This is a genomic window from Bacillus sp. FSL M7-0558 (assembly GCF_038003245.1).
GTDB classification, from domain to species: domain Bacteria; phylum Bacillota; class Bacilli; order Bacillales; family Bacillaceae; genus Bacillus; species Bacillus pumilus.
The window spans coordinates 634,386-749,728 of the sequence record NZ_JBBOOU010000001.1 but is presented as its reverse complement, the minus strand read 5'-3'; the positions used below and the strand labels follow the sequence as shown (position 1 = coordinate 749,728).

The 115,343-nt window shown below is 41.8% G+C and carries 80 protein-coding genes, 2 pseudogenes and 2 riboswitches (2 of these 84 cut by a window edge); of the genes and pseudogenes, 23 read left to right on the top strand and 59 right to left on the bottom strand.

The features are described 5' to 3' along the window. The 3 genes from MHB79_RS03560 to MHB79_RS03550 form a co-directional block, all read right to left on the bottom strand. Nucleotides 1–1,138, bottom strand: the 5' portion of a protein-coding gene (locus MHB79_RS03560) for an SIR2 family NAD-dependent protein deacylase (RefSeq protein WP_340989023.1). The gene continues 155 nt to the left of window position 1, outside the view; only the first 1,138 of its 1,293 coding nucleotides appear in the window; it begins with the start codon at nucleotides 1,136–1,138; the stop codon falls past the left edge of the window. Nucleotides 1,139–1,459: 321 nt separating this feature from the next. Next, nucleotides 1,460–2,842, bottom strand: a complete 1,383-nt coding sequence (gene rlmD, locus MHB79_RS03555) for a 23S rRNA (uracil(1939)-C(5))-methyltransferase RlmD (protein ID WP_340989021.1) — start codon at nucleotides 2,840–2,842, stop codon at nucleotides 1,460–1,462. 60 nt (nucleotides 2,843–2,902) lie between these two features. Further along, on the bottom strand, nucleotides 2,903–3,811 hold the full coding sequence (locus MHB79_RS03550) for a diacylglycerol kinase (protein WP_003214384.1): 909 nt from the start codon (nucleotides 3,809–3,811) through the stop codon (nucleotides 2,903–2,905). 181 nt (nucleotides 3,812–3,992) lie between these two features. On the opposite strand from MHB79_RS03550, the gene MHB79_RS03545 reads away from it, so the two are divergent. Next, nucleotides 3,993–4,946, top strand: coding sequence for a nucleoside hydrolase (locus tag MHB79_RS03545; protein ID WP_335356198.1), 954 nt, complete (start codon nucleotides 3,993–3,995; stop codon nucleotides 4,944–4,946). A 31-nt stretch (nucleotides 4,947–4,977) separates the two neighbouring features. On the opposite strand, the gene MHB79_RS03540 is transcribed toward MHB79_RS03545, so the two are convergent. After that, complete coding sequence (locus tag MHB79_RS03540) at nucleotides 4,978–8,187, bottom strand: efflux RND transporter permease subunit (protein ID WP_340989019.1); 3,210 nt, start codon at nucleotides 8,185–8,187, stop codon at nucleotides 4,978–4,980. A gap of 131 nt (nucleotides 8,188–8,318) precedes the next feature. On the opposite strand from MHB79_RS03540, the gene MHB79_RS03535 reads away from it, so the two are divergent. Then, on the top strand, nucleotides 8,319–9,164 hold the full coding sequence (locus MHB79_RS03535) for a TetR/AcrR family transcriptional regulator (RefSeq protein ID WP_340989017.1): 846 nt from the start codon (nucleotides 8,319–8,321) through the stop codon (nucleotides 9,162–9,164). A gap of 183 nt (nucleotides 9,165–9,347) precedes the next feature. Here MHB79_RS03535 and gatB read toward each other — a convergent pair whose 3' ends face one another. From gatB to gatC, 3 genes are read right to left on the bottom strand one after another with little or no spacing between them, the layout of a single operon-like run. Continuing rightward, complete coding sequence (gatB, locus tag MHB79_RS03530; protein ID WP_003214292.1) at nucleotides 9,348–10,778, bottom strand: Asp-tRNA(Asn)/Glu-tRNA(Gln) amidotransferase subunit GatB; 1,431 nt, start codon at nucleotides 10,776–10,778, stop codon at nucleotides 9,348–9,350. Between the two features lie 13 nt (nucleotides 10,779–10,791). Continuing rightward, nucleotides 10,792–12,249, bottom strand: coding sequence for an Asp-tRNA(Asn)/Glu-tRNA(Gln) amidotransferase subunit GatA (gene gatA, locus MHB79_RS03525; RefSeq protein ID WP_003214455.1), 1,458 nt, complete (start codon nucleotides 12,247–12,249; stop codon nucleotides 10,792–10,794). A 14-nt stretch (nucleotides 12,250–12,263) separates the two neighbouring features. After that, nucleotides 12,264–12,554: an Asp-tRNA(Asn)/Glu-tRNA(Gln) amidotransferase subunit GatC gene (gene gatC, locus MHB79_RS03520; RefSeq protein ID WP_003213898.1), complete on the bottom strand. Its 291-nt coding sequence runs from the start codon at nucleotides 12,552–12,554 to the stop codon at nucleotides 12,264–12,266. 423 nt (nucleotides 12,555–12,977) lie between these two features. Here gatC and putP point away from each other — a divergent pair, with 423 nt between their 5' ends. The 3 genes from putP (at nucleotide 12,978) to MHB79_RS03505 (ending at nucleotide 16,838) form a co-directional block, all read left to right on the top strand. Next, on the top strand, nucleotides 12,978–14,459 hold the full coding sequence (gene putP, locus MHB79_RS03515; protein WP_126741168.1) for a sodium/proline symporter PutP: 1,482 nt from the start codon (nucleotides 12,978–12,980) through the stop codon (nucleotides 14,457–14,459). A 167-nt stretch (nucleotides 14,460–14,626) separates the two neighbouring features. After that, nucleotides 14,627–15,319: an MgtC/SapB family protein gene (locus tag MHB79_RS03510; RefSeq protein ID WP_050945740.1), complete on the top strand. Its 693-nt coding sequence runs from the start codon at nucleotides 14,627–14,629 to the stop codon at nucleotides 15,317–15,319. Nucleotides 15,320–15,431: 112 nt separating this feature from the next. Continuing rightward, nucleotides 15,432–16,838: an alkaline phosphatase gene (locus MHB79_RS03505; RefSeq protein ID WP_253622874.1), complete on the top strand. Its 1,407-nt coding sequence runs from the start codon at nucleotides 15,432–15,434 to the stop codon at nucleotides 16,836–16,838. Between the two features lie 42 nt (nucleotides 16,839–16,880). Here the strand turns inward: MHB79_RS03505 and MHB79_RS03500 are convergent, their stop codons facing one another. The 19 genes from MHB79_RS03500 to MHB79_RS03410 all read right to left on the bottom strand — a co-directional run bounded on the left by MHB79_RS03500 (nucleotide 16,881) and on the right by MHB79_RS03410 (nucleotide 66,487). Beyond that, a complete protein-coding gene (locus MHB79_RS03500; protein WP_335356195.1) occupies nucleotides 16,881–17,888 on the bottom strand; it encodes a phosphotransferase enzyme family protein in 1,008 nt (335 codons plus the stop codon). Next, entirely contained in the window at nucleotides 17,881–24,291 is a 6,411-nt protein-coding gene (locus MHB79_RS03495; protein ID WP_340989015.1) for an HAD-IIIC family phosphatase, read from the bottom strand. Before MHB79_RS03495 ends, MHB79_RS03500 begins: the two co-directional genes overlap by 8 nt. Continuing rightward, nucleotides 24,284–31,516, bottom strand: coding sequence for an SDR family NAD(P)-dependent oxidoreductase (locus MHB79_RS03490; RefSeq protein ID WP_340989014.1), 7,233 nt, complete (start codon nucleotides 31,514–31,516; stop codon nucleotides 24,284–24,286). Before MHB79_RS03490 ends, MHB79_RS03495 begins: the two co-directional genes overlap by 8 nt. 18 nt (nucleotides 31,517–31,534) lie before the next feature. Further along, a complete protein-coding gene (locus tag MHB79_RS03485) occupies nucleotides 31,535–36,040 on the bottom strand; it encodes a type I polyketide synthase (protein WP_340989012.1) in 4,506 nt (1,501 codons plus the stop codon). Further along, nucleotides 36,033–38,702: a non-ribosomal peptide synthetase gene (locus MHB79_RS03480; protein ID WP_340989011.1), complete on the bottom strand. Its 2,670-nt coding sequence runs from the start codon at nucleotides 38,700–38,702 to the stop codon at nucleotides 36,033–36,035. Before MHB79_RS03480 ends, MHB79_RS03485 begins: the two co-directional genes overlap by 8 nt. Nucleotides 38,703–38,722: 20 nt before the next feature. Further along, on the bottom strand, nucleotides 38,723–47,812 hold the full coding sequence (locus MHB79_RS03475; protein WP_340989010.1) for a non-ribosomal peptide synthetase/type I polyketide synthase: 9,090 nt from the start codon (nucleotides 47,810–47,812) through the stop codon (nucleotides 38,723–38,725). 19 nt (nucleotides 47,813–47,831) lie between these two features. After that, nucleotides 47,832–48,974, bottom strand: coding sequence for an acyl-CoA dehydrogenase family protein (locus MHB79_RS03470; RefSeq protein ID WP_340989009.1), 1,143 nt, complete (start codon nucleotides 48,972–48,974; stop codon nucleotides 47,832–47,834). Continuing rightward, nucleotides 48,961–49,230 carry an acyl carrier protein gene (locus MHB79_RS03465; protein WP_050945733.1) on the bottom strand — a complete coding sequence of 90 codons (270 nt, stop codon included), beginning with the start codon at nucleotides 49,228–49,230 and terminating at the stop codon, nucleotides 48,961–48,963. The genes MHB79_RS03470 and MHB79_RS03465 overlap by 14 nt, the downstream gene beginning before the upstream one ends. A gap of 27 nt (nucleotides 49,231–49,257) precedes the next feature. After that, nucleotides 49,258–50,313 carry an HAD-IIIC family phosphatase gene (locus tag MHB79_RS03460; protein WP_137055435.1) on the bottom strand — a complete coding sequence of 352 codons (1,056 nt, stop codon included), beginning with the start codon at nucleotides 50,311–50,313 and terminating at the stop codon, nucleotides 49,258–49,260. Nucleotides 50,314–50,327: 14 nt separating this feature from the next. Continuing rightward, complete coding sequence (locus MHB79_RS03455; RefSeq protein WP_340989007.1) at nucleotides 50,328–51,185, bottom strand: 3-hydroxyacyl-CoA dehydrogenase family protein; 858 nt, start codon at nucleotides 51,183–51,185, stop codon at nucleotides 50,328–50,330. After that, nucleotides 51,182–51,892 carry a thioesterase II family protein gene (locus MHB79_RS03450; protein WP_050945731.1) on the bottom strand — a complete coding sequence of 237 codons (711 nt, stop codon included), beginning with the start codon at nucleotides 51,890–51,892 and terminating at the stop codon, nucleotides 51,182–51,184. The genes MHB79_RS03455 and MHB79_RS03450 overlap by 4 nt, the downstream gene beginning before the upstream one ends. Continuing rightward, nucleotides 51,889–52,869: a C39 family peptidase gene (locus MHB79_RS03445; protein ID WP_340989006.1), complete on the bottom strand. Its 981-nt coding sequence runs from the start codon at nucleotides 52,867–52,869 to the stop codon at nucleotides 51,889–51,891. The genes MHB79_RS03450 and MHB79_RS03445 overlap by 4 nt, the downstream gene beginning before the upstream one ends. After that, a complete protein-coding gene (locus MHB79_RS03440; protein ID WP_340989005.1) occupies nucleotides 52,832–54,373 on the bottom strand; it encodes a serine hydrolase domain-containing protein in 1,542 nt (513 codons plus the stop codon). Before MHB79_RS03440 ends, MHB79_RS03445 begins: the two co-directional genes overlap by 38 nt. Beyond that, a complete protein-coding gene (locus tag MHB79_RS03435) occupies nucleotides 54,370–58,836 on the bottom strand; it encodes an amino acid adenylation domain-containing protein (RefSeq protein ID WP_340989003.1) in 4,467 nt (1,488 codons plus the stop codon). The genes MHB79_RS03440 and MHB79_RS03435 overlap by 4 nt, the downstream gene beginning before the upstream one ends. 91 nt (nucleotides 58,837–58,927) lie before the next feature. Then, nucleotides 58,928–60,127, bottom strand: coding sequence for an MFS transporter (locus MHB79_RS03430; RefSeq protein WP_340989001.1), 1,200 nt, complete (start codon nucleotides 60,125–60,127; stop codon nucleotides 58,928–58,930). 133 nt (nucleotides 60,128–60,260) lie between these two features. After that, nucleotides 60,261–61,448 carry a CamS family sex pheromone protein gene (locus tag MHB79_RS03425; RefSeq protein ID WP_003214281.1) on the bottom strand — a complete coding sequence of 396 codons (1,188 nt, stop codon included), beginning with the start codon at nucleotides 61,446–61,448 and terminating at the stop codon, nucleotides 60,261–60,263. A 15-nt stretch (nucleotides 61,449–61,463) separates the two neighbouring features. Next, complete coding sequence (gene ligA / locus MHB79_RS03420; protein ID WP_212046324.1) at nucleotides 61,464–63,470, bottom strand: NAD-dependent DNA ligase LigA; 2,007 nt, start codon at nucleotides 63,468–63,470, stop codon at nucleotides 61,464–61,466. 44 nt (nucleotides 63,471–63,514) lie between these two features. After that, a complete protein-coding gene (gene pcrA / locus MHB79_RS03415) occupies nucleotides 63,515–65,737 on the bottom strand; it encodes a DNA helicase PcrA (RefSeq protein ID WP_003213969.1) in 2,223 nt (740 codons plus the stop codon). A gap of 57 nt (nucleotides 65,738–65,794) precedes the next feature. Beyond that, nucleotides 65,795–66,487, bottom strand: a complete 693-nt coding sequence (locus tag MHB79_RS03410; protein ID WP_041816135.1) for a heptaprenylglyceryl phosphate synthase — start codon at nucleotides 66,485–66,487, stop codon at nucleotides 65,795–65,797. A gap of 272 nt (nucleotides 66,488–66,759) precedes the next feature. Between MHB79_RS03410 and MHB79_RS03405 the strand changes: the two genes are divergently transcribed. Beyond that, a complete protein-coding gene (locus MHB79_RS03405; RefSeq protein ID WP_003214474.1) occupies nucleotides 66,760–67,173 on the top strand; it encodes a DUF2283 domain-containing protein in 414 nt (137 codons plus the stop codon). Here the strand turns inward: MHB79_RS03405 and MHB79_RS03400 are convergent. Continuing rightward, on the bottom strand, nucleotides 67,154–67,384 hold the full coding sequence (locus MHB79_RS03400) for a hypothetical protein (protein ID WP_003214314.1): 231 nt from the start codon (nucleotides 67,382–67,384) through the stop codon (nucleotides 67,154–67,156). The two genes, MHB79_RS03405 and MHB79_RS03400, sit on opposite strands and share 20 nt — an antisense overlap. Nucleotides 67,385–67,523: 139 nt before the next feature. Between MHB79_RS03400 and MHB79_RS03395 the strand changes: the two genes are divergently transcribed. Both MHB79_RS03395 and MHB79_RS03390 read left to right on the top strand, forming a co-directional pair. After that, complete coding sequence (locus tag MHB79_RS03395; protein WP_050945723.1) at nucleotides 67,524–69,107, top strand: FMN-binding glutamate synthase family protein; 1,584 nt, start codon at nucleotides 67,524–67,526, stop codon at nucleotides 69,105–69,107. Between the two features lie 102 nt (nucleotides 69,108–69,209). Beyond that, nucleotides 69,210–69,614, top strand: a pseudogene (locus MHB79_RS03390) (DUF3916 domain-containing protein). 150 nt (nucleotides 69,615–69,764) lie between these two features. On the opposite strand, the gene MHB79_RS03385 reads toward MHB79_RS03390, so the two are convergent. The 3 genes from MHB79_RS03385 to MHB79_RS03375 all read right to left on the bottom strand — a co-directional run bounded on the left by MHB79_RS03385 (nucleotide 69,765) and on the right by MHB79_RS03375 (nucleotide 72,935). After that, nucleotides 69,765–70,235 (bottom strand): bleomycin resistance protein, encoded by a 471-nt coding sequence (locus MHB79_RS03385; RefSeq protein WP_428839761.1) that lies wholly within the window; start codon nucleotides 70,233–70,235, stop codon nucleotides 69,765–69,767. A 93-nt stretch (nucleotides 70,236–70,328) separates the two neighbouring features. After that, the gene (locus MHB79_RS03380) at nucleotides 70,329–70,643 is read right to left on the bottom strand and encodes a YerC/YecD family TrpR-related protein (RefSeq protein WP_003214053.1); all 315 of its coding nucleotides are present in this window, start codon (nucleotides 70,641–70,643) and stop codon (nucleotides 70,329–70,331) included. Between the two features lie 549 nt (nucleotides 70,644–71,192). Continuing rightward, nucleotides 71,193–72,935: an adenine deaminase C-terminal domain-containing protein gene (locus MHB79_RS03375; RefSeq protein ID WP_003214450.1), complete on the bottom strand. Its 1,743-nt coding sequence runs from the start codon at nucleotides 72,933–72,935 to the stop codon at nucleotides 71,193–71,195. Between the two features lie 124 nt (nucleotides 72,936–73,059). On the opposite strand from MHB79_RS03375, the gene MHB79_RS03370 reads away from it, so the two are divergent. Beyond that, complete coding sequence (locus MHB79_RS03370; protein WP_034320223.1) at nucleotides 73,060–73,281, top strand: YgaP family membrane protein; 222 nt, start codon at nucleotides 73,060–73,062, stop codon at nucleotides 73,279–73,281. Nucleotides 73,282–73,313: 32 nt separating this feature from the next. Here MHB79_RS03370 and MHB79_RS03365 read toward each other — a convergent pair whose 3' ends face one another. The 4 genes from MHB79_RS03365 to MHB79_RS03350 are packed head-to-tail and all read right to left on the bottom strand — an operon-like array spanning nucleotide 73,314 to nucleotide 77,304. Continuing rightward, the gene (locus tag MHB79_RS03365; protein ID WP_340988996.1) at nucleotides 73,314–74,579 is read right to left on the bottom strand and encodes a peptidase; all 1,266 of its coding nucleotides are present in this window, start codon (nucleotides 74,577–74,579) and stop codon (nucleotides 73,314–73,316) included. A gap of 14 nt (nucleotides 74,580–74,593) precedes the next feature. Next, entirely contained in the window at nucleotides 74,594–75,259 is a 666-nt protein-coding gene (locus tag MHB79_RS03360) for a 3-oxoacid CoA-transferase subunit B (RefSeq protein ID WP_050945720.1), read from the bottom strand. Further along, nucleotides 75,235–75,927, bottom strand: coding sequence for a CoA transferase subunit A (locus tag MHB79_RS03355; RefSeq protein WP_340988994.1), 693 nt, complete (start codon nucleotides 75,925–75,927; stop codon nucleotides 75,235–75,237). Before MHB79_RS03355 ends, MHB79_RS03360 begins: the two co-directional genes overlap by 25 nt. A gap of 12 nt (nucleotides 75,928–75,939) precedes the next feature. Further along, entirely contained in the window at nucleotides 75,940–77,304 is a 1,365-nt protein-coding gene (locus tag MHB79_RS03350; RefSeq protein ID WP_113386801.1) for an aspartate aminotransferase family protein, read from the bottom strand. A 190-nt stretch (nucleotides 77,305–77,494) separates the two neighbouring features. On the opposite strand from MHB79_RS03350, the gene MHB79_RS03345 reads away from it, so the two are divergent. Further along, the gene (locus MHB79_RS03345) at nucleotides 77,495–79,153 is read left to right on the top strand and encodes a PucR family transcriptional regulator (RefSeq protein ID WP_340988992.1); all 1,659 of its coding nucleotides are present in this window, start codon (nucleotides 77,495–77,497) and stop codon (nucleotides 79,151–79,153) included. On the opposite strand, the gene ablB is transcribed toward MHB79_RS03345, so the two are convergent. The 19 genes from ablB to MHB79_RS03250 form a co-directional block, all read right to left on the bottom strand. Further along, a complete protein-coding gene (gene ablB / locus MHB79_RS03340) occupies nucleotides 79,148–79,993 on the bottom strand; it encodes a putative beta-lysine N-acetyltransferase (RefSeq protein ID WP_340988990.1) in 846 nt (281 codons plus the stop codon). The two genes, MHB79_RS03345 and ablB, sit on opposite strands and share 6 nt — an antisense overlap. Nucleotides 79,994–80,015: 22 nt before the next feature. Beyond that, on the bottom strand, nucleotides 80,016–80,210 hold the full coding sequence (locus MHB79_RS03335; RefSeq protein ID WP_253622892.1) for a hypothetical protein: 195 nt from the start codon (nucleotides 80,208–80,210) through the stop codon (nucleotides 80,016–80,018). 113 nt (nucleotides 80,211–80,323) lie between these two features. Next, entirely contained in the window at nucleotides 80,324–81,598 is a 1,275-nt protein-coding gene (gene purD / locus MHB79_RS03330) for a phosphoribosylamine--glycine ligase (protein WP_340988987.1), read from the bottom strand. A 12-nt stretch (nucleotides 81,599–81,610) separates the two neighbouring features. Next, nucleotides 81,611–83,149 carry a bifunctional phosphoribosylaminoimidazolecarboxamide formyltransferase/IMP cyclohydrolase gene (purH, locus tag MHB79_RS03325; protein WP_137055446.1) on the bottom strand — a complete coding sequence of 513 codons (1,539 nt, stop codon included), beginning with the start codon at nucleotides 83,147–83,149 and terminating at the stop codon, nucleotides 81,611–81,613. A gap of 15 nt (nucleotides 83,150–83,164) precedes the next feature. Continuing rightward, the gene (gene purN / locus MHB79_RS03320) at nucleotides 83,165–83,734 is read right to left on the bottom strand and encodes a phosphoribosylglycinamide formyltransferase (protein ID WP_050945713.1); all 570 of its coding nucleotides are present in this window, start codon (nucleotides 83,732–83,734) and stop codon (nucleotides 83,165–83,167) included. Beyond that, nucleotides 83,731–84,771: a phosphoribosylformylglycinamidine cyclo-ligase gene (gene purM, locus MHB79_RS03315; protein ID WP_050945712.1), complete on the bottom strand. Its 1,041-nt coding sequence runs from the start codon at nucleotides 84,769–84,771 to the stop codon at nucleotides 83,731–83,733. The genes purN and purM overlap by 4 nt, the downstream gene beginning before the upstream one ends. 95 nt (nucleotides 84,772–84,866) lie before the next feature. Then, complete coding sequence (gene purF, locus MHB79_RS03310) at nucleotides 84,867–86,297, bottom strand: amidophosphoribosyltransferase (RefSeq protein WP_003213939.1); 1,431 nt, start codon at nucleotides 86,295–86,297, stop codon at nucleotides 84,867–84,869. After that, nucleotides 86,273–88,504 (bottom strand): phosphoribosylformylglycinamidine synthase subunit PurL, encoded by a 2,232-nt coding sequence (gene purL, locus MHB79_RS03305; protein ID WP_050945711.1) that lies wholly within the window; start codon nucleotides 88,502–88,504, stop codon nucleotides 86,273–86,275. Before purL ends, purF begins: the two co-directional genes overlap by 25 nt. Beyond that, complete coding sequence (gene purQ, locus MHB79_RS03300) at nucleotides 88,488–89,171, bottom strand: phosphoribosylformylglycinamidine synthase subunit PurQ (RefSeq protein ID WP_268492821.1); 684 nt, start codon at nucleotides 89,169–89,171, stop codon at nucleotides 88,488–88,490. Before purQ ends, purL begins: the two co-directional genes overlap by 17 nt. Then, on the bottom strand, nucleotides 89,168–89,422 hold the full coding sequence (gene purS, locus MHB79_RS03295; protein WP_003214349.1) for a phosphoribosylformylglycinamidine synthase subunit PurS: 255 nt from the start codon (nucleotides 89,420–89,422) through the stop codon (nucleotides 89,168–89,170). Before purS ends, purQ begins: the two co-directional genes overlap by 4 nt. After that, nucleotides 89,415–90,137 (bottom strand): phosphoribosylaminoimidazolesuccinocarboxamide synthase, encoded by a 723-nt coding sequence (purC, locus tag MHB79_RS03290; protein ID WP_113386794.1) that lies wholly within the window; start codon nucleotides 90,135–90,137, stop codon nucleotides 89,415–89,417. The genes purS and purC overlap by 8 nt, the downstream gene beginning before the upstream one ends. A gap of 72 nt (nucleotides 90,138–90,209) precedes the next feature. Further along, nucleotides 90,210–91,505, bottom strand: coding sequence for an adenylosuccinate lyase (gene purB, locus MHB79_RS03285; RefSeq protein WP_003213884.1), 1,296 nt, complete (start codon nucleotides 91,503–91,505; stop codon nucleotides 90,210–90,212). Next, entirely contained in the window at nucleotides 91,502–92,644 is a 1,143-nt protein-coding gene (gene purK / locus MHB79_RS03280) for a 5-(carboxyamino)imidazole ribonucleotide synthase (RefSeq protein ID WP_113386793.1), read from the bottom strand. Before purK ends, purB begins: the two co-directional genes overlap by 4 nt. Continuing rightward, on the bottom strand, nucleotides 92,637–93,125 hold the full coding sequence (gene purE, locus MHB79_RS03275) for a 5-(carboxyamino)imidazole ribonucleotide mutase (protein WP_050945777.1): 489 nt from the start codon (nucleotides 93,123–93,125) through the stop codon (nucleotides 92,637–92,639). The genes purK and purE overlap by 8 nt, the downstream gene beginning before the upstream one ends. Nucleotides 93,126–93,294: 169 nt before the next feature. Further along, nucleotides 93,295–93,396: riboswitch (purine riboswitch) on the bottom strand. 79 nt (nucleotides 93,397–93,475) lie between these two features. Beyond that, a complete protein-coding gene (locus tag MHB79_RS03270; RefSeq protein ID WP_340988983.1) occupies nucleotides 93,476–93,676 on the bottom strand; it encodes an NETI motif-containing protein in 201 nt (66 codons plus the stop codon). Further along, nucleotides 93,673–94,227, bottom strand: a complete 555-nt coding sequence (locus MHB79_RS03265; protein WP_024424505.1) for a DUF2179 domain-containing protein — start codon at nucleotides 94,225–94,227, stop codon at nucleotides 93,673–93,675. Before MHB79_RS03265 ends, MHB79_RS03270 begins: the two co-directional genes overlap by 4 nt. Before the next feature lie 206 nt (nucleotides 94,228–94,433). Beyond that, entirely contained in the window at nucleotides 94,434–95,234 is an 801-nt protein-coding gene (locus MHB79_RS03260; RefSeq protein ID WP_251191434.1) for a hypothetical protein, read from the bottom strand. A gap of 219 nt (nucleotides 95,235–95,453) precedes the next feature. Next, nucleotides 95,454–96,779 carry an NCS2 family permease gene (locus MHB79_RS03255; RefSeq protein ID WP_340865668.1) on the bottom strand — a complete coding sequence of 442 codons (1,326 nt, stop codon included), beginning with the start codon at nucleotides 96,777–96,779 and terminating at the stop codon, nucleotides 95,454–95,456. A gap of 144 nt (nucleotides 96,780–96,923) precedes the next feature. Then, nucleotides 96,924–97,025, bottom strand: a riboswitch (purine riboswitch). 134 nt (nucleotides 97,026–97,159) lie between these two features. Further along, nucleotides 97,160–98,038: a LysR family transcriptional regulator gene (locus tag MHB79_RS03250; RefSeq protein ID WP_340988980.1), complete on the bottom strand. Its 879-nt coding sequence runs from the start codon at nucleotides 98,036–98,038 to the stop codon at nucleotides 97,160–97,162. A gap of 101 nt (nucleotides 98,039–98,139) precedes the next feature. Between MHB79_RS03250 and MHB79_RS03245 the strand changes: the two genes are divergently transcribed. Then, complete coding sequence (locus MHB79_RS03245) at nucleotides 98,140–99,327, top strand: MFS transporter (protein ID WP_340988978.1); 1,188 nt, start codon at nucleotides 98,140–98,142, stop codon at nucleotides 99,325–99,327. Nucleotides 99,328–99,345: 18 nt separating this feature from the next. On the opposite strand, the gene MHB79_RS03240 is transcribed toward MHB79_RS03245, so the two are convergent. After that, entirely contained in the window at nucleotides 99,346–100,791 is a 1,446-nt protein-coding gene (locus MHB79_RS03240) for a DUF4179 domain-containing protein (RefSeq protein WP_340988977.1), read from the bottom strand. Continuing rightward, nucleotides 100,760–101,305: a sigma-70 family RNA polymerase sigma factor gene (locus MHB79_RS03235; RefSeq protein WP_340988976.1), complete on the bottom strand. Its 546-nt coding sequence runs from the start codon at nucleotides 101,303–101,305 to the stop codon at nucleotides 100,760–100,762. Before MHB79_RS03235 ends, MHB79_RS03240 begins: the two co-directional genes overlap by 32 nt. 179 nt (nucleotides 101,306–101,484) lie before the next feature. Between MHB79_RS03235 and MHB79_RS03230 the strand changes: the two genes are divergently transcribed. The 5 genes from MHB79_RS03230 to MHB79_RS03210 all read left to right on the top strand — a co-directional run bounded on the left by MHB79_RS03230 (nucleotide 101,485) and on the right by MHB79_RS03210 (nucleotide 103,881). Then, complete coding sequence (locus tag MHB79_RS03230; RefSeq protein WP_310427694.1) at nucleotides 101,485–101,670, top strand: Fe3+ hydroxamate ABC transporter substrate-binding protein; 186 nt, start codon at nucleotides 101,485–101,487, stop codon at nucleotides 101,668–101,670. Between the two features lie 4 nt (nucleotides 101,671–101,674). Further along, nucleotides 101,675–102,235, top strand: coding sequence for a GNAT family N-acetyltransferase (locus MHB79_RS03225; RefSeq protein WP_310427691.1), 561 nt, complete (start codon nucleotides 101,675–101,677; stop codon nucleotides 102,233–102,235). A gap of 5 nt (nucleotides 102,236–102,240) precedes the next feature. Next, the gene (locus MHB79_RS03220) at nucleotides 102,241–102,693 is read left to right on the top strand and encodes a LytTR family DNA-binding domain-containing protein (RefSeq protein ID WP_310427689.1); all 453 of its coding nucleotides are present in this window, start codon (nucleotides 102,241–102,243) and stop codon (nucleotides 102,691–102,693) included. 5 nt (nucleotides 102,694–102,698) lie between these two features. Beyond that, complete coding sequence (locus MHB79_RS03215) at nucleotides 102,699–103,109, top strand: hypothetical protein (RefSeq protein ID WP_310427687.1); 411 nt, start codon at nucleotides 102,699–102,701, stop codon at nucleotides 103,107–103,109. Nucleotides 103,110–103,206: 97 nt separating this feature from the next. Then, complete coding sequence (locus MHB79_RS03210; RefSeq protein WP_310427685.1) at nucleotides 103,207–103,881, top strand: CPBP family intramembrane glutamic endopeptidase; 675 nt, start codon at nucleotides 103,207–103,209, stop codon at nucleotides 103,879–103,881. Between the two features lie 228 nt (nucleotides 103,882–104,109). On the opposite strand, the gene MHB79_RS03205 is transcribed toward MHB79_RS03210, so the two are convergent. Continuing rightward, nucleotides 104,110–104,769, bottom strand: a complete 660-nt coding sequence (locus tag MHB79_RS03205; protein ID WP_310427683.1) for a hypothetical protein — start codon at nucleotides 104,767–104,769, stop codon at nucleotides 104,110–104,112. A 336-nt stretch (nucleotides 104,770–105,105) separates the two neighbouring features. Then, nucleotides 105,106–105,576, bottom strand: a complete 471-nt coding sequence (locus MHB79_RS03200) for a hypothetical protein (protein ID WP_310427681.1) — start codon at nucleotides 105,574–105,576, stop codon at nucleotides 105,106–105,108. Between the two features lie 249 nt (nucleotides 105,577–105,825). On the opposite strand from MHB79_RS03200, the gene MHB79_RS03195 reads away from it, so the two are divergent. The 7 genes from MHB79_RS03195 to MHB79_RS03165 all read left to right on the top strand — a co-directional run bounded on the left by MHB79_RS03195 (nucleotide 105,826) and on the right by MHB79_RS03165 (nucleotide 114,509). Then, a complete protein-coding gene (locus tag MHB79_RS03195; protein ID WP_340988969.1) occupies nucleotides 105,826–105,984 on the top strand; it encodes a helix-turn-helix domain-containing protein in 159 nt (52 codons plus the stop codon). A 743-nt stretch (nucleotides 105,985–106,727) separates the two neighbouring features. After that, a complete protein-coding gene (locus MHB79_RS03190) occupies nucleotides 106,728–108,011 on the top strand; it encodes a GntP family permease (protein ID WP_340988968.1) in 1,284 nt (427 codons plus the stop codon). Between the two features lie 14 nt (nucleotides 108,012–108,025). Further along, the gene (locus MHB79_RS03185; RefSeq protein ID WP_340988966.1) at nucleotides 108,026–109,339 is read left to right on the top strand and encodes a phenylacetate--CoA ligase family protein; all 1,314 of its coding nucleotides are present in this window, start codon (nucleotides 108,026–108,028) and stop codon (nucleotides 109,337–109,339) included. 13 nt (nucleotides 109,340–109,352) lie between these two features. Beyond that, on the top strand, nucleotides 109,353–110,855 hold the full coding sequence (locus tag MHB79_RS03180; RefSeq protein WP_340988964.1) for a hypothetical protein: 1,503 nt from the start codon (nucleotides 109,353–109,355) through the stop codon (nucleotides 110,853–110,855). 31 nt (nucleotides 110,856–110,886) lie between these two features. Further along, entirely contained in the window at nucleotides 110,887–111,816 is a 930-nt protein-coding gene (locus tag MHB79_RS03175; RefSeq protein ID WP_310428208.1) for an ABC transporter ATP-binding protein, read from the top strand. A gap of 5 nt (nucleotides 111,817–111,821) precedes the next feature. Continuing rightward, the gene (locus MHB79_RS03170; protein WP_340988961.1) at nucleotides 111,822–113,102 is read left to right on the top strand and encodes an ABC transporter permease; all 1,281 of its coding nucleotides are present in this window, start codon (nucleotides 111,822–111,824) and stop codon (nucleotides 113,100–113,102) included. Nucleotides 113,103–113,114: 12 nt separating this feature from the next. Further along, a complete protein-coding gene (locus MHB79_RS03165) occupies nucleotides 113,115–114,509 on the top strand; it encodes an AMP-binding protein (protein WP_310428204.1) in 1,395 nt (464 codons plus the stop codon). Between the two features lie 331 nt (nucleotides 114,510–114,840). Here MHB79_RS03165 and MHB79_RS03160 read toward each other — a convergent pair whose 3' ends face one another. Next, nucleotides 114,841–115,038, bottom strand: a complete 198-nt coding sequence (locus tag MHB79_RS03160; protein WP_310428200.1) for a hypothetical protein — start codon at nucleotides 115,036–115,038, stop codon at nucleotides 114,841–114,843. A 194-nt stretch (nucleotides 115,039–115,232) separates the two neighbouring features. Beyond that, nucleotides 115,233–115,343, bottom strand: a pseudogene (locus MHB79_RS03155) (tyrosine-type recombinase/integrase) (its annotated part continues 347 nt past the right edge of the window); the annotation flags it as partial.

Here is a 115,343-nt window from a genome sequence, read left to right as displayed (position 1 = left end):
ACTCTTTACTTGTCCTACCTTCAATATCATAAATTTCAACATATTTCTCTTTATACTTCATAAACACTTCTGCTAATATGCCATCAATAAACTCTTTAGGGAGCCCTAATTTTCTACTTGTTCTTATAAATTTTTCTGCTGCAATGTAAAAGTATTTACTTATCTCGATTAATTTTCCTTCGATATTAGCAATTTCCAACTTACGGTAAAATAAATTCCCCTCATGTGGTTCACTATTGAGTAAATCATCAATACCAATTGCTGTATAGGCTAAGTCTTTTGATTGAGCAATTTTCTTTTCGTCTGAAGCCGCTATTTCTTCAGTAATCTCAGATATTAATCTTCTTATTTCTTGTATATGGGTGGACTGGCTCGTATCATATTCAATGACTCTCAAACCATATTCTCGACTTAATTCCCCTCTTTGTTTGACATCCAACTCTTTGGAATCAACTAACATATAATGAGTACCCTTAAAATGTTCTTTATGATTTTTAACCAAGGATTTAACAAAAACATCGTTAAATGAAAATCCTAAGAAAAGAAAACTATAAGAACTCGAGAACACTTTCATCTTATTATCAAATATTTCATCAGAGTATAACTCATCATATTTCTCTGAAGAAATAATAATTGAATCCGGGTTAGATACGCTTCCATGAATATGAAATAAATACTTTTCTTGATTGTCGAATAACCTCTGCATATTCGAAGTATAATCAGTAAGAGAATTGAAACTATTTATTTTATAAATATGATCTTCAATTAATCTATCATAATTTGTAGTTAAATATAATCTAAAATTCTCTTTTATAAGATCTTTATAGTTATTATCTACAGTATTGTTTGTACCTTCCGTTCTTTTAGAATAGCAATCCGCTATTTTTTCTTGAATTGGTTGATCATCTATGCCTCCATATTTTTTTATATTTTCAATAGCTGATTGATATTCACCTATTTCCAAATCAAAGTCAATCATGGGCCAATGGACTTCATTCAAAAACGACTCTTTTAACTCCTGAATTAAATCGTTCCACGATTTTAATTGAAATGGTATAGATAATCCAGCACCTATGAATGGGATAATTTTTTGATTATTATATTTTGTTTTTAATTCATTTATTATATACTGATTCATTAATCTTTCACCTCTTCAATAATAATACATATATTTCAATTATATCACATTATTTTATGGAGAGATTAAGAAGTAGTCAGCTAAGTATCCTACTGAAAATAAAAAACATTAATACCTTCAGGTTCATAAGAAGACCGAAGGTATTAATGTTTTTATACAAATAGTATTAAAATCATACTCATGCGTTATTAAATATCCTTTTTTGTCCCGCACACCCAATCAATTATCACCGAAACGATAATATGGTTTTTCAGTACCTCAGTTCTAGTTTTTCGCCTTCCCTACAAACACCAAATTCTTGTGAAAGTGTTTAAAGAATTTCTATATAGTTTCTCTTTGTAGCATCGTTACACACTCCACATGACTCGTATGCGGGAACATATCCACAGGCTGCACTTCCTCCGTCACATACCCACCATCTTCAAGAATACGCAAATCACGAGCTAGCGTCCCAGGATTACAGGAAACATAAACAACGCGATTTGGCTTCATCTTTAAAATCGTATCAAGCAGTGCTTCGTCGCAGCCTTTTCTTGGTGGATCGACGACGAGGGTATCTGCTTTGATGCCTTCTTTGTACCAGTTTGGGATGACGGTTTCTGCTTCGCCGACTGCGAATTCGACGTTGTTGATCTCGTTTAAGGCAGCGTTGCGTTTTGCGTCTTCAATTGCTTCTGGCACAATTTCTACGCCATATACTCTGCCTGCTTTTTGTGCGAGAAATAAAGAGATCGTCCCGATTCCGCAATACGCATCAATAACAGTTTCTTCTCCTTGCAGCTCGGCATATTCAAGCGCTTTGTCGTAAAGCACCTTTGTTTGAGCTGGGTTCACTTGATAAAACGAGCGGGCTGAAATAGCAAATTTGATGTCGCCAATCGTGTCATAAATGTATTCTTCTCCCCATAAAACAGTCGTTTCGTCTCCGAAAATAACATTTGTTTTCTTTGAATTCACGTTTTGCACAATTGACCGAACGTGTGGGAAGCGTGCTATAATCTGCTCAATCACCTGCTGCTTTTGCGGAAAGTCAGCCGTTCTAGTAACAAACACAACCATCATTTCACCTGTTGCAATGCCGTAGCGAACCATCACATGACGCAGCCAGCCTTTGTGCCGCTCTTCGTTATATGCTTTGATGCCAAACGCATTACATATGTCTTTTACTGCCTGTACCACTTCGTCATTTTCTGACTGCTGGATCAAACATTTTTCCATATCGATGATTTCATGGGTACGCTGCTGATAAAATCCTGCAACTAGTCCGCCTTCGCGTTCGCCAATTGGAACTTGTGCTTTGTTTCTGTAATTCCAAGGGTCTTCCATGCCGAGTACAGGATGAACTTTTACACGGCTCATATCAAGCTTGCCGATCCGCTCTAAAACGTCCTTTACTTGTTTCTGTTTAAATAGCAGCTGGCCTTCATAGCTCATATGCTGAATTTGACAGCCGCCGCACTGCTTATAGATAGGACATGGCGCATCTTGCCTATGCTGACTTTCCTTTGTCAGCTCCATGAGTCGCCCAAAAGCAAATCCTTTTTTGACACGTGTGACTTTGATTTTCCCTTGTTCGTCAGGCAGTGCATTCGGTACAAAGACAGGGAATCCTTCAATTTTCGCTACACCTGCACCTTCGTGCGTTAAGTCTTCGAAGGTTACATTGTAGTATTCATTCTTTTCAACAGGCGGTTTCATTTTCACCAATTTTATCACCTCATTTGCAAAGAAAAACTTGGTGCCATAAGGAACCAAGTTCAATCTCTACCCTATTTTTTCAGCTGTTGCTTTTGGCACTATAAATTCAATATGACGATACAGGTTTTCAAATTCACCTGGCAGCATGCCGCCGAATTCGCCATCTAAATTTAATTGCATTTTATCTTTTACATCTACCTTCACGCGATTCGCTTTTGTGTAGATGACATTGTTATCATGAATATGCTCGCCTCGCAGTGCAAGGCTGACTACTCGAATGGCTTCTGCTAAATTGACCTTCTTTAAAATAATCAGGTCAAACATTCCATCATCTAAAACAGAATCTGGCGCTAGCTTTTCAAAGCCGCCTACTGAGTTTGTGAGTGAAACAAGAAACAGCATGATTTCTCCATGAAACAATTTGCCGTCATATTCAATTTCGACTTCTGTCGGGCGGATCGAAGGAAGCATCTCCATGCCTTTTAAATAATAAGCAAGCTGTCCAAGCATTGTCTTCAGCTTACTAGGCACTTCATAAGTGAGCTCTGTTAACCGGCCGCCGCCTGCAATATTAATAAAATAATGGCCATTGACTTTACCGATATCAAGCGGCTTCGCTACACCATCTATAATGGCATCTGTTGCTTTTAAAACACCTTCTCGTGGAATTCCAAGTGCTCTTGCGAAGTCATTTGTTGTTCCAACCGGAATAATTCCTAGTTTTGGTCTTTTTTCAAGCGGTGCTAGTCCATTGACGACTTCATTGATCGTGCCGTCTCCACCTGCTGCTACAATTAAATCAAAGTCTCTCTGTGCGGCATTCTCAGCTGCTTGTGTCGCATCTCCTGCACATGTCGTTGCATGACAAGATGTTTCATAGCCGGCTTGTTCAAATTTTTGCAAAACCTGCGGCAAATTCTTCTTGAAGAGTTCACGCCCAGATGTCGGATTGTATATAATTCGAGCACGTTTCATTCATCATCATCCTATATTCATTATGCAATCTATTTTCACCACTAACAACCTTTAATTATACTATGAGATTTGAAAATGGCAACAGAACAACACCCTAATATGACAAATCTCCTGCCACATTTCCCTCAGCAAGAAAGCATTCTGATAAGATAAAAGAAAACGCTGTAAAGGATGGTTTGCGATGAAAAAGCCTGTCTATTTTAATCATGATGGCGGTGTTGATGACCTCGTCTCGTTATTTCTTCTCCTTCAAATGGAACATCTGAAAGTGATTGGGACGTCTGTGATTCCTGCTGATTGTTATTTAGAGCCTGCTCTCAGTGCGTCTCAAAAAATCATTGATCGATTTAGCCCATATGAAATTGAAGTCGCTGCTTCAAATTCTAGAGGCGTCAATCCCTTTCCAAAAGAGTGGCGCATGCATGCTTTTTATGTAGACGCCTTACCTATCTTAAACGAGAAAGGCACTGTTGATACAAAAGTGTCCAAGCTTCCAGCACATCTTCATTTAATCGAAACTGTTAAAAAGTCTGCAGAACCTGTCACGCTGCTCTTTACAGGTCCGCTCACAGACCTTGCACGCGCCTTAGAAGAAGATCCTTCAATCTCTAATAAAATTGAAAAATTGGTATGGATGGGCGGTACATTTCTTGAGAAAGGGAATGTGGAGGAACCCGAGCATGATGGGACAGCAGAATGGAATGCATTTTGGGACCCTTATGCTGTCAGCACCGTCTTCAAGGAACGCTTTCCTATTGAAATGGTCGCACTTGAGAGCACAAATCAAGTTCCGCTTACACCTGATATTCGTCAGCGGTGGGCTTCCCTTCGTTCTCATATCGGGATTGATCTTATTGGGCAGTGTTACGCCTTTTGCCCGCCTCTCATTCATCACGAAACCAACTCGACTTACTACTTATGGGACGTGCTGACAACGATCACTCTTGCTTCCTCATCATTTACTCGTTCAAAGGAAATGAATGCGATCGTTTACACCGAAACGCCAAAGCAAGGACGTACCGAAGAGCATACAGATGGAAAATCAATTCAAGTGATTGATCATGTCGATCGTGACGCATTTTTCCAAGCATTTGAAGAGCTTATGAAAAGAGCTGTTTGTCAGATTTCAACATAAAAAAGCCCCGCCATCAAAGCGGGGCCCCATCTCAATCTTCTTCTACGTATTTCTTTTTGCGTTTAAATTTGCTTAACACTTCGTATACAATTGGTACGATAACCAGTGTTAACAATGTTGAACTTGCGAGACCACCAATGACTGTGACGCCAAGTCCTTTTGAAACAATTTGGCTTCCGCCTTCAAATCCTAATGCTAATGGAAGAAGTGCCCCAATTGTCGCAAGTGCCGTCATTAAGATTGGACGTACTCTTATTGTACCAGCTTCCAGTAATGCCTCTCTTGTTGAGAGTCCTTCTTTCTCTTTATGAATGACTCGGTCAATTAAGACGATCGCGTTTGTCACAACAATTCCGATCAGCATGAGCAATCCAATCATGGCGTTTAAGCTGATGGTTTCTTTTGCTAAAAACAATCCAACGAGCGCGCCAATAATTGTAAATGGAAGCGAGAAGAGAATTGCAAATGGTGCAAGACCTCCGCCAAATGTGATGACGAGAACGAGATACACAATGGCAATCGCTGCGAGCATTGCGAGCCCAAGCTGTGTAAAGGATTCCTCAATATCCGCACTTACGCCGCCTGTGTCAATCGTTACGCCAGATTTCAGATCAAGCTTGTCGACTTTTTTCTGAACATCCTGTGTCACACTTGAGACATCATCTGTTGTCATGTCTCCAGACACTTCTGCGTAGATTTTTCCATCACGTTTTGTCACCGTATTCGCTGTCGTACCATTTCTTACTTTTACGACATCACCAATTCGGACTTCTTGCCCTGTTGGTGTTGTGATCTTTTTATTTTCTAAATCTTTTTTGCTCTTATATTCATCTTTTTCCGTTTGAAGATTCACATCAAGTTCTTTGCCGTCCTCAGTTACTTTCGTCAGTGTTGTTTCACTATTTTGAGGAGCAATCGCTTGAGCGATTTGTGAAGCAGTTAGACCCAGTTTCGCCAGTTTTTCTTGATCTGCATTAAACGTATATTCGTCGTATTTCTCAGATAAGCTTGTGCTGACATTTTTCAGGTTTTTCTCATCTTTTAAGATGTTCTCGACATCTTTTACTGTGCCTTCAATATCGCTTACTTTGTCACCGTAGACATAGTACGTTACTGTATTGCTTGCGCCAGCAGATGAGAAGTCTTGTGATTTCCATTCCCCTTTAGACGTTTTGTCTTGCAGGGCTTTGACCACTTTATCTTTTTCTTTATCAAAGTTTGGTGTGTCTTCATCATATTGTACGAAGAATAACGCACCGTTAGAATTGCCGCCTACACTTGCTGTCAGGGCATTTGAAGAGCCTAGTGAATATTGAACAGTATTGACATGGTCACGTTTGATCAAATATTCTTCTGCTTTTTTCGTTTCATCGATAGCTTGTTCTCTCGTTTGTCCAGGTTCAGGTGTATAAGTCACCATCGCCGTCTTCTCTGCTTCCTGTGGTAAGAAGCTGACACCGACAAGTGGTGCTAAGAATAAGCTTCCGACAAGCATAAGAATGGCAATTCCTGATGTGATCCATTTGTGGTTCAATGTCCAATTGAGTACACGTCTATAACCGCCAGCAAGCTTGCTTGGTTTATGTTCTTTTACCTTTTTCGCTGTGCCGTACAGGTTCTTTTTAAATAGACTGTGTGCCATCATTGGAACAATCGTAATGGCGACAAGGAGTGAAGCCATTAAAGCAAACACAATCGTTAATGCAAATGGGATGAATAGTTCACCAATCATTCCACCCACAAGTGCTAGCGGTAAGAAGACCGCAATTGTGACGATTGTCGAAGACATGATTGGAATAAACATTTCTTTTGTGGCTTCTTTAACGAGTTCTTTTCCTTTTAATGGCTCATCCTTTAATGCCATTCGTCGATATATGTTTTCTATGACAACAATGGAGTCATCAACAACACGCCCAATGGCGACGGTCATGGCACCAAGTGTCATGATATTTAGTGTGATATCCAGCTGATTTAATATTAAAACAGCAATCAACAGAGATAACGGAATGGAGATGACCGAAATTAAGGTTGATTTGATATCTCGAAGGAACAACATAATGATAATGATCGCAAAAATCGCTCCGATGATAGCCTTATTCAGCATTGTGCTAACGGACTCTTTAATCGGTTCTGCTTGATCATATGTGGTACTTACTTTGATTCCTTTGTTATCTTTCTTAAACTTCTCAAGTTCTTTTGTGACTGCTTCTGCTACACTTACTGTGTTGGCATCAGAGCCTTTGACAATTTGCAGACCGATACTGTCTTTTCCATTTGTTCTAGAGATCGATTCTGCATTCTTGACGACTTTAATATCCGCAATCTCAGAAAGCTTAATTGTCGGCAGCTCTACAGATTGACCGCTCGCTACACTTCCACTAGGTTGCTGCTGGGCTGCTGCTTGCTGCTGACTTGCATTTCCAGCCTGCTGCTCCGCACCTTGCGCACCTGGGTTTTCAGCGCCGCTAGATGGTGCTCCAGCTCCACTGCTTGCACTTGGTGTGACAGGAATTCGCATGTTTTTCAAATCTTTGACGCTTAAAATATTGCCATCCACTACAACTGATTTTTGCTTGTTGCCGAATGTGTATAAACCTAATGGTACATTCACATCAGAGCCTTTGATCATGTTTTGGACGGTTTCTTCATCTAAACCGTATTCTTTCAATTTCTTTTGTTTAAACGAAAATTCTACTTCTTTGATTTGCTGTCCAGAAGCTTCGACGGAAGATACACCGTCTAATCCTTCAAGTGAAGGGACAAGGTCACCTTCCACTTTTTTCGTCAGGTTTTCTAATGATTCTTTATCACCAGATACACTGAGTGCTAATATTGGGACCGCATTGATACTAAAGCGTGCGATTTTTGGTTTTTCTGCATTTTCCGGAAAATTGATATTGTTAACCGCATCTTCAATTTCCTTTTTTGCTTCATCCATGTCTTTGTTGTAATCGTACTCGACTTGAATCGATGAAGCATTTTCAAAAGAATTGGATGTGACTACATTGACTCCGTTTAGGTTTTGAATAGACTTCTCAATTGGATCGGTCACCTTATCTGATACTTCGTCCGGCGTTGCGCCAGGATACGTTGTAGAAACCGTAATGACTGGAGTGTTGATATTCGGGATTGATTCTTGTTTCATATTCAATCCAGCATATAGACCAGCAACTGTTACGATAATTGTCATGAGCCATACAGCGAACTTATTCTTTAATACAAAATTGATGATCGAATTCATTATGTCCTCCATTTTCCTTTATGTATTGACTGACTGGTCATTCTATATCATAATAAACGGTGATATACAATGCCGTCAACCATTTCTCTTGCGTTTGACGTAACATTCTAAAGCTGAAGGGGCCTTATTTCATGAACGAAAAAAAAGAAAAAATCATTAAAGCAAGCATCCAGTTGTTTGCGAAAAAGGGTTTTTCTTCTACGACCATTCAGGAAATAGCAGATGAGTGCGGAATATCGAAAGGCGCGTTTTATTTGCATTTCAAATCAAAAGAACAGCTTTTCAACCGAGCGTTCGAATATTATATCGACACTTCTATGCAAAGTATTGAAACGATTCGAAAAGAGAATCAGCATCTCGCACCGAGAGAGATCTTCCAGAAGCAAATCGCTGAACAGTTTCAGCATTTTGCTGAGAACAAGGATTTTATCATTTTGATCCTCAGCGAGAACATTATTCCAGAAAACCAGCAAATTAAAAAGTATTCAAAAACTGTGAAAAAGCAAATGAATGATGAAATTCAAATTTCCATCTTGACCACTTATGGACAGGAGATCGAACCATTTATAACTGACCTGTCAGTCATGATTCAAGGAATCATCCAATCGTATGTGCAGGTGCTGCTTTTACAAGATCAGATGCAATTATCATTTGATGAGCTCTCTTCCTTTATACTCGAACGATTAGATGATTTGGTTCAAGGTATGCTTCGTTCTCAGACAAAACCAATCTTAAAGCCAACCATTTGGGACGATGAAGCGCCGAGTGCTGCTTCCCTAGAAGAGGAGCTTCGTTTGTTAAAGCTTGAGCATTTACTTTCTGATGATACCCTTGTATCCATTGAAGTCATTGAGGAAGAACTGGCGAAAGCTGAGCCTCGTAAGCCAGTCATTCAAGGAATGCTGACGAATTTAGAAAAGTGTGAGGACCCTGCTGTCATAAGAGTAGTCGAACAATTGAAGCTGTTTCTTTCATAACTTTACGCGCTGTTTTTCCGATTCGTTCACCTTTATCCCCCTTCGAATGTGCACTTTCGCTTACGCTTCATTATAAGAAAAGAATCCCCGAATTGATATACGGCGGTGGTCTGAATCTATGATAAGACCCTGTCAGTTCAAATAAAAAAAACCGCCTCTTCTCATGAGGCGGTTTTTTGCTATTTAGCGTTTTTTGATTTCTTCTAGGAGAATCTTGTTGACCATCGGCGGGTTTGCTTGTCCCTTCGATGCTTTCATGATTTGTCCGACTAAGAAACCAATCGCGCGATCTTTTCCGTTTTTAAAGTCTTCGATGGATTGCGGGTTGTTATCAAGTGCTTCTGTGACAAGTTTGAGCAGGGCACCTTCGTCAGAAATTTGGACAAGTCCTTTTTCTTTGACGATTGTTTCTGCGTCTCCCCCATTTTCAATCAGCTCTTTGAATACCTTTTTGGCAATCTTAGAAGAAATCGTTCCTTTTTCGATGAGATTGATCATGCCAGCCAGGCCTTGCGGCGTTAGCTTTGTATCTTCCAGCTCTTTTTGAGCTGAATTTAAGTAGGCAGATACTTCACCCATCAGCCAGTTTGAAGCTTGCTTCGCTTCTGCACCTTCTGAAATGGTTGCTTCAAAGAAATCAGACATTTCTTTTGTCAGCGTCAGCACCATCGCATCATATGCAGGAAGCCCAAGCTCATCGATGTAGCGTTTGCGGCGCTCGTCTGGAAGCTCTGGAATCGATGCTCTTACGCGTTCTTTCCACTCGTCATCAATGTACAGCTCCACCAAATCTGGTTCTGGGAAGTAGCGGTAATCATCTGAGCCCTCTTTGACACGCATGAGGATCGTCTTTTTAGACGCTTCGTCATAGCGGCGAGTTTCTTGTTCGATCAAGCCGCCAGAAAGCAATACTTGCTCTTGGCGTTTCTCTTCGAATTCAAGACCTTTTTGTACGAAAGCAAATGAGTTCAAGTTCTTGAGCTCTGTTTTCGTTCCAAACTCTTCACGGCCAATCGGACGAAGTGAAATATTGGCATCACAGCGAAGTGAGCCTTCTTCCATCTTACAGTCAGATACGCCTGTATATTGAATAATAGATTTTAGTTTTTCTAAGTACGCATACGCTTCTTCTGGTGTGCGAATGTCTGGCTCAGATACGATTTCAACAAGCGGTGTGCCTTGACGGTTGAAGTCAACAAGTGAATATCCGTCGCCTGTGTGTGTCAGTTTACCTGCATCCTCTTCCAAATGGAGACGCGTAATACCGATTCGTTTCGTTTTTCCTTCTACTTCAATTTCAATCCAGCCGTTTTCACCGATCGGTTTATCAAATTGAGAAATTTGATACGCCTTTGGGTTATCAGGATAGAAGTAGTTTTTACGGTCAAACTTTGTATCTGTTGCGATCTCACAGTTTAGCGCCATTGCTGCTTTCATTGCAAAGTTCACTGCTTCTTTGTTCAATACAGGCAGTACGCCAGGATATCCAAGGTCGATGACACTTGTTTGCGTGTTGGCAGCTGCACCAAAAGGTGTCGGCGAGCTGGAGAAAATTTTTGATTGTGTTTTTAGCTCAACGTGGACTTCAAGTCCAATTACCGTTTCAAAGTTCATTCTGATTCACCCCTTACAGTTCAGGTTTTGCTTTATGATGATCTGTTGCTTGCTCGAAAGCGTGAGCCACGCGGTAAACCGTTCCTTCATCAAAGTGCTTACCAATGATTTGCAGTCCTAACGGAAGACCGTTTGCAAATCCACAAGGCACACTGATTCCTGGAACGCCTGCAAGGTTCACAGGGATCGTTAAAATATCGTTCGCGTACATCGTCAGTGGATCGCTTGTCTTTTCACCAATGTTAAATGCAGGAGTTGGCGTTGTTGGCCCTACAATGACATCATACTTTTCAAAAACATCTTCGAAGTCTTTTTTGATCAATGTACGGACTTTTTGCGCCTTTTTATAGTATGCATCATAATATCCTGAGCTAAGAGCGAATGTGCCAAGCATGATGCGGCGTTTCACTTCGTTTCCAAAGCCTTCAGAACGAGTATTTTTGTATAAATCAATCAGGTTTTCTGCATTATCTGTACGGTAGCCATAACGGATGCCGTCAAAACGCGCAAGGTTTGCAGATGCTTCTGAAGAAGACAGTAAGTAGTAAGTCGCAAGCGCATATTTAGAATGCGGAAGAGACACTTCTTCCCATGTGGCACCAAGTCCTTCTAATACTTTTAACGCTTGAAGAACAGACTCTTTTGCTTCCTCGCCAACACCTTCTCCAAGGTATTCTTTTGGCACTGCAATTTTCATGCCTTTGATGTCGCCAGTTAATGAAGAAAGAAAATCTGGGACGTCGACATTTGCACTCGTTGCGTCCATTTGATCGACTCCAGCAATCGCTTGAAGAACGTAGGCATTGTCCTCAACGTTACGCGTAATCGGCCCGATTTGATCTAATGAAGAAGCAAATGCGATTAAGCCGTATCTAGATACACGGCCATACGTCGGCTTCAGACCCACAACGCCGCAGAATGATGCCGGCTGGCGAATCGAACCGCCCGTATCTGATCCAAGTGAGAATGGTACTTCACCTGCTGCAACAGAAGCTGCTGAGCCACCACTTGATCCACCTGGAACAGTGTTTAAATTCCAAGGGTTTTTCGTTGCTTTGTAGCCTGAGTTCTCTGTAGAAGATCCCATTGCAAATTCGTCCATATTTAATTTACCGATTGTGACTGCTTCCGCATCTCTTAAACGATTGACAACCGTTGCATCATAAATAGGATCAAAGTTTTGCAGGATTTTACTAGATGCTGTTGTACGTAAATCCTTTGTGACGATGTTATCTTTCACACCGATTGGCATACCGAACAATAGACCAAGCTCGTCCTTTTCACCAACTGCCTCGTCCAATTCCTTTGCATACGCACGAGCTTTCTCTTCGTCCAGTGCAAGGAATGCTTGTACTTTCCCGTCTACTTCATTGATTCGTTTATAAGACTCGTCCACTAAATCAGAAACAGACAGTTCCTTTTTATGTAAAAGCTCTTTTAATTCAGAAATTTTGTGATCAAACAGTGACATGCCTCAGGCCTCCTTTAGTCCAAAATTGATGGCACACGAATATAGCCGTCTTTATGATCAGGCGCGTTTTTGATGACTGCCTCAATGGAAAGACCTTTATTCGGAACATCTTCTCTCATGACGTTTTTCATTTTTAATACGTGTGTTGTTGGTTCAACGTTTTCCGTATCTACCTCGTTTAACTGCTCTGCAAATGAAATGATGCTATCAAGCTGTTCAGTAAACATTTCAGCTTCTTCTTCTGTAATTGCAAGCCGTGCCAAATGCGCCACGTGCTTTACTTCTTCTATTGAAATTCTAGACATGCAGGTTCACCTCCAAAAATGATACGTGTTCGTGGTCATGATCATAAGTCATATACACTTTATCATATCAAATTTTACTGTTCTAAAGCAACTTTACACAGGCGCAGCAAGAGCCCTTTTCTCTCGAAGCATCATAGTGATCCAACAGATAAAGAAAATAGTCATGCAGACCACCTTTTATTTTCAGAAAATTTTTACTTTTATTTACTTTTGTAAGCGTATACAAACTGATTCGTATCACCGATCTGTCCATTTTTTCTTCAAAATGAGGAGGTTTAAGAAGGTTGATCACTTGGGAATACTCTGTTAGGTTAAGTAACCATAGCAGTGAGAAGGGCATTCAATCAAAAAACTAGCCCTGACACTTCTGGATATTTTGATTGAGGTGATGTCAAATTTATACGAAAAAGGTGAGAACACAAAATGAGTATTGAAGTTACAATTTCCTTATCTATTTATTTTATCGGGATGCTTGCCATCGGTTGGTATGCATTCAGGAAAACACATGATTTAAATGATTATATGCTTGGTGGACGCGGACTTGGTCCATTCGTTACAGCTCTTTCAGCAGGTGCTGCGGATATGAGCGGCTGGATGCTGATGGGTGTACCAGGTGAAATGTATAAAACAGGTTTATCGACTACCTGGCTTGCGATTGGTCTCATCGTCGGTGCTTACTTAAACTATCTCATTCTTGCACCCCGTTTACGTTCTTATACAGAAATTGCTGATGATGCCATTACAATTCCTGATTTCTTTGATAAACGATTCAAAGGATCATCTTCTTTATTAAAAGCTGTATCAGCTGTCATCATTTTAATTTTCTTTACGCTGTATACATCGTCTGGGATGGTATCAGGCGGACGTTTATTTGAGTCAGCATTTGGTGCACACTACATGTTTGGACTGATTTTGACGTCAAGTATTGTTATTTTGTATACATTGTTTGGTGGATTCCTGGCAGTGAGCTTAACTGACTTTGTCCAAGGGGCTATCATGTTTTTAGCATTAGTGCTCGTGCCGATCGTTGCCTTTACACAATTAGGCGGACCTGTTGCTACATTCCAAGATATTCAACAGATTGATCCTAAATTGCTTGATATTTTTAGAGGAACGAGCGTCATTGGCATTATATCCTTCCTCGCTTGGGGACTAGGTTACTTTGGACAACCGCATATTATCGTGCGCTTTATGGCGATTACGTCCGTCAAAGACTTAAAACCAGCACGCCGCATCGGAATGAGCTGGATGATTATTTCAGTAATTGGTTCACTATCTGTCGGTTTAGTCGGTGTTGCCTATGTTCATGAAACGGGTATGAACCTTGCTGACCCTGAAACGATCTTTATCGTCTTTTCTAAGGTGCTGTTCCATCCATATATCACTGGATTTTTACTTTCTGCTATTTTAGCGGCGATTATGAGTTCAATTTCGTCTCAGCTGCTTGTCACGGCAAGTGCGATGACAGAGGATTTATACAGAACGTTCTTTAGAAAAAAAGCATCTGATAAAGAGCTCGTGATGATTGGCCGTATGTCTGTACTCGTTGTCGCTGTAATTGCCCTTTGCCTTTCACTTAATCCAAGTGATACCATTCTTGACCTTGTCGGTTATGCGTGGGCTGGATTTGGTTCTTCATTCGGTCCAGTCATCTTACTTTGCCTATACTGGAAGCGAATGAATCATCATGGTGCCCTTGTCGGGATGATTGTTGGGGCGATAGTCGTTCTCACATGGATCACGACAGGCCTTAACCATGCAACAGGTATTTATGAAATGATTCCTGGCTTTACGTTAAGTGGATTAGCTGCCATTATTGTGAGCTTATTGACAAGTAAGCCGTCAAAAGCATCAAAACAGCTATTTAACAAAATGGAAAATCATCTTGAAGAAGAAACAAAATAAAGAACATGAAGGGTCGTCTGCCTTATGCGGATGACTCTCTTTTTAAATTAAATAAAAAGCTTTTCTTTCTTCCGATTCTGAATAAAATAAGAGTTGTGCAGCCATATGGGCTGTGAGAAGATCATATACATGATGTGAAACGTACATGAAGTGAAGGAGCGATACGCATGTTTTGGACAATTGAATGGGATACAGTCTTAAAATTAGCCGTGGCCACCTTAATCGGTTTGATTATTGGGCTTGAACGCGAGCTGAAGAAAAAGCCACTCGGCTTAAAAACGTGTATTGTCATTGCTGTCAGCTCCTGCGTGTTAACCATCATCAGCATTGATGCAGCCTACAATTTCCCTCGAGTCTCTAGGCTTCAAATGGACCCACTCAGGTTACCGGCGCAAATTATATCTGGTGTTGGTTTTATTGGAGCAGGTGTGATTCTGCGTAAAAGCAATGATGTCATCTCAGGTCTTACGACTTCTGCGATGATCTGGGGAGCAGCAGGACTTGGGGTTGCAACAGGTGCAGGATTTTATAAAGAAGCCTTCCTCAGTCTTTTCTTTATTCTGGTTAGTGTCGAATTTCTACCATGGCTCTTCCAGCGGATCGGACCGATTCGCTTACAGGAAAAAGAAATCCGCATCAGAATGTCTCTTTCTGATCGAAACCGTATGACGGATATTTTAAAAGAAATGAAAGCCCTCAACATTCGCATTCATTCTGTTCGTATTGATGATTTAACAGAAAAGAACTATCCGATTATGGAAGTACGCGTACGCGTGCATAAAGATCGCTATACAACCGATGTGTATTTTGATATTAAAGATCTAGAAGGCGTCGTTGGCGTCAAGTGTGATACGGTATAAAAGGTGATGAGGCAAAAGTCTCATCCCTTTTTTTATGGGAAAAGGGGTTGAACCATCGCCCTCATTCAAATAAAATACAAATTATGAAATAAATGATAAAAGGGGATTTTTCATGGGCTCTATGGATCGTAAAAAACGTATTTTTCTTATGAGTGGGATTCTAGCGGTACTCGTATTCGCTGCTTTATTGACCTCACATTATGTCACTCCCGTCTCAACAAATGCAGCAGACAAGAAACAAACGAAAACACCAAAAAATGTTATTTTTATCGTTGGCGATGGAATGGGGATGCCCGTGATCAAAGCCTACCGCACATTCAAGCAGGAAAAGCTTGGTTCTCCAAAAGCACAAACCGTCTGGGACCCGTATTTAGTCGGGATGCAGACCACACACCCAGATGATCCTCGAGATAATATTACCGACTCAGCTGCCGCAGCCACGGCCATGGCGACTGGAAAAAAGACATACAATGATGCCATCGCCGTCAACCAAGAAAAAGAACCTCTTAGAAGTGTCGTTGAAGCAGCAAAGGAAGCACAAATGAAAACAGCCTTTGTTGTCTCATCTGACATCACCGATGCTACACCTGCCGCTTTTGGCACACATAACGTCTCCCGAAAAAACAAAGAACAAATTGCAGACCACTTTTTTGATGAGAAAATAGGCGGAGAGCACAAAGTTGATATCCTTCTAGGTGGCGGCATGCAATATTTTGACCGAAAAGACCGTGATCTTGTGAAAGAATTTGAGAAGAGCGGTTATTCCATACTAAGGTCAAAAGATGATTTAACCTCCCAATCATCTTCGAAAATGCTCGGCTTATTCCAGGAGGACGAGCTGGATCGAGCCATCGATCGTCCAAAGCATGTGCCTACTTTAAAAGCCATGACGCAGTCAGCATTAGCCCAATTAAATCAAGACAATTCGCATGGGTTTTTCATGCTGCTTGAAGGTAGTACCATTGATTCTGCTGGACATGAAAATGATGTGGTCGGCGCAATGAGTGAGATGGAGGATTTTGAGAAAGCAGTCCAAGCGGCTCTTCAATTCGCTAAAAAGGATCAAGAAACACTCGTTGTCATCACAGCAGATCATGCGACTGGCGGCTTTTCGTTTGGTGCAGACGGCATGACAAGTGAAACTGGCTATAAATGGGACCCAGCACCTATTTTAGCTGCTAAGAAAACACCTGTGTATATGGCAAAGAAAATCGCAGGCGGACAATCGGTACGTGATGTCCTTCACACCCATATTGATTTCTCGCTCACAAATGAGGAAATCTCACAGGTGGAGAAAGCGGCACAATCAGGGAAGGCCAGTACAATTCAACTCAGCATTCAACACATCTTTGATCAGCGTTCTTTCTCAGGCTGGACAACCTTTGCTCATACAGGTGAGGATGTCCCTGTCTATGCATATGGACCTGGTAAAGCAGCATTTCAAGGCTGGATCGATAATACAAAGCAAGGAAAGAACCTGTTTCATATCATTGAATCACCGTCCACCTATCGCCCATAAAAAAACAATCCCCGCCTCATCACATAGGCGGGGATTTTGATGTTAAGATTGACTTAGCTTTGTAAAGTCAAACGTCGTAATCGGTGCTGCTTGCTCAATGTCGGAGCGGAAGCTAGCGAGCATGGCCTTCTCTTCTTCTCCGATGGTAGCCAAATCAAATGCTTGATGCAGCAAGCCATAGATTAGCACGTGACGTAAGCGAAGGAAGTCAGGAATGTAGGCAAGCCACTCATCCCCAAGCTCATTCTCTTCACGATAGCCTTTAAGGAACTGCTTCATAAAGTTTCCTGCAAAAGCTGCTTTGTCTTCGTATGGAATGACTGGGTACCACAACACATTGTATAGCAAAATGCTAATGTCATTCATAAACCAGTTGTACCCAATATCATCGAAATCAAAGGTCGTAATTTTGCCTTGATCCCAGTGGAAGTTTCCGTGATGAAGATCCGCATGAACCAATCCGTACGTATCCTGATTTTTCGGAAGCTTTGCCAGCTTTTCCATCAACCGATCCGCTTGTTCGAATACAAGCGTCTGATCGGCTGGGACATACTTACGCAATTTAAGCTGCTCCTCTTCATCCCACTCTTGTCTTTTATATCGCGTATCTGACAGCTGATAGCTTTTTGTCAGTTTATGCATGCGGCCTGTGTACTGTCCAAGGGCATAAAATAATTCATCATTCCAGTCTGCCTCTTCGACTTTATGACCCGGTGCTTTTTCATAGACCCGCAGTAAAAATGAACCGCCTTGCCCATCGTCTACTTGCTCGATATCACGGCCATTTAATGAAGCAATTGGTTTTGCAACCGAAAGTCCGCCCTTCGCTAAGTGATGGAGCCATTCCATTTCACCTAAAATATAATCAGGTGATCTGCGGATGGTATGGGTAATTTTTAAAATGAAAGACTCTCCGTCTTTTTTAAGTTCATACACATAGTTTTCTGCATCTGCGATAAAGTGGATGTCACTTCGCTGGACTCCGTATAAATGAGTGGCCTCATCTAAAATTTTTGATTCTTCATATATGGCTTTTACATCTTTATGCATGCTGATTCTCCCTCTTCATATATTTTGCTAATTCTCGAATGGTGTGTTTTTCAGCAAAATTCAAATCATCAACATACCAACCCTTCTTTTCAATCTCTACTTCCATTTTGACAGCAAGTAAAGAATTTCCTCCTAAATCGAAAAAGTCGTTGTCAATTCCTACTTTTTCCACATGAAGAATGTCACACCAAATCTCAAGAAGCAATGCCTCGCGTTCATTGGTTGGCTGTGCGTAAAGTCCCTGATCCTGCGTTAGTTCCGTCTTTAATAATGAACGAAGACCTTCTTGATCATGTACCTTAAGGGCTTTTACATACCCGCTGTGCAGCGTTTGATCTGTTTGAACCGTTTCCCATGTGTAACCTTCAGAAGCTGAATGACTTGCTGTCTCCACCCTTTGACCCTCTATTTCTTCAGCCGGGTGCTGACGAGGTGACAGGTGGTCGACGATCTGAATGTGATCGCTCAGTGAACCGATTTCTTCCACTTGTATCCGGTATGTTTGCTGCTCCCCCATCTCCTGCATCTTGTTTTCTTTCATAAATGACTTGAATAGCTCATTACGTCCAGTCGATGCAAATGTGAATTCAATAGAAGAAAGCTGGTGCTGACGGCTATATTCAGCGAGCCATGTCAGACATTTTTGCTCAATCCCTTTCCCTAGAGCACGGCAGCTTAGCATCCATGCATCAATGATCAAGGTGTCGCCTGCATGATGAGCCAAGATCGCCCCTACAATTCCTTCATGACTGAAGCGATCCGCTGCCTCAATAACCCAGCCCTTAACAAGCTCATTTTCCATCCGCTCTCTCAGCTGCTGTTCATCAAAGCGCTGATCATTTAAGCGGAATTGGTTAATGCGACTGCTCATTTGCGCCACGCGGGCAAGGTGCTTTTCTCCCCACTCTGTTACACTCATGTTCAAATTCAAATCTTGTAAAAATTGCTCCATTGACGGCGATTCTGCTTTCTCTTTTTGACGAGCTTTTTCAGCCTTGTAGCTTGTTGTTCGCCCTCTATCTTCATCTGTGACATCATAGCGGTCAAATGCCCAAGCATGCTGAGCGAATATTGGGATCGCTTTTTCATTGGCAGGTAGTAGCAGTGTCATCACTTCAGGCAGCTCTTCATTCATACGCAAGCACTGAGCAGGATCATCGTCTAAGAAAATAAACTGAGATAATGAAAGATTCAGGGAATCTGCCATTTCTTTGAGATGTGCCGGTTTACTTTCCCAATTGATCCGCCAGTCGACAATATCGTCTTTTTGCAAGATCATATCTGGGTGGTTTTCAAACACGCGCCACACATCTTCTTCATTATTCCTGCTGCTTAAGACAAGCAAGAGACCTTCTTTTTGCTTTTGTTTTAAAAAGCGCTGAAGCATTTGATGTTCTGGCGTAATATCGATGCCTTCTATACCGTCTTCTGAAACGACACCTCTCCAAAGCGTGTGATCACAATCAATGGCCGCTACCTTAAATGGTGCACCTTGCCATGCAATGAACTCGCGTGCGACTTTTGTACCGATGGCTCCACAAAAGACTTCAGTGAATGGGAGATGTGCGGCTTGCTCTCCTTTTACATCAAAGATGTCATCTATCTGATAGTGCTTCGCAAGCTGACGGCAGTCGATTAATTGAACACCGTCTATCTCAGATAATTGAGCAATCCACTCTCGTTCCACATCTTGCAGCGTGTCTTTAAGAGCAGCACTTATCGGCAGAATCCCAACAAAATATAAGTTATGTTTCGTTTTTGATTTCAGAACGTTTGCAAGTTCTTCAGCATGCTCTGCAGCCAGTTTTTTCTTTTCTTCCAGTGAAAGATGAGCTGGACCCGTGATATCCTCTAATCGAATGAGCAGAAGGTTCGCACCGTTTTTCTTCTGTGAGATAAGGCTGCGCTCATTTAGTAATTCCTGATATACCTGCCCATACGGTGCAAATTGAACATCAAGCTGCACATCAAACTGCTTGGTCCAGTACTGAATGTAAGGTGCGATTGGATCTGCTGTAAATGTCGAGCTGACTGTTAGTACGAGCGGTGCTTTTTCCTCTGCACGCTCCCTTTTCTCCTTTGCTGCCTGTTCTTCTTCCTGTGAAAGAACAGCGAAATCCTTGAGCAATTGATCAGGTGTTTGAACAGCCTGTTCGACCAAGTGCTCGAAGTGCTTGACGAACGCTTGCATTGTCTCATGTTTAAACAGCGCAAGATTGTATTGAAGGACGCACTTTAACTCACCTGTTACTTCTCTGACAACATCCATTTTCATATCGAGTTTGGATATTCCCTTTGCAAACTCATGTGTTTCGAAGGTTAGTCCATCGGCTTCGATTTTAATATTCGGATCGTACTCATTATGGTAGATGAGCATTGTATCAAAGAATGGATTGCGATGCGGTCTTGTTTTTGGATTCAGATGCTCAACCATTTGGTCAAATGGGTACTCTTGATGGTCATACGCATCCAGCAATACTTGCTTTGTCTGCGCCAGTTGCTCTGTAAAGGTTGATTCTTGTACCATGTCTAGTTTAATTGGCAGGAAGTTTGTAAACATGCCAATTGTATGCTCGATATCTGCATGACGCCGTCCAGCCACAAGTGAACCGACAATCAGCTCCTCTTGATCTGCATAACGTGAGAGCAGTAGCCCATAGAGCTGGAACAAGATAACGTTATTTGTCAGCTGATACTGTTCAGCAAGCTGTTCAATTTTCTCAACGATGTGCGGTTCAATATTGAATTTGATCGCTCTTCCTAAGAAGGATTGTTCCTTCCGTTCAAAATCATATGGCATTGTCAAAGTTGGCACATTTGAGCCAATTTGCTGCTTCCAATAATCCTGCTGCTTTTGAAACATTTCGCTACGGAAATATTTGTCTTGCCATTCTGCATAATCTTTATATTGAACAGTGAGTTCCGGCAAGGTTTCCCCTCGATAGAGCTCAGTAAATTCTTTAATAAAGATGTTCATGCTCGCTCCATCCGCCACAATATTATGCATATCGACTAATAAGAGGTGATCGTGAGCTGCGATTTTCACAAAACGAACACGGATCAATGGTGCAGCCTTTAAATCAAATGGACGAATGAATTCATCGATTTGTGCTTCTAATCCTTCTTCATCAGCCTCTGTCAATTCAACAGCAAATTGGAAGTCATCATGGACACGCTGAACTGGTTCACCATCTTTTAATTCAAAGGTCGTTCGCAAGGTTTCATGACGATCAATTAATTGCTTGAAGGTCTGCTCAAAGCGCTCGACGACAATTTCCCCTTTACATCTCAGTGCCATCGGCATGTTGTAAGAGGTCACTTGACCAATACGCTGATGAATGAGGAATGTCCGTCTTTGAGCAGCAGATAATGGATATGTGTCTTTCTTTTCGACTGGTTCAATCTTGAAATATTGATGCTTCTCTGCCTTTTCGATGAATGCTTGGAGCTTTTCAATTGTCGGATTGTTAAACATGTCTGTGAGCGTTAGCTCTACTCCAAATTCTTTGTGAATTTGAGAAATCAGACCGGTGGCATTTAACGAATGTCCGCCAAGCTCAAAGAAATGGTCGTCTCTTTCCACCTTTTCAATTCCTAAAATGTCTTTCCACATCCGCTGTAACGTTGCCTCAATGTCATTCGATGCGGCGGCATGGACTTGATTGTTTTCTTCTATTTCCTGCCCTTTGTTATCCTTTGGCACCATCATTTGCACACCTGAGGATGAAGATAGTGCAGATGTATCTACCTTTTCAATCCAATATCGTTGTCGTTCAAACGGATAGGTCGGCAAGGATACTTTTTGATTTGATGTCTGATTTCGCAATTTTGTCCAGTCAACCGGCACCCCTTGAAGCCAGATGTCACCCAATCTTCCCAGCAGGTAGCGGTCGTCGGCTGCCTCTTCTTTTGGATGACGCATCAATGGAATCGGCTGCTGATGATGTTCCTTTGAAGCTTGGCGAATAAAGGCACTTAACGTATTCCCCGGCCCGACTTCAACGAAAATAGGATCAAGCTCCGTTAATAACGTCTCTGCTCCATCACGGAAACGAACCGCTTGCCGCAAATGATTAGCCCAATATGCCGGGTCTTGCACTGTTTCATGGTCAATCCACGTACCTGTGACGTTAGAAATATACGGGATAGACGGCGCATTCAATTGATACTCGGCTACCTTTTCTTTAAATGATGGCAGGATGTCATCCATCATTTTAGAATGGAAGGCATGAGAGGTGTGAAGCTTCCTGCACCCATGTCCAGCAGCCTCCAGCTTCTCAGCAAGTGCATCAATGGCTACGGTCTCACCTGACACTACGCACAATTCAGGACCATTTACTGCTGCAAGTGAAAGATCATCTGTTAAATATGGCAGCACGTTCTGTTCACTCAAAGGAACACTCAGCATAGAGCCTTTTGGAAGCTGGCTAATGAGCTGTCCGCGATAAGCCACAAGATCTACGGCATCTTCAACAGATAGTAAACCAGATACGGCAGCAGCCGTATATTCTCCAATACTGTGACCGATCAGTGCCTGCGGTTTGACGCCAAAATGAATCAGCAATTTAGCCAAAGCGTATTCCACACTAAAGAGAAGCGGCTGCGTATATTCTGTTTGATTGATCAGCTGACGATCATCACTTGCTTCTGTTGAGAATAAAATACTAAATGGGTCAACTGAGACATGCTGTTTGAATTGATTCAAGCATTGATCCAGCGCTTCTTTAAAGACTGGATATTTGTCATAAAGCTGACTCCCCATGTCTACATACTGAGATCCTTGGCCTGGGAAAAGAAAGACGACTGGACGGCTCGATGTTTGGGAGCTAGCCGTCTTGACCACCTCTTTTGACCTTTGATTCAGCGCCTGTAACATATCCGCCGTGTTACTTCCAAGAATGACACGTTTATGCGGGAAATGATGGCGGCCTGTTTGCAGCGTATAGGCAACGTCACTTAGACGAACATGCTGCTGATGCTGGAGTAAGTAGTCCGCAAGGCGATCCGTCATTTTTTCAAGAGCTGCTGGTGTTTTGGCAGATAATAAAAGAAGTTCACTATCCTCAGGACTATCAGCGGCAACACGTGTAGCAGGTGCTTCTTCTAAAATGACATGAGCATTTGTTCCACCTATCCCAAATGAGCTTACACCTGCTCGGCGAGGAAATTCTTGCGTGCTCCATGGCGTCAAGTCTGTGTTTACAACGAAAGGCGAATTGGCAAATTCAATTTTTTCATTTGGTGTTTCAAAATGAATGGTCGGCGGAATCACTTGATGCTTTAAGCTTAAAACGGTTTTAATAAAGCCCGCGACACCTGATGCATCATTCAAATGACCAACATTTGATTTGACAGAGCCAATGCGGCAAAAGCCTTTTTTATCTGTATCAAATGCTTGCTTGAGCGCTTCAATTTCGATTGGATCTCCGAGGGTTGTCCCCGTTCCATGTGCTTCAATGTACGAAATGGTTTCAGGTTCCACCTCAGCCATTCGCAGTGCTGTCTTGATCGCTGATACTTGACCTTTCGTACTCGGCGCTGTATATCCTACTTTTCTATTTCCATCATTATTAATAGATGACCCTTTGATGACAGCATAAATGTGATCGCCGTCTTCAATGGCATCCTCTAAATTTTTTAAAATAACGGCTCCTGCACCATCACCAAAAACGGTTCCATCGGCTTTGTTATCAAAGACGCGGCAATGCCCGTCAGATGAATGGATCATGCCTTCTTGATAAAGATAACCTGATTTTTGCGGCAGACGAATGGACACGCCACCTGCAACAGCCATATGACAGTCGCCGCTTAATAAAGCCTGAACGGCTAAATGAATCGACACCATCGAGGTCGAGCAGGCGGTTTGCACCACCATACTCGGTCCCTTCAGATTTAATTTATATGAAATCATTGTCGCTAAATAATCACGCATATTCAGAACAGCAGCTTCCAGTGTTTTCGAATCCTCACCTTGAGCCGCCCCTTGAAGTGCTCTCATAACCCATTCTGTATTGATCCCTGCACCTGTATAAAGACCGATTTGCCCTTTATATTCAAACGGGTCGTACCCAGCGTCTTCAAGCGCTGTCCACACACATTCATGAAACAGTCTAAACTGCGGGTCCATCATGGCCGCTTCCTTTGGTGTATAGTCAAAGAAATCTGCATCAAATAAATCAACATCATCTAGCATCCCTTTTGCTTTAACAAAACGGGGATTTTTTAATAAAGCTTCATCTGTACCTTCACGCCGTAATTCTTCTTCTGTAAAAAAGGAGATTGTTTCTTTTCCCTTTTTCAGATTCTCCCAGTACTCATCTACATTTTTGGCCCCTGGAAAACGACCTGCAAGACCGATAACAGCAATTTCTGCGCCATGATAGTGATTCGTTGTATCATTCATTCTCGATTCCGCCTCTCAATCTTTTATTCCGTTGCTGTTTAAAACGAGCTCTTCGATCACCGGAAGTGACGACGGCTAGTTCTTCTTCCATCGCTTCTTCCTTCGAGTCCTCAGAAGGCTGGATATATTTCGCAAGCTCTGCAACAGAAGGGTACGTAAACAACGTCACAACCGCTTCATTTGTTTGAAGTGCTTGATTTAACCGATTGGTGACTTGGACAATATCCAGTGAGCTTGCGCCGAGATCGAAGAAATTGTCGTGAATGCCCACTTGTTCCATGCCCATAAAATCCTGCCATACTTGGCAGATCGCTTTTTCAGTTTCATTTCGAGGCGCCACATATGGATTGCCCAGCTCTGGTCTTTCGTGCTTAGACACTTCATACGAATCCTCATCCGCTGCGCCCTTAGGCTCTAGTGACAGCCATTGATCTATCCGTTCATCAAGATTTCCTGTAGACACGAGCATGTGTCGATTCTGCCGGCTAGACAGAACATACTGGAACAGCTCAGCACCCTCTTCTGGTAAAATCGCAAGCTCATTGATCGATTCACCTATTGTGGATTCTAGCTCACCCCAGAAATTCCACGCATCCCAGTTCACACACATCCACGGGGTTTGACTATGTTGATTAAGTCTAGCTGCAAATGCATCCATATATAAGTTAGCCGCTGAGTAAGCAGAGAATCCTAAGCCCCCAAGCAATGCACTAATGGAAGAAAAGAGAAGACAAAAGTCTGCTTGTTCTTGTTCCAGCAGCTGCTCTAGCACATCGAGCCCTTTCACCTTTGATTGGAATTGATCCTCTCCCTGCGTCAGTGTAGAAGGGATATCTTTGATTGCACGGAAGGATGTACTTCCTGGTAATCCTGCTGCATGGAATACACCATGAACGCCGCCATGCTTTTTGCGAATGGCATCAAATACATGTTTCATCTGATCCAGATCTCCTGCATTCGCCTGCACCGCTTCTACTGTTGCACCTAATCGTTCGAGCTCAAGCACCTTCTCAATTCTCGTGCGCTGCGCTTCATCGGCATTTGCTTGTTGAACATATGACGCCCATTCATTTCTTGGCGGCAATGCCGTTCTGCCAGTTAAATAAAGATGTACATTTCCTTCCTTCGCCAGCATCTTTGATAAAACAAATCCGATACCGCCTAAACCTCCTGTGATCAAATAAACACCATTTGGCCTGATCATCTTCGGAAGTCCATCTTCTTTTTGCAGCGGCAAATGCTTGTAGCTTTGCACCCAGCGCTTTCGATGACGATACGCCACAAGCTGGTCCTTTCCAGGCTGCATGATTTCCTGCACAATAAGATCGACAAGGACTTGTTCCTTCCAAGACATGACTTCTGGCACGTCTTCCACATCGATATTCCAGCACTTAATATGATGGTATTCCTGTGAAATGACTTTACACGGTCCAAGCATTGCACTTTTCTCTGCACATATCGTCTCATTGCCTGTAACTGGCTGGATTCCGCTAGTGATCGTAAACAGACGGCATTCTCGAATATTTTTTTGGGCAGCAATCGCTTGAGATAAGAAAATTAAGCTGTAATAGCCTTTTTCAATGTGCGCCTGAAAAGCGGCTTGACGATTCGAGTTGTCATCTTCTTTCGCAGCTTCCCATAAATGAAGAATCCGCTGAATATTGATGCCCCTATTAGACAATGAATCTAGCATGTTTCGGTAGTGCTGGCCTTCTGCCGGATTGATCGTAAACGACTGATCTTGCTCTTGATAAGCTTCACCCTTTGTGACAGAAATGACCTTGATACCTTGTTGCGTAAATGAATGAGTAAACAGTTCATGAAAAGCATCCTGTTCCTTGAAAATGAGCCACGTTTGTTCTTCTGTTTCTTTTTTGAAAACTGGTTTTAGCGGCTGCTGCTCCCAAGAAGGCAGGTAGAACCATTCTTCCATCTCTTTTTTCTTCGTTTCTTTAGGAGCGGATAGCTGCGGAGACGAGGGCTTTCCTGCTTCAATCCAATATCGTTTCCGCTCAAATGGATAGGTCGGTAGCGATACGAGCTGACGTTCCTCTTGAGTTGGATGTTGCTGCGCTTTGACCTCGTAGCCCCCTGCCCATAGCTCTCCTATTCTCTTTAAGAAATATGCATGGTCATCCGCTTGTTCTCTCGTATGCCTCACCATATTCAGGACATCATGATGAGACTCCTTGTTTTCATGACGTTTCGCTAATGCCGTCAAGCTGTTTCCAGGTCCAACTTCAATGAGTGCTCGTACTTCATCCGTTAACAGCTGAGATAGACCTTCATGAAAACGAACGGTTCCACGCAGGTGGTTCGTCCAATAAGATGCTGTCATCACCTCTTCGCTTGTCGCCCAGGTGCCTGTCACATTCGATATAAACGGAATTGCCGGCTCGTGCAATTCTACTTTCTCTACGAATTGTTGAAACGCCTCAAGCATCGGCTCCATCATGTAGGAATGAAAGGCATGAGAAGTATGGAGCTGGCTTGTGACAATTCCTTTGTCTTGCAGTTTCATTTCAAATGCAGCGATATGCTCTTCTCTTCCAGAAACGACACAAAGGTCTTTTGCATTGACAGCAGCAACAGAAAGCGATTCATCGATCATTGAGATGAGCTCCGCCTCGGGTAATTGCACACTAAGCATCGTGCCTTTTTCCATGTCTTGCATCAATCTTCCTCTTGCCATCACGAGTGTTAATGCAGACTCGAGAGAAAAGACCCCTGACAAACAAGCGGCAACGTATTCGCCGATACTGTGTCCAATCATTGATTCTGGCTCAACACCGCTATGCTGAAGCAATTTGGCTAATGCATACTCAAATATAAAGAGGAGCGGCTGGGCATTTGACGTTTTTGTGATGTCTTCGTTCGTTTCATTCTCGGAAAAAACAATGCTCTTTAAATCCACTTGCTCCGTTTCCATTACATATTTAAAGCATCTATCTACTTCCCATTTGAACACTGGCTCTGCATCATATAATCCGCGCATCATACCAGCATACTGAGCGCCTTGACCCGAAAACATAAAGGTCGCTTTACGCCATTTTTTGCTTCGGAACACACTCGTTTCAAGCTGTTTCTGCTGCATCCATTCATCAGCAGACGCGAGTACGATCGCTTTTCGGTATGGAAATTGCTTTCTGCCATACCGTAATGTATAAGCAATATCTTCAAGCGGGACTTGAGGATGCTGGATCACATACTGCTTTAATCGCTCTGTCATTTCCGCCAAAGCAGTATCTGTTTTTGCAGATAAGACGAGCAGCTGCTTTTGGTTAGAAGCTGGCTTCTGCTTCGCCTGTATGCCCTCTTCTATGATCATATGGGCATTCGTTCCGCCAATACCGAAAGAGCTAACTCCCGCTCTTCTCGGACCATCTGCTTCCTTCCAATACAACGCCTTTTGATTCACATAAAACGGTGTATCTTTGAAAGGAATCTCCTGATTGGGTGATTCATAATGAATGGTTGGCGGAATCGTTTTATGCTGGAGAGCCAAAATGGCTTTAAACAGACCTGCAATCCCTGCCGCACTATTTAAGTGTCCGACATTACTTTTCACAGAACCGATCGGAATCGTCAGCGGATCTGTCCCTTTGAACACTTGACTAAGAGCAGATACCTCAATTGGATCTCCCATGTTTGTCCCCGTACCATGAGCTTCTACATAACCAATGGACGCGGGGTCGATACCTGATTTTTCATACGTTTCTTTTAAAACCTCTGCCTGTCCTTCCACACTCGGAGCGGTAAAACCAGCTTTTCGGCTGCCATCATTGTTCACACCAACCCCTTTGATGACCGCATGAATCGGGTTACCGTCTCTCATCGCATCTTCATAACGTTTTAGCAGAACAATCCCCGCTCCATCTCCGAAAATGGTTCCGCTCGCCTCTTGGTCAAACGGTCGGCAATGTCCATCCTTTGATTGAATCATCCCATCTTGATAGATGTAGCCGATATTTTCTGGAGAACTAACCGTCACACCGCCTGCCAGTGCTGCATCACATTCTTGATTCAATAATGCTTGACAGGCCATGCCAATATTGACAAGTGAGGTCGAACAAGCTGTTTGCATGGTCACACTAGGCCCGTGTAAATTCAATTTATAAGAAAGCTGTGTACTAAAGAACTCACGATCATTTAACAGCATGGCGCTGAATTGCTCAGTTGCTTCCATTTGATGGGCAAAGCGCGTCAGCCACTCATGGTTTGGACTCGTTCCTGTATAAACGCCAATTTTCCCTGCCATTCGATCAGGGTCACAGCCAGCATCCTCCAGCGCTTCCCAAGCACATTCATGCAAGAGCCTGAACTGCGGATCCATTAGCTCTGCCTCTCTAGCAGAATAGTTGAAGAAGTCTGCATCAAAGCCTTCGATTTCTTGTAAACGACCTTTTGCTCCAATGAAATTCGGATGCTGGTAGACAGACGCATCCAGCCCTGCTTTCTTGAGCTCTTCTTCTGTGAAAAAGTGAATCATTTCCTCGCCATTCACAAGACGCTGCCAAAAGTCTTCTAGCGATGAAGCTCCCGGGAATCTTCCAGCCATTCCGACAATCGCAATATCCGTTTGCTCCTGGGACGTGTTTTTTACTTGGCGAGAAGCAGGCGTTTGAATCTGTTCTGACTGTTCTTCAAACAAATATTCAGCAAAACTTGCCACTGTCGCAAACCGATACAATTGCACAGTGTCAATTTGCTTGTCCACATGCTCAGATATTTTCGCTGCAAGCTGAGAAATATCAAGGGATGTCGCACCAAATTCGAAAAATGGCGATTCATCATCTATTTGATCAAACCCAAAATGAGTTTGCACAATGTCGTGAATGTCTTTTTGTAAAGAAGCGAGTGAAGCAAAGACACGCTGTTCATTCTGCGGCTTTTGTGGTTCAATGGCTGCCATCGTATTTGTTTGTGCAGAGAAATCAGTTTTATGAAATGGGTACCCAGGTAGCGGAATACGCTGTCTGTTCTTCTCATCTGTTATTGGGAAAGCTAAGCCGACCCCCATTTCCCAAAGAACACCTGCGATTTGAAGCATGTCTCCATCAAGTGGTTCGGTTGTTTTTTCTGCTCCCTTTTCAACTACAATCCCTTGTTTCGTTGAAAGGTCAATGATCAAAGCTGGTGATTCTTGCTCAACTATTGGTGATTTTACAGGCTGATCCATAGTAAGAAGACCCTTTACAGACGATGGATCGAAAGTGGTTAGTTCCTCCCCAATTTGCTGCAAGTAAACAGGCTGTTGGAGTGTCCTCTGAGGCAGGGAAGCCAGCCTTTGATTAACCGTCTCGGTATCATGAAGTTGGTACACAATAGATGCCGCATCGTTTAGCTCAAGGCCGCCTGCTGCATATAAAGCTGTCCAGACGCCGCTACCTTCTCCAACCCATCCATCTAGTTCAATTCCGAGTGATCTTACCATGTTGGCAAAAGCCGATGTCATGATCAGCATCGCCACTTCTGATTGACTGCTTTGTTTAGGATGGAACAGCTCATCTTTTTTGATAGGTACCGCGGATTGGACGAGGCTTATGATTCGATCCACTTCTATTTTGAAAGAAGAATCTTTCTCATACAGCTTGATGTAATCACGTAAACCTGACTCATGATACCCCGTCAGCTTCATGCTGATCCGTTTATAAAAATGACTTTCTCTGCCTGCTGTCTCTTCATTCAGCAATTGCAGCTCCGCTAATAACTCTTCCCGCGTGGAACAGACAAACGCTTTTCGATATTTGAAAGCCTTTCTTCCACTTTGTAAGGTATAAGCTGCTTCACCAAGTGAGAGATCAGGATGTGAGGAGACATATTCCTTTAAGTTTTTTGTCACGTTCTTCAGATCATGCGTTGATCTAGCTGACAGCACGATTAATTCTTTGGACGAGGCGTTGCTGTTTGCTTTTCTCGGCTTTGCCTCTTCTAAGATGACATGAGCATTTGCTCCCCCTATACCAAAGGCACTGACTCCCGCTCTCCTTGGCAATTGAGATGTCTTCCACTCCTCTTTGTCTCTCCCAACATAAAATGGGGTTTGATCAAAAGAAATGCGGTGATTCGGTTTCTCAAAGTGCGGCATCGGGGCAAATTGACGATGATGTAGCATCATGACTGTTTTGATAAAACCAGCTACACCGCTTGCGGCATCTAAATGCCCAATATTGGCTTTGACTGATCCAATTCGGCAATAGCCTTGTTGATCTGTTTGAAAAGCACGGGTAAGCGCCTCAATCTCAATCGGATCTCCAACAGGCGTCCCCGTTCCATGCGCTTCGATATAAGAAATCGTCTCTGGTTCTGTCTCAGCCATTTCTAACGCAGATTCAATGACACTTGCCTGTCCACTCACACTTGGGGCTGTATAACCGACTTTATTGCTCCCATCATTGTTCGTTGCAGATCCTTTTACGACAGCATAAATAAAATCTCCGTCTTCTATCGCATCTTTTAATCGTTTTAGCGCAACAACGCCTGCACCTTCACCAAAAATGGTTCCTTTTGCTTTTTCATCAAACGGACGGCAATGACCATCAGGAGAATAAATCATTCCTTCTTGGTATTGATAGCCTGTGATTTGCGGCTGATGGAGTGTGACACCTCCTGCTAACGCAAGGTCACATTCACCGCCGATTAATCCTTGGCAGGCCATGTGGATAGCAACAAGCGATGTGGAGCAAGCCGTTTGCACCGATACGCTTGGACCTTTTAGATTTAATTTATAGGCAATCCGAGAAGCAAAGGATGGGTCATTGAGATGCATGATTTGAAACACATCTTCGTTCTTTGCAAGTGACGACATATGCTGCCCCATCCACGATAGATTGCTAGATGCGCCGGCATAAAGACCAATTAATCCTTCGTATTGCTCGGGCTCATAGCCTGCATCCTCTAGCGCATGCCATGTGCATTCATGCATCAATCGAATTTGCGGGTCCATAATAGATGCCTCTCGCGGAGAGTAGCCAAAAAAGTCTGCATCAAATGATGATGCATGCTGTAAATATGGCTTTGCCTTGACATAATCAGAACGTTTTAGCAGCGTCTCATCTACACCCGCTGCCTTTAATTCTTCATCAGTGAAAAACGTAACGGATTCTTTCCCTTGCGATACATTTTCCCAAAACGCTTGCACATTCGGTGCCTCGGGAAACGTACCTGCTAATCCTACAACTGCAATTTCAAGTCCAGATTCGCTCCATTGCTCTTGATCAGACATACGCTGCATTTCTCCCATCTATTTTCGTTTTAATCTCTGTTTACGGCGGTTCTTTCCATCTGCCATCGCCTGTTTGCGGAGATTAGATGACTCAGTGACAGCTTGCTTTTCTTCCTTCACTCCATGTATCTTCTTCAGTTCTGCAGCCAATGACGCGATCGTTGGATGACTATACATCATGACCACTGGAACCTCTATACCATAAATTGATTTAATATGACCGCTCATCTGCAGTAAATCAAGGGATGTCGCACCCATTTCAAAGAAGTTCTCATTCACATCCGGTTCATGAGGAAAAAAGGAGCTGAGTACATCACACAATGATGCTTCTAGACGATCATCTATGACCTGCGATATTTGTTGAGTCGACTCTTCTTCCTGCTGCATAGGTGTTAATCGGTGTTTCATTCTCTCACCCATGTCTCGAACAGAAACAAGAATTTGCGGATAATCTAAACGCAGCACTTCCTGAAAGGCCTTGATTCCTTCATCTGGTGAAATTCCCGCCTGCTCCTCGAGCGTCATCATGTCATTGACTTTGGCCGCTAATGCTGAGTTGTGTGCCATACCGACTTTTTCCCATCGATCCCAGTTTAAAGAAATCACTGGCTTTCCTTCCTGCCTCTTCTCATGAGCAAAGCTGTCCATAAAAGCATTGGAAGCGGCATAAGCCACTTGTCCAGCCGCTCCAAGAAAGGACACTAGGGATGAACAAAGTAAAAAGAAGTCGAGCGTTTCATCCTTGAGTGCTTCATCCAGCACATAGGTCCCGTTGATTTTTGGCAGACACATGCGAATTTCATCGTCTGCTGTTCTTGCTTGGATGATCTTCCCATCTGCCTCTCCTGCCGCATGGATGACACCATGTAAATCACCAAATGATGTATGAGCCAGCTGGATCGCTTTCTGCACGGCGTCTTTATCTGACACATCACCGTGTACAGTTAGTACATCAGCTCCTAACTCTTCAAGAGTCATCAGCTTTTTCACGGTTTCAGCTTCTTTCCCATCCGCATCACGCAGCTCATGCCATGCAGAGCGTTCACGTATTTGTGATCGGCTGAGGAACACAAGTTTTGCTTGATACGTTTCTGCTAAATGTTGAGCTAGTGTGAAACCAATGCCTCCCATACCGCCGGTCAGGAGGTAAACACCATGAGTCCTGATAGGCTGTGCGGACGATTCCTCTTTGCTTAAAGGTGTACTTGAAGCTTTTCGAACCCACCTACTGTTCCCCCGATACGCCACGACTGCCTCTTGATCGTGCATTGCAACCTCATATGAAAGAAATAGCGGCCAGTCCGCCTTTGTTTCCTGACATAAATCAATGTGCTGACACGCAATATGCTGATATTCTTGAGGAATGGTCAGAGCTAATCCAGTACATGTTGCTTGAAGAGGATTGACCTTCTCCATCCCGATAACATCATGCGCTTGGTTTGTCACAAGGTGAAGACGGATGGTTGTGTTATGATGCTGACTGATCAGCCTGACGAGATCAAGTACAGATAAGTAGTTCGGCTGATCACCTGTATCTTCTGTTAGTTCATCATGCATCCAGATGATCTCTTCCGGTATAAATCCAGATTGCTGCAGTTCAGCCATCACCCACTCTAAGTGTGACAGCATATGAACGTCAGCCTTCATCACCTGGTCATTTTCTTTGATCGTATGATCACTTTGACAGACGCTGACAACCTCTGCATGCCGCTCTTTCAAATAAGCGGCAATATGACCATTTTTCTCAAAAACCAAGATACGCTTCCCTTGATGATGATGCTCTTTTAGTACAGGTGCAGAGCGCTCCCATACCGGAATGTAAAACCAGTCTTGAAAATCAGCGGAGAGTGTCTCCCCCATTTCTGATGGTGCTAAATTGCTCATCAGCTGATCCGCTTTAAACTGCGGAGAGGGGAATATTTGATGCTCAAATGGATATGTTGGCAGTGACACTCGATATGGGGTCTTTTCTTTTCTGACAGCGCTCCAGTTCGGTTCCACTCCAAAACTCCACAGCTTCCCTATAGCCTTTTTCATATATTCATCATCAGCAGCTTGTTCTTTTGGATGTCTCACCAATGAAACAGCCGCTGCTTTGTTCACATCATAGTCATCATGTCGTCTCACAAATTGAGTTAACGTATGACCTGGTCCCACTTCAATGAAAACCACTTCACCAAGTCCAAGTAACGTCTCTAATCCTTGACTAAATAAAACAGGCTGCCTAATATGAGATGCCCAGTAATCAGGCGATGAGGCTTGCTCATTTGTTAACCAGCTTCCTGTCACATTCGAAAGGATCGGAACCTCGCCCTGCTGATAGGTGATCTCTGAGAGAGCGTTCTTAAACTGTACGGACGCTTCAGCCATCATACTCGTATGAAAGGCGTGAGAGGTTTTCAATGTTTGGACAGAAGCTCCTCTTTTTTCAGCTTGTTCGAGATAGATCTGTAACCGTTCTGGAGGACCGGAAACAACAGATAATTGTGAGCTATTCACCGCAGAAAGCTCGACACCCTCTGGAAGATCATGTTCAATCTCTTCGGCAGAGAGTGACACTCCGGCCATTTCACCCCGAGGCATTTTTTGCATCAAACTGCCTCTTTTTAAAACGATACGGATTGCATCTTCAAGGTGTATGATACCGGCCACGCAGGCAGCTGTTATTTCTCCAATACTATGACCAATGAAATAATGCGGACGTATGCCTAGTCCCATCAGCTTCGATGCGAGCGCATACTCAAAACTAAACAAGATGATTTGTGTATATGATGTTTGCTGTATGAGTTGTTCTGCTTTTATGAACTCTTCTTCGGTTGTTGGATATAACACGTTCTCGATCTCAACACCTGATAAAGATAAAATGATGGCAAAACATTTCTGAAGCGTTTGTTTAAATTCAGGATCTTTCTCATATAAATCCTTGCCCATATTCACATACTGAGCACCTTGTCCAGAAAACATCCAGACAACTGCCGGCTGTTGAAAGGCCTTTTGCGGCTGTCCAGCTGACTGGAATGTGCGGTCAGGCCCTGCAAGAAAAGCTTGTCGATAAGGAAAATGCTTTCGTCCCTCTTGCAGTGTAAAGGCAGCCTCGGATAGTGTGACACGCTTTTGTTCTTTTAAATAAGATGTCATTTGTTCAGCCGATTTTTGAACCGCCTGCTTCGATCTTGCAGAAATCACCATTAGTTCATGATCTCTTTCTACTGACGGTTTGTCGGCGGCGGGTGCCTCTTCCATGATCAGGTGTACATTCGTTCCACCGACTCCAAACGAACTAACTCCAGCACGCAGCGGCTGCCCTGTTTTCATCCATGGTACGGGTGTTGTATTGACATAAAATGGACTTGATTCAAAATCAATTTTCGGATTCGGTTTTTTATAATGAAGGCTAGGCGGCAGCGTCTGATGGTACAGACTAAGCGTTGTCTTGATAAAACCTGCAACCCCTGCGGCTGAGTCAAGATGACCAATATTGGTTTTCACAGACCCAATTGCACAAAACTGCTTTTTATCCGTTTGAAAGGCTTTCTTTAGTGACTCAATTTCAACCGGATCTCCAAGAGTTGTACCGGTGCCGTGTGCTTCAATATAAGAAATACTCTCAGCTTCTACACGACTGATGTTGAGTGCCTTTTTAATCACTTCGCTTTGTCCTTCTATGCTTGGTGCTGTGTAGCCAACCTTCCGCCCGCCGTCATTGTTATAGGCTGACCCTTTAATCACGCCATAGATATGGTCCTTATCTTTTAGTGCCTGCTTTAATGATTTGAGCACAACAACACCGCAGCCCTCACCGCCAACGGTGCCTTCTGCCTGTTCATCAAAAGCCCGGCAGTGCCCATCTGGCGACATGATCATGCCTTCTTGATACATGTATCCTTTTTTGTGAGGGGTCGTAATGGTGACGCCGCCGGCGAGTGCCATTTTACATTCTCCAGTAATCAGGGCACGCGCCGCCATATGAATGGCAGTCAAAGAGGAAGAACAAGCTGTATCAACAGCTACGCTCGGCCCCTTCAAATTCAATTTATAAGATACCTTTGTGTTCATGAAATCTTTATCTGTTAACTGAACAGCCGCAAATTGTTCGGATGAGTGATTCGTTCTCATCAGCATGGAAGCAGCTTGCCAATATAAATTAGCAGAAGCGGCTCCAAATAAACCAATCGGTTCCTGATAGGTTTCAGGGTTATAGCCTGCATCTTCAAGAGATTCCCACGCCACCTCATGAAACATGCGGATTTGCGGGTCCATTACTTCTGCTTCACGCTGTGAATAACCAAAGAAATCTGCATCAAAATGATCATGCTGATCAACTGCTCCTTTGGCACGTACATATTGCTCATGATCCAATGCTTCTTTCTCAACCCCTGCCTCAAGCAGCTCTTCCTTCGAAAAGAACGTGATGGACTCTCTTCCATTTGCAAGGTTGTCCCAAAAGTGATGAATATTCTTTGCTCCGGGAAAACGGCAGGCCATCCCAACCACTGCAACCTCTAATCCTGTGAACTTACTCATCTATCATCCCGCCTAACAGTTGAGCGGCACTTTCTAAGTCATCCGCTTCATTTTCTCCATCATCTTCGATCTGTTTCTCTTGCCCTGATGCTTTGTTTTTTAATTGCGTAGCTATTTGCGAAACAGTTGTATATTGGAACAGCTCCATCACTGTCAGCTCCTGCTGAAATTCCTCTTTCACTTTATTGGACAACTCAACGATATTAAAAGAGTTCCCGCCTAAGTCAAAAAACGGTTCATCTATACGAATCTGCGAAGCAGGGACTTGTAAAATAGAGGCGAAAATGCGAACAAGCTTCTGCTCTGTTTCATTATGTGCTTGAATGGTCACAGGCTCTTGATTGTTTGACAGCTGATCTTCTGGATTCGGTAGTGCTTGGATATCCAATTTCCCTGATAGATTCAAAGGAAATTGCTCTATTTGGATGACATGTCTCGGCACCATATAACCTGGTAATCTTTCACTTAAAGACTGACGAAGCGCACGCTGATCTATCACTTGTTTTGCCATCATGTATGCGCAAATATATTGGTCCTGATCCTGCGTTTCCTTAGGAATGACAATGACATCTTGAATCAGTCCTTGCATATGCGGGTCATCAAGAATCGCTCTACGGATTTCCTCTAGCTCAATTCGATATCCCCTAATTTTCACTTGACCGTCGTTTCTCTTGGCAAATTCTAATAAACCATCAAACCGCCATCTTGCAAGATCTCCCGTACCGTATAACATCCCGCTGCTCAGCTCTGGTTTTTTGATAAATTTCTCCTTGCTCAGATCAGGGTGATTGATGTACCCACGACCTACACCATCGCCTGCTATATATAACTCTCCAAAGACGCCAATCGGAACTGGCTCTCCTTGCGCGTCACATATGAAAATATGCTCATTCGGCATCGGCTGCCCAATAGGAATGACTTGTTCGTCCCAGTCTTGGGGAATCAAAAAGGATGATGACTGAACCGTACATTCAGTCGGCCCATACGCATTAATCATGATTGGTTTTTCACCTGATATATGCTGTAAAAATTGATCCATCAGCTCTTTTGTGAACACCTCTCCGCCCACCAGCATCATCTTCAATGCTGGCAAGTCTTGTTTCGATTGCGCTGCTGCCTTGTTCATCAGCTTCAAGTGAGAGGGGGTCACATCAGACAGCTGAATGTGATGTTCTTGGTAAAACGACCATAACGCATGTCCATCCATACGGACTTCATCTTTGGCAATATGCAGCGTATGCCCGAGGAGCAATGCCGGGAACAATGTTTGAACAGACGCATCAAAAATGTGAGAAGCCAGCATCCCTACTTGCAAAGAATTAGGGAGCAGATCAAAAAAGCGCGTTTTCATTCCATATACCAAATTAATGACATGACGATGTTCGATAACGACACCTTTCGGATGCCCTGTCGTACCTGATGTATACAGGACATACGCCATATCCGAAGGCGAGATAGACCAAGTCATATTCTCTTTTATTGATGGTTCTTGAAGCATGTCTTGAATCACATGAATCTCGACATCCAATCCTTCGTGTCCTTCTGTATCCGAGACAATAGCTGTAGCGCCGCTGTTTTTGAGCATATACCGAATTCTTTCAATCGGTAGATGAACATCAATCGGTAAATAAGCATAGCCAGCCTTTAAGATGCCAAGAATGGCAATGACAAGTTCAGCAGATCGATACATTCTGAGTCCAACAGGAGTCTCACGTGTTATCTGACTTTGAGATAGTCTAAGCGCAATGCGATCTGATAAATGATCAACCTCTTCATATGTATAGGAGGTGGTGCCAAACACAACAGCCGTTCGCGCTGGATGCAATTGGACTTGTTGTTGAAATAACGACACAATATCACGATCCACTGGATAAGCGAGCGACTCCCCTTGAAACGAATCAAACAGCTGATTTTTCTCTATATCAGATAAAAATGAGTGTGTGCTCATCGTTTGCTCAGACGTTTCGAGACATTGCTCTGTGAATCCCATGAAATGATTGGAGAACTGCTCCATCATGTGGTCATCATAAATGGAAGCATCCCAGTGAACTTCAGCATGAAGGTGATCTTGTTCTTTCTTCCAAACAATAAGCACATCCGCATGCAGCTGCTCTCTGTCAACTTGCCCATGCAATGTCTCAAATGCACATGCCAGATTGACACGCTTCTTGTCTTCTCCTGCTGAATGCCAAAGCTCATCCATTAAAATATAAACAGGATAGTTTTGATGACGCACTGCCTCCTGAAACGATTGTTTCACTGCCTCTAGCCCTGCGCTAAAGCTCATATGAGGCTCAATCTCTGCCTTCAGCGGCAGCATATGATTGATGGCGGATTGATTAGCAGACTGTTCCATTGTAGGAACAGTCACCATCAACTCAGTTTTTCCGCTATAACGTTGAAGCAAGCCAAAAGCTGCTGTGGTTAGCACGATAAACAGGCGCAAATCAGAATCTCCACATAATTGCTTTAACGAATGATTCATAGCCACAGGGAAGGACGAATGAAGCGATCGGTTCATTGCAGCAGGCTTGGCATGTGAAACCGTATGAGGAATGCGGCCATCAAGCTGGACACCTGATAAGATCGATGTCCAGTAGGCTCTTTCTAACACCCTTTCCTTCGCCGCTGCTTTCAGTTGAAAATCATCATGTTCAATCACTCTTCCATTCACCTCTTTACTTATATTTTCAAGTCATCTAATTCGAAAAGAGATACGTCATCTAATTGCTTGAATGAAGAAGTCAGTTCGATCTCCTCTATTCTTACAGCATCTACTGAAACAGCCCTCATGATGTCTTTCAGCAAGCCCGCAATCTGCTCGATGGTTTCCTCTGTGAAAAGCTCAGTATTATATTCAATTGTTGAAGAAAGACCGTCTTCCTGCTCATACGCAATCCAGAGTAAATCAAAGCGTGACGTTCCTGTCTCATACGGATAATCACTAAAGGTTAAACCGCCTACCTTCAGTTCTGGCTGATTCATATTTTGCAAGGCGAACACAGCATCAAACAATAGATTCCGGCTGACACTCCGGCTTAACTGGAGGTCTTGAACCATTTGTTCATATTGATAGTCTTGATGTCCGAAATCATCGATGACATGTGCTTTCACATCCTGCAGGAATTGCTGGTACGTCAGTTCTGCTTTAGGATACAAACGAAGTGGCAGCATATTGACAAAAATACCGATCACTTGCTGCAGCTCTTCTTGTTTTCTCCCTGCTACCGGAACCCCGACCGTGATATCTGATTGTCCGCTTAATTTGTGAAGCAAAATCTGATATACACTTAACAAGCCCATAAACAGTGTGGCGTCTTCCTGTAAAATCACCTGCTTAAACGCGTTCAGCTCCGCTTCTTCTATACGGAACGTATAATGTCCGCCGCGAAATTGTCTCACTTCTGGCCGATCGAAATCTGTTGGCAGATCAAGTAGCGGGGCACTTTCTAACCGGTTTTTCCAGTAATCACTCGATTCTTTCAGTGCTTCTGATGCAAGCAGGTCATTTTGCCATTCTGAAAAATCTTTATATTGCAGAGCAAGAGGCTCGAGCGTCCTGCCGTCATATAACTGCATAAAGTCATTGACCAAAATATCTTGAGAAAGACCGTCTGAGATAATGTGGTGCATGTCCAGCATGAGTACGAATTCCTCATCTGCCAGCTTCATCACACCGACTCTCATCAATGGAGCTTCACTTAACGTAAAGGCAGTCAAAAATTGTTCAATCACTTGTTTTTGCTCTTCCTCAGATCCTTGTGTTGATCCGTTAGTGAGGTCAAACAATGTGACTGCAAAAGGTACCTCTTCTTCAATCTTTTGATAAGGGACGCCATTCTCTAGTACAAACGCTGTCCGCAAACTTTCGTGTCTCTTAATGAGCTGCTGAAATGCCCATTCCAACCTGCTAATATCGAGTTTCCCTTTGATTCGTCCCGCTTTAAACTCGTTGTATCCTGTGCTGTTTACATCCATTTGCTGCATGAGATACAACCGTTTTTGCGCAGACGACAGAGGATAATGCTCCTTCACTTCGGCTTTTTCAATCGCATGATAAGCAGCAGTATCTGCTTGATCGATATATGCTGCCATTAATCGTATCGTAGGGATTTGGAAAAATTGTGGCAGCGTCAGCTCTACACTAAATGCACGATGAATGATACCAATGAAGGTAATCGCCTTTAGAGAATCTCCACCCATTTCAAAGAAATGATCATCTATGCCAATTTCATCAATCTTAAAGAATGCTTGCCAATGTTGACTTAATGCCTTCTCCAGCTCCGTTTCTGGTTCCGCATAATTCGTGGAAAGCGCTGGTCGAGAATACAGGTTGCCATCTTGTTCATGCTCTCCGCCGCTCTCTTCCTTAAGGGATAAACGGTCTACATATCGGTGAATACGATCATGTAAAGATGTTGTCGAAATAACCATTTGTTCCACTTGATCCAGCGAAAGCAATCGTTCAAAGATCATTCTTCCTTCTTTTTCTGTAATTAACGTTTCGGTGACATCATCTCCGATTGGAAGATCAAGCTGCTTCCCCTGCTCAAATTCCCAGCCGTCAAAGCTAATGACAGACCACTGTGTTTCTGAACGTAGATTGCGTTCATACACGTACGCATCGATGAAATGATTCACAGCTGTATAGGCTGTAAAACCGAGTCCGCCCAAGATCGGTGACAAAGATGACAGGACAAAACAGAAATCAAGGGATCGATCACTTAAGGCAGCATCAAGATGAAGCACACCATTCATCTTCGCTTCAAAATGCGGCTCGGAAAAAGTGACATCTGTTTGCTCCATCACCTGGAAAGATTGGTCGCCTGTCACTCCAGCTGCATAGATCACGCCATCGATTTGCCCATATGATGCATCCACTGTGTTGATCAATTGCTGGATATCTTCCTTGTGACGAACGTCTACTTTCTGAATGAGAACATCTGCACCTGTCTCTTCCAGTGCCATTACCCTTTGGATTTTTTTCTTTGTTGGATCCTGTTCATCATGCGCAGACAGCCATTCTTGCCACTTGCTTCTATCAGGGAGTCCAGATCTGCTCGTTAAGATCAATGTTCCCTTCGTTTGCTCGGCCAAAGTCTGGGCGATATTCAATCCAATAAACCCAAGTCCGCCAATTAAAATGTATACACCATCTTTTTTAGCCAAATGAGCCTGTCCTGTTTCAGGAACTGAACTATTCGCATACTTTTTCACATATCGCTTATTTCGTCGATAGACCGTGAGAAGCTGTCCATACGCTCGATCTAGCTCATCGCTTATTTGCTTTAGCAATCTCTTTTCTTGAACCCCATTTTCCACTGGGCGATCAATATCAAGAATGCGGTAGCGTAAGTTCGGTGTTTCTTGTGAAATCACCATCGCAGGCCCTAGATGGATCGCTTTTTCAGGATAAAGTACAGGCTCACCGCCAACGGCATACGTCAATGAGGAAAGAACTGTAATCGATACCTTTTGGTCCAACACATATTTTTTCAGTGCCTGGCCGATATAAAGCAAGGAGTAATAAGCATCTTGCTGCGTTTGCTTCACCCATTCTTCTTCCGTTTGAGATGACTGTCTTTCTGCAAGCCCCCATAGATGACAAACTTTTGACACGTTGATTTCATCATCTGCCAGATTTGATATGAGCCTTTCATAATCAGATGGCTCATGTGACCGAATGGTATAGCTTTTTTTGTCATGCTTCGTAAATTCATTTCCTTTACGAACGACTACGGACTCGTTCCGTTTCGTCAGGAGCTCAGCCGCAATCTTCTCTCCAAAAGCAGATGGATCTGCAAACAAAAGCAAGGCTCCGCCAGATGTATCTTCTGATGGCACGCAAGGTAAAAGATCCGCTTCCCAATGAGGGGTATAGAACCATTCATCCATTTGCTGCTTTCGTCCAGACTGCTTTGGTTTTTCTTGTTTCACACGATCTGCTGCATCATACCAATAGGAAGTTTGATCAAATGCATACGTTGGCAGCGGCATTTTACGCGGCTGACGGTTTAGATGGAACCTGTCCCAATCAATAGATAATCCGTTTGTCCATAGACGTCCCATTTGACCAAGTAAAAATTCAGTATCCGTCACATCTTGTTTTGCATGTCTTAACACATGACATACATGCTGGTTCAGGCCGTTCAGCGACCGGTTGACCATCACGCTTAAATCTTGTCCTGGACCAATCTCAATTAATTGAATATTGTCCTCTTGTAAAATATTTGTGATGCCTTCAGCAAAGCGAACTGTATCGGTCATATGCCTTTTCCAATAAGACATATCCTTCGCACTCGTATCTGTCATCCAATCTCCTGACAGATTCGAAATGAATGGAATACGAAGCGACTTGGCGTTAATATGCGTTAATTTTTCTCCGAATTGCTCCGCTGCCTCCTTCATGACATGTGAGTGGGCGGCAATGGTTCCACCTAATCGCATACACATCAATCTGTTGCTTTTTAGCTCTTGTTCAAATTCACCTATCGCCTCTTCTAGACCTGACACGATACATGATGAATCATTGACAACCGCGAGAGAAATATCGTTTGGAAGCATCGGTTTTAGCTCTGCCTCAGGTAATGGAACACTCATCATGACGCCAGCTGGTGACGACTGCATCGCATTCGCACGATAGGCGACCATGGACATTGCGTCCTTTAAGCTGAATAGCCCTGATATGGCGGCTGCCGTTAATTCGCCAAAGCTATAGCCGATCATTGCATCAGGACGAACGCCCCATTCAATGAAAAGCATGGATAAGGCATATTCAATGGCAAAAATGGCTGGCTGTGCATATTGAGTACTTGCCAATTGTTCACGTGCCTTTTCTGTTTCAGCTGCTAATGGGTACAGAATACGGGCAAGACTTCGTCCTGTTGCTTCTTCATATGCTTGAAAACAAGCATCCATTTGCTTCTTAAAGTAAGGCTCTTCTCGGTACAAATCTAATCCCATATTGAGATATTGATTGCCTTGTCCAGAAAACATAAAAATAATCTTTTGTTTTTCCACATGCGAATGCATGAGCTTTCCAATGCCCTTGCCTTGCTTTTCTGTTAATACTCTTAGAGCATCTTCTCTGTTTGCCGCAACAAATGCCTGACGAAAACCAAAGGATTGTCTTCCTGTTTGCAGGGTATAAGCTGCATCTGCCAAATTGATAGAAGGTGTGTTTTCTATTTGGCTTGCGAGTTTGTCTTTCATTCGTTCCAAGCTCGTTTTGCTCTTGGCTGAAAGAACAAGCAGCTCAGCAGAACGAGGCATTTGCTGACGATCTCTTTGTGGTGCTTCTTCTAAGATGACATGTGCATTCGTTCCACCCATTCCAAATGAGCTCACCCCCGCCCGCCGCAAATGGGAAGCTGGCTGCTTCCAGTCGGTCAGCTCAGTGTTTACAAAGAAAGGACTGTGCTCAAATGCAATGTTTTCATTGGCTTTTTTGAAGTGAAGACTAGGTACAAATGTGTGATGCTGAAGCGAAAGCACAGCTTTGATCAAGCCAGCTGCTCCTGCCGCTGCATCTAAATGTCCAATATTTGTTTTCACAGACCCAATGCGGCAAAATTGTTTTTTCTCTGTGTCGAAAGCCTTTGTGAGCGCCTCTATTTCAATCGGATCACCAAGTGATGTGCCAGTTCCATGTGTTTCCACATATTCAATCGTCTCTGGTGAAACATCTGCTTGATGCAGGGCATCCTGAATGACACGTGTCTGTCCTTCGACGCTCGGAGCATTGAAACCAACCTTTTGATCACCATCATTGTTGATGGCAGAGCCCTTAATAACCGCATAAATATGGTCACCATCTTCTATGGCTTCACTAAGTGCTTTTAAAGCAACAAGACCAACACCATCTCCGCCAACAGTTCCATCTGCTTGATCATCAAAAGCGCGGCAGTGGCCATCACTTGATTTCACCATGTTCTGCTGATAAACGTAGCCTGATTTCACTGGGTGCAGGATCGACACACCTCCCGCAAGAGCTACATCTGAATCACCATTTGCAATGGATTGACAGGCCAAATGCAAGGCGACCAAGGAAGTTGAACAAGCGGTTTGCAGCGTAAGCGCCGGTCCTTTCAAATTCAATTTATGGGCAATTCTTGTACTGACGGTATACGTATCATTGAGTGAACCCACTTCAAACAGCTCTGACATGCTGCTATCAAGGGAAGCGGCAAAACGCTGAATCCATTGGAAGTTCGAAGTGGACCCAGTAAACAACCCGACCTTCCCCGTATAATTTTCTTGTACATACCCCGCATCTTCCAGCGCCTTATAGGCGTATTCATGCAGGAGACGTATTTGAGGATCCATCATTTCTGCCTGACCTGGCGAATAGCCGAAGAAGGATGCATCAAATAAATCAGGTCCATCAATGACACCCTTTGCCCTCACATAATCGGATCGCTCGAAGGTTTGGCGGTCAATACCAGCTTCAAGCAGTTCTTCATCGGAAAAGAAGGAAATTGATTCTTCTCCATTCTTCAAATTTCGCCAAAATGCCTCAACATTTTTCGCACCTGGGAATTTACCAGCCATTCCAATAATGGCAATCGGCTCATTGGCTTTTCTTGTCTTTTGTTTTACAGGCTGCGCGCCTGCCGCTGCCTGCTCTGAATCGCCGCTTAAATATGCGGCAAGCTCTCTAATCGTTGGACGCCGGAACATTTCGACCATTGGAATGCTTTGATTCAATTGCTTAGCGAGCTGTTGATTGACGTGGATCAAATTGAGTGAATGCCCGCCAATGTCAAAGAATTTGTCATGAACACTTACCTCATCTAAGCCGAGGACCTTTTTCCAAATGTCTTGAATGACTTTCTCCGTATCAGAAAGATAGTCAGAGCCCGCCTGTTTTTTCGTTTGCTGCGCCTGTTTTAAAGCAGGTAAAGCTCGTTTATCTAGTTTGCCATTGGCAGTCAGCGGCATATCGTCTAATTGAACAAAGTGAGTTGGGATCATATAATCCGGCAGTTGATCAGCCAACGCTTGTTTTATTGCCGCTTGATCAAGTATGGCTGTCGTGACAACATATGCGGCCAAACATGGTGTACCAGAAACATCTGGCTTTACAACAACAGCTGCTGCTTTTATTCCTGGCTGTTCATTCAACCAAAATTCAATCTCACCAGTTTCAATCCGGTAGCCTCTCAGCTTCACTTGATCATCATTTCGACCTAAAAATTGAATGAGACCATTAGGGAGAATGCGCGCTGCATCACCTGTTTTATAAATTTTTTCTCCTGGCTGGAAAGGGTGATCGACAAATCTTTCTTCGGTTAGTTCTGGGCGATTCAAATAGCCTTTTGCGACACCTTTTCCGCCAATATATAATTCACCGACGGCTCCTTCCGGCATGAGATTCATATGTCTGTCAAACAGAAGAATATCTGTATGCTGTGCTGGCTTTCCAATCGGTACATACACGTCTTGATCAATGTCCTGGTCATATCGATGAATCATGCAGCCAACGACCGTTTCAGTTGGTCCATATTCATTCACAATTTCAACTGGCTGCGGAAAGGACTGCTGAATGGATTTCGCTAAAGATGTTTCCAGCTGCTCTCCGCCTAAAATGAAACATTTCATTTGGCTGTCTGGGAAAGACAAATGCTTAATAAACTGTAAATGAGATGGTGTCAGTTTCATCACATGTACACGGTTGTCGTTTATGATGTCTTCGACAAGTAGCTGCCGGTTTTCATGGTGATAAATCATGATGGTATTTCCTGAAATGAGCGGCGTGAAAATAGAAGTAACCGTCAAGTCAAAGGACAGTGAGGTATACAAAGCAAAATGCCTTGTTTCTCCTCGAACATATACTTGCTTCGCCCATTCAATATAGTTGGCTAAGCCAAGATGATGAATGAGTACACCCTTTGGTCTTCCGGTCGTTCCTGATGTATAAATGCAGTAGGCTGTTTGGTCTGAGGTGATGGCTTCTGCCAAGTTGTCTGATGGTCCGGTGTATAGATCCGGCTGCGTGATATCGATTTTTTCTCCATGATAGGCGTAGGTGAGCCCTTTTATTGGATGAGTTAAGAGCCATTCTACTCCGCTGTCTTCTAATAGATATTCTATTCGTTCCTGCGGATATTCAGGATCAATCGGCACGTATGCACCGCCAGCTTTTAAGATCGCTAAGCATGCTATCACCATTTCAATGGAATGCTCTGCTAAAATGCCGACACGCTGCTCCTGTTTGACTCCTTTGTTTTGTAAATAATGTGCGAGCTGGTTCACTCTCTTATTGAGTTGTTCATATGTAACCGTCGTATCGCCAAACTCAACTGCGACTGCCGCTGGCGTTCGCTCTACTTGTGCTTCAAATAGGTCAATCACCGTTGGCTCATGGCTAGGTGTTGCCCCGCCATATTGCTTGAAGACCGCTAACTGCTTTTCTTTCTCTTTTTCTGATAGCAGCTGTAGTTGAGCAGCAGATTTATGCGGATGTGCACATGCATCAGACAGGAGATGAAGAAAATGCTGACACCACTTTTCGATTTGTTCAGCTGAAAAGGTGACGGGGTTATACACCAATGAAAAGTGCAGCTGATCATCAAACGCCTGAACACTAAGCGTGAGATCGAATTCTGTCTGCTCAGTCATCTCAAATCCACGAATACGAATTGGCTGATCGTTTTTCGTGAGCATTTGATCTAGTGGATAGTTTTCAATGACGACGATTGAATCAAATAATGATTGCTCTGCAGTCATTCCCGCATATTTCTTTAAGTCAGATAGCGGGGTATGTTCATATTCATTTCTTACAGCGATCTCACGGCTCACTTCCTGCATCTGTTCAAGAATTGGCCGCTCTTGTTCGAATGAGACCCGCAGCGGTAATGTGTTAATGAACAATCCAGTCATCTTTTCAATATGAGGGACATCAGCATTTCTCCCTGATACTGTTGTCCCAAAGACAATATCATCTTGGTTCGCATACTTAGATAGCAAAACTCCCCACAGCGTATACATCACAGATGCCAGCGTCACGTCATATTGATTCGTGAATTTGCTCAGGCTCTCCGCAATGGAAGTATCCACTTGATGTTCATATTGATGAAACACTTCTGAATTTTCATGTACGCCGCTTGACTTCGGAAGCAGTTCTGCATAACTCCAGCCGTTGAAAACATTTTTCCAATAGGCGGCTTGTGCTTCTGTCTGTTGAAGGTTTTTCTGCTGCCATTTAACAAAGGATTGGTAGGACGGTCTTTCTTCCAGAAGAGGTTTGTCCCCATTCGATAAGCGCTCATATGCACTCATCCAATCGCTTAATACAATCCCAAGGCTCCATCCGTCTAATAAAATATGATGGAAGCTAATGAGAACCCAGCTGACTTCATCATTCACTTCACATAACGTCAGACGAAATGGGACTTCCTGCAGATCAAAGCGTTCCTCTCGGTTCTGTGCCGTCACCTCTTCTTTCAGCACATGAAGAGGCTCCTTCGCTTTTGTCAAATCACGGTATCGAATGTCTGGCTGATGCTCCTTCAGCACAATTTGTACTGGTCTTGCGAGTTCCTGCCATCTGAATAATGTTCTAAGCATTTCATGCTGTTTGGTGACATTCGTCCATGATTGTTCAAAAATGTCTCGATCTATCGGTCCATCTATTTCGATCAGCAGTTGTTCAAAATAAGCTGTTCCGTTCGGTTCCATTAAATGATGAAACAGCAGTCCCTCTTGGATCGTAGTGACACCTAACATATTTTCAATGTTCTGTTTATCCAGCTTCTGCGGCTGTAAAGCCATGGGATCATCTCCTTTCTCTCTAAGAATGTTTCACGAAATAATGGCGTAAACCATAGTTAGCAATAACCTGCTGCTGAATTTGCGAAGTTCCTTCAATAATTTCAAGCACCTTTGCTTCACGATATAGTCTTGAAGCTGAGTTTTCCCGGCTAAATCCACTTCCGCCATGAATTTGGACATTTGTATTTGTAATGTCAACGGCAATTTTAGAGGTGAAATATTTTGCGATGGATGTTTCAGTGATCGCATCAGGATGATTCGCTTCTCTCATTTCCCCAGCCTTTAGGCATAAGGCTCTCGCTGCATGGAGCTGGGTCACCGCATCTCCGATCATGCCTTTGATCATTTGATGCTTGTACAATTTTTCATTAAATTGTGTTCTTTTACGCGAATACGTGACAAGAGAATCAACGGCTTCTTGTGCGATGGCAAGCCCTGCCCAAGCGACACTGTATCTTCCATGGTCTAATGCGAGTGACACCACATGGTTAAATCCGCCTCCAACTGGTCCTAAAACACAGTCTTCATGCACATGAACATGATCGAGGGTGATTTCCGCTAAATATGACGCTCGGTTGGCCATCATTCCTGTAATCCTCTCAATCTCTACACCCGGCTGATCTCGATCGACAAGGAATGCCGTGACTTGTTCACCGTCTCTTGCAATCACAATAAAGAAATCGGCAATCGCTCCAAAGGAAATCCACTTTTTCTTCCCATTTAATACATAGGATTGCCCTTCCTTTTGATAGCTTGTTTCAACATGATTGGCATCTGAACCAATATTCGGCTCTGACAAAGCAAAGGCTCCGATTTTTTCTCCCTTGGCTAATTCAACGAGCCAGCCTTGTTTTTGCTCTTCTGTTCCATAACGAAGAATGGCTTCTCCTACAAGTGAATTCACTGTCAATAATGTGCGTACATTACAGCAAGCTTTTCCCACTTGTTCTGTGAACTGTCCATATGCGATTGGATCAAGCCCTAGCCCTTGATAGGAAGACGGGATACCTGCTGCCAAGTAGCCTCTTTTTGCCATATCTCGAATCAGTGACTCTGGCAAATGTTCCGTCTCATCGAATTCATTGGCAAACGGACGGATATGTTCATCGCAATACTGGCGAATTTCTTCAACGGCATTGATCGTTTGTTCAGCTGTTTTCATGAAGAGCCGCCCCCTGTTGTTTTCTCTCAATTAAGGCGACAATGCGATTGACCGTACTAAAATGAGCAATGTCGAGGTCTTCGTTATCTAATTGGAATTGAAAGTCTTGCTCGATATAGTTCACTAGTTTCATCGCAAATAGAGAATTCACAAAGCCTTGTTCAAAAATATGATCATCATTTCCAAGTTCAATTTCCTCATCAAATACCACTAGGTTTTGCTCGATATAAGCTCTTACTTGTTCGTGTAGGTTCATGATTTAATCTCCTCGCTTTTCGCTTTTTTATTGTTTGGCTGGGTCTTTCTGATTTAATTCAATATTGACATCTACGTATTCTGGGAAAGGCTGAATCATGCTTAAATCATTTTCAAACAAGATATAGCCGTCCTCCCCTTTCTCAATTTCTTTGAAATTCGCAAACTTATATGTGATGTACATCATGCGGTTTCGGTCGGTTTGTTTAAAGTCAGCGACAAGCCGCTTTCCTCGCTTTTTCGCTTCTTGCAAAATCGTTGTGAGTAAGATGGTCCCGACACCACGAGACATGACGCGGCAAGACATAAGCAGCAGTTTGACATGCCATGTGTCACCTGTTTCTTCTATTAATGAGAGTCCAATTTTTCCATAGGAACCGAATTTATCTTCAAGTTCACAGACAAGCAGCAAGTGAGAATCTGATTGACGGAAGAAATCAAGCTCTTCATAATCGTAGGTTTTCCCGCTCGCATTTAATTGATTGGTACGGACGGTCAATTCTTCAGCGCGCTGGAGGTCTTGTTCTCCTGCTTCTGATATCACGAATTTCATATGTAAAGACGCCAAGAATTTCTCAGGCGGCCCTTCATATTTCTCTTCTTCCTGCTGCCTTTTGTCCGCTTCTAAGTACATTCTTCTGCGTCGTCTAGCATCTTCTGTGATAAAGACTGGACGCAGCCGATCATCAGTGAGTAATGACAGATAATCCACTGCATCCCAGCACGTAATCTCTGGATGAACAGCCTTCACTTCTTCTCGTTCAAATGGCTGATCATCAATAAAGAGAATGGTATCTTTATGAATATTTAGGCGCTCGCTGATTCTCTCTAATGAACTAGATTTGGCATTCCAATGAATCTCTGGATAGAGAAAGAAATGTTCGATTCCGAAGGCAGAAAGCTTTTCCTTCACGGCTGCTTCATCGTTCCGGCTTGCTATAGAAAGAAGGATGCCGCGCTCATCTAACTCTGTTAGTACTTCCTTCATCGATGGTTTTAACGTCACTTCATCTGACTCAAGTAAAATTCCATCCCATAATGTATGATCTAAATCCCAGACAACACACTTAATTTGCTTAGCCATTGGTTATTCTCCTCTCACATGTCATATTGGAAAAAGCCCTTGCCTGATTTTTTGCCGTACTCGCCTGCATCAACCATTTTGACAAGCAGAGGACATGGACGGAACTTCGGATCTTTGTAGCTCTCGTATAAAACAAGCAATGAATTCAAAATCGTATCAAGCCCAATTAAGTCTCCTGTCGCAAGTGGTCCCATTTTATGACCGAAACCTCCGCGGAAAATTTTATCGACATCCGCTGGCGTAGCGACTTGATCTTGCACCGCCCAAATCGCTTCGTTGATTGTCAGCATCAGCACACGATTGGAAACAAATCCCGGAAAATCATGCACCACAACTGGTGTTTTATCAAACGATTTCAAGAAATCTTTTGCCGTTTCCACTGTGTCATCAGAAGTTGCTTTACCTCTAATGACTTCAACTAACGCTTTAAGAGGAACAGGGTTCATAAAGTGCGCCCCAATGACATTCTCAGGGTGATACATAAGGGAACCTACCTTTGTGATGGAGATACAGCTTGTGTTTACAAAATAGATGGTTTCTTTCGCACAAATATCTCGTAGCTCTTCATAAATAGGTTTTTTAATCTCCCAATCTTCCGTCACATTTTCAATGACGATATGCGCGTCATGTAAGCCTTCAAGTGAAGTTGACAGCTGGATTTGAGACAATACATCTTCTAAAGACAATGAGATTTTCTTCTTTCTCACAAATTGAACCAATTGATAGGTCTTCTTAATTTTTTCCAGCGCTTCGTTTAACTTTTCTTCTGTGACATCAACTAATGTGACTTGATAGCCATTTGCTGAAAGGTCTAATGCCATATCAGCCCCCATGACACCTGCTCCAATCACGCCTACTTGCTTCGTGTTCATTTCTCCAACACTCCAATTCGCTTTAAAATGACATTGATTTTTTCAACGACTTCATTTGTGAATGAATGAATAAAAAAGTGATCTCCATCGAATTCGAAAAACGCACAATCTTCACTTGTATATTGATCCCAATCGTCTAAATCAAACAGCACAGAAGGCAAATCACGTGTACCATAAAAAATAGAAATTGGACAAGCAGCTGGAACGACTTCATCACACAAATAGGTCTCCAAAAGCTGAAAGTCTGCTCTTAAAATCGGCAGAAAGAAATCAAGCACTGCATGGTTATCAGCAAGTTCCTCAGGAACGCCTCCCATCGCAATGATCGCTTCTTTTAATTTGGAATCTGACAGCTGATGATAGACTTTCTTTTCTGGAATATGTGGCGGGAAGCGCCCAGAATAAAAGACATGAACAGGCTCTCTGTTTAACCTTGTTTTCATTCTTTTTTGTAATTCATATGCAAGGACGGCTCCCATACTATGACCGAAAATGGCATAGGGCTCTCCTTCTTTTAAGGAGGAGGACGCCTGTACATAAAGATCATCTGCGACCTGCTGTAAATCGGTTAGTACAGGCTCTGTCATTCTTGTCCCGTGCCCAGGGAGTTCAAGGGCATGAATTTCTATCGACCGGTCTATATAAGATTTCCACGTACTGAATACGGTACTGGCTCCACCTGCGTACGGTAAGCAAAATAACTTCACGACACGCCACACTCCCTTTTGCATTTGATTGCCAACGCTTCCAGCCAGTGTTTTTCATCCTGGATGATCTGTTCTAAAGAAGCTTTGATATTGGCTTGGTACCTACTAGACATCTCACCTGAAAAAAGGAGTTTTGCTGCCTGATGCCTTGCTTTCTCCCATTCTGCTAAAATACGTTCCATCCCTCCCACCAGCTCAGGTAGATCGCCTTTGATGAGATTCAGCCGATACAGCTCTACTTTCTTCGTATTGATGATCTGATTGAACGACGCCACGAGCTTCTCGATATCATCCCATTGCGGAAGCTGCTCATAAAATGTTTCAAGAGCTGCGATTCCTTTTTCTATTACGTCTATCTGACCATGCATATTTCTCAGGAAATAAGTCGTTTTTTGATCAAATAACTCAGTCGAGAGCTTGTCCGGATCAAAGTAGAAGGCCGCATAGGAATGAAATTGATCATTCGGCTGAAAATGATCATGAAAGGTGTCATACCCTTTCTGTACATCTTTAAATGACAGCACTTGATGCTCATAAGACAAATTATCTAAATGCCGATTCTCTAATACGTGAAAGATTTGCTGATTTTCATCGAATCCAGTAATTAAAATGGAATGACGGCTATGGGTTGTCAAATACTCTTTTCTACCTCGCTGAACGTAAGGGTCTACCCATACAATTACCGGGCGGTCACACGTCACATCTTGCTTGACCTTTTCAATGAGGTTTGGACAATACGTCATTTTTTCTACTTGAATGCCTTGTAAATTCATAATCTTTTCTGGATCGTGTGCCGACATCCAGTCAATCTGTAGCAAGCCGTGCTCTGTAAGCCCGTAGGCAAATTGATCATTTAATAAGTATGGAGAAACTTCTTGATCATGCAGCTTCACAATTGGAAAAAAGCAATTGAAAAAACAGCTGCGATAAAACAAATCATTATAAGGATGAATGCCCGAAATCTGTTTGACGGTCATCTTTTTTTCCTCTCTTTCCAGCAGGAGATGTCACCATAAATCCTTTGATGAAACCAATCGTACAAAACCAAATGAAAAACAAATAATAAGAAATCGCTAATTCAATGAGAGAGGAAGGTCCCCATACAAAAGTCATTTTCCAAGGCAGCCCATTAAAGGCTAGCTGCGCAACAATGATTGGCAGGAGCAATATCCCAATTAGCAGAAGCACCCAGCCGCTACTTTTCAGCCAGACGCGAAGTGACATGTCACTGCGAACGAAAGCGCCGTTTCTTACACGCTTTTTCCACTTGATAAAACGAACGATAGACACTATTTGCAGCAAAATAAAAAGACATGTGGCACCAAGACTCAACTGATCAATGAGCTGAAAAGGGTCCATTGATGACTCTACTTCCTCATTTGTACCCGTGATCGTTTTGGCAATAAGACGTGCTGTTTGCTCTGTGTAGCTGCTATTCATATTTGCTAACACTCCGATCGCAACCTCTTCTTTTGGCTGGATCAGAAAAAATGATGAATAGTTAGGGTTAGAGCCTGCATGAAAAAGCGAGTCTACCTGCTCATGTGCCTTTTCTATATACCAGCCGGCATTGTAATAGACATGCTTCCCTTCTTCTGGGACATTCACAGTTAAGTGATCAGGATTTTTTACAAAGCGAGACCAAGTTGAATCGGTCAATTGATATTGCAGCCAAGTCCCCACATCCTGACTATTCATCACAATATATCCTGCCGGAGTATTGCCTCGATATTCTGGTGCTTCATAAGCATGCGGAGCAAGGAATTGCAATTTAAACCCTTCTGAGACAGCGCCGGATTTCATCCGTTTTAGCCCAGCCTCCGTTTGGTCAAGATGATGCCTTTTAAACAGTCCTTTCATATAAGCCTCATACGATGTTCCTGTTACATTTTCAATGATGAGACCAAGAACATCATAGTTGATGGTCGCATATTCAAAGGAACTGCCTGGCTTACGATTAAGCTCGATTGATTTCAGCTGATCTACTGTTTTTTTCAACGCATCCTTTGTAGTATCTGGCTGGATAAGCGCAATGGATTGAAAGGGAATGCCGCTTGTGTGATGCATTAATTGCTCCACCGTTAAACGCTGAGGCTTTCCATTGTATGTTGGAAAAAAACCTGGAATATAGCTGCTCACCGGATCTTTTAAATGAAGTTTCCCTTGCTTCTCTAACTCCACAATCGCAAGAGCGGTAAACGCCTTTGATGTAGATCCAATTTCAAAGAAAGTGCTGGCTGTCACTTGCTTCTTTTTCTTTCGATCCGCATAACCAAAGCCTTTTTGGTACACCACTTCGTCCTTTTTCACAACCACAACGGACATGCCTGGAATGCGTCCAAGCTCCATCTGTTCCTCTATCACTTGATCAACGGCTTTAGATGAAATCACTGCTTTGGCATGTATCCCCCCAGCAAAGCTGCTTACCCATAAGATCGCTAATAAAAATGAAAGATAGATAACATACTGATTTTTCCTCATGTAAATAATGAATCCATTTCTTCAAGAGACATATCCACTGTTTCAAAATCAGACGGTGTAAATTCGATTCCTTCTTTCTCTAAGCAATGCTGTACAAGACGCTCAATTTGCTGCTCTACCGCTTGCAATAGCTGCATCATGTCTGTTTCACACAGCTGTTTTTCGCTGAAAGAAAGATGAAAAATCAGCTGACCGCCCTTGATGGTAGCGACCATATCGATGACGGTTGTTAATGGATTATCCAATGACGAATCCATCCCCGATGTAAAGTAAGACATCTCATAATCAGATGATTGTTTCAGCACTTGATCAATTTCACCTAGATAGTTAAAGCGTAATTGCGGCGCTGAATGAGGAGAAAGCTGCTTATTGATGAGTGACAACAGCCCATAGTCTGCACCTTTATTTGGCACTTCACGTATCGTTTCTTTGACAGTTCGTATGTGATCCGAGAGAGATTCAGACACATGAACATTCACAGGATACATGGTGGTGAACCAGCCAAACGTTCTAGATACATCGATCTCATCCTCTACTGCATCCCTGCCATGACCTTCTAATTCCAAAGAAATCTGCTCTTGATTCGTTTGCTGATAACAGGCTTGCGTCAAGGCTGAAATTAACAGTTCATGCGGCTGCGTTTGATACGCTTGATTCGCTTGATTGAGCAATTGATTCGTGAGTTCCACTGATAATGCGTTGGTTAATTTGATTTCGTCTCTGACATATCCCTCATTTGAGGAAACTGGATACAGAGGCTGTATATTTTGCACCGCTTTTTGCCAATAGCTGACCGACTCTTTTACACTCTCTGATACTGCATACTGATTCACCCGCTCGGCAAATGTTTGATAGGAATGGGTTTTAGACGGAAGTACTTCTGCTGTAACCTTCTCTGCATGCAATAATTGAATCAAGTCCTCCACAAAAATTTGCCAAGACATACCATCAGCTAATAGATGATGGGCGGCAAAGATGAGATGTGATTGAGAATCAGTTTGACAAAGCGCAGCCTGAATCAATGGTCCTTGATAAAGATGAGTCCTTTGCTTGATCTGATATCCTACTTCTTGTAACGCTTCTTCCACATTCTCTTCTGACAATGCCGTGAAATCGTGTATCATCAGCGGAATATCTTGAATGTCTTCATCATAATAGAGTGTGTTTGTTGCCTCATGTACTTTTAACCTTAGTCCATCATGGTGAATGACGAGCTCTTTGAGAGCATCCTGCACGATGGTTTCATCCATCTTTTTCTTTGAATGAACAATGATGGATTGATGCCAGAAATGTTCATCTTTTAACCGCTGGGACCAGAACCATTCGATAATTGGAATCGATTTCACATCACCCACAGCGTGCTCTTGTGAGATATGTATGACAGGTTCCTGCTGAACGACTTGTGCCATTTCTCTAAAAATGGGATAAGTAAAAAGATCCTTGGTTTTTAAATAGAGTCCTTTGTCTTTTAACTTCGCAATAAATTGAATCGCCTTAATGGAATCTCCGCCAAGCTGATAAAAATGATCAGCCGGTTCGATTGTTTCATGCCCTAAGATGCCTTTTGCTGTATCTACGATGATCTCTTCAATGTCCGCTGTTTCCTTGGACCACTCAACAGCTGTTTCTTGAGACAGCAATGGATCAGGCAGTGCCGTCCGATTGATTTTTCCGTTTTGAGTGAGCGGGAGCTCGTCTAGTACAACAAAATAGGCAGGTACCATGTAAGCTGGAAGCTGATCTGATAATTTCTTTCTAAGTAAAAAGGACGTCATCTGTTTTTCTTTCAATTCAATATAGGCAGCCAGCTGTTTTTCTCCAGATTCATCGGTTAGATCAATAACCGCTGCTTTATCAACTTCTTCAAGTGCCATCAGTGCAAGTTCAATTTCACCGAGCTCAATCCGGTAGCCTCGCAGCTTGATTTGATGATCAATTCTGCCAATGTAATCAATCTTTCCATCATTTGCTCGTTTGGCGATATCACCTGTTCGATACATGCGGCGACCATTTACAAATGGATTGGGCAGAAAGCGTGATTCCTGCAAATCAGGTCTTTGCCAATACCCTCTGCCAACACCTGCACCTGAAATATAGATTTCTCCTACTGTCCCAGGCAGCACGGCTTGCTGATGCTCATCTAAAAGGTAAATCTCTGTATTGGGCATTGGCACACCAATTGACACAGATGCCCCTTCATCATCTTGATGGAATTGATGAATCATACAGCCAACGGTTGCTTCAGTTGGTCCATATTCATTAAAGATAGATATCCTTCCATCACTTGCCTCTGTGATTCTTTTGGCCAAAGCGGTCGATAATTGTTCTCCGCCCACAATCATCCGTTTCACAACTGATTGAGAAAGTGCAGCATCTGTTAGCAGTGCCATATGAGCTGGTGTCAGCTTGATGACTTTCGCTTTTTGATCAAACAAAATATGTTCTAATAAAAAGCCTTGCTGATCCTCTTGACGATAGATCATCACGGTACTGCCAATGACCAATGGCGTATAAATGGATGTCACGGTTAAATCAAACGCAATGGAAGAATACAAGGCAAAATGATCATCTGATGAATCAGTATAGTGTGTTTTGGCAGACATGATATAGTTCACTAAGCTTCGGTGCTCAATCATGACTCCCTTTGGCTGTCCTGTAGAGCCAGACGTATAAATCATATATGCGACATCATCAGCATCTCCAATGAATGAATGTTCCGCATTATACTGAGCGAACTGATCCCACACGTTGTAGATATTGTACGTATCGCCATTAAAATGGTATGCAGATGCGTCATCTGTGAAAAACAGCTTTGCCTGGCTGTCATCCAAAATAAACTGAATACGTTCCTCTGGATACTCAGGATCAATCGGCACATATGCGCCTCCAGCCTTTAAAATCCCCAGCAGCAGCACAATAAGTTCTGGTGAATGATTCATACATACGGCAACAAAGTCATGTCTTTGTAAGCCATGTGTTTGTAGAAAATGCGCCATTTGATTGGTTTTTCTCTCAAGTTCACCGTATGTCATGCTATGAGATCCGTCCTGAAGTGCAATTCGATCAGGAGAAGACGTTGACATGTCTGTGATCAATTCATGGATTTTTTGTTTCTGTGGAAACAGCATGCCTGTGTCGTTCCAGTGATATAGCTCTCGATGTGTCTCGACTTCTGTCATGAGAAGTACGTCTTTTAACAGCTGCTTTGGCTGAGCGAGTATCGTTTCGACAAAGAGAAGCATTCTTTCGTGTAGAAAGTCGATATCTTCATTGCTGTAATCTGAGATCTTGTAATCATATTGAAGCTCGATTTGCCCTTTTTCATCCCATTCTTTCACAGCAACTTGTAAGCCATATGGCTGGAAGCCATTGTAAAGCTCTATGTATTCAACCTTGTATCCTTCCATCTCCTGCACCATATTTGTGCTGTAGGAGTTGATATAGATTTGAAAAAGCTGATCATACCCTGCTTTTGCAAGCTCTAAATCTTTGACAAGTGCATCATAGGGATAACGCTGATGCAGGAAGTAAGCCTTATAGCTTTTTTGAACGTCTGTTAAGCTTTCTAACAAAGAGAGATGAGGGTCGATCTTCATTCGATATGGCATTGTACTTACGGTCATACCGGACGTGGCTTTTTCCTTTTGTCCGGAACGATTGAGAACTGGCGTCCCAATAATAAAATCTTTTTGCTGGTATCTTTTATGCAAGTAGACGAAGAGTCCTAAAGTAAATAAAGAGTTGATTGAACAATGATGGACATCTATAAATTCATAGATTCGTTCTGAGAGTTGTCGATCAAGATAATGGCTTTGCCGATGGCCTTTGATTTGGTCAGTTCCCTGTACCAAATAACTATCAGACACATCAGATAATGCTTCTTTCCAAAATTGCTGATCTTTTTTAAATCTTGGGGAGTTCATATATTTTGATTCTTTATCAATAAATACAGAGTGATTGTCTGCTTCTTGTTCGATAGAGGAGCTGTGGGTAAGAGCAGTGTAAAGCTGGCTAATTTTATCGATGATTACTTTCATCGACCATCCATCTGCTACTGTATGATGGCATTTGATGAAATAACCGGATTGTTGTTCACTGATTTTTAGTACCGCAAATTCGGCGAGAGAGGTTTCTGTTAATTGAAATGGTGTTTTGAAGGCTTTTTCGGCCCATTCTAGCATGTCTTCATGTGTGGAAAACTCATAGGTAGGAATAGGGCTATCGGCGTTTGGATCAACGTATTGAAGCGTTTCACCATCTTTCTCTACTAGCTTGAGACGAAGAGATTCTGTCATCATGATACAAGATGCAATGGCCTGCTTCAGTTTATCGAGCTGCAATGGCCCATTGACGAAAATGATACCGCCAATATGATTGATCGGTGTTCCTGGATAAAATGTTTCCATGTTCATCACGCGCCGCTGCGGATGTGTTAATGGCCAATATACTAAACTATTAGTCAATTACGCCACCTCTACTTTTCATATAGTTAACATTTCTACCAACATATTAAATCACATAATGGTATTTTTGTAAATAATTGAGATAAAATGTCTAAATTTGTTCATTTTTTAATCTAGACGCTAGGAAAGCCGACACAGTAAACAGGGCAACGTTTATAAAAAAGACGACTCTTGCCCCAAAGAGATCGGTCATGGTGCTCATAACGAGGATGGACATTCCGTATATAAAAGTTGATAGTGTATGTTGAGCTGATAGTATTTTGGGCAATTCAATTTCACTCAGTGTATCTTGTACATAGGTTCGAATGGAAATACTGCGAAGCTGAAAGGCTGGTCCTAATAAAAAGACAAACAACAAACTCATCCATGCAGAATGATTCAATCCTAAGCAAAGGGTTAGCACAGCTACGATCACCGAACTGTAAAAAATGTGATCAAACAAACGCTGTTCCACATGCTTTGCGAACCGCAACACAAGCAGGCCGCCTAGAATGGTTCCGCCAAAATAGCTTGCGTTAATAAAGCCCCACCATGTTTCAGGCTGATGTAAAACTTCTGTGACATACACAAGGATAATGGCACCAGTCCAAATACTTCTACCGCTCATGGATAGCATTTCTAAAATCGTTAATGTTCGAATAGTTGGTTTTTCATACATGAGCTTCCACCCTGAAAAGACCCTTGTAGCAAATGATTCAGACTGTTGCTCTTGTTTAGGTGCAGCCCCAGTATCAATGATAAAGAGCATAGATATGAGTGACAAACTGTATAAAACAAGTGTCGTCAATAGGAGAAACTGTGGTCCAAGAATGCCAATAAACAGCCCTCCTAAAAGCCAGCCTAGTAAAAGGACCATTTGATCAGAAGTTAAGATATAGCTATTTGCTTTTAGTAAAAAGTTCTTTTCTACTAGACGTGGGATCATCGAATTTCGAACTGGAATGGTTCCTCCATCTATCAAAGAAAGGAAAAATACAATGATAAAAAAGAGAGGAATAGTAAAAGTTGATAGTTGTAGAATATAAATGAAAATTAAGCAACCGAAGAAAGCAATTTGACACATTTGTAAATAGATAATGAGTCTTTTTAGCTTAAATTGATACATAAAGAAAGGAATGAGTACCGCTCCAAGTGCTTGTCCAACAAACTGTGAGACAGCCACCATTGAAGCAATCAGTGTAGAATTTGTTAATTGATATGTCAGGATGGTCAATACGAGGACATATAGCGAATCCCCAAAATTAGCTAGGGATTGTCCCCCTAATAAAAAGTAAAATGATTTATTTTTCATAGTGATCTCCATTTTCTCTTCATTATCACCCATAATAATACATTATTTTCTACACTTCTACTTTTTATAACAATATTTTCATAATTTGATACATTATGACTAATTTAAAAAACCGCCAAAAGGCGGTTTTTATTTAGTCATATATATGGACGGTTGGTTCTTTGTCTTCAGCATTTTTCGTGATCAAGGCTTCTTGTTGATCTGAAGATGTGATGTTAATTTCGATATTGGTACTCTTATAGTAATCCATGACTTCACCTGTTAAATATTGCGTGAAGGCTACGACTTCCGTTTTTCCGTAGAACTGCATTGGAATTTCGACTTTCATTTTTTGCAGGTTGCCGTCTTTGTAAAACCCTTTTCCTACGACACCAGTATAATTCGGGAAGTAGTCTTCGACTTTTGTTTTGAAGCGGTCAAATCGCTCGGAATCATCTTTGTAGTTGCCTTTCGCATTATCTGAAGGGAAGAAGACATTCTCCTCTTTGATCGTATCCCAATTGCCGATATCAGCTGAGCCCGCTTTCACATCCGTTTTGGCGATAAAGTTTCCTGGAACGATAGATGATTTTGGTGCTTGCTTATAAAGGGCAATCATGACAGGCACTTTTTGCAGCCCATCCATTTGACGAATTCGTTTGATCACTTGTTCAGCAATTTTTTCGCCTTCTGCCAAAAGTTTCTTTGAATTTTTCGAAGAATCGATCGTCACTTCTTGCTGCGGGTCACCGATATTTTCACGGTAATAATAAACAGAGTTCAGCGCAAGTCCAATGACAACTCCGCCAAGCTGTAAGCTGTTTTTATCTTTTCGAATTAAGTAATTATGCTCTAGCATCGAAGCTAAGTAAATTGGACTACTTTCATTTTTAGACTTTGTTGAACCTGAGTTCGGAAGAGCAGGGTTTAAGCCTAGATTCTTAAAGTCTTTATCTTCTTTTTCTGCCTTTTTCAGATCACTGCCTGTTTTTTTGCGCGCCAGCCAGCCTAGAACGGTGTCCTCATCAAAATGCTGTCCTTCTTGGAAAAGGTAGTCGTTTGTATTAAATGACTCTGTTGCAAGGCGCATGAGTCCTGTTTCAAATTCATCGATGTCCAAGCGTGTGTTGAGACGCTCTGCTGTTAATCCTCTCGCAGCCCCTTGTTTAAACGGCAGCACCATTTTGTAATAGGAGTCAGAGATATTGTACATCGGGATGATGGCTGTTTCCTTCGTTTCATCCGTTTTTTGTGTGACCTCTTCCTCTTCCTTTCCCCCAAAAGGTGCACACGCTGACAATATCAGTGTGAGCATTGTCAGCAGCAATAACAACTTTTTCAATAGAAAACACTCCTCTTATTTCTTTAGCTCCTCGAGCATTTTAGCTTCGTCCCAAATTTCTATATTGAGTTCTTCTGCCTTTGTCAGCTTACTTCCCGCTGCTTCTCCGGCTATGACTAAATCTGTTTTCTTACTCACACTACCTGCCAGTTTACCGCCTAGTGCTTCGATCGCTGCTTTTGCATCGTTTCGAGCCATTTCTTCTAATTTCCCTGTCAGCACAATGGTTTTGCCTGCAAAATAGGAATCACTTTCTTCAACCTTCACCGGTTTTGGTCCTGTGTAGGTCATATTAACCCCAAGCTCTTTTAGTTCATTTAGCAGATTGAGTATTTCTTCTTTCTCAAAGTATGTGACGACAGCATCAGCCATTTTTTCACCGATTTCATCGACTTCGAGTAATTGTTCTTTCGTCGCTTGCTTTAATTGATCGATATCACCGAAATGCATCGCCAAGGTCTTCGCCGCTTTAGAGCCAATAAATCGTATACCGAGTCCAAATAGTAAACGCTCTAGAGAGTTTTCTTTCGATTGCTCAATCGAACGCAGTAAATTGTCGACAGATTTTTCGCCCATTCGCTCAAGCTGAATGAGCTCTTCTTTCGTTAATCGGTAAAGATCAGACACACGAGAGACAAGCTGTTCTTGGAAAAGCTGTGTAATGACCCGCTCGCCAAGCCCATCAATGTTCATTGCATTGCGGGAAACAAAGTGAATGAGTCCCTCACGTATTTGGGCAGGGCATTCTGGATTGATGCAACGCAAAGCCACTTCGCCTTCAATTCTCACCAGCTCACTATGACACTCCGGGCATTCAGTCGGCATGTGAAACGGCTTTTCTTCTCCTGTACGCTGATCGATCAGTACACCTGCGACTTCCGGAATAATATCGCCCGCTTTTTTCACAATCACTTGATCAAAAAGGCGAATATCCTTTTCTTTGATCAAATCTTCATTATGAAGGGAAGCTCGCTGCACTGTCGTTCCTGCTACTTTGACAGGCTCAAGGATCGCCGTTGGTGTGATGACACCTGTACGCCCGACACTTAGTTCAATATCAAGCAGCTTTGTCACCACCTCTTCAGCTGGAAACTTGTACGCAACAGCCCAGCGGGGACTTTTTGCTGTAAAGCCGAGCTCTTCTTGCTGAGCTAACGAATCGACTTTGATCACAATTCCATCGATTTCATATGAAAAGTCGGCACGCTTCGTTTTTAGTGTTTCAATGAGCTCGATCACTTCCTCAATCGTTTGGCACATCCGTCTTTCTTTGTTCGTTTTAAAGCCAAGTTCGTCAAGAAGATCAAGTCCTTCGCTTTGCGATTCAACACCAATTTCATCAAGCTCCGCTATACTGTAGACGAAGATATCAAGGTTTCGTTTCGCCGCAATTTTCGTATCAAGCTGACGAAGCGAGCCTGCCGCCGCATTACGCGGGTTCGCAAACGGCTCTTCTTCGTTTTGTAATCTTTTTTCGTTTAATGCTTCAAAAGAAGGTTTTGGCATAAATGCCTCGCCTCTCACTTCAATTGACAAAGGACGTTTGATTTTGAGCGGGATGGATCGAATGGTTTTGAGGTTTTCTGTAATATCCTCACCCGTTGTCCCATCTCCACGTGTGGCACCTCGGACAAACAGGCCATTTTCATAACGGAGAGAAACAGCGAGTCCGTCAATTTTCAGCTCGACATTGTATGCAATATCGTCACCGACTGCTTGACGAACCCTGCGGTCAAAATCAAGAAGGTCCTGTTCATTAAACGCATTCCCGAGGCTGAGCATCGGTGTGCCGTGGCGCACTTTTTGGAAGGCGTCTAACACAGCGCCTCCGACTCTTTGTGAGGGAGAATCCGCTGCTTTTAAATCAGGGTGCTCTTCCTCTAAAGAGATCAGCTCACGCATCCGCGCATCATATTCAGCGTCAGGAACACTTGGACGATCCAGTGTATGATATTCGTAGTTGTATTGGTTCAAAATCTGGTGCAGTTCCTCGATCCGGCGTTTCGCTGCTTCTTTATCCATCTGCTTCTTCCTTTCAATTCATCCGTTTTATATGTCCTATCGGTTTATTGCTTCTCAATTGGCGCAAATGCTGCGAGAAGACGCTTAATGCCTGTAGGGCTTGGGAAAGCAATATCAAGCTCCGTGCTGTCTCCACTGCCTTTTACGCTCACAACCGTTCCAACGCCCCATTTTTTATGAGCCGCTTTATCGCCCACAGCCCAGCCAATACTTCCGCCGCCTGTGTTTTGAATGGTTTGAGTTTGCGGACGTGAGACAGGTCCCCGTCTTTGTGGTCTTTCTCTAGTTTGGCCAAATGGTGTTTTCGTTTCTTTTTTCTCATTTAGGTTGTCCAATAAATCGGCTGGTATTTCTCGAATGAATCTTGATTCAAGGTTCATGTTTGTCCGGCCGAAGAGTGTTCTCATCTTGGCACTTGATAAATAAAGCTCTTCTTCCGCCCGTGTGATGCCTACATAAGCAAGGCGGCGCTCTTCTTCCATCTCTGCATCTTCCATTAATGAGCGGCTGTGCGGGAAGACACCTTCCTCCATGCCCATTAAGAAGACAACCGGGAATTCTAGACCTTTTGCGGCGTGAAGCGTCATTAAAATGACCGCATCTTGATCTTCTTCCTCATTCTCATCCAGCTTATCAATGTCTGCGACAAGGGCAAGATCTGTCAGGAAGGTCACAAGGGACTTGTCTTCATTTTGTTCTTCAAAGTTCTTAGTCACAGAGAGAAACTCGTCAATATTTTCTAGACGGCTCTGTGCCTCAATCGTTTTTTCAACCTTTAGTGCTTCACGATAGCCTGTTTTCTCTAAAATTTCTTCTGTTAGTTCTGTGACAGATAAATAATCCTGCATATTTGTCAATTGATCGATGAGCTGTTTGAACTCATCAAGCGCATTGGCTGCCCTTGCACTGAGTCCAATGAAATCTACCTGACCAAGTGCTTCAAACATAGACAGGTCATTCATCTCCGCGTATGCTGCGATTTTATCAACAGATGTCGCACCGATTCCGCGCTTTGGTACGTTCACAATTCGTGCAAAGCTAATGTCGTCATCTGGGTTAGCTACTAGGCGTAAGTACGCCAAAATGTCCTTGATCTCTTTTCTGTCATAGAACTTTGTGCCGCCGACAATGTTGTATTGAATGTTTGACTTCAATAATGTTTCCTCTATGACACGAGACTGGGCATTGGTTCGATAAAGAATCGCAAAATCGGATAATTTACGCTTACCGCTCTGATGAAGCTGATGAATCTTTCCAGCAACAAATTGACCCTCGCCGAATTCATTATCTGCACGGTAATAGGCAATCTTCGCCCCTTCATCATTTTCTGTCCAAAGGTTTTTCGGCTTACGGTTTGAATTGTTTTGAATCACCGTGTTTGCGGCATTCAGTATACGTTTCGTCGATCTGTAATTTTGCTCAAGCAGAATCACTTCACTGGATGGATAATCTTTTTCAAAGGAGAGAATGTTTGTAATATCCGCTCCGCGCCAGCGGTAGATGGACTGATCCGAGTCACCGACCACACATATATTTTGAAAACGCTGAGCAAGCAGTTTCACAAGCATGTACTGCGCTCTGTTCGTATCCTGATACTCATCGACATGAATGTATTGAAATTTTCGCTGATAGTGTTCTAATACTTCAGGGATGCGCTCAAACAGACGAATCGTCATCATAATAAGATCATCAAAATCCAGTGATTGGTTCTTAAGTAATCGCTTTTGGTAATCTGTGTAGACGTCGCTAACCACTTGATCATAGAAATCACTGGCTGTTTTGGCGTATTCCTCTGCGTCAATGAGTTCATTTTTTGCACTGCTGATTGATCCTAAAATGCTGCGAGGATCGAACTTTTTAGGATCGATATTTCGTTCTTTTAAAATGTTTTTAATGACTGAAAGCTGATCAGATGTGTCTAATATAGAGAAGTTGCGATTTACACCAATACGGTCAATATCGCGTCGTAAAATACGCACACACATGCTGTGGAACGTAGAGATCCAAATGTCATCCGCACCAGGCCCTAAAATGGCTTGGACACGCTCACGCATTTCACGTGCTGCTTTATTTGTAAACGTAATCGCTAAAATGTTCCACGGAGCCACATGCTTTTCTGCCATTAAGTAGGCAATTCGGTGTGTGAGCACCCGCGTTTTCCCGCTTCCTGCTCCTGCCATCAAGAGTAGCGGACCGTCTGTTGCTTTGACCGCTTCTTTTTGCGCGTCATTTAGCCCTTCTAATAGATGATTCGATATTTCATTCATTCCATTCACCGCCAATTCGAACTTATGTTCTATTTTAACCCTTTTCGTCTTGTTTGACTATGATGACTTTTTGACTGCGCTCACTGTCTTTAATGCTTCTTTGAAATTGTCATAAATGACGTTTCCTACAACAACCACGTCCGCATGCTGCGCAAAATCTTCCGCCTGCTTTGCGTTTTCAATGCCCCCGCCATAAAAAAGAACCGTATCAGAAAGCACTGCTTTCGTTTCTTTCACAAGTTCTATATCTCCAAGCGTTCCGCTGTATTCTAGATAAAAAATGGGCAGCTTCATTAAATGCTCTGCCACTCTTGCATATGCTCTTACGTCATCGATGTCCAGTGCTGTATTTGCCTCTGTGAGCTTGGCCGCTTTACACTCTTCATTTAAAATAACATAGCCTTCAGGCACGATCTCTTCCATCGACATCAAATCACCGAATTCCTTCATCGCATCCTTGTGAAGCCCAACAATCCAATCAGGATGAGAACTGTTTAAGACAGTCGGGATGAAATACAGATCGAAGCCCGGCACAATCATTTCATGTGTTGAGATTTCGAGCACACATGGCACAAGAAACCGGCGGACCTTTGACATTAATTGAAGCACGTTGTCCTCTGTCACATTGTCACTGCCGCCAATCAATATAGCATCCGTACCAGATTCGCAAATTGCCTCTAGCTGTTCATCGGATATTTCTTTATTTGGATCGAGTTTAAAGACATGCTTCCACTCGGTAACATCATACATGAAAAACGTTCCTCCATTCGTTTCATTCCATTTAAATATTATAACAAAATCAGTGACCGCAAAAAATGGGTAACCTCCTTCAGCTAAAAGTTTCATTCTTTTGAAAATGGGGTTCGTGACTTTAGGTTAGAATGCTGAAACCATCTAGGAGCTGAGAGGGATGATCTTTGACCGTTCACTGATAGAAGAGCTTTGTATCACCACATGTTATTATACAATAAAGGGACATTTTACTATTGATCAAAAAACCATACATAAAGCAGGTGACCGACATGAAAAGAACCATCACATATGATCAAACGATCGACATCGGATACATCTATCTCCTGCCTGTAGGAATCGGGACAATCAAAGAAACCATTGAATTAGATGTGAATGAATGTATGAACGCAGATATCGACAAGGAGGGACGAGTAGCTGGTCTGGAGTTATTTGCAGAAGAAGCCGAAGTTTTGAAGCATGCACCCGTGTATGAGGACGAGCTTTCTTTACGTTTTACAGATCAGGACGTTCTCTCAACCTATCATTTATCAGGCATTGAATTTCATTTCTCGACGCCTGATCACAAAGGGCTAATCGGTTTTACGATTGTCGATCCTCATCGATATAACGTCAAAAGAAAGACAAGAAAAAACCGTTTTGAATGGTCAAAACGGTTTTTCCAAGCTATTGTCTCACTTCATTGAAATAATGGACGGATGTCATGGCCCCTTCATCGACCATCTTGTTGTCTTGAATATCTAATGGATCAGGGTGTCCGGCTTTTTCAGGAATCTTTTCATCTGAGCGGAACATGCTTGCCCATTTTTTGAGATGCTGTTTATTTTTTACTGCTAATAACACTGCACCACCAACCCCTAATCCTGCAAGTACATACGCATTCGGACGCTTATTCATGTATGTTCCCTCCCCTTATGATCTTATTTGTAAGTTACCCCGGCTTTTCATTTCTAAACGTCACAATATGTTGAAGTGGTTTCTCTTTCAATGAAAAGTGGAATAACAACAACAATGATAGAGAAAAGAGGGGATCTTCGTGACAACAACTTTCATTGTCATTGTTGGCGCACTATTAGTGATTTGTTTCATCATACCAATCATTTTATTCATCTGGATTTGGATGAGAGATGAAAAACAGGAAGAGCATTCTGTCCTGCGAAATTATCCGGTCATTGGAAAGCTGCGGTTTATTTTTGAAAAAATAGGACCTGAGCTTCGTCAATATCTGTTTCTGAATGATCGCGAGGAGCTTCCTTTCTCAAGAAGAGAATACGAGCAAGCTGTCATGTCTGGAAAGTACAAAAGCCGGACGATGGGCTTTGGATCAAAACGTGATTTTGACAAGCCTGGTTACTACATTCGCAATGTTCTATTTCCAAAGCAGCGAGATGAGTTACGCATCGATCAATCTGAAAAAATCCAAACAAAAGTGTATCAGATTGATCAAGACAATTTACTACGAAGAAGTGAACATACCAAAGAGGTCGAAGCAAAACCTTACTATCTCCATCAAGACGATGTACAAGTGATTGGCGAGCACACATGTCAAAAGCCATTCCGTGTAAAAGGCCTGATTGGGCAGTCTGCCATGAGCTACGGCTCTTTAGGCGACAGGGCCATTACAGCACTATCCTCGGGATTAAAAATGGCTGGCGGTACGTGGATGAACACAGGTGAAGGCGGGCTTTCTCCCTATCATCTCAAAGGCGGAGCCGATATCATATGCCAGATTGGGCCCGGTCTATTCGGCGTGAGAACAGAAGATGGCGCTTTTTCCTTTGAAGAATTTAAGAAAAAAAGCGAGCATGAGGAAGTCAAAGCCTTTGAGCTGAAGCTGGCTCAAGGAGCTAAAACACGCGGCGGTCATATTGACGGCGAAAAGGTCACCGAAGAAATTGCGAACATCCGTAAATTGCCGCCCCATCAATCCATTGACAGCCCAAACCGATTTGAGATGTTCCACTCCATTCCGGATATGTTTGATTTCATTGAACAGCTGCGAAGTATAGGCGGAAAGCCTGTCGGCATCAAGCTTGTGGTCGGACATAAAGAAAACATTGAAGAGCTTGCAACGTACATGAAAAAAAGCGGAAAGCACCCTGATTTCATTACAGTGGATGGCGGAGAAGGCGGCACTGGCGCATCTTTTCATGAATTGGCAGATTCCGCAGGGCTGCCGATTTTCACGGCACTCCCAATGGTTCATCAAATATTGAAGGAATACGGTGTCAGAGATCAGGTCAAACTCTTTGCTTCTGGCAAACTTCTCTCACCAGATAAAATTGCAATTGCCCTTTCCATGGGTGCTGACTTTGTCAATATCGCACGGGGACTCATGTTTTCAGTCGGATGCATTCGCGCCCAAGTGTGCCACACGAATAAATGCCCAGTCGGGGTCGCCACAACTGATCCAAAACTGCAAAAGGGTTTATCAATTGAAGAAAAGAAATACCGAGTCTGCAATTATATCCTTTCTCTAAGAGAAGGCTTGTTTAACTTATCCGCAGCCGCTGGTATTGAATCTCCCATTCATTTTAATGAGAAACATATTGTCTATAGACAAGAAAATGGTCAGACAAGTGAAGTGCCTATTTTTACAGGGACACAGCCATCCGTCTAGTTTGAGAAAGGTGCGTTTTTGCACCTTTTTTTCAATTGACATTTTGGCTCAATCGCGTATAAAGAACTTAGGGCAAATGACCAGGAAGTGGAGAGATGGAGGATGCGTGAGAAAAAGGTTCGCGGGATGAAACGGAAGACGAATGAGATGGTGACAAGAATTGAGGAAAGTACACGAGAGTTCCCGGCAGATATTGAACAAGGGTATTGGCATCTTCCTCTACCAGTTGCTTATGATTTTATTTGTACAAACAAAACACCTCAAAAAATCAAGCGATTGTCCATCCAGACACTGATAAATAGAGCTGAACATCTCATTGATTTGAAGCCAATTGATGGAGAAGTATATCGTGTCGTGGTTGTAGTAGATGCCACTGAATGATGGGGATCACAAATCATTGTGTTTAAAGGAGATTCCTATGTTAAAGACTTTTTCAATAGACATGATGATGATCAGAGATGGCCGCCTCTTTCCGATGCGAGAAACATTCAAAGGGAATGGCAGTAACACAAATTTAAAAATAACCGTTGTCCTTTTCGGCAATAGTCAATTTTTTGTATCTGTACTCATGTATCTTAAAATAAAAAAGAGTAGCCGCAGCCACTCTTAATTTTACTTATTCAACAATCGCGCCCTATTCTGGAAGAGACTTTCATGTTAACCTGCCATTTCTTGCGAGAACCTAAGTAAATATCCATCAGGATCTTGAACAAGAAATTCCTTTTGTATAAACGTAGTATCATTACTTTTATATTTGCTAACAGTTGGCTCTCTGAATAGTGGAATGTTTTGCTTTCTTAAACGGTCAATGACAGGCTGTACGTCTTTAATGTCTATTTGAAAATTGATTCCCCGTCCAAATGGGTGTTTTAACTCCCCAGTGTCCCAATGGCCATTGATTTCTTCTAACATCATTTGTGTTTCCTCTTCCAACGAAACAAATATAAATTTATCGTCTTCACGCTCATATTCCAATTTAAAACCAAGCAATTCTATATAGAACCATTTAGACTTTTCGATATCTGTTACAGATAACTCTGGAATCAAAGCATTGAATCTCATTTTTTCTTCTCCACAACCTTCTGATAAAGTTATTCGGTTAAATGACCCGTTTGTTGCTTCTTTCAAGCCAGTCCTTGCTTGTCTTTTCAGCGCTCTTCATAAAAAAACTGTAAACAACGCCATTCTTTTTGAATAGGATTGTTTACAGTGAAGTCTGCTTTATTTTGTTTCGTCATTTGCCTGCTGTTCTGCTACGCGGTCAAGTGCCATTGTGTAGGCATCATTTCCGTAGTTCAAGCAGCGTTTGACACGTGAGATGGTTGCAGTGCTCGCACCTGTTTCCGTCTCAATTTTATGATACGTGTTCCCCTCGCGAAGCATACGTGCTACTTCAAGACGCTGTGATAAAGATTGGATTTCATTGATGGTACACAAATCATCAAAGAATCGATAGCATTCTTCCAGGTCTTTAAGGGATAAGATGGAGTTGAATAACTGATCTAAGCTTTTGCCCCTTAATTTATCAATTTGCATCTTTATACATCTTCTCCTTTACTATTGGCACCGCTTCGCACGACATTCTGCGGAGAAAGCGGTATCTTTCCTGACTATTTTTTTTCAACCTCAGCAATGAGCTTTGAACGAATCATGACAGGTTTGGTTATACGCTGGAAATGCCGTCAGTTCTTTCGTAAGCCGAAGCTTCTTTATCGTATACAAAATCGACAAGTTCTGTCATTTTCCTTGTTCGACAATCTGACAAACTTGTTTGCTTCCGATATCAAGAACACTTCTGCTTGATTAGGTCTGCCCTAAAAATACAGGTTGTGCGGAAAGCTCGGCGAGACCACAAACATGCGCCCCGCCTCGCTCAATTATTCAAAATATGTTGGTCGGTCAGCGTAACCGACAGATTCATTTTTCAATCAGGCCATTTCACTCGTCATGTCAAAGCCCTCTGCTTCAACAACTCCACATAAGTATTTTCACTTACATGGCAGTGAAGAGATCCATTGCTCACGTCTGCCCTATAACAGTTGTCAGAAATGTGGCAAAGATGATACAGCTCCACTCTGTTATATTTTAACGCATTATAGACGGAAAGAGTACAGTTTTTTTCATGACATCAAATATTCCTCTTGGTGTCACTCGAATATACGGCAAATGGGTACTTTGGAAAAAGACAAGTGTATCAATTGGGCAATCAAATGGATAGCCTCGCTCAATGAGCAGCTCACGCAAGGTTTGTATTTGCTGAAGAACTGTCTCAAACGGTTCAGCAGAGGCACAGCCTGATAATTGCAGCGGGATTTCGTGCAAAATTTTCCCGTTCTCTGTGAGGACGATCCCCCCGCCGATTTCTTTCATTCGCTTATGTGCCAGCATCATATCTTCTTTATTTTTCCCGATCACTAAAATGTCACCCGTGAGCGAAAATGAGCTGACAAACCCTTGCACTTTGTTTGCAAAGCCTTTGAGCATCGTATTCACACGCCACTCGCCTTTTCGGTCAATCAGGCTAAAGAAACTTTGATCATGATCACATGACAGCTGGTTCACAGAGTTATCAATCTCCACTGTATAAGGCTCCATGATGACAGCATTTCTCATTTTGACACCTAGCGGCATGGAAAATTGCAAATCACTCGTCGTCAGATCATAGCCTAAATCTAATGGAACAAGCCCGCCATTTTCCCATTTAGTTTCTTGAAATTGATGCTGGTTCTCTCCATCTAATTTGAGGATAACCCCTTTAGATATCACCGTTTCCGGATTTGGATTCATTGGATCATCTAACACATTCAATGAAGCCAGACGTCCTGGACCGACAACACCTAATAGGTCATCAATTTGATAGTATTTCGCAATGTTAAAGGTCGCCATATTGTATGCATCGATGATAGGCACGCCTTCTTCAAGGGCAATTGAAATCAAACGATTAATCATACCCTCCTCATAAAAATGAGGCGCTGCTCCATCTGTTGTATAGAAGAAGTGATCATAGTGTCTAAAATCACGCTCGTGCAGCTCTCTTAAAATGTTCACTAAATCTGGGCGGATGGAAGAATGACGAAGTGAGACATGGTAGCCAAGGGACAAGCGTTTGAGCACATCGTCTGCATTCATCGCTTCATGATCGCTGTCCGCGCCAAACAGCTTCATTTTTGTTAGCGTTTTCTCAGAAGCTCCGGGGAAATGCCCTTCAATTCGTTTCCGCTGCTTCTTCGTTTCTTGCATGCAATATAAAATGAGATCATCACCGTCCATCAATCTTGGCCAGCTTGTTAATTCGCCGCCTTGAAGGACATCAGGATGATCAATCCATTCCTTCCGGTAGTTGATAGGAAGCATCTCATCTTCATATCTGACTTCAGTTTGAAGATCATATCTAGACCACCAGAAATACTGAAATGGCTGCTGTTTTAATTCACACAGAGTGGAAAGCGCTTTCTTTTCATTGCTCTGCAAAAGAAGAAATAAGTTATCACTGACCATCGTTGTTGTGCCAAATTGAGACACATATTCTGCAAGTGATTGGGGATTATAAATATGGAACGGGTGCGCGTGAGGCTCTATATACCCAGGCACAATGTATTTCCCTTCACAATCAATCACACGTTTAGCTGATTTATTTTGAGGAAGCTCTGCTCCGACATAAACAATTCGATCATCATGTATCCAAATATTTGCCTTCACCCATTGTTTTAAAAACGGGTTTAGCACGAGTCCATTCGTTAAAAGGAGTGTTGGAACTATTTTTGAGTCGACTACATCGATTTGTGTGCGGATGTCATTGTTTCTCCAATTAAAAGTACGTTCGGACATTCACATACTCTCCTTCATTTGTATTAGCCCTATCGTAACATAACGAACCACGTTACGCATTAATGAAACGTTACAATTTCTTGAAATCACACTTAAAATATTTAAAAAAGGAGATTTACCTTCAATGAAACCTAATCTCGGCTTAATGGAAGCGCTCATTCGAATTGCCTGTGGAATGACAATATGTACTGTAGCTGGTTCTTTATATGCTAGAAAACCATGGAGTAAAATGCTGCTTTTCAGCATCATGTTCGGCGGAATGAAACTGGCATCTGGCATTCTTCGTTTTTGTCCAGTGACGTATATGTGTGAGCAGCAAGACACACATAAAGAGAAGGCTGAGTGAGACAGCCTTCTTTTTTTGTGATCGTTTTCATATCACTCCGCTGCTTCACACCATTCCACCATCGTACCTGCGATAATTTCCGCTGCTTCAATCACATGCTCAATGTCGATGGATTCATTCGGGAAATGGGCAAGCTCCGTTGTTCCAGGTCCGAAGACGATGATCGGGATACCTGCCGCCTGTGACAGTAATCCGCCGTCTGTTCCCCAAGGAGCGGCTTCGATCTTTGGCGGCTCCTTCTTGACCGCTTCATATTGTTCCTTCAATAGACCTAAAAGTAGATGGTCCGTATCAATTGAGCCTGGAAGCCATCTTGCACCAAACCATTCGACCTCAACAGGATGCTCTTTGAACCATTCATCCTTTTCCCCAAGTCCCATCATCCAATTTTCTAATTCCTTCTCTGCCTGCTCAACCGTCTCAACTGGCATCACACCAAGTCTTCCCTCCATTGTGAGCAAATCCGCTACAGAGGACGGCCAATCACCGCCTTGAATTTTTCCTATGTTGATGGGGATTGGAATCGGAATATGCTGAAATAACGGCTCGGTGATGCGCTGATTTCGTTCTTCTTCAAGTGCTGCTATATGTGAAAGAACGATCATACTTTTTTCAATAGCGGAAACGCCGTGATATCTTGTTCCGCCATGAGCTGCCCTTCCTTTAATATGCAGTCTGAACCACTTAGATCCCTGCTGAATCGGAAAGATTTTCATATGACTTGGTTCTGGAATGATGGCCGCATCTGCTGTATACCCTCTCAGTATGGCTGCAAGGGTGCCTGCACCGCCGCTCTCTTCTTCGACGACACTATGAAACACGACATCTCCTTTCAGCGGAATCTGTAGTGCATGCAGTGCCTCTAGTGCAAAGAGTAAAGAAACGTTTCCGCCTTTCATATCTGTTGCCCCGCGTCCATAAAGTCTCCCGTTTATGATATGCCCGCTGTAGGGCGGATATGTCCATTGTTTCGTATCTCCTGCTGGCACAACATCGACGTGCCCATTTAATAAAATGGATTTGCCGCCCCCTTTTCCCTTCAATCGTCCGGCGACATTGGGACTTCCTTTAAAGGAACGTCTCGGGGAATAGAAATACGGGTGTTCTAGCAAGTCTTCTCCGCCAATGTCCCATACATCTACATCAAAACCAATGGCAGACAGCTTATTTGCTACGATTTGCTGCACACCTTGTTCATTCCCTTGGGTGCTCTCACATTGCACCATTTGCTGAAGAAGCGCAATCGCTTCATCTTGGTGCTCTCTCATCCAGCTTCTGATACGTGTGATTGGCTGCAAGTCATTCATCCTTTCTACACAACAGATTTGACATCAGGCGCTAAAATTAAAGGTGCCTCTGTCGCCCTTATGACATCTTCCGGCTGATACGGCGGCATGACTTCACGTAAAATGAGCAGCTGCGATTTGACCTCAATGACTGCCATATCCGTTATAATCAGATCCACACAAGACTTAGCAGTTAAGGGCAGTGTGCAGGCAGATTTCACCTTTGATTCACCGTGTTTATCGAGGTGGCTCATCACCACCACAACCTTTTTCGCCTTTTGCGCAAGCTCAATCGCTCCGCCCATCCCGGGTACTCGTTTGCCTGGCACAATCCAATTCGCAAGATCACCCTGACTGCTTACTTCAAGTGCACCTAAAATGGTCATATCCAGCATGCCTTTTCGAATGATGCCAAAAGCAGTCGTGCTGTCCATGTATGAGCCGCCTTTTGTTAACGTAATAGGAAAACCACCGGCATTGCACAAGTTCGAATCTTCTTCTCCTTGTGCTGGTGAGGCGCCTGCCCCCATAATGCCGTTTTCTGCATGAAGCCATACGTTGTAATGCGCTGGAATGTAATCAGCCGCAAGGGTTGGGATGCCGATCCCAAGATTGACGATCATGCCATCTTCAATTTCCTGCGCCGCCCGTTTGGCTATGCGGTGTCTTATATCGTTGTCTCCCATGCCCATGCCCATGTCCAGTTCACTCCTTTTGATTGCACGATCTGGTTCACAAATACGCCTGGTGTCACGATTTCTTCTGGATGAAGACTACCTACAGGCACAATCTCTTCCACTTCCGCAATGGTCCAGTCTCCTGCCATCGCCACAATCGGGTTTGTATTCCGTGCACTTTTATCAAATATCAGATTTCCTGCTTCATCTGCTTTGAAGGCATTCACAATGGCAATATCCGCTGTCAGCGCAGGTTCAAGGATATATGTCTTTCCGTTTAGTGGCACGAGCTGCTTCTCATCAAGATTGAGGCTATCCATGCCGACATCTGTTACAATGCCTGCCAAGCCCATCCCGCCTGCTCGTATTTTTTCTGCTAGAATGCCCTGCGGGTAAAAATGAACATCTAGTGTACCTGATTGCATTTTCTGTCCGGCTATTGGATTTGAGCCAATATGAGAAGCAATGATCTTCTTGACTCTTCCTTCTGTGATCAGCCGGCCAACACCTATTTGCGGGAAGCCTGCATCGTTTCCGATCAATGTCAGATCTTTGATATTGGCTTCTAGGATGGCGTCGATCAATGATGGCGGGGACCCTACGCCGCCAAATCCGCCAAACATGATGGTCATGCCGTCCCTAAAATGCGTGATCACTTCATCTACATTCACTGTTTTGTTCATCATCTTTCCTCCCTACATCGCAGATGGGAAAAACCCTCGGTTGATGACTTCTTGTTCGACCTGCGTGATTGTCTGCTCAAATAATTGAATGAGTTCATCCATCTCCTGCTGCGTGATAGAAAGCGGCGGAGCGATCATGACCGCTGCACCTCCCACTCCATCCTCTCCAGCGCTTGCTGGGTAAACGAGCAAGCCATTTTGCTTCGCTGTCTCAACGACTAAATGCGTCATTTGAGCATGGGCAGGAAATGGTGTTTTCGATAAACGGTCTGCGACAAACTCAATGCCGATAAGCAGTCCCTTTCCTCTCACATCTCCTATGATGAAATGGTTTGTTTGCACATCCTTTAAAGCATTCATTAAATAGCGGCCAGACAGATCCGCTCGTTCAGGAAGCTGATGTTTTTTCATATATCGAATGACAGCCAGTGAGACGGCTGCTGAAAGCGGGTTGCCGCTATAGGTGTGACCTGCCATCACAGAGCCGGAACCGCTCAGAATTGGTGCGATGACATGATCCGCTGAGACGGCTGCCGCAATCGGTGAATAGCCAGCACTCATCCCTTTGCCGAGAACCATAATATCTGGTACGACGCCCCAATGCTCCATCGCAAACATTTTCCCAGTTCGTCCAAAGCCTGTCATGACTTCGTCTGCAATCATTAAAATATCGTTTTCCTCACAGACACGCTTCATTGCTTCAAAATATCCGTCTGGCGGTACAAGCGCCGCTCCCGATGCTCCAACAATCGGCTCTGCAATAAAAGCGGCAATCCTCTCTTTTCCTATACGCTGAATGACGGTTTTAAATTCCTGGACATACCATTCGACTTGCTTGCCCTCTTCCTTCGGCAGCCATGAACGATAGCTATATGGCGGAGACAGCACTGGGTTCTTTTCGAGCAATGGTTCAAAGCGCTCTCTCCTTGCAATATGTCCTGACATCGACAGTGCACCGAGGGTGATGCCGTGATAACTCATCCATCGTGAGATAATGTGATTCTTCTCAGCCTTTCCTTGCTCCTGCCAATGCTGAATTGCAATTTTCATAGCAGTTTCCGTTGCCTCTGATCCGCTTCCGACAAAAAAAGACCAGTTCAGGTTACCTGGACAAAGCGTACTCAATTCATAGGCAAGTTCTTCTGCTGGTTCATTTGTGAATTGTGATCTGTACGTAAAGCTCACTTTTTCCGCTTGCTCGGTCATGGCATCAACGATTTCACGTATGCCATGTCCAATACTTGCCGTGACAGCCCCCGATGAGCCGTCTATATATTTTTTTCCGTCCCGATCATATAAATAAATTCCCTCTCCTTTCACAGCCACAGGATAATGCTGATTCAACATCGGTTTGATTAAGTAATCCCGGGTCTCCACTTTGCCATTCCTCCCTCTCTCGTCAGCAGCTGCCTCTTTCTTTTTCATGAATCGCAAGAAAATTTTGTATACTTGTTATAAGATTAGCTTAATCAAGAGGGCAGTCATCCTCCATTCGCCACATGCCCGAATTTCAGACGCATTTTTTATACATCGTGTATAAGAGTGTTCAAAAGGAGGTCATGAGTCTATGGCGATTCTCGTCAAAGATGCACTTTCGCTCGATATCATGAAGGGAACAAAGCTGCTCGCTGGAGAAAATGGACTGGACCGACTCATTCAATGGGTGACCATCGTGGAAATCATCGAAGACACGTCGAGGCTTTCCGAAGGAGAATTGCTCGTCACAACCGGATTTGGACTCGCAGACAATCAAGAAAGACGCAACCGGCTTGAAGAATTGATTCAATCTAAAAGGCTATCAGCCATCGCTATTTATAAAGGTGTATACTTAAGCGACATTCCAGCATCACTCATTCAAGCGGCGAAAAATAGCGGCATTCCGCTCATCGAGATTCCCCCGCACATCAATTTCTCGGACATTACAAAAGCCGTGTTAGAACAAATCGTGAGCAGTCAGCTTCATCAGCTTAAATATTCATCCGCGATTCATCAAAGACTGACCCAATTAAATGTAAGAAATAAAAATGTGACGCAAATTACAGAGGAACTGGCACATCTCACTGCAGCGAACATTGTCGTTCTTGATGTCTTTTTACATCAAACAGCGGCTCATCTCATAAAAGATGAAGTGACGTACTCTCCTGCTTTTGGCTTTCTGACAGATCATGAACCAATTGAAACCATGCCCCTTCTCAAGCAGGCAGAAGAAAAAGGGCGGCTCGTTTATGACACGTGCGGAGCATTTGTCCTCGCCGCATGTCCGGTGATTGCGATGGGTGATATTTTCGGGTTCATTGTGTCTTTAAAGAAAAAGGATACGTGGCATCATCTCGACGCGATTGCAATCGAGCATGCCGGGGCCGTGTATGCGATTGAATGGCTGAAGCAAAAAGCCATTCAAGATACAGAAAACCAAATGCAGGGACATTTGTTAGATGATATTTTGCAGCAGCAATATACAGAAGAAAGCTACGTGTTCGAACAAGCAACAAAGCTGCAATATGATATGAGCGAGGAGCAGGTGGTGATCTACTTTCAATTCCAGCATCAGCACACACAGCTCGATCACCAAATGATGCAGCGTCTATCGCAATTACTCACCTCGATCTTTGAACGAAGACATATTCCTTTTTTACTAAAGACAAGGCTCGATTCCATTTTTGTCCTAACACCAGCCGGAAAAAAAGTGTTTCAAGAAGCGGAGTGGTATCGCGCAGCAGAGGAATGCCGGAGCACTTGGTCGTATTTTTTCCCCGTCCATCCGATTGTCATTGGCATTGGGAGAGCCTATGACCAGATCAGTCTCTTTGCAAAAAGCGCGAAGGAAGCGCAGTATGCAGCAAGGCTTCTTCCGCTTTTAAAAACAGACGAAAGCATCATTCATTATCAAAAGCTCGGCTTATATGGGATGCTTCTTGAAATGAATGAAGCCGGTATGAATTTGCATGATTTTTACGTGGAGCTGTTAAGTCCTTTGCTTTATACGAAAAAACAAGGGGCTGACCTGATCCATACACTCGAAGTGTATTTGGCGCACAATGAAAATATTCAAAAATCTGCGGGAGAATTATTTATTCACAGACATACGTTAAGCTACCGGCTGAAACAAATTGAAACGAGAACAGGCTGCAGCCTCAAATCCACTGATGATCGGATGAAGCTGCAGCTCAGTATCATGTCGTACCGCCTATCTGGTCTGCTTGATCAGATGAGAACCATTTCATGATTCATTTGGCGTTTTGACCCATAGATTCATATCTTCAATTTTGTCAAAAATATAGCAGTTGTTTTGAAAGCGACCGGTATACGTATAACCGAGCTGATAAAACACTTGATTCATTCCATAGGACAAAGCACGGGCAAGAGAATAAAAGACATAGATATGCATCGACTGGAGTTCCTTTTCAAGGGCTAGAATCAAATGATGCATGAATCCTAGTTTTCTATATGAAGGAAGGGTCGCACAGTCTGTTAATTCTGCATGACCATACGGCGCATTGATCTCAGCGGATGCTGCACTCACAATGTGTCCGTCATGTTCAACAGCATAAAAAATTGTCCCTTCCTCCATTACCTTTTGGATATAATCAGCCTCGTTCATTGGCGTGGGGTACGTTTCAAAGACGGTATCATAGAGCTTTGCCAGCTTGTGAATATCCTTTGGATCGGCTTTTCTCATCACATACTCATCCTGCCATGTGCCTTGGTCTTTTTTGATTTCTTTTGCTTGAATGGATGCGACGATCTCATCCTCCTCCAGCCAATACGAACTGTTCATTCGATCCTCAGTGAGAAAAAGCGACATACCGTAAGCGTCACTTCCAAGAAAATAATGAGAAAACACCCCTTCAAGCCGAAAGCCTTTTTCTAAAAAAAGCGGCACATGCTCACGTCTTACTTTCACAATGATCTTAGAAGCCTTACAGTCCGCCGCTTCCTGAAGAACGGATGGAATGACATCCCGCACCCTGCCGCTATAATCATCTAAACGGATTCGCTCATTAAAGGAATCAATACAGATCAAGGCAGAAAAACGCTCGTTTGCAAGTTTCTTCAATTGCACCATACACTCATTCCTCTCTAATGAATCAGTTAATAAAGAATGTCCAAATAGAAAACGAAACAATGACAATGCCAGAAAAAATGGAAATGACCATATAACGAAGGGCTGAACCTTTTTTAACTTTGTTTTGCTTGATTGCTACCCGCATGATGTGATTTGAAGCGACTAAAAATAAAATGAGCATGACGATTGCAAAGATAATAAATGCTTTGATTTCCATGTTTCCTCCCGATATCTATTCGTGATCCCATACTACTTCTTCATTTTCAATCGGCATCCCTTCTCATGAACAAAAAACACCTTTCCATCTCATCAGATAGAAAGGTGTTTTGATTAAACGGATTTCCCCGCAGCCTTCAGCGCACGGGCGCCAATGTCACGGCGATAAAATAGACCTGGCTGAATAATTTCTTCAACCGCTTCATACACTCTTGATCTTGCCGCTTCAAATGTCTCGTCAAATGCGGTCACATTTGCTACACGGCCGCCATTTGTGACGAATTGATCGTTTTCTTTTTTTGTTCCTGCGTGGAAGGTCACGACATCAGAGACCGTTGTTTGCAAAGCGCCGATTGGCGTGCCTTTTGCGTAGTCCTCCGGGTATCCTTCTGAAGCAAGAACGACACTGACAGCGGCAGTGTCTTTCCACTGCAAGTCCACATCTTTTCCATCTAGAATGTCGAGGAAGACTTGAACTAGATCTGATTCAAGACGAGGAAGAACCACCTGCGTTTCAGGATCGCCAAAGCGTGCATTGAACTCAATGACCTTTGAGCCTTCTGGTGTCAGCATTAAGCCAGCATATAAAATGCCTGTAAACGGACGCTCCTCCTGCACCATTGCGCGAGCCGCTGGTTTGACGACATCTTCCACCGCTTTTTGGACGACTTCATCTGAAATTTGTGGAACTGGTGAATAAGCGCCCATCCCGCCGGTATTCGGTCCTTTGTCATCTTCAAATGCCCGTTTGTGATCTTGCGCGATCACCATTGGGTACACCTTTTCTCCATTGACAAAGGCCATCAATGAAAATTCCTCACCTGTTAAAAATTCCTCGATGACGACCGATGCACTTGCATCGCCAAACTTTTCATCCTCTAAAAAATCGTGCAGACAGTTGATCGCCTCTTCAAGTGTCATCGCAACTGTCACGCCTTTTCCTGCTGCGAGACCATCTGCTTTAATGACAATCGGCGCACCCTTTTCTTCCACATATGCCTTCGCTTCTTCAAACGATGTAAAAGTGGCATAAGCGGCGGTCGGGATCTCATAATTTTTCATTAAGTCTTTTGCAAATTCCTTTGAGCCTTCAATGACTGCGGCTTTTGCATTTGGTCCAAATACCTTTAGACCTGCCTCTTCAAATGCATCGACGACACCTGCAATTAAAGGAACCTCTGGACCGACAATCGTTAAGCCGATTTCATTGTCTTTTGCAAAACGAATTAATGCCTCATGATCACCTTCGTCGATTGGGACAAGCTTCGCAGCATCTGTCATTCCATCATTGCCGGGTGCGACAAATACTTGGCTGACAAGTTCACTTTGGTTCACTTTCCATGCGATGGTATGCTCTCTTCCGCCTCTGCCGATAATTAATACGTTCACACTGTCATCCCCTTAATGTTTGAAATGTCTAACGCCAGTGAAGACCATGGCGATGCCGTATTCATCTGCTTTTTGGATTGATTCTTCATCACGAATGGAACCACCTGGCTGGATGATTGCTGTGACGCCTGCCTTTGCAGCAGCTTCCACTGTATCGCCCATCGGGAAGAATGCATCAGAGCCTAGTGCGCTTCCTTTCGCTTTTTCACCTGCTTGCTCAATCGCAATATTTGCTGAGCCCACGCGGTTCATCTGACCAGCGCCGATGCCTGCTGTCATTTGATCTTTTGCAAGGACAATCGCATTTGATTTCACATGCTTGACGACTTTCCAAGCAAGCTTTAAGTCTTTCCATTCGTCTTCTGTTGGTTCTCTTTTCGTTGGAATAGAAATCGTTGCTTCATCTAAGCCATACGTATCAATATCCTGCACGAGCAGTCCACCATGAACACTCGTCAACTGCTTTTCTTTTTTCTCAAGATCCGCTTCTACATCTAATGTTAATAGACGAAGGTTCTTTTTCGCTGTTAACACGTCAAGCGCTTCTTGGCTAAACGATGGAGCGATGACGATTTCTAAGAAAATCGTATGCAGTACCTCAGCCGTTTGCTTGTCTACTTCACGGTTCAGCGCCACAATGCCGCCAAAAATAGAGGTTTCATCTGCTTTGAAGGCACGATCAAACGCTTCTGCAATCGTTTCTCCTGTACCAACGCCGCATGGGTTCATATGTTTTACAGCTACAGCCGCTGGCTCCGTAAATTCACGTACAATTTGAAGAGCTGCATCTGCATCTTTAATATTGTTGTAGGAAAGTTCTTTTCCATGTAACTGTGTAGCTGTTGCCAAAGAGCCTTTGCTTGGAAGAGCATTTTCATAGAAAGTCGCCGCTTGGTGCGGGTTTTCTCCATAACGAAGGGATTGTTTTTTCTCAAACGTGACGGTGAACTGCTCTGGCTCTGTTTCGCCAACAAAGTTCGTTAAATAATCTGCAATGAGGGCATCGTAAGCAGCTGTATGACGGAATACCTTCGCCGCAAGCTCACGTTTTTTCTCAAGTGACACGCCGCCTTCTTTGATTTGCTGAACGACTGTATCATAGTCACGAGGATCGACAATCACTGTGACGTCTTGGTGGTTTTTCGATGCCGCACGAAGCATTCCCGGTCCGCCAATATCAATGTTTTCAATTGCTTCTTCATACGTTACATCGTCTTTTGAGATCGTCTCTTTGAAAGGATAGAGATTCACGACAACAAGATCAATCGGCTGAATGCCATGCTTTTCAATCTGTGCCATATGCTCATCGTTTTCTCTCACTGCCAATAATCCACCATGAATGTTCGGGTGAAGCGTTTTGAGTCGTCCGTCCATGATTTCAGGGAATCCAGTGACTTCAGAAATCCCAATGACATCAATGCCATTCTCTTGAAGAAGCTTATGAGTACCTCCAGTTGAAATGACTTCAACACCAAGTTCTGTTAATTCTTTCACAAAAGGTACAAGATTCGTTTTATCAGAAACACTGATTAATGCGCGTTTGATCGTCATGCCTTCGTCACCTCATTAAGATAATTCTAAAAGTGATTTGATCACTTTTGGATATAGTGTGTGTTCTAGTTCATGCATTCTTTTTTCAATTGATTCAAGCTCTTCGCCTTGTTCAATATAGATCGCGGCTTGGTCAATAATCGGACCTGTATCCATCCCTTCATCAACAAAATGGACGGTGATGCCTGCCACTTTGACGCCTGCTTGATGCGCCTGTCCGATGGCATCAAGACCAGGGAAAGCTGGCAGCAAGGATGGGTGGATATTCACGATTTTCCCTTTGTATGCTTCAAGTAATGTCGGGCCGATTAGTCTCATATACCCCGCAAGGAAAACCCATTCTACTTCATGAAGCCTCAGTTGTTCGATGATTGTTTGTTCAAAAGCGGCTTTATTCGGAAAAGCCTTCGGGGTAAAAGCAAAGGAGGGAATGCCCTCTTTCTCAGCACGCTCCAGCACCTTTGCACCCGGTTTATCACAAATCACAATGGCGGCCTCTGCCTGCCACTTTTCTTCTTTTAACGTATCTATAATGGCTTGAAAGTTCGTCCCGCTTCCAGAGGCGAAGATCGCAAACTTCTTCATGAGAGGCTTCCACCGCCGAATGTGACACCTTCTCCTTTTTGAACACGTCCGATGAGAAATGCTTTCTCTCCATCCTGTTCAAGCTCGCTAATCACATCCACAAGATCGTCCTCTTTGACAGCTAGGACAAAGCCAATGCCCATATTAAACACGTTGAACATCTCTTCTGCCTTCAACTGACCCTTTTCTTGAATAAAGGAGAAAATAGGGGGAACTGGCCATGAGCCGTTATCTACCTCAACACCAAGACCTTCAGGCAGCATACGTGGTAAATTCTCAATAAAACCGCCGCCTGTCACATGTGCCATGCCGTCAACCTTGCCGGCTTTCACTTGTTTGAGTACGGGCTTCACATAAATTTTTGTCGGTTCAAGAAGCTCTTCTCCGAGCGGTCTTGTAAAAGGTTCATACGTTTGATGCAGGTCAAGACCAGCGTCTTCCAGCAAGACTTTACGAACGAGAGAGTATCCATTGCTATGAATTCCGCTTGAGCTGAGTCCAATAAGCAAATGCCCTTCCTTGATGCCCTCTCCCGTTACGATTTCATCCTTTTCAACTACACCTACTGAAAAACCAGCAATATCATATTCTTCTTCTGTGTAAAGACCTGGCATTTCGGCTGTCTCACCGCCGACAAGTGCTGAACCAGACTGCTCACATCCGTCAGCCACACCTTTGACAATGGATTCAATTTTTACCGGATCTGCTTTTCCAACGGCTAAGTAATCTAAGAAAAAGAGCGGTTCTGCCCCTTGTGCAAGCACATCGTTGACACACATGGCCACGGCATCGACGCCGATCGTATCGTGTTTATCCATTAAAAAGGCAAGCTTTAATTTCGTTCCGACACCATCTGTTCCTGAAACAAGAACGGGCTTTTTGTATGGCAGCTCAGATAGATCAAACATACCGCCAAATCCACCTAGAGCGCCCATGACACCTGCTCGTTTTGTACGTTCTACGTGTGTTTTCATTCGTTTGACGGCTTCGTACCCTGCTTCGATGTCGACACCGGCGTTTTTATATGCTTCTGACATCCCATTCACTCCTTTTAGCTGCTGCTTTCCATGTATTTTCGGCAGAATGAAAGAGCAGCATATCAACTCATCTTGACTGCTGCTCCTTTATTCGATTATTTCGTCAAGACCGTTTCCTTCACATGCGGAAGAACCGTATCTTCATATATTTCAGTCGGGTATTTCCCAGTAAAGCATGCTAAACACTGACCGCGCTGCGGATCATCATACTTCCTGCCAATCCCGTCCATTAAACCGTCTACAGATAAAAATGCAATGGTGTCCGCACCGATTTCCTGTCTAATTTCTTCCACTGAATGAGATGAAGCAATCAGCTCTTCGTGTGTGGATGTATCAATTCCATAAAAACATGGGTGTGCGATTGGCGGTGAACTAATGCGTACATGGACTTCCGTCGCACCCGCTTCTCTTAGCATCGTGACAATTCTGCGGCTCGTTGTCCCGCGTACGATGGAATCATCCACCATCACAACACGCTTTCCTTCGACTACACCGCGCACAGCAGACAGCTTCATCCGTACGCCCTGCTCACGCAATGCTTGAGACGGCTGGATAAACGTCCGGCCAACATAACGGTTTTTAATCAAACCGAGCTCATACGGAATACCTGTTGCTTCGGCATATCCAATCGCTGCAGAAATACTGGAATCTGGTACACCTGTCACAACATCTGCTTCGACATGCGCTTCCTCAGCAAGCTTTTTGCCAAGACTCTTTCTCGCACTATGCACATTGATGCCGTTGATATTGCTGTCAGGTCTTGAGAAATAAATATATTCCATGCTGCACATGCTGCGGTTAATATTCATCGAGAAGCGCTCAGATTTTAAGCCTTCATCATTAATGATCAGCATTTCGCCAGGCTCCACATCACGTAAATATGTGGCACCGACAACATCAAATGCACATGTTTCAGAAGCGACAACATAAGCATCCCCAAGCATACCAAGTGAAAGCGGGCGTAAGCCGTTTGGATCAAGCGCCACGATCATTTCTGTTTCCGTCATGATTAAGAAAGCATAGGCTCCCTTAAGCATGGACAGCGCATTTTTGATCTGTTCCTTCAATTCCATATGTCCGCTGCGCTTAATTAAATGTGCCAGCACTTCGGTATCAGAAGAGGTCTGGAAAATGCTCCCTTGGTTCTCTAGCTGCTGCTTTAACTGCGTTGCATTCACTAAGTTTCCATTATGAGCAAGGGCAAGACTGCCATTGTTTTGCGAACGGAAGAAGAGGGGCTGCACATTTTCAAAGCCGCCTCCGCCTGCTGTCGCATATCGAACGTGTCCGATCGCACCTTTTCCTTTCAAATCCTTTAGCTCACCGTTTTGAAAGACTTCCGTAATCAGTCCAAGGCCTTTGTGTGATGTGAGGTTCTCACCATCTGTTGCAATGATTCCCGCACCTTCTTGTCCTCGGTGCTGAAGGCTATGCAATCCGTAATATGTGATTTGCGGGGCTTCTTCGTGTCCCCAAACCCCAAAGACACCACACTCTTCATTTAAGCCTCTGATTTCAGCAAGCATGGGATCGCTCCTTTCCATGCACGTTCAAGCTCGTTGACCGCTGCATGAATCCATTGTTGTCCTTCTTGATTTTTGACAGTAAACACACCATCATTTGTAACCGTTCCGACTTCTTTCGCATCTTTGACAGCCGCAGCAAACGCTTCGCGGTGCTCCAGTTTGACTGTGACGACAAAACGTGACTGTGTTTCACTGAATAATGAAGCTTCGCTGTTTAAATCGATTTGGATATCTGCACCAAGCCCGTCAGTTCCAAATGTACTTTCAGCAAGTGCTACACCAAGTCCGCCTTCAGACACATCGTGTGCTGATTGAACGAGACCGTTTTGAATCGCGGCTAGCAGGGCTTCTTGACGCGAAAGCTCTACGTTCAAATCAATTTCCGGTGCTTTTCCGTAAATACGACCTTCTGTCATCTTTTGAAGCTCACTGCCTGCAAATTCTTCCTTCGTCTCACCAATGACGAAAATGACATCGCCAGCCTGCTGGAACGATTGAGTCGTAATATGAGCAGTATCTTCGACCAAACCAACCATCCCAATGACTGGTGTTGGGTAAATCGCTGTTCCATTTGATTCGTTATATAAAGAGACGTTCCCACCGATAACTGGTGTGCTTAGCGTGCGGCATGCTTCGCTAATCCCGTCAGCAGACTTTTCAATTTGCCAGAAAATTTCTGGTTTCTCTGGGTTACCGAAGTTCAGGTTATCTGTCACTGCAAGTGGACGAGCGCCTGAGCAGACAATGTTACGTGCTGCTTCTGCGACGGCGATTTTCCCGCCGACCTCTGGATCAAGGTAGAGATAACGTGCGTTACAATCTGTTGTCATCGCTAGGGCTTTTTTCGTTCCGCGGATTCTTAGTACACCTGCATCAGAGCCAGGTGCAACGACGGTATTTGTCCGAACCATGTAGTCATACTGATCATAGACCCATTCTTTACTTGCAATCGTTGGCTGCTGAAGGAGCTGCTTTAATGTCTCTGCTGCATCTGTGATCGCTGGAGCTTCCACTTTCGTTTCTAAAAACTCACGATAGTATGCAGGCTCACTTGACGGCTTATGATAAACCGGTGCTTCTTCTGCAAGAGCGTCAACAGGAAGCTCACATACCACTTCACCTTGATGGAGTAAACGAAGCATTTTATCGTCTGTCACATGACCAACTGATACTGCTTCAAGATCGTATTTTTCGAAAATATCAATGATTTCTTGCTCACGGCCTTTTTCAATGACTAGAAGCATTCTCTCTTGTGATTCAGACAGCATCATTTCGTATGCGGACATGCCTGTTTCACGCTGCGGAATGAGGTCTAAATTCATCTCAATCCCAGAACCTGCTTTACTTGCCATTTCCGCACTTGAGCTTGTTAAGCCAGCCGCTCCCATATCTTGAATTCCAACGAGCGCATCGTTTTTGATGACTTCAAGGCACGCTTCAAGCAAAAGTTTTTCCATGAATGGATCACCGACTTGAACCGCTGAACGTTTTTCTTCTGATTCATCAGAAAATTCTTCAGACGCAAATGTTGCACCGTGAATACCGTCACGTCCGGTTTTAGCACCAACATACATTACCGTGTTGCCGACACCTTTTGCCTGCCCTTTTTTGATGTCCTCATGATTGATTAATCCAACACACATCGCATTCACGAGCGGATTGCCTTCATAGCTTTGATCAAAATGAACTTCTCCGCCGACTGTAGGAATTCCGATACAGTTTCCATAGCCTGCGATCCCTGCCACTACTTCTTCAAACAAGTACTTCACGCGCGGTGAAGTCAGTTCACCAAAACGAAGAGAGTTTAGTACAGCAATTGGACGCGCACCCATGGAGAATACATCACGGATAATTCCGCCGACACCAGTAGCTGCTCCTTGATACGGTTCAATCGCAGATGGATGGTTATGTGATTCGATTTTAAATACAACCGCTTGGTTGTCTCCAATATCAACGATTCCAGCGCCTTCCCCAGGACCTTGAAGAACATGCTCTCCTTTTGTCGGGAATTTGCTTAAAACAGGCTTTGAGTTTTTATAACTGCAATGCTCTGACCACATGACAGAAAAAATGCCTATTTCTGTGTAGTTTGGCAGCCTGCCAATAATGGATTCGATTAAAGCGAATTCTTCATCACTCAATCCCATTTGCTGATACAATTTCTCTTCTTTAATTTGCTTGTGACTTGGTTCAAGCAGTAGTGACATGAGTGTCCCTCCAATTTTTCACGATAGATTGAAACAATTTAAGTCCGTCTGCGCTGCCTAGTAAACTATCAACCGCGCGCTCAGGGTGCGGCATCATGCCGAGTACATTGCCCTCTTCATTCGTTATACCTGCAATTCGATTGACACTGCCGTTAATATCGTCTCCGTAAGTGAAAGCGATTTGGTTATTTTCAATCAGCTTCGCTAAAGTGTCTTCATCACAGTAGAAGTTGCCTTCACCGTGCGCTACAGGAACCGAAATGGATTCGCCTTTTTGATAGCCGCTTGTAAATTGCGTTTCGTTGTTCTCTACAATGAGTTCAACTGGACGACAGATAAATTTTAAGTCTTTATTTCGTCTCATCGCACCTGGAAGAATACCAAGCTCCTGAAGAATTTGAAACCCGTTACAAACACCGAGAACAGGTTTTCCATCCGCAGCTGCTTTTTTCACCGCCGGCATGATGTTTGAAAAGCGAGCAATCGCACCGCATCTTAAGTAATCCCCATAAGAGAAACCGCCTGGTATGAGTACACCGTCAAATCGGTCAAGATTTGTTTCGTCGTGCCATACATATTCAACTTGTTCACCTAACTCATCTTGAATCGCATGGTACATATCGATATCACAGTTAGAGCCAGGCAAGACGATCACTGCAAACTTCACTGTGCGACAACCTCCTCCACCTCATAGCGGTAATCTTCAATCACCGTGTTGGCCAGTAATTTTTCACACATTTCTTTGACGACTGTATCTAAATCACGATCTGATTTTTCAATGACAAGCTCCATGTATTTCCCGATACGGACATCCTTTACTTCCTGATAAGACATGCTGTGCAAGGCGTGCTGCACGGCACTTCCTTGTGGATCAAGAACGCTCTCTTTTAAGCTGACAAAAATTTTCACTTTATACATGTTTATGGCCTCCAAGTCTTTTGAAAATTTCTTCGTATGCATTTGTTAAGCCGCCCAGGTTTCGTCTGAACACGTCTTTATCAAGCTTTTCGTTTGTATCTTTGTCCCAAAGCCTGCACGTATCAGGTGAAATCTCATCAGCTAGCAAAATACGATTCTCGTGATCTATTCCGAATTCAAGCTTGAAATCAATTAAATTCACATGGCAGTCTGAGAAGATTTGCTTTAACTCTTCATTTACTTGTCTTGTGATCTGCTTCATTTCCTCGACCTGCTCTGGTGTCGCTGCATCTAAAATGCGAATATGATCTTCTGTAATGAGCGGATCGCCGAGTGCATCATCTTTGTAGTAAAACTCGATCAATGGTGTATCCAGTTTTGTTCCCTCTGGAATGCCAAGGCGCTTTGACATACTGCCTGCCACCACATTTCGTACAACGACTTCAAGCGGCACAATCTGCACCTTTTGAATGAGCTGCTTTGTTTCAGAAAGTCGTTTCACAAAGTGATTGTTGATCCCTTTCTCATGTAGCATTTGAAAGATTAAGCTTGAAATTTCGTTATTCAGTCTGCCCTTGCCTTCGATTTCAGCTTTCTTTTCGCCGTTAAATGCTGTTGCTGAGTCTTTATATTCGACATATAAAATTTGCTCGTCATCGGTCTGATAGATTTTTTTCGCTTTGCCTTCGTAGAGAAGTTCTTGTTTCACAGTCATTCAGGTTGGCCTCCTAATTTGAATGTTGGCAATTTTCAGGATTGGGCACCTGACAAGCAGGTGGCCCTTTTCTTACGCAAGACCTAGACGTTCGAAAATCATATCGACATTTTTCAAGTGATAGTTGTAATCGAAGCAGTCAGCGATTTGTTCAGGTGTTAAGCGTGATGTGATTTTTTCTTCCGCTTCTACTAATGAACGGAAATGCACTTGCTTTTCCCACGCTTCCATTGCCTTCGGCTGAACCGTATCATATGCCTCTTCACGTGCCATGCCTGTATCGATTAATGCAAGAAGAACGCGCTGTGAGTAAATCAAGCCAAGTGTGCGGTCCATGTTGCGTTTCATGTTCTCAGGGAAGACCGTCAAGTTTTTCACAATGTTTGAGAAACGGTTTAGCATATAGTTCAGTGCAATCGTTGCGTCTGGTAAAATGATGCGCTCAGCAGACGAATGAGAAATATCACGCTCATGCCAAAGTGGTACATTCTCATAAGCTGTCAGCATATATCCACGGATGACGCGGGCAATTCCCGTCATATTTTCAGAGCCGATTGGGTTGCGTTTATGCGGCATTGCTGATGATCCTTTTTGTCCTTTTGCAAAGAACTCTTCTACTTCACGTGTTTCACTCTTTTGAAGTCCACGAATTTCAACAGCAAATTTCTCAATGCTTGTTGCGACGAGTGCAAGAGTTGCCATGTAATCTGCATGACGATCACGCTGCAAGGTTTGGGTGGAGATTGGTGCAGCTTTGATGCCAAGCTTCTCACATACATATTGCTCAACAAACGGGTCGATGTTCGCATATGTGCCAACAGCTCCAGAAATTTTACCGTATTCGATGCCAGCTTTTGCTTGTTTAAAACGTTCTAGGTTACGCTTCATTTCTTCGTACCAAAGACCAAGCTTCAGGCCAAATGTTGTCGGTTCAGCGTGTACACCGTGTGTACGGCCCATCATGACGGTATATTTGTGCTCTTTTGCTTTTTCTTTTAGGATGTCAACAAATCTCTCAATGTCCTTGAGCAAGATATCGTTCGCCTGCTTTAATAGATATGAAAGCGCCGTATCCACTACGTCTGTAGAGGTTAACCCGTAATGAACCCACTTTCTTTCTTCTCCTAGAGATTCAGATACAGCACGCGTAAAGGCAACCACGTCATGGCGCGTGTCTTGTTCAATCTCTAGAATACGATCAATATCAAAGCTTGCATTCTTGCGCATGGTCACAACGTCTTCTTTTGGAATAACGCCGAGCTCTGCCCAAGCTTCACAAGCGAGAATTTCTACTTCAAGCCATGCATTAAATTTGTTTTCCTCTGTCCAGATTGCTGACATTTCTGGTCGTGCGTAACGTTCGATCATTTCCCGTTTCCTCCATCTCTTTCAGTCCATATCTTTGTGATGTTTGTCATCCATTCATCATCAAGCTGTTTCATAAAAGTCATATGACCCATTTTGCGGCCGGTTTTTACTTCATGCTTTCCATATAGATAAAGCTTCGCTTCTTTGAGAAGCTCAGGATGCTCTTTTGGGATGTCTACTTCATCGCCTAATAAGTTCACCATCATGCCCTCTGATAAAAGGGCTGTACCGCCAAGCGGCAAACCGCATATCGCGCGAATATGCTGTTCAAACTGACTCGTCTCACATAAATCGAGCGTATAATGACCAGAATTATGCGGGCGAGGCGCCAGTTCATTGACGAGTAGCTCTCCTTCGTTTGTCAGGAACAGTTCTACAGCAAGTGTACCAACTAGCGCTAGCTTTTCAGCCAGTGTCGTTGCCAGCACTTTTGCCTTTTCCTGAATGCTTTCACCTACTCTTGCAGGCACAATACTCTGGAACAAAATGTTGTGCTTATGAATGTTCTCAGCGACTGGAAATACCGCAATCTCCCCGTGAATAGAACGAGTGACGATCACCGAGAGCTCCATTTGAAATGGGACCCAGCTTTCTAAAATACATGCTCCATGTGTGAGCAATTCAGCTGCTTCGTGAAGCTGTCCCTTTTCCTTGATCACATACTGCCCTTTTCCGTCGTAGCCGCCTCTGCATGTTTTCAGCACGGCTGGCAAACCAAGTACGGTTACTGCGTCTTCCAGCTCTTTTTCATCATGAATGATGCGGTAAGGTGCGACTTCACAGCCTGCATCTACAATCCCTTTTTTCTCCGTTTCACGATTTTGAGTTAAAAGAAGAAGTTCACTTCCTTGCGGTAAATTGGCTTCTTCCTTCAATTGATTAAGTGCATCATAATCAATATTTTCAAATTCATATGTCACGACATCGCTGATTTCTGCGAGCTGTCGAATCCCATCGAGGTCACTATAAGCAGCTGTGATTTCTATATCAGCAACCTGTCCACAAGGAGATTGTGCGACTGGGTCTAAGACAGCTGCCCGGTATCCCATTTGCTTTGCGCTGACGGCCATATATCTGCCAAGCTGTCCTCCGCCGATAATACCGATGGTTGCGTTTGGAAAAATGGTCTGCTTAGCCAAGCTGATCACTGCTTTCTAGTACAGTCTGTTTTGTTTGCTCTCTTCTTTCCTCAAGGCGAGCAGCGATTGTTTCATCAAATGCTGAAATCATTTGTGCAGCTAGAAGCCCTGCATTTGTTGCACCAGCTTTGCCAATCGCCACTGTCGCAACTGGTACACCGCCTGGCATTTGAACGATGGATAATAAGGAATCCAGTCCATTTAGTGCTTTTGATTGTACGGGCACACCAATGACCGGCAGTGTCGTTTTCGCTGCGACCATCCCCGGTAAATGTGCTGCGCCTCCAGCACCGGCAATGATGACTTTTAGTCCTTTACCTCTTGCTTCTGTCGCATATTCAAACATCAAGTCAGGTGTCCGGTGTGCGGATACTACCTGTTTTTCATACGGAATGTCTAATTCCTCTAAGATATCGCACGCATTCTTCATTGTTTCCCAATCAGATGTACTTCCCATGATGACACCTACAAGCGGCTTCATTTTGTCCCCACCTTTAAGCTGATATTCGATTTTGTATCGTTTGACACGCTTCTCAAACCTAAGCAGCTTGTCAAACGCCGAACAAAAAGGCCCGATTTGCATTGCATTGTTAGGAAGCAACACAAACCGAGCCATGGTAAGCGCTGTTCGCTTTTGAAACGCCATGTCAGTTTTGTTCACTATCCTGCATAGTCCAGTCATTTACGGTAACTGGGTAGAAACTTATGGGCCATATTCCCAAGATTATATGAGGTTCGTGTTTTGAATTCATGTTTATCTTAACAACGGATGTTCATGATGTCAACGGATTTATCGAACAATCTATGAAGTCGTCGTTTTAATGTTCGGATTTAGACTGTTTTTCCTTCAAATACGATTTTTTTCCCAATCGGAATGATCTGAATCGACCCATTTTCCTTCTTTTCCTGAAAAATGGGCTCCTCAATTCGTCGGACAGGCGCGTAGCCTTCCGCTGCCATCTGGGACAACACTTGATCGATCGTCATGTCGTCTTCCACATAGAATTTCTTCTTCTTTGGTTTTGCGGTCATTCTTTAATTCTCCTTTTCTTCACAGCCTTCACCCAGAAGCCGCCGTGAATCGATTTGGGCTCATATGAAATGATAAATGCCTTTGAATCCAGCGTTTTAATCGTTTCATATAATTGCAGTTCATATTTTCTCGGTGTTAAAATTTGCAATGCTGTCCGGTCTCCTTCAAGACCGCCTGCTACCCAGCTGGTGACACCATATCCTTTTTCTCTCAATTGCCTTGGGAGATCGACATCTAATTCTTTTGTGATCACGTTAACAGTTGTGTAGCCAAGTGCCAGCTTCTCTTCAATTTTCATCCCGACAATGATCCCCATCCCATAACCTAACGCATACGCAATGACATTTTGGATTTGATCTAAGTTATCAAGTACGATACTTAATCCAATCACATAAATCAGCATTTCAATCGTACCAGCAAAAGCTGCTGCGTACCGTCTGCCTTTCATTGTTAAAATCAAACGCATGGTGGAAAATGAAACATAGACAATATTAATCACTAAAATGATCAAAACCATGGTGAACGCATTGGATAAAAGTTGTTGAAGCACGATTCGAACCCCCTGCACTAAAAAATCAAATAAAGCACCCCATATTCTACTAGAGAACATACCTTGATACAATCAAATTTGCGCGAGAAAAACACATATATCTTTCGACAAGAACGGTGGTCTTTGTTACCAAGAGTTTACCCGTTTTTTCCTCTTCTCAACATGAAAACCTCCTTTTTTGAAAAAGGAGGTTTTCAGTGTGTGTATTATCCAAATCGAACAGGCACAAGTGAAGGAATCAAATACTCTCCGACAATGCCCCAGAGCAGTGCAATGATGACAAGCTCCACCAATAAAAAGATCCAGCCAGCATACATCAAATCACCGCGCACCGCTTCATGCTCCGATTGAATCGAGCGAAACAGCACGACCGCAATCAACTGGAGACCAAAAAACATCATCACAGATAAAATGACCGTCACATATGGAATATTCAGCATGGCAAATACAAGCCAAAGGATGGATAAAACCAAAACCGGTACAAGTGCGGCACCAAACTTCATGATCACTTCTTTCAGTGATATGTTTCCTTTTAGCATGTACTTACCGAGTAACCAGACGGTCAGCATCATCAATGTGAGCAGAATGAGTGTAAAGACCGCTACCCTCAAAAAGGCGTCACCAAAAGAGTAATGAATGCCAAAGCCTAATAAACGAGTCTTTGACGCCTTTAATTGAACATAGTTGCCTAAAGCAAAAAACACGCTGAATAACACAATCGAGATCCAGGCATACTTCATCCGTAATGTTTCCGCTTGATTGATGGCCCGGCTCGGTGATTTTAACATCGCAAGTCCATATGAGCCATAGCGCTTAAACGCGCCTCCTACACCTTGCAGCATACGCTGAATGGCAGAACGCTCATCATCCGCTGCTGCTTTTACTTTCGACGTTCTTCCACGTTTTGCAGCGCTTCTGCTAAGGCGGGATTGCCTCGTTTCTTGATCTATTGATGGCTCTTCATTTTTTACGTCTGATGTACTTTGCTCTTCATCTTTTTCTAACATCTCATATCAACTCCTATCCAGCACAATCCTTACAGGCTCATACGAATGACCTGTAAGGATGACTCCTCTTAAAGTAGCGGAGTCTCTCTGTTCAGTCAAGATTCCTTGACGTTCATACGAATAGACGGCTAAAGGGCATCAGAGGTTTTAAAATGGCAAGAAAATTAGGGCAAAACAAAAAAACAGCAGCTTCCATGAGCTGCTGTTTCAGGCGAACCATTAATGATTTAAGAAAGCAAAGTAGAGAATAAAGATCACAAACAAACCGTACATAATCGGATGTACTTCTTTGGCTTTCCCTTTAAAGATCATCGTAATCGGGTAGAAAATAAAGCCAACCGCAATCCCTGTTGCAATACTGTATGTGAGTGGCATCATAATCATCGTTAAGAATGCTGGTACGGCAATTTCAAAACGATCCCATGCAATCTTCGCAAGTGGAGCGACCATCAGTGCACCAACAATAATTAAAGCAGGTGCTGTCACATTCGGTGTAACGATGGATAAAAGCGGCGAGAAGAACATCGCAAGCAAGAAGAAAATACCTGTCACGACAGCTGCAAAGCCTGAACGCGCACCAGCAGCAACACCTGAGCTAGATTCAACATAAGATGTTGTCGTCGATGTTCCAAGGACAGAACCTACAACGATTGAAGATGAATCCGCTAGAAGTGCTCTTCCTGCACGCGGCAGCTCATTATTTTTCATTAAACCAGCTTGGGTTGCAACAGCCACAAGCGTTCCTGCTGTATCAAAGAACCCAACGAATAAGAACGTTAAAATCACGGCAAGCATTTGAATCGAGAAAATGTCTGGCAAGTGAATCAAGGCTTGTCCAAAGGTTGGAGATAAGCTTGGAATACTTCCCACAATTTGCGTCGGAACTGGTATAAGACCAACAATCATTCCTGCAATAGCTGTCACAAGCATCCCAATGAAGACACCTGCATTCACTCGAAGAACCATTAAAATGACAGTCACCACGATACCAAACACCGTTAATAAGACAGGACCACTATGAATGTTCCCAATGGAAACGAGCGTATTATCATTATTAGCGATAATGCCAGATCCTTGCAGACCGACAAATGTAATGAATAGACCAATACCTGCACCAACCGCAAGCTTTAGCTCAGCCGGAATGGCATTGATGATTTTTTCACGGAAACCTGTTAAAGAAAGGGCAACGAAAATCAATCCTGAAACAAATACACCAGAAAGTGCTGCTTCCCATGTGATGCCCATGCCAAGAACAACCGAGAAGGCGAAAAAGGCATTCAAGCCCATACCTGGAGCAATCGCAATCGGATACCTGGCAATCAGCCCCATCAGAATACACCCTGCGGCAGAGGCTAACGCCGTCGCAGTAAAGACAGCGCCCTGATCAATTCGTAATTTATCTGGAAAATCCGGTACCGACACTAAAGCAAGTGTGATCGGATTGACAAACAAAATGTAAGCCATCGACAAAAATGTGGTTAAACCACCGATGATTTCTCTGCGGTAATTCGTTCCTAACTCATCAAATTGAAAAAACTGTTTCAAGCCAACTGACTCCCTTCATGTCCTTTTGCTTTAGTCTGCCCCATTCACAAGTCAAATAAAAAACGCCCCAACAGTTTTGGGACGCTTGACTACATATGTGAATTCAGACGGTGACATAAAACAAGAACAATGCATGATTTATATCAAACGAGTGTGAATTGACGTAGTCAAGCTATTTACGGTAGCTTGGTAGAAACTTGCGGGCCATATCCCCGCTATTATACGACTTCTATCTATTTGATTTCTGTGTCTATTGTACCAACTTCATTTTTAAAACACAATACGAAAAGCGAACATTTTTCAAAGAAATGTCCGCTTCATTCGTCTTATTACACGAATTTGGAAAATCGCATCTAGTTCTTTATACACCCTTCTCCAAATCAATTCTCTTTTGCAAAAACTGCCTCGGCTACATGAAAAAACTCTTTCACTGCCGGAGAAGCTTGGGAGAGAGACGGACAGGCGAGCGCAACCTCACGATGATGAGAGACATTCAACTGACGAATGTGCACAAGCTGCTGCGTTTTCAAAAACAACTCAGGACCTATCGTGACACCAAGTCCTTCCCCAACCATACGAGCAATGGTCGTACAATCGTGTACTTCAAATAAAGTAGCTGGCTTCAATTGAGCCTCAGAAAAAATATCCTCTACATGTGATTGATACATGCCAGTCGGCATAATAAATGGTTCATCCGCCAAATCTGTGATGTCTACAATGGACTGCTGGTGAAAACGATGATTTGGATGATAGGCAACCACCATCTCATCTTTGATCAGCGGCAGCATGTCAAAGGCTTCATCTGCATGGCCTTTCACAACAAATCCAACATCAATGATGCCAGAATCTAGCCACTCCAATATTTCTTCATACGTTCCCTCATAGAATTTAAATTCGATTTTTGGATGTTTTTTCTGATAGCTCACAAGCAGTTTAGGCAATAAACAAGCAGATGCACTGGCAAATGTGCCGATACGAATCAAGCCCGTTTCTATATTTTTTGTGAGCGCAATTTCCTGCTGGATCTTCCCCACTCTATTTAACACTTCTCTAATATGCGGGAGAAGCGTTTGACCGATATCTGTCAGCATGATGCCCTTTTTTCGATCACGAATGAATAAAGACACACCCCACTCCGTTTCTAAACTCGCCACCGCATGACTCACTGCGGACTGCGTCATATTTAATGCTTCAGCTGCTGCGGTAAAACTGCCAAGCTCGACCACTTTTGCGATGATATCAAAGCGAACAAAGCTCATGAGTATTCACTCATCTCCTTCATGAAAAACATCAATTTTACTTATGTTAGCACGGAATTTAAACTAAAAACAACGTATCAAATTGAAGGAAGGGTTCAAAAATGAAAAACACATCACATCAGCTATTGATTATTCTTTTAGCTGTCGGTTCATTCGTCACAGGCACGTCAGAATTCGTCGTGTCAGGCATTCTAGATATGATTTCTGTTGATTTAAATATCTCTATTCCTGCTGCCGGGCAGCTTATCACCATTTACTCTCTCTTTTATGCAGTAGGTGCTCTCTTTTTAGTGATGGCAACATCGAAATTGAACCGAAAAAAGGTTCTGTTATCGGCTATTTTTGTGTTTATTTTAGGCAATGTGGTCGCCTTTTTTAGCCATCACTTTGTGCTGCTCCTGCTATCCCGAGTCATCATGGCGATGAGTGGCGGCTTATATATTGTCGTCGCCACAAATTATGCAGCGCAGATCGCCCCTCCAGAAAAAAAGGGGAGCGCGATGGCAACGGTCATTACTGGTTTTACCGTTTCACTCGTACTTGGTGTCCCTATTGGCACATTTTTATCAGGTCATGTGGATTGGCACTATATTTTTCTCATCATTGCGCTAGGTACTGCTTGTCTTTTATTACTGCTTTATCAATTACTGCCACGCATGGAGGGACATTCACATCTGCCATTGAAGCAGCAATTACATCTCCTTCAAGATAGCAGAGTGATCAGCGGCTTAGCCACAACCGTCTTTTGGATTTTAGGCTACACAATGGTATTCGCTTATATCTCACCTTTATTACGACAGACCGCTGGCTTCTCTCTTGAAATGACAAGTATCGCCTTACTCATTTTAGGAATCGCTGCTTTTATAGGCTCACGATTTGGCGGCTTTGCCGTTGATCAATGGGGACCAAACCGAACCATCTCGATCAGCATCATGATCCAGATGCTCGCTCTCTTTGCTTTATTCTTTACGCAATTCTCTACAATAAGTATCTTGATTACGCTTGCCATATGGGGCATCGCTACATGGACGACAACTCCAGCGAAGCAGTTTTACCTCATCTCTCTAAAACCCCAAGCATCAGAAACCGTGCTGAGTTTTAATACAGCGATTATGAATATCGGCATGATGCTCGGATCGTCAATGGGCGGTGTGATTATACAATATACAAATGTCACGAACTTAAGCTGGATTGGCGGTTTAGCCAGTTTTGTCGCATTCATGTTGATTCGGTACTCGTTCCAGCGTAATCGGCTGGTCCAAAAGCAGACAAAAAGCGAACATGTATAACCATGTTCGCTCTTTTATTTATTGACTAGCTTTTGATGTTTCTTTTTTGACTGGAATGGTTACCTTTATTTCTTTGTGCGGTGCCAACATATTCAGTTCTGACAAATCAAGATAAAGCCCATATTCTTTAAAAGAAAAATGGTTTAATGATAAAGTCTCTAGATTCTTATCATCAAGTTCAAAGGTGGATTGCATGGAAGCTGTCTTTAAATTCGTCATCTTCGCATGGTTCCCCTTCAAGTAATATCCGCTTTCATAGTCTGCTTGTGGATCGGGCCATGATTTCATCTTTTCAACATCGCCTAATCCAATGAATTCACCTATATTCTCCATCACATCCTGATCTAATTCTTTTTGATCTACTCCAGTAAATTGATAATCAACAATCACAGAACGGTCTTTTTGCTCTATCTTATTGATTTTGATTCCGATGCCATGGTGTTTTGTTTTGAACTGAACAGGCAGCTTTGTCTGAAGAGGAATAATGTGGCTGTATTCTCGTTCGTTTCTCACATCCGTGTAAAATGTCAATTCAGTCGCCTTTGGATTAATCGGTTGATTCAAAATCGTCAAATGATCTTTTCTAGTTTTGTCAGAAGTCAGTTGTTTTTTTCTTAAAACGGTTCCAATCTCAAGCTCATACTCATTCCCTAAATTATCCTTCATTCCATCAATACTAACTCTATCATCTTTGGCAAAACCATTGTAATCAATGGCATATTGAATAGCAGAGCCCTTCACTCCATTTTCCACCTTTACGTTTCTTATTTGATAACGTCCATTTAAAATAGACACGTCTTTTTGCCCCGCTAATAAAGTGGTTTTTTGCTTGACCACAGGTAACTTGAAGCGCCAATTTCCTACAATATCCCCAATCTTCGAAATAACAAGCGGTACTTGCTGACCTTGTTTGATCGTTTGTCCATTTGTATAGACTTCCGTCTGCCCAACATAGCGGCCATCTTTTAATTTTTTCAACTCTGTTTTATCATAATTCAGTTGAAAGTTTCCATCGATTTTTTTTGGATTCACACTAAACGATACAACATCTTCTTTAGTATGGAGGTTCTCCACAATAAACGTATAAACAAGTCGCCCGGCATCATAGTACACACTGTTTACTTTCACAGTAACCCCTCTTGATTCAGCCCCCTCATTGACATGCTTCACCAAATCACTCTGAAAAAGAGACATTCCTACTTTATCGTGAAACATCATATAAAACTGTCCAATAATCGGGACACGTGCCATCGCTGTATTAAGAGAAGGAAAAAGGAAGCCTGATGACAAATAAAGGACGATCAGTACGATGACAGAGTATATTGGTGTTCTCCAATTCCATGTGAACCAACGTCTTTTCTTTTCCGCTTTCACATCTCCTATTGCTTGGCGAATTGCAGAGGTTACTTCAACCTTTGGTACTTCAATCTCATCATAAAGCTTTTTCATTTCTTTTCGTTCCATCGACACTCTCCTCCTTTTCCAACGTTTGCTTTAATAACTTTCTTGCTCGATACAAATGAGTTTTGACCGTTCCTTCAGGCATGCCCATCTGCTGAGAAATCATTGAAATCGAATAATCTTGAAAATAAAATAGCTGAATCACAATCTGGTATTGCTCGTCTAACACATCAAGTGCATGTTTTAAATCTAACTTGTCTTCCAAAAAATCATTCCGCTGAACGCTTTCGTGCTGCTGTTCAAACGGAACAACATCTTGCTGCTTTTTCTTCATCGCAAAAATCGTATGAATCAAAATCCGCGTCAGCCAGCTAGAAAAATAAGCTGGTTCTTTCAAGCCAGATAGATGCTTAAACACTTTAAATACCGTCTCCTGAACAGCATCTAACGAATCCTCTTTATTTCTTGTGTAGAGAAAAGCCGTTTTATATAAACGCTCCTGATACATCAGCATTAATTTCTCAAATGCCGGGACATTCCCTTTTTGTGCTTTTTTAATTAGACGCACTTGCTTCATCTCATTCACACCTCCTACACCTGTTAGAGCAAGCTTTCTCTCAAACGGTTTCAACAAACGGAAATTTCTTTTACTTAGCATATGTCGGATAAAAATTGAGAAAGTGAAGAATAGAGTCGAAAGAACAAGTTGGATATTTGATATAATGGAAGAAATATCTACAAAAAGGAGTATGTCGATTGTTTCGATTCGAAGAACCCACGTGTGCTAGCTGTAAGAAAAAGATAGAAGGAAACGAAGAAGTGTACGTCAAGCTGGTCTATCCAAAGAGAAAAGGAATGACAGAGGTGAAGGCTTGGCTGAGGAATGAAGGGGTTTTTTATTGTCAGGCATGTACAGAACAAAAGTCATCGCATGGAGGATAATCAAATGAAAAAAATCAACTTTCCACAATCATTTCCAACCATACATACCGAAAGACTAATCTTAAAACAAGCAACGATCGAAGACGCTGAGGATATGCATATCTATTTATCCAATGAAACCGTGTGCCGCTATATGAGCATTGATGCTCATGAATCCATCGAAGACACAAAAGGAGAAATCAAGTGGTATGACAATATCTTCAAAGAACAAACAGGCATCCGGTGGGGCATTTCTTTAAAAGAAGATCCTGCGATCATCGGCAGCTGCGGCTTTCTCAATCTAGAAAAACAGCACTACCGTACCGAAATTGGCTATGAATTACACCACAATCATTGGAGAAAAGGCATCATGAAGGAAGCGATTGCTGCGGTGTTACGATATGGATTTCAGGAGATGAACCTGAACCGGATTGAAGCCATCATTGATCCAGCAAACACGTCCTCTGTTCAATTATTGGAGAAGATTGACTTTGTACGAGAGGGTTTATTGAGAGAGTATGATCTTGGTCAGGATGGGTTTGATGATGTGTATATGTATGCGATTTTGAAGAGGGATTACGAATAAAACAAATGAAAACAGATATTCATTTCATTCAAAAGCCGCAATCAGAATATGTTTCTTTTCACATTTATGAGCTTAATTCGACGATTGAAAAGCTTGTCCAGCAAGTGGAGCAATCAGCCCCCTTCTTCCTAGCGAAAGATCCTGAGAAAGAAAACACGAAAAAGATTTATTATTACGACATCTTATATATAGAAAGCGTCGATAAAAGATCGTTTTTGTATACGACAGATGGGGTGTTTCTCATAAAAGAAAAGTTATTTGAACTCGAAGAGCAACTTGAGGCGCATGATTATTTGAGGGTATCTAAATCGATGATTCTTAATATTGATCAGATCGCCGCTATTTCTCCTAAAACGAGTGGCCGTTTTGAAGCAAGCCTTATGAATGGAGAAAAGGTAATGATTTCACGCTTTTATATTCAAAAATTAAAAGAGAAGCTTGGATTACGGAGGAAGTGAACAGGATGAGACGTTACATCATAAACCTTTTGATCACATTTTGTATGATCTTTACTGCCCTCGTGTTGATTTACTGTTTCACTTTTGGATCGATGCCCATCTACATTTTACAAGCGATCATTGGCAGTTCCTTTATTTCAAGCGCACTTACCTTTTTGTTGTACCCAAAACAAACGTACAGCCACAAACGGATTCTTTTTCAACAAATCTTATATATCGTCCTTGTGATGTGTATGATTATGACAACCATCATCATCGTCAGCGGTGAAATCAGTCTCCTTTCGTTCATCGTGAATTTCCTTGTGGTCATGGCTTTATTCTTTTTGATCAAGTATCTATTGTATAAAAAAGATCAAGCTACCGCTGCGGAAATTAATGAGATGTTACATCAAAGAAAGAACCCAACATCATCATAATGTGCATCTTAGGGTCGAAAATCTACATGTTAGGGAGATTTATTTGAAGCTCCTCATTGATTCCACTACTCTGACGTTATAGAGGAGGAATCAATCAATGAAACCTATTACAATCATTCGAAACGTCATTTTTTTACTGCTGTTTTCTTTAATCATCCCAACGAGTGCAGGTGTTTATATATCCATCAAAGAAGTAACTGATCCACTTCAAATCTATATCGTCAATGGCTGTGCGATGCTGGCTGGGTGTCTTTTACTTCTATTCATTATTCAAAAAAGTCGTTTTCACTTGAAAGAAATAGGTTTTCGAAAAGGGTCTCTTGGTATGTGGATATTTCCGATCCTTATCATCGAGGCCATTCCATTTATTGCTGGATTAAATAAGGATCTAACCCTTTCTTCCTTTATAGCACTTTGTTTCTTCATGGTGTGTGTCGGTCTGTTTGAAGAAGGAATCTTTCGAGGCATCCTGTTTCAATATTTAAAACAGATCAATCTGAGTACCGCCATCTGGGGATCTGCCGTACTATTCGGCCTTGGTCATTCTGCTAATCTACTAAGCGGAAAAAGCCTCACATTAACAGTGGCACAAATCATATTCGCCTTTTTATTTGGATTCGTTGCAGCTGAAATTGTGGATCAAATGACAAGTGGGCAAACGCCTAAGGCAATGCAAATGCTTTTGCTCTCGGTTCAATGTGTCATTCTACTTGTGCTTGCGGTGGTGTTGTGGAGAAGATTAAGAATGAACATATTCGGAACTGCTAGATGAGGCGACTGAAAGATGGGTAATTCGAATGTTAGGCATTTGTTATTTCAAAACCCCTTTTATATATGGGCACCTTAAAAACCTCTACTCTAAAAGAGGTGGGGCATTATCATGTGTGCAAAATTCGACACTGCACCGTCACAGTGTATCGCCCCTTAAGGTCTAACGATCATTTTTAGAAGAGAATAAAAATCCCTATCAAGATTAATGCATTTTACATCTATTTAATAATTAATCAAAATAAGATTTAATTCCATGCTTTTGTAAAATTACATTCAATAAACTGAAATCATAATCTCTCATATTCGGATATTTTTCCTTTAATTTATTATTCATCTCTTTCAAAGTCGTACATTCACTTTGATCGCTTGAAATAATAGTATTAACAGCTTTAATAACACGAAATTTTGGCTCCTCATTCATATTATTATTTAGTTGAGCTCTTATGTCTGACAAAGGATACTTAATCTTATTGTTCCACCAGATCGTTAACACATCTATCGCATCTCTTAAATTCCTAGCAACAATATTTTCAGCTTCAGTTCTCTCGCCATCTACATCTACTCGTCTATCAAATTGATGTTGAAGATTATTATCAGCTACCTCACCAATTAAAGGGTTAAACAACCTTATATTAGACTTATTGATTAGTTCAAGAAAATGTTTTGCTGCATGTGAGCCACAAACAAAGACACCTTTTTTCTTTTGATCTTTTCGATCACTATAAGAAAAACAATAATATTCATTCTCTAACTGATCACCCGTACAGCTTATGTGTTCTTGTCCAGGAAGTAATTTTATTCTAGACATAATGTCTACTTTAAAAAGTCTTACTATTTCCTTTCTCCTTTCCTCACCACGACAATTAATTTTTCTACACACTTGTCCCATTTACTCACCACCCTTAAGCAATTATTTGAATTAATTACAATTAAAAAGTATATTTGATTTAGAAAGTAATCACCCTTGTAAAAGGTTTTTTTATTTATCTAAGAATTTGTTAAATACCCTATACAACGAGCACCGAACCTTTTAATTGCTGTCGAAGTAATAACTTTGTAACCCCACACTTTTCTGTGAATAATCAATAAATAAAGTGCGGACATTATCTTTTCTTGCTAAGTGATATCAATATTAATGAAATGGAATCAACGCCACCACTAAGTAATATTATGGTATCCAATTACTTATGATCATCCCTTCTAATATTAAAAATACTTTTTATTTTCATTTCAAAAGATAAAAATTCACCGACATATGCGGATTATAGTCTAATTTTTTACTAACATCAATTTTCTCTTTTAGGCGTTGCTTTTCTTTTAAAAATACCTTATCGGGAATAATTGGTGCATTTTCGTGAATTTCAATATACTCTTCTGAAAAATTTTCTACATCATCTTCATTAATTTTTTCGTGAGATAATAATGTGCTTACTCTTCTAATGAATCCAGTTAGTTGTTTACCTACATTTTCATGAGATGAGGCTCTTTCAGCAAACCTTAGATATTCTTCTAATATTGTTATTATAAAAATTACTCCAGCGCCCCCAACAATTAATTTATATTTATCATCTGTCATATATGGGAACCAAACTGCAAATGTTTTTGAGTCTGCAAAAGTAATAATGGCAATTATAGAAGATTCACTAAGAGCAAAGATATGAAGTGCATTTTTTGACATATTCGCTTTTTTACTCATACTAAAATGCATTTTGTCTATTTTGTTCATCTTTATTTTTTAATTTTTTCAAGTTCATCTCTTTGTTTTTCGCTCATTAAAATTCACTCATTGAAAAAGACTTTTATTTTCACAGTACCATTATTTGTATTATCGTCTGAAAATCTAAATCTTTTAACACTCTTGTAAAACTAATGCTTTTCATATTGACAGAGCATTTATCATTAGACCTCTCTTTCAAGATGAGATATAGATGATTCCTTTCACCGTATGTTCAAGAAAGTGATTAAGAAGTCAGTTGTGGATTATATAAGGGAACGTCGAATGACCCAAGCGGCGAAGTATTTAATTCATATGGACCAAAGGGCGATTGATATCGCATTGCAGTATCGTTTTGGTTCTCAGGAATCCTTCACTAGAGATATATGACATGTCACTCGCACGTTATCGGAGATTACTAATGAAAAAACCCTACCGAAATTCTGGTAGGTTTTTTTGTGGAGAACTGCATGTTCCAAAATGGTTTTATCTTTTTATCAAAATGTTATAACCTGATCAATCAACGTTCCCATTACATATGAAGTTATAATGCTATTCCCACTCTACGTGATTTTTAGTTTAGAGACGTTGATATAACAGCATTTGTAAGCTATAAAAATTGTTTTGGCAGAATTTTTACAGGGTTTAATTTTTAAAAGCTCGTTTTCTGGTAAAGCTAATTTAGATTTTGTTGGAATTGTATATTGAACATCACCAAGTAACCCCAAATCATCACAAAGCACATTAATTCATAAAAGTTCTTTGTATAAATAACAGACCAGACTTTCTCAAACTCTTCTTTTGTCCAATATACAACATTTTGCTTTTCCCTTTAAGAACAGTTTTGTGACTGCACTCTTGAAAATCAACACAGAAGCAAACTATGAATAGCGTGTACCCAAAAGATGAAAAGAAAAAAGTTCTAAATGACTAGAATTCAAACAATTTGATTACATTTCTAAAATATCAGAACTATCAAAAAATGAGGATGTAGCTCTATTTATAGTTTCTTTTTTGAAGTATTACGATGCTTGTACATATTTCAATCTACCTAAAAAACAAAAAAATATATTGACTAAATAATAATATATAATATACTTATTTCTAAAACAAGAAAATAATAGGAGGGGAAAATGTCTTTTTTTGGAGTTTTATTAGCGGTTATTTTATTAATAATATTGAGTTTTAAAGGTGTAAATATTGTTGTTGTTACGATAATATCTAGCTTCGTTGTGATTTTTACAAGTAATATGGATATAAATACTGTATTCTTCGGAGGTAGTAATTCCTATATGGCAGGCGCAAAGGAATTTATCGGTAATTATATGATTCTTTTTTTGTTAAGTTCTATTCTGTCAAGTTACTTTCTTGAATCTGGTGCTTCTGAACGTATAGCTGATACAATTATTGAAAAATTAGGAACAGCTAGTGGCTTTTCTATGTTAGTTGTCCTATATATTATTAGCGCTTTTTTGACATACGGAGGAATTAGCATTTTTGTAGTATTTTTTATTTTAATACCGTTGTCTTTCCCGTTGTTTAAAAAACTAAACATCCCTTGGGAAATGGTTTCGTTACCTATTTTTCTTGGAGGAGCAACGTTTACAATGACTATGTTGCCAGGGAGTCCGTCGATCCAGAATAATATTCCAATAAAATATTTAGGAACATCTGTTTTTTCAGGAGCAACAATAGGGATTATTAGTTCAATTATTTGTGTGTGTTTTTCTATTTTGTTTATGAGAAGAGAAATAGGTAAACAAGGAAATGTAGAACGGACATATCCCTCGATTTTTGAGAAAGCAAACAATCAATCAAAAACAATAAGTTTTTACACATCAATTATTCCAATAATAATATTGTTCTCAACTGTAATTCTTTTTGGATTATTTTCAGATATAAATGGAGTATATCCAGCAATGCTATTATCAATAATATATTTCATGATAGTTCATAGGGATATTGATGCTCTAAATAAAGGTGTAATAAATGCTTTGGGACCATTAATGTTTACAGCTTCGTCCATGGGGTTTGGAAGTGTTGTGGCTCAATCAGAAAGTTTCAAAGTGTTTTTCCAGTTACTTTCGGAGAATAGTAGTTCTATTGTCAGTTTAAATCTTACATCTATTTTTTTTGGAGGAATAACGGCGTCTTCTTCAAGTAGTATTGCAATTATAATGGAAAACTTCAGCTCGTATTTCTTAGATACTGGAATTCCTAAAGATGTTATTCACAGAATTACAGTAATGTCATCTGCTGTTTTAGCTAATATGCCATACTGTGGTATTGTATTTGCTGTATTTAAGATGTCTGGAATAGATCATAAGAAAGGCTTTAGACATGTATTTTTAGGATTCACTATTGCTCATATTATTTCGTTATTAGTTGCGAATATATTGGCTTATTATATTTATTAGAAGAGGATGTTTTTATGAAAAAGGCGTATTTTAAAGCAAAAGACAACACAAATAAGGTTGCGTTTCCGATGATTGTAGACTATTTTGAAAATTTGGAGAAAAAAAATAAAGATTTCGAGCATAATTCTTCTGATGAAACTCTCAAATATCAAGAAATGGCATTGAATAATGTTTTAGACTTTGCCCGAGAAAATAATGAATTTTATGAAAAAAGAATTCAGAATCTAACATTTTCAGAATTAAGTGAAATACCATTATTGTTAAAAGAAAATATTCGTGGTGAAAAAGATTTGATTCAATGCGTTCCTGATGAACAAATAGGTCAGTTGCATCTTACATCAGGAACAACAGGGAAACCAACATACATATCCTATACTTTAGCAGATCAATATATATATGACTTATTACCTCAATATAATGGACTGTTTCCGTTTGGGCCTGAAGATATCGTTGGCATTGCATTACCATATGAATTCGCTTTGCCTGCTTTGGGATTTCAAAGGCTGTTTCAATTTGTTTTTGGGTCTATGGTATTGTCACTTGGAAAAGGAGGTTATATGGCCCCAGTAGATAAAGCTTTAGACTTATTGAAAGAATATCAACCATCAGTGATAGCAACAACACCTTCTTACGCTGCTTTATTATATGATGAGGCCATTAGTTTAGGATTTGATCCTAAAGACTTCAAAATAGAAAGATTTATTCTCACTGGAGAAGGTTGTTCTTTTACCTTCAGAAAACAATTGGAAGATAAATGGAACTGCAAAATGACTTTTTTCTATGGATCAACAGAGATAGGATTGATTGCAAAAGAATGCATTGCTCAAAATGGGTATCATATTTGTGAAGGGCATGTGTTTGTAGAAATTTTAGGTAAAGATGGGAATCCAGCTTTACCTGGGGAAATGGGAGATATCGTTGTTTCAACTTTATTAAGAGAAGGAATGCCTATGATACGATACCATACTGAAGATAAAGGATTTATTTCAGAAGAAAAATGCGATTGTGGTTGTGGAATGAAAAAATTATTCCTTTTTGGTCGTGAAAGAGATCAAATACACTTGAAAGAAGGAAAATTTCCACCGTTAGTATTGGAGAATGTATTATTGAAAAGCAATTTTATTACGTTGTGGTACCAATTTATTATTGAAAATGAAGTATTGAAAATAAGGTGTGAAAAACAAAGCGATAATATGTCAGACAATGAAATAATATTAGAAATAAAAAAATTATTCAAAGAAAATTTTGATATTAACTGTGAAGTAGAAATTACAAATGATATACCTAAGCACAAAGGAAAAAATCAACGAGTATTTTATAAAGAATAAAGGAGGATGTTGTATGGGTAACGAAGTAATATTTTCAAAAAAAGTATTAGAAGGTAAATCACAAATTGAATTATTGGACAGGAGAAATGACCAGAGTATAACATATGTGGAGTCCTCTGGGACTAGTGGAATTAGAGGATATGGTTGGTATAGTGAGCAAGAATTAGAAAAAATGTCTGATCACATTATTAATAGAGGAGTTCAATTATCTGAAAAGGATACAATCATGATTAGATTTCCTTATACATTATCCTTACCAGCACACTTAATAGAAGCTAGTGCTCGAAAAAGCAAGTCAGTTATTATACCTGTAAGTAGTAGAACTGAAATGGCGCCATACTTTAAACTTTTAAGTTTGATGAAAGAACTAGAGGTAACTGTTTTCGCAGGTAATCCAAGGGAAATTGAGTTTTTGTTTGAGGCACTTAGCATTCAACAACTATCTCCGAGTGAGTATTTACCCAAATTTCGTGCGTTTGTAACAGCAGGAGAAGTTTTGAGTTATCAAAGAAGGAAGCATATCGAGCATATTTGGGGGGTCAAAGTATTCAATTTGTACGGAGCAACAGAAGTAGGTAATTTTGGTTATACTTGTGAAAATAGGATGATGCATATTGACGAGGATAACTTTCAGATGAAAAAAGAGCAGGACGGTGAATTTTACCCATTATCGACAGGTCTAAATAAAAATGTTTATATTACCAATAAATCAAATTGCACTTCGAAAATTAAGAATTACGAAATTGAAGATATCATAGAAGTTTTACAAGAAAGATGTAGTTGTGGAGATAATAACACATTAATTCAGGCTAGAGGAAGAACTGATGATTTAATCGAGCTAGACGAAAAAAAAATAGATATGTACGAAGTACAGGAAGCCATTTATTCTTTAAACGAAGTTCCATTTCTTTGGGAAGTTCATGTAGAAGATGAAAATATTGAAATAAGAATGGAGTACAATTTAGACAAATCAATTGATAGATCTGAAGTAGAGTTAGAATTGAAAAATAGGTTAGGATTATCTTCTATCAGTGTCCTCATTTTTAAGGAGGGAGAACTAGTTGATCGTGGAGAAATTTTTAAGTATCCAAAGAGTAGAAAACCTATTTACATTTATAATTCAGCAGAAAAAAGAATACGGGCGGAAATCAAGCAGGGTAAACAGGAACTTCAAAATAAAAATTATAAAAAGGCTAAAGCTTATTTTAAAGACATAATTAAAGAATATGATTTTTCAGAAGCATATATTTGGCTGGCTGCTGCTATTGGTTTAGAAGCGGACTCAAAATCATTAATGGAAAAAATCACATTATATCCAAGTTTAAAAAAATACACTGAGATGGCAATAGAAAGAAATCCATATGATGCCTTTGCTCACTATTTGTTAGGAATGTTGTTATATAAAACTCCTGAAGAAATTGGGGGAAATCGCAAGAAAGCACTGAAACATTTTAGAATGAGTAAATATTTAGGATATAAAGAGGATATATCAGCTTATCTAGAAGATTTGGTATAGTCTATTGAATAAATTTTAATAAGGAGATCATATGACTTTTTTAAAAATAGATAACCTAGTTAAAAGATATGAAGATTATGAAGCGCTTAATATAGACAATATATCAATTAAGGAAGGAGAAATGATTGGATTATTAGGACCTAATGGTGCTGGAAAGTCAACCTTGATTAGCATTTTAACTGGTTTAGATACACAGGACAGTGGTTCCGTCTTTTATAACGGTGAAGAGAAAATTCCTAAAGAAAGCATAGGCTATGTCCCTCAAGATATTGCTTTATATGAAGAATTGAATGCTATTGACAATTTAACCTTTTTTGGATCTATGTATGTCAATGACCGTAATAAAGTTAAAAGGAAAGTCAAAGAGATCATTACAATGGTTGGGTTAGAGAGCAAGTCTAGAAAAGCTATTAAGACTTATTCAGGTGGAATGAAAAGAAGAATAAATATTGGTGCAGCCTTAGTTCATGATCCACAAATTCTATTTTTCGATGAACCAACAGTAGGAATTGATCCACAATCAAGGAACTACATTTATGAAATTATTAATAATTTAAAGGATGCAGGGAAAACACTAGTTTATACTACTCATTATATGGATGAAGTGGAAAAATTATGCGACTCCGTTTATATCATTGACGAAGGAAAGGTCATTTTAAAAGGCAAAACTAAAGAACTACTGCAAAGTCTAGGAAAGGGTATTTTGGAGCTTACAGTCAAAAATTCAGCTATTAATGATAAAATCCCTTCAATTGTTGAAGAAATTTCCGAAGTGAAATTTTTAAAGGCAAGAAACGAGACTTATTATTTTAGTATTCATGGAAGTATAGAGAAGGTAACAAAAAAATTATTTGATAAAACAAGCCAAAACGAAATTATGATTGAGTCACTGAACTATTCTTCTCCCAACTTAGATACGTTATTTTTAATATTAACTGGCAAAGAGCTGAGAGAGGGATAATCGATATGAAATGGAATTATATAGCAAAAAAAGATATAAAAATTCTTTTAAAAGATCCTAGTGCGTTAGTTGTATTATTGATATTGCCGTTGATGTTTATGACCATTATGAGCTTTGCGCTAAAAAATGAGTACGGTAGTAATGATAATCCAGTCACATTGGGGTATTTTGACAAAGATAACTCGGTACTATCTCGTGAGTATTTAGCCAAAATTAAAGAATCAGAAGGGATAAAATTAGAAAAAATTAGTGTAGCAGAAGATTTTGCTAATTACAAAAAAGAAAATAAATATATTGTTTTGTTCACAATACCTGAAGGTTTTGAAAAATCAATAGTAGATAATAATAGAGTTAATATTGAAATGTTTTCGGATGCTACTCAAGCTACTACAGCTAATGTAGTGATTCAGTCAATTATAGGAGTTTCTAGAGCTTTTGAAGTCAAATACCAATTAAAAAATTATGGTATAAAACAAGCAGATATGACTAATAAGTTTGTTAACAATGCTATTTCAGAAACCATTAAAGACATTGAAAATGAATTAGGTATGGAATTATCAATTAATAATTCTAAAAACGAGGACAAAGAAGAAAGTATTAGTAAAGATACTGAAAAGTTGATGAAAGAAGAAGTAGAGAAGCAAAACATATCTGTTAAAAATGTATTTAGTAACGATCAGAAAACTTCACCAAATTCATTTCAACAAAATGTTCCTGGTTATGCTGTAATGTTTGCCTTTTTTATTGTAATGTGGTCAGGAAAATCTTTCTTGAAAGAAAGAGAAAGTGGAACATGGAAGAGATTATTAATATCTAAAGCCAATTCGTTTGACCTTTATTTTGGAAAATTCATTCCAAATTATGTAGTGAATTTCTTTCAAATTCTCTTGTTGTTTATTTTTGGGAATTTGGCATTTAAAATGAGCCTTGGAAAAGATATGCTTGCTTTGATATTAATGATAGCCGTTTTGTCTTTATGTAGCACGTCGTTAGGGGCGCTATTATCATTAGTTGCAAAAACTGATTCACAACTTACAGGGTATTCTTTGTTTATAGTTCTATTTTCTGCAGCATTAGGGGGTACTATGGTTCCCTTAAGATTAATGCCTGAAATGATGCAGAAAATTGCACAAGTAGTACCTCAATCTTGGGCTTTGGAAGGGTTTCAAAAGATTATTGTAAGTAATGGAAATATTTCAAGCATATCAATAAACCTGACGGTTTTATTAGGTTTTTCATTAGTATTTCTGATGTCTTCTTTAATTCTTATCAGAACAAATAAATAGGAGATTTTGCAAATGAAATCAGTAATAAAAAACATTAATGAAATGGCTAAACTAGATCCAAATAGAATCGCATATATTTCTATAAATGAAAAGGTAACTTATATGGAATTGAATGAAAAAATCGTTAAAATGTTAAGTTTTTTCAGTCGAAATAAAAAAGATATAAGTGAGATATGCACCATATGTCAAAAGGAATCTAATGCGTTAGCATCTTTATTGGTAACTAGTTTACTAAATATAGATAATTCAATAATTCCATATAATGCACACCAATATACTAAGGTTGAAGATGTAGAGTTTACTAATGACGTTATTGTTATATCAAACGAAGATATTGAAAAAAATAATACTATCTTAACAGATAAAAGCATTGATTTTGTTAATAGTTCAATTGCACAAATTAATGTTAAAGATATTATGGAGAAAGGAGAACTAGGAGATATTCAACTATTTCTTGAAAAACACAACGATAGTGATGGTAAATTAGTATTGTACACTTCAGGAACTACGGGGAAATCTAAAGGAGTTATAGTTTCATACAATCAATTTAACTTTATTAATTCTCCAATAAATGTAGACAACCAGAGTGTTAATATTATTACAAGAGGTAGTTCGGTCAGACCATTTTTAGGAACTATGCTCTCAACGTTAAAAGAAGGGAAAACGATTCTACAAGTCGATGTAGATAATTATTCAGATATTGCTGCAATGTGTGATAAAGGAAATGTAGAATCTGTAACTACTAATATATATGGAATAAAGAAATTTATTTCAATGGCTGAAACGGATAAATGTCTTTTTAATGAGGTTCCATTAGTCACGATTACAGGCGGTGTAATGCATCAATATCTAAGAAGAAAATCATCTGAAACATTTCCAAATGCCAAATTATTAGATTTGTATGGACAAACTGAACTAGGATTAATTTCTGTTGTTGACTCAACAGAATGGTCGGAGAACGAATATTGTGTTGGGACACCAAGTTTTTTTGTAGATGTTGTTATAAAGGATTTACATTCTGGGAAGCAACTACAAGAAAATGAGGTCGGGCATATAACTGTTAAAAGTAATCACAAATTCAAAGGGTACACTAATTACATCACTGAAGCACTTGATGAGGTTTACACCGGGGATTTGGGATATCTTAAAGATAATAAATTATATTTATTAGGACGAATATCAGAATGTATAAAACATAATAATTCTTGGCTTTTAAAAAGAGATATAGAGTGTAGCTTGTCTAAGAAATTTTCAGAGAAATTTCAAGTACTTACGAAAGACGAAGGTTTTTATATAATATTAGAAAAATATTCACCAGAAATAGACGAAATTATCGAAAATGAATTTAACTCGTTCAAACAATTGATTCAAATAAAAGTTGTTAAAGAAATAAACGAGACTAACTAGAAAACCCATCTGTTTACGCAAACGACATCAATAGACTCAACATATTCTTATCTAACTTAGTAGTTTTCTCTGGATCAAAGTTTAATGTGTCTCATAAGTCTCAAGTCTTGCATTCGGAAAAGTAAAAATATGTTATTAATAGGACTCATGAATACACAACGATTTTAGTTTAGGACGAATAAAGAATTTATCTTAATAAGGAAACCCTGTCAAAAAAATCTTGACAGGGTTTTTGGCAGGGAAACATTTAAATTTAAGTGTTTTTTCTCCATTATAAGTACCAAGAAATGCTTTTAAATAAGTGTTTTCCATTCATAATATGCTGGCTCTTTCAAGCATTTGCAGCCATTTGGAATAATATTTGATACTTATCATAGACAGTTATTGCTGTTGTTTCATGTCCTTTATAGCATATAAAATTATAAACGCCTTCTTCATTTACAAAAACTTTATAGAATTGAAAATCTTGAGGATCAGGCGGATTTTCGCTTAATCTCAAACACTCACTACAAGTAATAGATATATTCATTTTTTCTCCCCCCTCCATTTAAATTAAATCCTCTCACAATTTCATAAACTTTAGAAATGAGCTCCTCTCTTTAATTATTCTATCCTTTAGTTTAAGACTATTTCCTATTGAAGTCTCGCTGTAAAGAGTTCGCTTCGCCGCTCTCCATGTTACAAGACAGTCTCCAGACCTACCATACTTCTGTCTAAATAAAGTTATCTTCTTACTTTACTTTTATTCAATGCTTGATTCCCATTAAATTTAATTTTTGTACGTTCAGCCACTCTGATTTCAATATTTCCAGTCATTGCATCAGCAATGCAGTA

Excerpts from the sequence above, each read along its gene's own strand:
- purF (WP_003213939.1), bottom strand. The coding sequence starts at position 86,297 with ATGCTTGCTGAAATCAGAGGCTTAAATGAAGAGTGTGGTGTCTTTGGG.
- purN (WP_050945713.1), bottom strand. The coding sequence starts at position 83,734 with ATGAAGAAGTTTGCGATCTTCGCCTCTGGAAGCGGGACGAACTTTCAA.
- MHB79_RS03380 (WP_003214053.1), bottom strand. The coding sequence starts at position 70,643 with ATGCAAATTGATAAATTAAGGGGCAAAAGCTTAGATCAGTTATTCAAC.
- MHB79_RS03190 (WP_340988968.1), top strand. The coding sequence starts at position 106,728 with ATGTCTTTTTTTGGAGTTTTATTAGCGGTTATTTTATTAATAATATTG.
- MHB79_RS03505 (WP_253622874.1), top strand. The coding sequence starts at position 15,432 with ATGGGCTCTATGGATCGTAAAAAACGTATTTTTCTTATGAGTGGGATT.
- MHB79_RS03470 (WP_340989009.1), bottom strand. The coding sequence starts at position 48,974 with ATGAAAACAGCTGAACAAACGATCAATGCCGTTGAAGAAATTCGCCAG.
- MHB79_RS03175 (WP_310428208.1), top strand. The coding sequence starts at position 110,887 with ATGACTTTTTTAAAAATAGATAACCTAGTTAAAAGATATGAAGATTAT.
- MHB79_RS03375 (WP_003214450.1), bottom strand. The coding sequence starts at position 72,935 with ATGTCCGAACGTACTTTTAATTGGAGAAACAATGACATCCGCACACAA.
- MHB79_RS03460 (WP_137055435.1), bottom strand. The coding sequence starts at position 50,313 with ATGGCTAAGCAAATTAAGTGTGTTGTCTGGGATTTAGATCATACATTA.
- MHB79_RS03195 (WP_340988969.1), top strand. The coding sequence starts at position 105,826 with ATGTTCAAGAAAGTGATTAAGAAGTCAGTTGTGGATTATATAAGGGAA.
- ligA (WP_212046324.1), bottom strand. The coding sequence starts at position 63,470 with ATGGATAAAGAAGCAGCGAAACGCCGGATCGAGGAACTGCACCAGATT.
- gatA (WP_003214455.1), bottom strand. The coding sequence starts at position 12,249 with ATGTCACTGTTTGATCACAAAATTTCTGAATTAAAAGAGCTTTTACAT.
- MHB79_RS03250 (WP_340988980.1), bottom strand. The coding sequence starts at position 98,038 with ATGAGCTTTGTTCGCTTTGATATCATCGCAAAAGTGGTCGAGCTTGGC.
- MHB79_RS03345 (WP_340988992.1), top strand. The coding sequence starts at position 77,495 with ATGGCGATTCTCGTCAAAGATGCACTTTCGCTCGATATCATGAAGGGA.
- MHB79_RS03545 (WP_335356198.1), top strand. The coding sequence starts at position 3,993 with ATGAAAAAGCCTGTCTATTTTAATCATGATGGCGGTGTTGATGACCTC.
- MHB79_RS03165 (WP_310428204.1), top strand. The coding sequence starts at position 113,115 with ATGAAATCAGTAATAAAAAACATTAATGAAATGGCTAAACTAGATCCA.
- MHB79_RS03510 (WP_050945740.1), top strand. The coding sequence starts at position 14,627 with ATGTTTTGGACAATTGAATGGGATACAGTCTTAAAATTAGCCGTGGCC.
- MHB79_RS03215 (WP_310427687.1), top strand. The coding sequence starts at position 102,699 with ATGAGACGTTACATCATAAACCTTTTGATCACATTTTGTATGATCTTT.
- MHB79_RS03240 (WP_340988977.1), bottom strand. The coding sequence starts at position 100,791 with ATGGAACGAAAAGAAATGAAAAAGCTTTATGATGAGATTGAAGTACCA.
- MHB79_RS03405 (WP_003214474.1), top strand. The coding sequence starts at position 66,760 with ATGAAAAGAACCATCACATATGATCAAACGATCGACATCGGATACATC.
- MHB79_RS03245 (WP_340988978.1), top strand. The coding sequence starts at position 98,140 with ATGAAAAACACATCACATCAGCTATTGATTATTCTTTTAGCTGTCGGT.
- purE (WP_050945777.1), bottom strand. The coding sequence starts at position 93,125 with ATGAAGCCGCTTGTAGGTGTCATCATGGGAAGTACATCTGATTGGGAA.
- MHB79_RS03270 (WP_340988983.1), bottom strand. The coding sequence starts at position 93,676 with ATGACCGCAAAACCAAAGAAGAAGAAATTCTATGTGGAAGACGACATG.
- purM (WP_050945712.1), bottom strand. The coding sequence starts at position 84,771 with ATGTCAGAAGCATATAAAAACGCCGGTGTCGACATCGAAGCAGGGTAC.
- MHB79_RS03170 (WP_340988961.1), top strand. The coding sequence starts at position 111,822 with ATGAAATGGAATTATATAGCAAAAAAAGATATAAAAATTCTTTTAAAA.
- MHB79_RS03370 (WP_034320223.1), top strand. The coding sequence starts at position 73,060 with ATGAAACCTAATCTCGGCTTAATGGAAGCGCTCATTCGAATTGCCTGT.
- MHB79_RS03220 (WP_310427689.1), top strand. The coding sequence starts at position 102,241 with ATGAAAACAGATATTCATTTCATTCAAAAGCCGCAATCAGAATATGTT.
- MHB79_RS03355 (WP_340988994.1), bottom strand. The coding sequence starts at position 75,927 with ATGAACAAAACAGTGAATGTAGATGAAGTGATCACGCATTTTAGGGAC.
- MHB79_RS03540 (WP_340989019.1), bottom strand. The coding sequence starts at position 8,187 with ATGAATTCGATCATCAATTTTGTATTAAAGAATAAGTTCGCTGTATGG.
- purL (WP_050945711.1), bottom strand. The coding sequence starts at position 88,504 with ATGTCACTACTGCTTGAACCAAGTCACAAGCAAATTAAAGAAGAGAAA.
- MHB79_RS03210 (WP_310427685.1), top strand. The coding sequence starts at position 103,207 with ATGAAACCTATTACAATCATTCGAAACGTCATTTTTTTACTGCTGTTT.
- MHB79_RS03185 (WP_340988966.1), top strand. The coding sequence starts at position 108,026 with ATGAAAAAGGCGTATTTTAAAGCAAAAGACAACACAAATAAGGTTGCG.
- MHB79_RS03485 (WP_340989012.1), bottom strand. The coding sequence starts at position 36,040 with ATGAGTAAGTTCACAGGATTAGAGGTTGCAGTGGTTGGGATGGCCTGC.
- MHB79_RS03440 (WP_340989005.1), bottom strand. The coding sequence starts at position 54,373 with ATGAGGAAAAATCAGTATGTTATCTATCTTTCATTTTTATTAGCGATC.
- MHB79_RS03400 (WP_003214314.1), bottom strand. The coding sequence starts at position 67,384 with ATGAATAAGCGTCCGAATGCGTATGTACTTGCAGGATTAGGGGTTGGT.
- MHB79_RS03490 (WP_340989014.1), bottom strand. The coding sequence starts at position 31,516 with ATGTCTGATCAAGAGCAATGGAGCGAATCTGGACTTGAAATTGCAGTT.
- MHB79_RS03160 (WP_310428200.1), bottom strand. The coding sequence starts at position 115,038 with ATGAATATATCTATTACTTGTAGTGAGTGTTTGAGATTAAGCGAAAAT.
- ablB (WP_340988990.1), bottom strand. The coding sequence starts at position 79,993 with ATGGTGCAATTGAAGAAACTTGCAAACGAGCGTTTTTCTGCCTTGATC.
- MHB79_RS03430 (WP_340989001.1), bottom strand. The coding sequence starts at position 60,127 with ATGAAAAATAAATCATTTTACTTTTTATTAGGGGGACAATCCCTAGCT.
- MHB79_RS03475 (WP_340989010.1), bottom strand. The coding sequence starts at position 47,812 with ATGGCTTTACAGCCGCAGAAGCTGGATAAACAGAACATTGAAAATATG.
- MHB79_RS03535 (WP_340989017.1), top strand. The coding sequence starts at position 8,319 with ATGAACGAAAAAAAAGAAAAAATCATTAAAGCAAGCATCCAGTTGTTT.
- MHB79_RS03410 (WP_041816135.1), bottom strand. The coding sequence starts at position 66,487 with ATGTATGATGTTACCGAGTGGAAGCATGTCTTTAAACTCGATCCAAAT.
- MHB79_RS03500 (WP_335356195.1), bottom strand. The coding sequence starts at position 17,888 with ATGCATAAAGATGTAAAAGCCATATATGAAGAATCAAAAATTTTAGAT.
- MHB79_RS03445 (WP_340989006.1), bottom strand. The coding sequence starts at position 52,869 with ATGACCGTCAAACAGATTTCGGGCATTCATCCTTATAATGATTTGTTT.
- MHB79_RS03200 (WP_310427681.1), bottom strand. The coding sequence starts at position 105,576 with ATGAGTAAAAAAGCGAATATGTCAAAAAATGCACTTCATATCTTTGCT.
- MHB79_RS03550 (WP_003214384.1), bottom strand. The coding sequence starts at position 3,811 with ATGAAACGTGCTCGAATTATATACAATCCGACATCTGGGCGTGAACTC.
- MHB79_RS03225 (WP_310427691.1), top strand. The coding sequence starts at position 101,675 with ATGAAAAAAATCAACTTTCCACAATCATTTCCAACCATACATACCGAA.
- purB (WP_003213884.1), bottom strand. The coding sequence starts at position 91,505 with ATGATCGAACGTTACGCACGACCAGAAATGTCAGCAATCTGGACAGAG.
- purH (WP_137055446.1), bottom strand. The coding sequence starts at position 83,149 with ATGACGATCAAACGCGCATTAATCAGTGTTTCTGATAAAACGAATCTT.
- MHB79_RS03495 (WP_340989015.1), bottom strand. The coding sequence starts at position 24,291 with ATGAATGATACAACGAATCACTATCATGGCGCAGAAATTGCTGTTATC.
- putP (WP_126741168.1), top strand. The coding sequence starts at position 12,978 with ATGAGTATTGAAGTTACAATTTCCTTATCTATTTATTTTATCGGGATG.
- MHB79_RS03235 (WP_340988976.1), bottom strand. The coding sequence starts at position 101,305 with ATGAAGCAAGTGCGTCTAATTAAAAAAGCACAAAAAGGGAATGTCCCG.
- MHB79_RS03205 (WP_310427683.1), bottom strand. The coding sequence starts at position 104,769 with ATGGGACAAGTGTGTAGAAAAATTAATTGTCGTGGTGAGGAAAGGAGA.
- MHB79_RS03335 (WP_253622892.1), bottom strand. The coding sequence starts at position 80,210 with ATGGAAATCAAAGCATTTATTATCTTTGCAATCGTCATGCTCATTTTA.
- MHB79_RS03180 (WP_340988964.1), top strand. The coding sequence starts at position 109,353 with ATGGGTAACGAAGTAATATTTTCAAAAAAAGTATTAGAAGGTAAATCA.
- gatB (WP_003214292.1), bottom strand. The coding sequence starts at position 10,778 with ATGAACTTTGAAACGGTAATTGGACTTGAAGTCCACGTTGAGCTAAAA.
- MHB79_RS03360 (WP_050945720.1), bottom strand. The coding sequence starts at position 75,259 with ATGGGCATGGGAGACAACGATATAAGACACCGCATAGCCAAACGGGCG.
- MHB79_RS03260 (WP_251191434.1), bottom strand. The coding sequence starts at position 95,234 with ATGTTAGAAAAAGATGAAGAGCAAAGTACATCAGACGTAAAAAATGAA.
- MHB79_RS03465 (WP_050945733.1), bottom strand. The coding sequence starts at position 49,230 with ATGAACCTACACGAACAAGTAAGAGCTTATATCGAGCAAAACCTAGTG.
- MHB79_RS03455 (WP_340989007.1), bottom strand. The coding sequence starts at position 51,185 with ATGAACACGAAGCAAGTAGGCGTGATTGGAGCAGGTGTCATGGGGGCT.
- gatC (WP_003213898.1), bottom strand. The coding sequence starts at position 12,554 with ATGTCTAGAATTTCAATAGAAGAAGTAAAGCACGTGGCGCATTTGGCA.
- purS (WP_003214349.1), bottom strand. The coding sequence starts at position 89,422 with ATGTATAAAGTGAAAATTTTTGTCAGCTTAAAAGAGAGCGTTCTTGAT.
- purC (WP_113386794.1), bottom strand. The coding sequence starts at position 90,137 with ATGACTGTGAAACAAGAACTTCTCTACGAAGGCAAAGCGAAAAAAATC.
- pcrA (WP_003213969.1), bottom strand. The coding sequence starts at position 65,737 with ATGAATGAAATATCGAATCATCTATTAGAAGGGCTAAATGACGCGCAA.